The sequence below is a fragment of the Kitasatospora sp. NPDC018058 genome (assembly GCF_044327205.1).
Lineage (GTDB): Bacteria > Actinomycetota > Actinomycetes > Streptomycetales > Streptomycetaceae > Kitasatospora.
The window spans coordinates 113,047-227,317 of record NZ_JBIRFA010000001.1 but is presented as its reverse complement, the minus strand read 5'-3'; the positions used below and the strand labels follow the sequence as shown (position 1 = coordinate 227,317).

Below are 114,271 nucleotides of genomic sequence, written 5' to 3'. Positions count from 1 at the left end.
CCGGACGCCTCCGGCAAGATCGTGCCCAAGTGGGACCTCGACGCGCTGAACTCCCAGCTGAACGGCGTGTTCGACAAGGTGAAGGTCAAGAAGAACGGCCAGTCCGGCACGCTCACCCCGCAGGACGTCGCGGACGCCGTCGCCTCGCTGTTCGACAAGACCGGCGACAAGGACCGCACCTTCAAGTTCCCCGCCGCCTGACGGACCGGACACGAACGAGGGGCGGGCCCGCTGCCGCGATGACGGCAGGCGGCCCCGCCCCTCGACAACTCCCCCTCCCGGTCAGCAAGATGTGACGCCACACCTTCCGTCACAGCAACCCCGGGAGCCACGCCGATGGGCCGCCGCCTCCAGCACCACCGGACGGCACCGCTCGCCGGTCTCGCCGTCCTGACCCTCTCGCTCACGCTCTGCTCCTGCTCCTCCGGGCAGGGCGGCGCCGCCGCGGACGCGATGCCGAGCGCCGCCGGGGTGCCCAAGCTCACCTCGATCGACATCAACCAGCACGACCGCAGCCAGCTGCGCCAGGGCGGCACCCTGAACCTGGCGATCACCCAGTTCTCCCACCAGTGGTCGCCGATCCACACCGACGGCAGCGAGTCCTCGACCATCGCCGTCACCAAGCCGCTGCTGCCGACGTTCTTCCGCTCGGACGCGGCCGGCACCCAGACCGTCAACCCGGCCTACCTGCAGGACGCGCACGCCGACATCAAGGACGGCCGGCAGGTGGTCACCTGGACCCTCAACCCGAAGGCCCACTGGTCCGACGGCACCCCGATCACCTGGCGCGACATCGAGGCGAACTGGCGCGCGCTGAACGGCAAGGACCCGGCCTACCGGCCCTCCAGCAGCACCGGCTTCGAGCTGGTCTCCTCGGTCGAGCGGGGCAAGGACGACTTCCAGGCCGTGATGACCTTCGACCGGCCGTTCTCCGAGTGGCAGTCGATGTTCAACGGCGCCGCCAACGCCCCGCTGCTGCCGGCCGCCAAGGTCGCCACCCCGGACCTGTTCAACTCGGCCTACCTGGACGCGATCCCGCTCACCGCCGGCCCGTTCAAGGTCGAGACGCTGGACCGTGCCGCGCAGACCGTCACCCTGGTCGCCGACCCCACCTGGTGGGGCGACAAGCCGATGCTGGACCGGATCGTCTTCCACGCCATGATGCCGGACGCGATGGGCGCCGCCTTCGCCAAGGGCGAGATCGACCTCTTCAACAACGGCCCCGACCTGGCCGGCTACCAGGTCATCAAGAACACCAAGGGCGCGGCCGTCCGCCGGGCCGGCGGGCCGGACTTCCGGCAGATCACCCTGAACGCCCGTACCCCGGCGCTCAGCGACCCGTCCGTCCGCCAGGCCGTGTTCCAGGCCATCAACCGGGACGCGCTGATCCGCTCCGACCTCAACGGCCTGGACTGGCCCGGCGTCCCGCTCAACAACCACCTGCTGGCCGCCAACCAGAACGGCTACCGGGACAACTCCCTCGGCCTGTCCCGCTTCGACCCCGCCGAGGCCGCCCGCAAGCTGGACGCCGCCGGCTGGAAGCTCGACGGCGACGTCCGCAAGAAGGACGGCCATGAGCTGAACCTGCGGATGATCGTCCCGGCCGGGGTCGCGGTGGCCCAGAACGAGGCGACCGGCGTCACCAAGATGCTCAAGGACGTCGGGATCAAGGTCACCACGGTGACCGCCGCCGCCAACGAGTTCTTCGACAAGTACATCGACCACAACGACTTCGACCTGGCCGCCTACGCCCTGCTCGGCACCCCGTTCCCGGCCAGCGGCAGCCGGGCCGGCTTCGCCCAGAACGGCGGCGCCAACCACGTCGGCGCCGGCAGCCCGGCCGCGGACGCCGCCCTCGACCGGGCCGCCGCCGCGACCGACGCCGCGACCGCCTCCGAGGCGATCAACCAGGCCGACGGCGAGCTGTGGAAGGTGGCCGGCGTGCTGCCGCTCTACCAGCGCCCGCAGCTGTACGGCGCCCGCGCCGACCTGGCCAACATCGGCGCGCAGGGACTGTCCGACATCGCCTGGGAGAACGTCGGCTTCACCAAGTAGGGACGCCTGACGCCGGGTCGGCCGGCGACGGTCAGCCGTGCAGCGTCTCCCGCCAGTAGTGGCAGGCGCTGCGCCGACCCGGAAGCTCGGCGCCCTCCTCGTCCACCACCGGTACCAGCGGCGGGAGTTCGGCCAGGCAGCGGTCCTGCACCCGGTCACAGCGCGGATTGAAGGCGCAGCCCTGCGGGATCCGCAGCAGGCTGGGCGGCAGGCCCTTGATGGCGTGCAGGTTCCGGCCCTTCTGGTCCAGCCGCGGAATGGAGTCCAACAGTCCCCGGGTGTACGGGTGGGCCGGGCGCGCGTACAGCTCGCGGACAGGCGCGGTCTCGACGATCCGACCGGCGTACATCACGGCGATCTCGTCGGCCACGTCGGCGACCACGCCCAGGTCGTGGGTGATCAGGATCAGGCCCATGTTGAACTCGGCCTGGAGGTCGGCCAGCAGGTCCATCACCTGGGCCTGCACGGTCACGTCCAGGGCGGTGGTGGGCTCGTCGGCGATGATCAGGTCGGGCTCCAGCGAGAGCGCCATGGCGATCATGATGCGCTGGCGCATGCCGCCGGAGAACTGGTGCGGGAAGTCGCCGACCCGCTGCCGGGCGGCGGGGATGCGCACCCGGTCCATCAGCTCGACGGCCTTCTCCCGGGCCTCCTTGCGGGAGAGCCCCTGGTGCACCCGGAACATCTCACCGAGCTGGTAGCCCACGCTGAGCACCGGGTTGAGGGCGGACAGCGCGTCCTGGAAGATCATCGCGATCCGCTGGCCACGGACGGCCCGCCGGGCCTTGGGGGGCATGGTCAGCAGGTCCTCGCCGCGGAACAGGATCCGCCCCGAGGTGATCTTCCCGGGTGGCACGTCCAGGATGCCCATGATCGCCTGCGCCGTCACCGACTTGCCGGAGCCGGACTCGCCCAGCACCGCCAGCGTCTCCCCCGCCGCCACCGAGTAGCTCACCCCGTTGACGGCCCTGGCCACACCGTCCTGGGTGTGGAACTCGACGTGCAGGTCCTCGACCTCCAGCAACGGGGTCCCGGGCACCAGGCTCGCCCGACCGCCGCCGACCACCTCCACCGCGTCCATGTGAGCAGCCCTCCTCAGCGCAGCAGCGACCATCGATAGGCGCCTAGCAACTATCAATGACCGGAGCACACTTGGGGAGAGCGCCGCAGATCTCGGTTCCATCACGGCACCGGGCGCGCCCTCGTTCCGAGGACGCGCCCTGAGGACGACCGGGTCAGCTGTCGCCCGGCCCGTCCTCCCGCTCGACGGCGCCCGGCCCGATCTCGCGCTCCGCCGCACTGTGCCCGATCTCGCGCTCCGCCGCGAAGTGACAAGCCGAGTCGTGGAACGCCGCGCCCTTCAGCCAGCCCGGCGCGGCGAGCAGCGGGATCTCCACCGCGCAGCGCTCCTGCGCCTTCCAGCACCGGGTGCGGAACCGGCACCCCGACGGCGGGTTGGCCGGCGAGGGCACGTCCCCGGTGAGCACGATCCGGTCCCGGGACTCGCGCGCCGTCGGGTCCGGCACCGGTACGGCGGACAGCAGCGCCTGGGTGTACGGGTGGGTCGCGTGGTCGTAGATCTCCGCGTCACTGCCGATCTCGACCATCTTCCCCAGGTACATCACCCCCACCCGGTCCGAGATGTGCCGGACGATGGAGAGGTCGTGCGCGATGAACATGTACGACAGGTTGAACTCGCCCTGCAGCCGCTCCAGCAGGTTGATCACCTGCGCCTGCACCGACACGTCCAGCGCCGAGACCGGCTCGTCGCAGATGATGATCTCCGGCTTGAGCGCCAACCCCCGTGCGATGCCGATGCGTTGGCGCTGGCCGCCAGAGAACTGGTGCGGATACCGGTTGATGTACTCGGGATTGAGCCCGACCACGTCCAGCAGGTCCTGAACGGCCTTGCGGCGGTCGCCCTTCGGCGCCACCTCCGGGTGGATCTCGAACGGCTCCCCGATGATGTCGCCGACCGTCATCCGCGGGTTGAGCGAGGTGTACGGGTCCTGGAACACCATCTGGATGTTGCGCCGGACGGCCTTCAGCGCGGAGCCGGACAGCCGGGAGATCTCCTCCCCCTTGTACCGGACCGAGCCGCCGGTGGCCGGCTCCAGGTTCATCAGCACCTTGGCCAGCGTGGACTTCCCGCAGCCGGACTCGCCGACGATGCCGAGCGTCTCACCCTGCATCAGGTCGAAGCCGACCCCGTCCACCGCCTTGACCGCGCCGACCTGCTTCTTGAACAGCACGCCCTTGGTGAGCGGGAAGTGCTTGACCAGCTCCCGCACCTCGAGGATCGGCTCACCGCGCGGCACCTCCTGGTTGAACGCGGCTTCCTCCGGCACCACCGCGCCCAGTGCGCTGGCCCCGTTACCGGTCATGGAGGGTCTCCTTCCAGAAGAAGCAGGCGCTACCGCGCCCCTCCAGCGGCGTGCCGTCCTCCTCGGCGACCGGGAAGAGCTCCGGCACCTCGGCCCGGCAGATGTCCTGCGCCCGGGGGCAGCGCGGGTTGAACGCGCAGCCCGCGGGGATCCGCAGCAGGTTGGGCGGCAGGCCCTTGATGGCGTAGAGCTCCTGGCCCTTCTGGTCCAGCCGCGGAATGGAGTCCAGCAGTCCCCTGGTGTACGGGTGCGCGGGCCGGGCGTAGAGCTCGTGCACCGGGGCGGTCTCGACGATCCGACCCGCGTACATCACCGCGATCTTGTCCGCGACGTCGGCGACCACGCCGAGGTCGTGGGTGATCAGGATCAGGCCCATGTGGAACTCGGCCTGGAGTTCGGCCAGCAGGTCCATCACCTGGGCCTGCACGGTCACGTCCAGCGCGGTGGTCGGCTCGTCCGCGATGATCAGGTCCGGCTCCAGGGCCAGCGCCATCGCGATCATGATGCGCTGGCGCATGCCGCCGGAGAACTGGTGCGGGTAGTCGTTCACCCGTTGCTTGGCCGCCGGGATGCGTACCCGATCCATCAGCTCGACGGCCTTCGCCTTGGCCTCCGCGCGGGAGACGCCCCTGTGGGCCCGGAACATCTCGCCGAGCTGGAAGCCCACGTTGAGCACCGGGTTGAGGGCGGACAGCGCGTCCTGGAAGATCATCGCGATCCGCTGGCCACGGATCCTCCGCCGCTCGTCCTTGCCCATCTTCAGCATGTCCCGGCCGCGGAAGCGGATCTCGCCGCGCGGGATCCGGGCCGGCGGCATGTCCAGGATGCCCATGATCGCCTGCGCCGTCACCGACTTGCCGGAGCCGGACTCGCCGAGCACCGCCAGCGTCTCCCCCGCCCGGACGCTGTAGTTGACCCCGTTGACGGCCCGGGCCACGCCGTCCCGGGTGACGAACTCGACGTGCAGGTCCCGTACGTCGAGCAGCGGCCCCTCGTACGGCGCCTCCCGCTCGCGCTTGGTGGTGTCCACAGCTGTAGTCACGATGCGCTCCCCTCGCTCAGCGAAGCTTCGGGTCGAGGGCGTCGCGCACCGCGTCGCCCATCATGATGAAGGCCAGCACGGTGACGGAGAGCGCCGCGGCCGGGAAGAACAGCACGTACGGGGCCGTCCGGATCACCTTCTGGGCGGAGGAGATGTCGATGCCCCAGGAGATGGTCGGCTCCTGCAGGCCGATGCCGAGGAAGCTCAGCGTCGCCTCGGTCGCGATGTAGCCGCCGAGCGCGATGGTCGCCACCACGATCACCGGGGCGATCGCGTTCGGCAGGATGTGCCGGAACATCAGCCGCCCCGTCCCGGCGCCGAGCGCCCGCCCCGCCACCACGTAGTCGGCCTGTTTGACGGTCAGCACCGCGCCGCGCATGACGCGGGCGATCTGGGTCCAGCCGAGCACGGCCAGCGCGAGGACCACGGTCCACACCGTGCGGACGGTGAACGCGTTCAGCAGCACCAGGGCGCCGAGCAGCAGCGGGATGCCGAAGAAGATGTCGATGATCCGGGAGATCACCGCGTCCACGCCGCCGCCGAAGTACCCGGCGATCATGCCGGTCAGCCCGCCGAGCACGGTGACCGCGGCGGTCACGAAGATGCCGACGGTGATCGAGGCGCGGGCGCCGTACACCACCCGGGCGTAGATCGAGCGGCCCTGCGCGTCGTAACCGAACCAGCCGGCGCCGAAGAAGTCCGTCCAGTCCGGCCGCTTGAGGTAGTCGTGCACCAGATCGGCCTTGCGCGGGTTGGCGTCGGTGAAGGCCCAGGGGAAGATCGCCATGAGCACCAGCAGCACGATCAGCGCGACCGAGAGCAGGAAGATCGGCCGCCGGCGCAGGTCCCGCCAGGCGTCGGCCCACAGGCTCCGGGCCTCCTCGCGCTTCTCCACGTCGCGCTCGACCAGGGTCTCCTGCTCGACCGCCATGCCTTGTTCCCCGGCGTAGTCGAGGCGCGAGACGCCGGGCTTGGGGTGCGGCTCGTACGAGTCCTCGTCGTGGATGTCAGGCATAGCGGATCCTCGGGTCCAGGACCGCGTAGAGCAGGTCGACGAGCAGGCTGGCGACCAGGTAGATGATCACTAGGACGGTCACGATGCCGACCACGGTCGGGCCTTCCTTCGTGTTGATCGCCCGGTACAGGACGTTGCCGACGCCCTGCACGTTGAAGATGCCCTCGGTGACGATCGCGCCGCCCATCAGCGCGCCGAGGTCGGTGCCGAGGAAGGTGATCACCGGGATCAGCGAGTTGCGCAGCAGGTGGCGGGAGACGATGGTGCGCCGGGGCAGGCCCTTGGCGACCGCCGTGCGCATGTAGTCGGCCCGCAGGTTCTCGCCGATGGAGGTCCGGGTGAGCCGGGCCACGAACGCGAGCGAGAGCGAACCCAGCACGATCGCGGGCAGGAGCAGTTGGGAGAGGTCTGTGGAGTCCTGCACCGTCGGGGTCACCCAGCCGAGGTTCGTGGCGAAGATCGTCTGCGCGATGTACGCCAGCACGAAGACCGGGATCGAGATCACCACCAGGGTGAGGAGGAGCACCAGGGTGTCCTGGACGCTGCCGCGCCGCAGGCCCGAGAGCAGGCCGAAGGCCAGGCCCAGGACCACCTCGAAGGTGAAGGCCAGCAGCGCCAGCCGGATGGTGACCGGAAAGGCGTCGGCCATGATGTCGGAGACCGGGCGGCCCGTGAAGCTGGTGCCGAAGTCGCCCTGGAAGAGGTTCCCCATGTAGTGCAGGTACTGCTTCCAGACCGGCTGGTCCAGGTAGTACTTGTGCTTGATGCTGGCCACCACGGCCGGGTCGGCGGCCTTCTCGCCGAACAGCGCGACCACCGGGTCACCCGGCAGCGTGTAGACCATCAGGAAGATCAGCAACGTGGTGCCGAAGAACACCGGGATCATCTGCAGCACCCGCCGCAGTACGTAGCTGCCCATCCGAGCCTCCTCCTTCCTTGGTGCCCGACCGGTTGCGGCCGGTCGGCCGAGAGACCGGGCCCCGCCCTCCGTGCGGGGAGGACGGGGCCGGCCCGGGGGTTCGGGCCCGCCGCCGGGCGGGCCCAGGAGATCAGCCCTTGACCTCGACCTGGGTCCAGGCCGGGTTGCCGAAGGAGTCGAACTGCACGTTCTGCACCTTGGTCGAGTAGCCCGAGTTGGTGCGGTAGTACCAGAGCGGGATGGTCGGCATGCCGCTCGGCAGCACGGCCTCGGCCTTCTGGTAGCCGGTCGTCGAGTCGGCGACGCTGGGGGCCGCGTCGGCCTGGGTCGACAGCTGGTCGAACTGCGGGTTGCTGTAGCCGGTGTCGTTGGAGGCGGCGCCGGTGCGGTACACGTCGGCGAGGAAGTTGGCGTTCAGCGGGTAGTCCTGCACCCATCCGGTGCGGAAGGCGCCGTTGAGCTGGTGCTGGGTGATGGCCTGGCGGGCCGTCTTGAAGTCGGGCTTCGGGTCGCCCAGGCAGTCCACGCCGGTGCCCTGCCGGATCGAGTTGCAGACCGCGTCGACCCACTCCTTGTGGCCGCCGTCCGAGTTGTAGGTGATCAGCAGCTTGTTGCCGGGGACGCCTCCGCCCTCCTGGATCAGCTGCTTGGCCTTGGCGACGTCGAACTTGCAGAAGTCGCCGCAGGCGCCCTCCTTGTAGCCCTCGACGCCCTCCGCCACCCAGGCGCTGGCCGGTTTGCGGGAGCCTTGCAGCACGGTCTTGGTGATGACGTCGCGGTCGATCGCCATCGACAGGCCCTCGCGCACCTTGGCCATTTCCGGCGCGGACCAGTCGGCCTGGTAGAGCGTGAAGCCGATGTTCTGGATCGCGCCCTGCGGGGCGTCGATCGCCCGGTTGCCGAGGTCGCTCTTGTACGTGGCCAGCGCGGACGGCGGCACCTGGTCCATCACGTCCAGGTTGTTGGACTGCAGGTCGGCGTAGGCGGCCTCGGACGTGGTGTACATCTTGAAGACGATGCCGCCGTTCTTCGGCTTGTCCACGCCCTGGTAGTCCGGGAAGGACTTGGTGACCACCTCGGTGTTGTGCGACCAGCTGACGAACTGGTACGGGCCGTTGCCCACCGGTTTCTGCCCGTACCCGGTCGGGTCCTTGAAGAAGCCGTCCGGCAGCGGCGAGAAGGCGATGTAGCCGAGCTTGTACTCGAAGTACGAGACCTTGTGGCTCAGCTTGATGGTGAAGTGCTGGGCGTCGGTGACGGTCAGCCCGGACATCTTGTCCGTGGTCGGCTTCCCGCTGGCCGGGTGGACGTCCTGGTAGCCCTCGATGTCGGAGAACCAGGAGCTGTTGATCTGGGCGTTGGCCGGGTTGGCGCCCCAGTTCCAGGCGTTCACGAAGTTCTGGGCCTGCACCGGGGTTCCGTCGTGGAACTTCCAGCCGGACTTCAGGGTGACGTTGAAGGTCTGCGAGTCACTGGTGTCGATCTTGTCGGCGACCTGCATCCGGAGCTTGGCGTTGCTGGGGTCGTAGTCCACCAGCCCCTTGAAGAGGTTCTGGATGATGCGACCACCGCCGACCTCGTTCGCGTTGGCGGGCTGCAGCGGGTTCTGCGGCTCACTGCTCTGGTAGCTGAAGGTCTTGGTGGCGTCCGACGAACTGGTGCCGCCGCCACCGCTGCTGCTGCACCCGGTGGCCACCAGGACCACGGACGTCGCAGCGGCGAGGACCAGGCGAGCACGGGCGGCTACGGGCATGACGGTCCCTCCTCATGGGTGTGTGTCGCATCACACCCCATGAGAAGCGTGCCCCGGCGACGGCGCGAGTCGGGTGCACCCGGACGAGTGCCATAACCCCTGCGGATTTGACGCAGCGCCGGGTCGACGCAGCACCGGATCGACCGAATGCCGGAAGGGCCCGCGGCCGAAGCCGCGGGCCCTTCCTGGGACGCCGGGGGAGGTCAGGCCGCGGCCGACTCCCGGACCTCGGCGAAGTGGCAGGCAGACTCGTGCGCAGCCGGGCCCTCCAGCGTGGTCGGGATCGCCAGCAGCGGGACCTCCTCCGCGCAGCGGTCCTCCGCCTTCCAGCAGCGGGTGCGGAAGCGGCAGCCGGACGGCGGGTTGGCCGGCGAGGGGATGTCGCCGTTGAGGATGATCCGGTCCCGCGACTCGCGCGCCGCCGGGTCCGGCACCGGCACCGCGGACAGCAGCGCCTGGGTGTACGGGTGGGTGGCGTTGTCGTAGATCTGCTCGTCGGTGCCGATCTCGACCATCTTGCCCAGGTACATCACGCCGACGCGGTCGGAGATGTGCCGGACGATGGAGAGGTCGTGCGCGATGAACATGTACGACAGACCGAACTCGCCCTGCAGCTGCTCCAGCAGGTTGATCACCTGCGCCTGGACGGACACGTCCAGGGCGGAGACCGGCTCGTCGCAGATGATGATCTCGGGCTTGAGCGCGAGGCCGCGGGCGATGCCGATGCGCTGGCGCTGACCGCCGGAGAACTGGTGCGGGTACCGGTTGATGTACTCCGGGTTCAGACCCACGACGTCCAGCAGGTCCTGGACGGCCTTGCGGCGGTCGCCCTTGGGCGCCACCTCCGGGTGGATCTCGAACGGCTCACCGATGATGTCGCCGACCGTCATGCGCGGGTTCAGCGAGGTGTACGGGTCCTGGAACACCATCTGGATGTTCCGGCGGACGGCCTTGAGGGCCGCGCCGCCCAGCTTGGAGATGTCCTCGCCCTTGAACAGCACCTGGCCGGAGGTGGCCCGCTCCAGGTTCATCAGCACCTTGGCCAGCGTGGACTTGCCACAGCCGGACTCGCCGACGATGCCGAGCGTCTCACCCTTCTTCAGGTCGAAGCTGATGCCGTCGACGGCCTTGACCGCGCCGACCTGCTTCTTGAACAGGATGCCCTGGGTCAGCGGGTAGTGCTTGACCAGGTCCTTGACCTCCAGGATGTTCTCAGCCATGGAGGGTCTCCTTCCAAAGGTGGCACGCGCTGCGGCGGCCGGTGAGCTCCTTGCCGTCCTTGTCGGTCACCTGGTGCAGCGCCGGGATCTCCGTGCGGCACAGGTCGGTGGCGACATCGCAGCGGGGGTTGAACGCGCAGCCGGCCGGAACCTTCAGCAGGTTCGGGGGCAGGCCCTTGATCGCGTACAGCTCCTGGCCCTTCTGGTCCAGGCGCGGGATCGAGCGGAGCAGGCCCTTGGTGTACGGGTGCGCGGGGTTCGCGTACAGGTCGTGCACCGGGGCGGTCTCGACGATCCGGCCTGCGTACATCACGGCGATCTTGTCCGCGACGTCGGCGACCACGCCGAGGTCGTGGGTGATCAGGATCAGGCCCATGTTGTACTCGGCCTGCAGCTCCGCGAGCAGGTCCATCACCTGGGCCTGGACGGTCACGTCCAGGGCGGTGGTGGGCTCGTCGGCGATGATCAGGTCGGGCTGCAGCGAGAGCGCCATGGCGATCATGATGCGCTGACGCATACCGCCGGAGAACTGGTGCGGGTAGTCGCTCACGCGCTGCTTGGCAGCGGGGATGCGCACCCGGTCCATCAGCTCGATGGCCTTGGCCTTGGCCTCCGCCTTGGAGGCGCCCTGGTGCACCCGGAACATCTCGCCGAGCTGGTAGCCCACGCTGAGCACGGGGTTGAGGGCGGACAGCGCGTCCTGGAAGATCATCGCGATCTTCCGGCCGCGGATCTTCCGCCGCTCCTCGTTGCTCATCTTGAGCATGTCCTGGCCGCGGTACAGGATCTCGCCCTGGGTCACCTTGCCCGGGGGCATGTCCAGGATGCCCATGATGGTCTGCGCCGTCACGGACTTGCCGGAGCCGGACTCGCCGAGCACGGCGAGGGTCTCGCCGGCCGCGACGGAGTAGTTGACGCCGTTCACGGCCTTGGCGATCCCGTCCCGGGTGTGGAACTCCACGTGGAGGTCCTTGACCTCCAGGAGCGGGGTTCCGACTTCGAGACGGTCACTCTTCTGGTTGTTCTCGATCACGGTGGTCATCGGGTCGTCACCTCTTCTCTCAGCGGAGCTTCGGGTCGAGGGCGTCGCGCACCGCGTCGCCGAGCATGATGAAGGCCAGCACGGTCAGGCTCAGCATGCCGGCGGGGAAGAACAGGGCGAACGGCGCCGTACGGATCACCTTCTGGGCCGAGTTGATGTCGATACCCCAGGAGATGGTCGGGTCCTGCAGACCGATGCCGAGGAAGCTCAGCGTCGCCTCGGTGGCGATGTAACCGCCGAGCGCGATGGTCGCGACCACGATCACCGGGGCGATCGCGTTGGGCAGGATGTGCTTGAACAGGATCCGGCTGGTGCCGGCACCGAGCGCCTTGGCGGCGGTGACGAAGTCGGCCTGCTTGATCGTGATCACCGAACCGCGCATGACACGGGTCATCTGGGTCCAGCCCAGGACGACCAGCGCGAAGACCACGCTCCAGATGGTGCGCGAGGTGAAGGCGTTCAGGATCACCAGCGCGCCGAGCAGCAGCGGGATGCCGAAGAAGATGTCGGTGATGCGGGAGATGATCGTGTCGACCCAGCCGCCGAAGTAGCCGGCGAGCATACCGGTGATGCCACCGAGGATGGTCACGCCGACGGTGACGCAGATGCCGACCACGACCGAGGCGCGGGCGCCGTAGATGACGCGGGCGTAGATGCTGCGGCCCTGGAGGTCGTAACCGAACCAGTCCGCCTGGAAGAAGTGGCTGTAGTTCGGCTTCGTCAGGTAGTGCAGGCGCAGGTCGCCGGCGCGCGGGTCCACCGAGGTGAACAGGCCCGGGGCGATCGCGATGACGATCAGCAGCAGGATGAGCAGCGCGGAGATCACGAAGATCGGCTTGCGCCGCAGGTCGTGCCAGGCGTCGGAGCCGAGGCTGCGGGCCTTCTCCGGCTTGGCGGCCGGGGTGTCGGCGGTGCGCTGCGCCGGGATCTCCTCGGCCGTCTTCTTCTCGGTCAGGTCAGGCATAACGGATCCTCGGGTCCAGGACCGCGTAAAGCAGGTCGACGATCAGGCCGGCGGCCAGGTACACGATCACCAGGAAGGCCACGAAGCCGGAGACCGTCGCGCCCTCCTTCAGGTTGATCGCGTGGAAGAGCGCGTTACCGACGCCCTTGACGTTGAAGATGCCCTCGGTGACGATCGCGCCGCCCATGAGGGCGCCGAGGTCGGTGCCGAGGAAGGTGACGACCGGGATCATCGAGTTGCGCAGCAGGTGGGTGCCGATCACCTTCCGGCGCGGCAGGCCCTTGGCCACCGCGGTGCGGACGTAGTCGGCCTTGATGTTCTCGGCTATGGAGGTACGGGTGAGACGCGCGACGTACGCCAGCGACAGGGAGCCGAGGACGAGGGCCGGCAGCACCAGCTGGGTGATGTCGTTCGAGTCCTGGACCGTCGGGGTGACCCACTTGAGGTTGTCCGCGAAGATCGTCTGGAAGATGAAGCCCAGCACCGGCACCGGGATCGAGATCAGCAGCAGGGTGAAGACCAGCGCGCCCTTGTCGAACGCCTTGCCACGGCGCAGACCGGCGAACAGGCCGATCGCGATACCCAGCACGATCTCGATGGCGAACGCGAACAGCGCGAGCCGGACAGTGACCGGCAGCGCCTCGGTGATCTTGTCGATCACCGGACGTCCGTCCAGGGCCTTGCCGAAGTCGCCGGTGAGCAGCTTGCCCATGTAGTCGGCGTACTGACCGATCAGCGGCTTGTCGAACCCGTATTGGTGCCTCAGCGCGGCGAGCTGCACCGGGTCCGGCGCCTTGTCGCCCCACATCGCCGCCACCGGGTCACCGGGCAGCGCGTGCACCATGAAAAAGATGAGTGCGGTCGTTCCGAGGAACACCGGGATCATCTGGAGCAGTCGCCTTGCGACAAAGCGCCCCATCGTGCCTCCATGTATGGCTCTGCCGGGCCCGTCAACCCGGCCAGAGATAAGTCGGCGTGCCAACGGCCGGTGCCAGTCCTCGCCCTCGTGGGGATGGGACGGGCACCGGCCGTTGTCACCGGGTCAGGCGGTGCCGACCGATTACTACTTCTTGACCTCGACGTCGGTGTAGACCGGGTTGCCGAAGGAGTCGAACTTCACGTTCTGGACCTTGTTGGAGTAGCCCGAGTTGGTCTTGTAGTACCAGAGCGGGATGGCCGGCATGTCCTTGGCCAGAACGGCCTCGGCCTGCTGGTACAGGTCGGCGGTCTTCTCGGCCGAGGTGGCGGCGTCCGCGTCGTGGGACAGCTTGTCGAACTCGGGGCTCGAGTAGCCGGCGTCGTTCGCGGAGGCACCGGTGCCGTAGACGTCCCGCAGGAAGTTGGCGTTCAGCGGGTAGTCCTGCACCCAGCCGGTCCGCATCATGCTGGGGACCTGCTTCTTCGTGATGATGTCACGCGAGGTCTTGAAGTCCGGCTTCGGGTCGCCGAGGCACTCGACGCCGGTGGACTGCTTGATCGAGTTGCAGACCGCGTCCACCCACTCCTTGTGACCACCGTCGGAGTTGTAGATGATGCTGATCTTGTTGCCCGGGACGCCGCCACCCTCCTGGATGAGCTGCTTCGCCTTGGCCGGGTCGAACTTGCAGGCGTCGCCGCAGGTGCCGGCCTTGTAGCCCATGACGCCCGGCGCCACGAACGAGTCGGCGGGCTGGCGGCTGTTGTTCAGCACGGTCTTGGTGATGGTGTCGCGGTCGATCGCCATCGACAGGCCCTGGCGGACCTTGGCCTTGGCCGGGTCGCTCCAGTCCGTGTTGTACATCGCGAACGAGATGTTCTGGATGGCGCCCTGAGCCTGGTCGATCGCGCGCTTGCCCAGGTCGTCCTTGTACTTCGGCAGGTCGGTCGAGTCGACCTGGTCCAGGACGTCCAGGGTGTCGGACATCAGGTCCTTGTACGCGGCCTCGGACGAGGTGTAGTTGCGGAAGACGATTCCGCCGTTCTTCGCCTTGTTGCTGCCCTGGTACTTGTCGTAGGCCTTCAGGGTGATGGCCTTGTTGTGCTCCCACGACACGAACTGGTAGGGGCCGTTGCCGACCGGCTTCTCGCCGTAGCCCTTGGGGTCGGCGAAGAAGCCGGTGGGCAGCGGGTAGAAGGCCGAGTAGCCCAGCTTGTACGTGAAGTACGAGACGGGGGCGGTCAGTTCGACGGTGAAGTGGGTGTCGTCGACGACCTTGAGGCCGGACATCTCCTTGGCGGTCGGGTCGCCCTTGTCCGGGTGCACGGCGTCGTAGCCGGCGATGTCCGAGAACCAGTCGGAGTTGATCTGGTTGTTGGCCGGGTTGGCGGACCAGTTCCAGGAGTCCACGAAGGACTTGGCGTTGACCGGGGTGCCGTCGTGGAAGGTCCAGCCGGACTTCAGGGTGACGGTGTAGTTCTTGGAGTCGGTGGTCTCGATCTTGTCGGCCACCTGGTTGCGCAGGCCACCGGTCACGGGGTCGTAGTCGACGAGGCCCATGAAGAGCTGCTTGACGATACGGCCGCCCTGGTTCTCCATGGCGTTGGCCGGCTGCAGCGGGCGCTGCGGCTCACCGCTCTGGAAACTGAAGACGCCCTGGGCGTTGACCGCGCCGCCGTCCGAGCTCCCGCTGGAGGAGTCGCTGCTGCCACTGCTGCTACAAGCAGTCGCGGCGAGCGCGACAGCGACAGCTGCGACAACCCACTTGGCCTGGCTCACACCACGCATCGGTGTGCCTCCTGAATTCGACGTTGCAACGAGGAGGGCATAGCGGAACGGTTGTCACCGGGCTCGCAATGCCGTCCGCGCTCGTGGTTTCGGCGCGCACCCCTGCGCGTTCACCCTTGACCCGAGCCTGACTGGCTCCACTATCCGTCACGCACGGACACGAAAGTGACCAGTGACGATCTCAATTAGGTCACATGAACAGTCGGTAAGTTTCGAAAACCGGACATTTGAGACATAGCCAGACAGGTACCAAACGGACAGTCGTCATGCATGACGAACCACCGTGTCCGCTCAGCGGACACTCGGGTGTGATGAGCGTTATTCCGTTAATACCGGCCCCGACAACTTGGAGTAGTTGAAAAAGTTCGCCCCCCTCTCCAATCGGAAAGGGGGGCGAAACAATCCGGCCAATGGCCGTCAGTGCGTCCGGATCACGCCTTCTTGGCGCGCGAGGCAGTACGACCGCGGTCCTTCTGGTCAAGGACGACCTTACGGATGCGAACCGTCTCCGGGGTCACCTCGATGCACTCGTCCTCGCGGCAGAACTCCAGCGACTGCTCCAGCGAGAGCTTGCGCGGCGGAACGATCGACTCGGCCACGTCGGCGGTCGAGGACCGCATGTTGGTGAGCTTCTTCTCCTTGGTGATGTTCACGTCCATGTCGTCGGAGCGCGAGTTCTCGCCGACGATCATGCCCTCGTACACCTCGGTGCCCGGCTCGCAGAAGAGCACGCCGCGCTCCTGGAGGTTGGTCATCGCGAAGGCGGTGACCACACCCGCGCGGTCGGCGACCAGCGAGCCGTTGTTACGGGTGGTCAGCTGGCCGAACCACGGCTCGTGGCCCTCGTGGATCGAGTGGGCGATGCCGGTGCCGCGGGTGTTGGTGAGGAACTCGGTGCGGAAGCCGATCAGGCCGCGGGACGGCACGACGAACTCCATCCGGACCCAGCCCGAGCCGTGGTTGGACATGTTGTCCATCCGGCCCTTGCGGACACCCATGAGCTGGGTGACGGCACCCATGTGCTCCTCGGGGACGTCCACGGTGAGGCGCTCGACCGGCTCGTGGGTCTTGCCGTTGACCTCCTTGGTGACCACCTGCGGCTTGCCGACGGTCAGCTCGAAGCCCTCCCGGCGCATGGTCTCGATCAGGATGGCCAGCGCCAGCTCACCGCGGCCCTGCACCTCCCAGGCGTCCGGACGCTCGGTGTCCAGCACGCGCAGCGAGACGTTACCGATCAGCTCGCGGTCCAGGCGGTCCTTCACCTGGCGGGCGGTGACCTTGCGGTCCACCTTGGCGCCGGACTTGGCGTCCGCGCCCTTACCGCTGCCGCCACGGCCGACCAGCGGCGAGGTGTTGGTGCCGATGGTCATCGAGATGGCCGGCTCGTCCACCGTGATCAGCGGCAGCGCGACCGGGTTCTCCGGGTCGGCGAGGGTCTCGCCGATCATGATGTCGGAGATGCCGGCGACGGCGCAGATGTCACCGGGGCCCGCGACCTCGGCCGGCTTGCGGGTGAGCGCCTCGGTCATCAGCAGCTCGGAGATGCGGACGTTCTGGATCGAGCCGTCGCGCTTGATCCAGGCCACGGTCTGGCCCTTGCGCAGCTCGCCCTGCTCGACGCGCAGCAGCGCGATACGGCCGAGGAAGTTGTCGGCGTCCAGGTTGGTGACGTGCGCCTGCAGCGGGGCGTCCTCGTCGTAGCTGGGGGCCGGGACGTGCTCCAGCAGGGTGGAGAAGAACGGCTCCAGGCTGGTGCTGTCGGCGGGAACGGTGCCGTTCTCCGGCTTGGTCAGCGAGGCGACGCCGTCACGGGCGCAGGCGTAGACGATCGGGAACTCGATCTGGTCCTCGTCCGCGTCCAGGTCCAGGAACAGGTCGTAGGTCTCGTTGATGACCTCGTCGATCCGGGAGTCCGGACGGTCGGTCTTGTTGATGCAGAGGATGACGGGCAGGCGGGCGGCGAGCGCCTTGCGCAGCACGAAGCGAGTCTGCGGCAGCGGGCCCTCGGAGGCGTCGACCAGCAGGACGACCGCGTCCACCATCGACAGACCGCGCTCGACCTCGCCACCGAAGTCGGCGTGGCCCGGGGTGTCGATGATGTTGATGGTGATCGGCGCGCCGCCGTCCTTCGGGTGGTACTTGACCGCGGTGTTCTTCGCGAGAATGGTGATGCCCTTCTCGCGCTCCAGGTCGTTCGAGTCCATCATGCGGTCGTCGAGCTGCTGGTGGGCGGCGAAGGCGCCGGCCTGCTTCAGCATGGCGTCGACCAGCGTGGTCTTGCCGTGGTCGACGTGGGCGACGATGGCGACGTTACGGATGTCGTTACGCGTGGGCATGCCTAGCGGATTCTCCCGGAATCGTGGGTTGCGGCGCCCGGCCGCGAGACGCGCACTTGCGGCCCCTGTCGGCCGCCGCCACCCGTTCGCCTGCTACTACCGGTCCACCCGCCGGGCATATGGACATGCCTCGGCTTCCTCCATCGTACGGGGAAGCGCCCAGGTGGGTAGAAACGAGCAGGTCGGGCGGGACCAAGATCACAGGTGGGTCACGCGGTCCTCACCCGGCGGTCGGGCTCCGGCACTCCTCCGTTCGCCCGCGGGCCCGGCCGCTAGCCGCTCCAGCCGATGTCCTGGAAGCGCGGCCACCCGAAGCCCCAGGCCCCGGCCCCGACCACCCCGGTCCGGACCCCGACCAGTTCCGGCCGCTGGTACAGCGGCACCGAGTGCCCGAGCTGCCAGATCCGGACGTCCGCTTCCTGCAGCAGGTCCAGCCGGGCGGCCGGGTCCAGCTCGGCGGCAGCCCGGTCGAAGAGGCGGTCGATCTCCTCGGTGCCGCTGCGGGCGTAGTTGGTGCCGGACTTGACGGTGCCGTCGGCGTCCGGCCGGGGCTTGGCGTACGCCGCGCGCTGCTGGCTCGCCGGGCTGGGGCCGGCCGGCCAGGAGAAGAGGGCGAGGTCGAAGTCCCCGGCCGCGAGGTGGTCCTTGACGAAGGTGTCGGTGGGCGCGGTCACCGGCTTCACCGCGATGCCGGACTCGGCGAGGTTCGCGGTGAGCGCGTCCGCGGTGCGCTTGGCGGTCACCGAGCCGGCCGGGACGAGCAGCGAGAGCGACAGCTCCTTGCCGTCCTTGACCCGGGTGCCGCCGTTCGGCCGCTTCCAGCCCGCCCCGTCCAGCAACTGCGCGACGTCCGCCTTCCCGGCCGCGGCGCTGTTGTCTCGGTAGCCCTCCTGGTCCCCGGCGAGCAGGTGGCTGCCGAGCGGGGCGCCGGGCAGGCCGAGCGGGCCGAGCGCGGCCTCGGCGATCCGCCGCCGGTCGACGGCCCGGCCGAGCGCGAGCCGCAGCGCCGGGTCGGTGAGCGGGCCCCGCGCGGCGTTCACCGTGAGCTGGGTGAGCGAGGGCGCGGCGGCCCGGTGCACGGTGACGTCCGGCAGCGACTCGGCCCACTTCAGGGCGAGCGCCGCCGCCTCGGGCGCGGCGGCGGGCGGTGCCGCTGCCGCCGAGGGGCTGCCGGACGACGCGGCCGGCACCGCCCGGTCCACCGCCGCCGTGAGCGGGGCGATGTCCAGCCGTTCCTGGTCGAGGTCGTCGAGCCGCCGCTCGGGCGGCGTCGCGAGGAAGTCGATCCGGTCGATCTTCGGCCGGTCACCCCACCAGCGCGGGTTGCGCCCGACCGTCACCCGCCCGTCCTCGGCGTTGTACTGGGACACCGTGTACGGCCCGGCGGTCAGGTGCGCCCCTCCGGTCAGCGCCCGGTTGAACGAGGCGGCCCTGGCGGTCTCCGCGGCCGGGTAGAGCGGCCCGAACAGCGACTGCCACTCGGCGTACGGCCGCCGGAAGGTGACCTTGATCTCGCGCGGGTCCGCGCCCTCGGCGATCGTGTCGATGGCGTCGTACCCGGCCAGGTGCCCGCCCTCGTAGGCCGGGTCGTGGCCGGCGAGGGCGGCCCGCTGGGCCGTGAAGTCGGCGACGGAGAGCGGGGTGCCGTCGCTCCAGACGGCCTGCGGGTTGAGCCGGTACGTGACGACCTGCGGCTGCTGCCCGGGCGGGGTGGACTCGGCGCTGGCCAGGTAGTCCGGGTCGGGGACGGGCCGCCCGTGCTCGTCGGGACGGAACAGCGACGGGTAGAGGGCGTGCGCGAGCAGTGCCGAGTCGGCGGTCGCGGCGGGCTGGTAGACGTTGAGCGTGGCGGGCACCTGGTCGACGGCCCACCGCAACACCCCGCCGTCCGCGACGTCGATGCGGTTGGCGGACCGGACGTCCCCGGTGGAGGCGGTGGCCCCGGGGACGGGCCGCTCGGGGGCGGGGGGACGGACCGGGGCCGGGCTGTCGGAGCAGCCGCCGAGGCTGGCGGCGAGCAGCAGCGCGGTGGCTGCGGCGGTGAACTGGCGGACACGCATGGCGGCCATCGAACGCCGCCCGGACGGCCCGACCCGCGCCGACACGGCGGGCCGCCGGGCGACAGCACCCGGACGGCCCATCGTCCGGACCGGCTACAGCGCCAGCTCGAACCAGACGATCTTGCCCTTGGGCGTGCGCCGACTGCCCCAGCGTTCGGCCAGCAGGCTGACCAGCTGCAGGCCGCGCCCGCCCTCGTCGGTCTCCTGGGCGCGCCGCTGCCGGGGCTGCGCGTAGCCGTCGTCCCAGACCTCGCAGACCATGCTGCGCTCGCGCAGCAGCCGCAGCCGGATCTCGCCCCGCCCGTGCTTGAGCGCGTTCGTGACCAGCTCGCTGACCAGCAGCTCGGTGGTGTCGACCAGCTCCTCCAGACCCCGGGCGAGCAGCCAGCTGCAGGCCAGCTCACGGGCCTTCGCCACCGAGGTGGGCTCGGGCGGCAGGACCCAGTTGCCGACGGCGTCCTCGGGGAAGGCGTGCACCTTGGCCATCAACAGGGCGATGTCGTCCTCGCCGTGGTGCGGGTTGAGTTCGCCGAGGACGTGGTCGCAGAGGTCCTCCAGCCCCTTGCCCCGGTCGGAGAGCGCGGCCCGGAAGGCGCGCAGGCCCTCGTCCAGCTGGTGCTTGCGGCTCTCCACCAGGCCGTCGGTGTACAGGCCGAGCACGGCGCCGTCCGGGAGGGTCAGCTCGACCTCCTCGAAGGGCTCGCCGCCGACGCCGAGCGGCAGGCCGGGCGGCACGTCGAGCATCCGGGCGGGCTCGCCGGGGCTGAGCAGCACGGGCGGCAGGTGGCCGGCGTTGGCGATCCAGCAGCGCCGGGTGACGGCGTCGTAGACCGCGTAGACGCAGGTGGCCAGGTAGACCTCGCGGGCCTCTTCGTCGGCGGTCGAGGTGAGCCGGCCGTACGGGGTGGGCGGGCCGACCGGGACGGAGTCGTCGCCGAGGCCGCGGGCGATCTCGTCCAGGGCGGTGAGCACCTCGCCCGGCTCCAGGTCGAGCATCGCCAGGGTCCGGACGGCGGTGCGCAGCTGGCCCATGGCGACGGCGGCGCGCAGGCCGCGGCCCATCACGTCGCCGATGACCAGGGCGGTGCGGCTGCCGGGCAGCGGGATGACGTCGAACCAGTCGCCGCCGACCTCGGTGTTGTTGTTGCTGGGCAGGTAGCGGCAGGCGATCTCCAGACCGCTGGCGGCCGGGTTGCCCGGGGGCAGCAGGCTGCGCTGGAGGATCAGCGCGCGCTCGTGCTCGCGGCGGTAGAGCCGGGCGTTGTCGATGCAGACGGCGGCGCGGGCGACGAGTTCCTCGGCGATCGCCACGTCCCGGGCGTCGAAGGGTTCGCTGCCGATCGCCCGGGAGAGCTGGACCAGCCCGAGCACCTGGTCCCGGGCGACCAGCGGGACGATCAGGGTGGAGCGCAGCAGCGGGTCGCGGCCGGGCTCGGGGACGACACTGCGACCGGTGCGCAGCGCCCGGGCGTGCGGGGAGCGGCGCGGGTAACAGAGGGTGCCGCCGGCCTCGGCGATCGGCAGGCCGGTGACCGAGCCGAGCACCGAGGAGGCGCCGCCGATCACGCTGGAGACGGCGACCCGGCGCAGTTCGCCGCTGCCGTCGGTGAGCACGGTGTCGCCGGGCCGGCCGGCGCTGGGGACGGTCTCGCCGGAGAGCAGCGCGGTGTAGAGGTCGACGGTGGCGAGGTCGCAGAACGGCGGGACGACGACGTCCAGGAGTTCCTTGGCGGTGGTCTCCAGGTCGAGGGTGGAGCCGATGTGCGCGCTGGCCTCGTTGAGCAGGGCGAGGTTGCGGCGCACGCCGTCGGCCTCGCGCTCGGCGACGTGCCGGCTGGTGACGTCGGAGACCTGCCCGGCCACGCCCATCGGCTGCCCGGCCGAACCGTTCAGCCGGTACAGCGAGACGGCCCAGAGCCGGTTGCCCTCGCGGGTCGGGACGGCGCTGTGGAAGCGCAGGTCGAAGACGGGCTCGCCGGTGGCGAGGACCTTGCGCAGGGCGGCGGTGAGCCGGTCGGCCTCGGAGGACGGGAAGAGGTCGTGCGGGGTGAGGCCCTCCAGGTCGGTGGGGACCAGGCCCATGCCGGAGGCGAAGGCGTCGTTGACCCGCTGCAGGCGCAGCCGGTCGTCGAAGAGCACGAAGCCGGTGGGCGTCTGCCCGAAGACGGCCTCGGAGGCGGCCAGGTCGGTCTCGATCCGGCGCAGGCGGCCGAGGTCGACGGCCAGGCAGGTGGCGCCCGCGGTGGGCAGCGCGCTGTCGGGCATCAGGTAGAGCTCGGCGAGGCCCTCGCCGCCGGTGGCGTCCCGGTAGGGGGTGGTGCCGACCCACTCCTCGCCGGCCAGGGTGCGCTCCAGCCGGGCGCGGCCGCGCTGCCAGAGTTCGCGCGGGACGAAGGTGGAGACCGGGTCGGCGCCGACCGCCTCGGCGGCGGGGACGCCGAAGAACTCGGCGGCGCGCTCGCTCCACTGGCTGATCCGCCCGTCGGGGCCGATCGCGAAGGTGGCGACCCGGATGTAGTCGTAGATCGAGCCGGGGTCGCCGGCGCCCCACGGGCGGTGCTCGGCGGAGGGGTGGGCGGCGCGGTCCGGGCCCCCGGTCCCGGTGGCCGGCGGGGCCGCCGGTACGGGCAGGTGCAAGGAGCCGGCCTGCCCGGGTACAGCGGCATGACCGCTGCTGCTCGGCGCGTTCCGCGCCGGAATGCTGTTCAACGGACCGACCCCTCCAACCCGCGACCGTCCGGATGTCGAGAAGACCGAGTATTCATCATCGAGGGGTGCGTTCACACGCCCTCAACATCACAACATCAGATCGGGCGGAGGTTTTTGTCCTACCGCCCGCGCAACCACAATGCCACGTCCGCGCCCCCTTCCGGGCTGCGCGCTCCCCCCGGACCCCCGACGGCATCTGCGGCACTGTTCTCCTGATGTTCTACTCGCGTCCCGCTCGGGCCCTGACGTTCCACTCGCGTCCCGCTCTGATCATGACTCGCCCGGCTCATTACCCGGCAGCGCCAGCTCGAACCAGACCACTTTGCCGATCCCCTCGGCCCGGGCGCCCCAGTGCAGCGCCAGCCGGTGGACCAGCTCCAGGCCCCGGCCGCCCTCGTCGGCCTCGGCCGCGTGGCGCTCCCGGGGCGGGTCGGGCAGCGGGTCGGAGATCTCGGCCAGCAGCGTCTCACCCAGTGTCAGCCGTACCCCGATCGGGGCGCTGGCGTACCGGACGGCGTTCGTGACCAGCTCGCTGACCAGCAGCTCGGCGGTGTCGGTGAGGTCCTCGACGCCCCACTCGGTGAGCGTGGAGCGGACCAGCCGGCGGGCCCGGGAGACGGCGGTGGGCTCGGCGGGCAGGGTCCAGCCGGCCGTCGGGGTGCCGGCCTGGCCGTGCCCGAGCCGGGCCAGCAGCAGGGCGACGTCGTCCGGCTCGCGGCCCTGCTCCATGGTGTCGAGCACCGCCTCGCAGGCGGCCTGGATGGAGGCGTACGGCTCCTGGAGCACGGTGATCAGCCGGCCGAGGCCGACGTCCAGGTCCTTGTCCCGGGACTCGACCAGGCCGTCGGTGCACAGCGCGAGCAGGCTGCCCTCGGGGATCTTCAGTTCGACGGATTCGAACGGAACGCCGCCCACGCCGAGCGGGGCGCCGGAGGGCAGGTCGAGGATCCAGCCGGCGCCGCCGGGCAGCGGGCTGCCGGTGCGGGTCGGCTCCTCGGCCTCGTCACCCGGCACCACCAGCACCGGCGGGATGTGCCCGGCCTTGGCCACGGTCAGCATCGCCGTGCCCGGGTCGAAGACCGCGTAAACGCAGGTGGCCAGCAGCGCCTCGTCCGGGCCCTGGGCCAGGTCGTCGGCCAGCTCGTGGACGTGCCGCAGCAGCACGTCCGGCGGCAGGTCGAGGGCGGCCAGCACCCGGACGGCGGTGCGCAGCCGGCCCATGGTGGCGGCGGCCCGCAGGCCGTGGCCCATCACGTCGCCGACCACCAGCGCGGTGCGGTCGCCGGGCAGCGGGATGACGTCGAACCAGTCGCCGCCGACCTCGGTGCCGCTGCTGCCGGGCACGTACCGGTAGGCGACCTCGACGCCGGTGGGCTGCGGGACCTGCTGCGGGAGCAGGGTGCGCTGGAGGGTGAGCGCGGCGGTGCGCTCGCGGGCGTAGAGGCGGGCGTTGTCCAGCGAGCTGCCGGCCCGGTCGGCGAGTTCGACGGTGAAGGCGAGGTCGTCCCGGTCGAAGCCCTCGCGGTAGCCGGCCCGGCTGACCAGCAGCAGGCCGATCACGATGCCGCGGGCGCGCAGCGGGACGACCAGCATCGAGTGCACGCCCAGGTCATGGGCGGCCTGCATCTTGGGGTCGCCGGGGTAGGTGACGTCCTCCAGCTGGTCGGCGCCGGAGAGCAGCTCGGGCACCCCGGTGCGCAGCACCCGGCCGCAGGCGGAGTCCTCGGCGAAGGTGATCCGGGCGCCGTGCCGGAGCATCACCTCGACCTCGGGGCCGTCCTGGACGGAGGCGGTGCCGAGCTGGAGCAGTGAGGTGCGCCGGTCGTGGCCGTGCCGGGGCAGGTCGTCGCCGTGCGCGACGGCCTGCAGCAGGATCACCGCGGAGTGGTCGGTGAGCCGGGGGACGACGGAGCTGGCGAGCTCCTGGGCGATCCGGGAGGCGTCGAGCAGGTCGCCGACCCGGGAGCCGAACTCGTTGAGCAGCGAGAGCCGGCGCCGGGCGTGCTCGACCTTGGCGACCGCCCGGTAGCGCTCGGTCACGTCCATCACGGTGCCCGAGATGCCGAGCACCCGGCCGGAGCGGTCGGTCATCCGGCTGTAGGAGATCGAGCGGTAGCCGGCCCGGGTGGTGACCGGGGAGGCGAGGGTGACGTCGATGACCGGTTCGCCGGTGGCCAGCACCTGGCGCTGGATCGCGGTGATCTCGTCGGCGGCCCGCTCGGGCAGGGTCTCGCCGGTGGTACGGCCGACGTGGTCCTCCAGGGCGACGCCGTTCATCTGGGCGAGGGTCTGGTTGACCGCGGTGTAGCGCAGGTCGGTGTCCAGGATGGCGATGCCCAGCGGGGACTGCTCGAACAGCGCGTCGCGCACCGCGAGGTCCCGCTCGACGGCCCGGACGGCGGCCGCCTCGGCCAAGTTGACCTGCAGGAACGGGGTGCCGTCGCCGTCCACCAGGAGGGAGATCCGGGCGTCCACGGCGACCAGCAGGCCGTCCCGGTCGCGCAGTTCGGCGCTGCCGACCCAGCGGCCGTGGCGCAGGGTGCCCTGGATCGCGGCCCGGATCCGGGCGACCTGCTCCTGGTCGGGGATCAGGTCGTCGATCCGGCGGCCGACCAGCAGCTCGCTCGGCCAGCCGAGCAGCTCCTCGGCGGCAGGGCTCCAGAGCACCACCCGGCCCGCGGTGTCCAGGATCGCGATGGCGACCTTGAGCATGTCCAGCAGACTGCCCTCGGACGGAGCGCCGAGACCGCGTACGGCGTCGGCGGGCCCGCCGGGGAACGGCCGCCCGGGGCGGCCGCGCAGGCCGGGCAGGGCGCTCGGCTCGGGGACGGCCAGGGTCGGCGCCGGCTGGACGGGCTGCGCTGCCTCGGAGCCGGCGAGGGCATGACCGCGGCGGCGGCCGGCCGGCGGCTGCGGGGCGGCCGGACGGACGGCGCGGCGCAGTCGGGCGCGGGCGGCGGCGCTCCCCGCGGTGCCTGCCCGCCGCGATCCCCCGCCGCCGTTCCCGGTAGTCGACACCGACGGGGCCTCCGGCTCTGGGTCGGGATCGGCGTCGCCGGCTGGGGCGGCTCACCGATGGTGACGAATAGTGCCGAAAAGTGACATACCCAGCAGGACCCAGGCTATCCCGGCCGCCGGGTCGTCTTGTCCGATTGACCTATCTGGCGGCTTGCGCGTCGCCCGTGGCCACCAGCAGCTCGGCGACGTGCGGCAGCACCTCGCGGTCGTGCTCGATCCAGTCCACCGAGTCCAGCTCCGCCGGGCCCAGCCAACGCAGCTCGTCGTGGTCCTCCAGCGGCCGCGGCTCGCCGTCCAGCAACTCGGCCGCCCAGAACCGCAGCTCCAGGCCCGGCCGGACGGTCCACGCGCCGGGCAGCCGCCGCAGCGCCCGCGCCCGTACGCCCAGCTCCTCCAGCAGCTCCCGCTCCAGCGCCTGCGCCTCGGTCTCCCCGGCTTCGGCCTTGCCACCGGGGAACTCCCACCGCCCGGCCACCACCGCGGGCGCGCTGCGCCGGGCGGCGAGCACCCGGCCCCGGTGGATCAGCGCACCTCCGACGACGATCCGCGGCTCGCTGGGGGTCCCGCCGGTCTGGTCCATGCCCCGACCCTACGGGGCGGCGTCCGTGTCCTCGGACTCGACCCAGTACATCTGCTTGTGGCCGCGCGCCTCGAACTCGGCCGCCAACCGCTGCGCCTCGGCCCGGTCCAGGCCCTTGGCGACCAGGAAGCGGTTGCCGTTGTCGTCCTGCCGCATCACCCGAAAGGTGCCCACGGCGCGAGCGTACCGGCGTCACGGGCGGCTGTCCCCGGCCGGCGTGGGGGTCGGGCCGGGGACATGCCAGCGAGCGTACGGGCGGTGCGCTACCGGGAGGTACGGGCCGGGTTAACGATGGGTAACCCGGTGCCCGGGCGGTCAGACCCGGAGGTCGGGCACCTGCTCGCCGGTGGACAGGCCGAGGGCGCGGCGGATCTCCACGCTGATCGGCGCGGTCTTGGCCACCAGTGCCCGGGCCCGGCGCAGGTCGCCCGCCAGGTCGGCGCCGGAGGCGGCGGCGTCCCAGGCGGTGGCCGCCTGGGTCTGGGCCTCGGCCAGCTTCTCGACCTTCGGCTGGACGTCCGACGGCCAGTGCGTGGCCGGCTTGCGCAGCGCGGCGGCCTCGGCCCGGGAGGCCGCGGCCATCCGCCGGGCCCAGGACTGGTACTCGGCCTCCGAGACGGAAAGGTCCTTCTTCGGCGCGTCCGTGTAGGTGTCGTTGAAGCCCCGGACCGCCTCCAGGTAGGCCAGCTGAGCGGAGGTCAGGCTGCCCCGGTCGGTGCGGACCGTCCCCAGGTGCTGGTCGTCGCGGTCCTCGTAGGCGCAGGTGACGTAGCGTTCGCCGGCCGCCCAGTTGCCCGAGGTCGGGTAGAGGTAGACGTCGTCCATACCGTCCGGGACGGCCCACTGGTCCAGCGCGTAGTCGTCGAGCACGGTGCGGCACAGCGCGGCGGCCCGCTCGCGCATCGCCGTCTCGCCGGGGTAGGGGCCCTTGTTCTCGGGGACCTTGGCGGTGCCGGCCACCTCGCCGTGGTGCGGGTCCGAGCAGGGCACCCGGTGCACCCAGTACACCGTCTCGTCGCCGTTGCCGTCGGTCGCGGTGCTCCCGGCCGGGGAGTTGTAGCAGTCCCCGGCCTTCAGGGCGGACCAGCGGACCGAGCCGGCCGGGGGCTGCTGGGCGTACCGGTCGCCCCGCGCGGAGCCGAAGTCCCCCGCGCCCGCCAGGAGCGCCAGCAGCACCGTGCCGACCACCCCGAGCACCAGGCCGGTCACCGCCATGGCGCGGCCGCGCTCCTTGCGGCGGTTGATCTGGGTCAGCGCGATGATCCCGAACACCAGGGCCACCGGCGAGAGCAGGCTCAGGCCGGTCGCCAGCGAGCCGACCGCGAAGCCGTTGGTGCGCCGCTCCGGCTGCGGGTCGTACGGGGACGGGGAGCCGTACGGGTACGGATACGGATACGGCGGGGCCGGCTGGAGGCCGGACTGCGCGGAGGACGCCGCCGTGGCCCAGCCGCCGGCCGGCAGCGGCGGGGGCGGCGGCTGGGGCGGGGCCTGCGAGGACGGCGGGGCGGCCTGCGGGGGCTGGCCGGACGGCGGGGCCCAGGGGTCGACGGGCTCCGGGGCCGGCTCCGGCTCGGCAACGGGCTCCGGAGTCGGGGTCGCGGTCGGGGCCGCGGTCGGGGCCGGCTCGATTCCGGGCTCCACCGCGGCGGGCTCGGCCTCTGCGGGCCCGGCCTCGGTCGGCCGCTCGGGGGCCTTGGCGCCGGTACGGCCGGAGTCCTTGCGGAAGTCCACCCGGGGGTCCGCCACCGGGGCGGCGGGCAGCTCGGACTCAGGCTTGGACACGTGGGCTCCCCCAACCCGCCGGGGCGGGCGTCGGCTCGGTGATGCGGCGTTCGACACCGTTCGGCTCGGCCCCGGACGGGCCAGATGCGAACGGTCGCGCGACTTTACCCGATCTTTCCGAACACCCGCCCGGCCGCTCCCGCCCGTGCCCGCCCGGGCCCGCCCGCCCGGCCCCCGCGCTCAGCCGCGGGCCAGGACCTCCCCGTGGATCATCGAGAACCAGCCGTCCTCGGCGGCGCTCCACTCCCGCCAGCCGTCCGCGATCCGCTCCAGCTCGACCCGGTCCGCGAAGCCCCGCTCCACCGCCGTCCGGCCGAAGGCCGTGCCGGTAACCCGGTCCGCCCACGACCCGCCCCACCAGTCGCGCCGCTCGGGCGTCGCGTACGTCCAGGTGCTGGTGCTCGCGGTCACCTCGGTGAAGCCGGCCGCGCGGGCCCAGGACAGCAGCCGCCGCCCGGCGTCCGGCTCGCCGCCGTTGGCGCGGGCGGTGCGGCGGTACAGCTCCAGCCAGCGGTCCAGTGCGGGTGCCTCCGGGAACCAGGTCATCGAGGCGTAGTCGGCGTCCCGGGCCGCGACCACCCCGCCGGGCGCCGTCACCCGGCGCATCTCGCGCAGCGCGGACACCGGATCGCCCAGGTGCTGCAGCACCTGGTGGGCGTGCACGACGTCGAACTCGCCGTCCCGGTACGGCAGTCGGTGCACGTCCGCGAGCTCGAACACCACATTGGCCAGGCCGCGCTCGGCGACGTACCCGGCGGCCTGCTCCAGCACCTCGGCGGAGGTGTCCACGGCCACCACCCGCCCGGTGGGGCCGACCAGCTCGGCCAGGTCGGCGGTGATCGTGCCGGGCCCGCAGCCGACGTCCAACAGCGCCTGCCCGGGCCGCAGTTCGGGCAGCAGGTAGGCGGCCGAGTCGGCGGCGGTCCGGGAGCGGTGCGAGCGCAGCACGGCCTCCTGGTGGCCGTGGGTGTAGACGGTTTCGGACTGCGGTCCGGACATGAGGGCCCCCCTGGGCATGGTCGGTCTTCCGGCAGGTCTTCCGTTCGCGCGACGGCTCCGACGCTACGCCGCATCCCGCATGACGAGAAGAACCGTCTCGCATGTCGACCACCGTAGGTCTGTGCCGCGCCCCGCCGCCGTACCGTGGAGGCGCCCCCGACAGAACGGTCCCGCCCATGCCCGGCCCCGGCCAGCGCCCCTTCGTCCTGCTGAGCGCCGCCGTGTCGCTCGACGGCCACCTCGACGATGCCTCCCCCGAGCGCCTGCTGCTCTCCAACGCCGCCGACTTCGACCGGGTGGACGGGGAGCGCGCGGCCGCCGACGCGATTCTGGTCGGCGGCAACACCCTGCGCGCCGACAACCCCCGCCTGCTGGTCAACGCCCCCGGGCGCCGGGCCGCCCGGGTGGCCGCCGGACGGGCGGAGTACCCGCTGAAGGTGACGCTCAGCGCGAGCGGCGCCCTCGACGCCGACCTGCGGTTCTGGCACACCGGCGGCGCCAAGCTCGCCTACACCACGGACGCCGGCGCGGCGGTGCTGCGACCCCGGCTCGACGGGCTGGCCGACGTGGTCGCACTCGGCGGCGCGGTGGACCTCGGCGCGGTGCTGGACGACCTCGGCGCGCGCGGGGTGCGCCGGCTGATGGTCGAGGGCGGCAGCGGCGTGCACACCCAGTTCCTCGCCCAGGGCCTGGCGGACGAACTCCAGCTGGCCGTCGCCCCGCTGCTGGTCGGCCAGGCCGGGGCGCCGCGGTTCGTCGGCACGGCCGCCTTCCCGGGCGGTCCGGCCCGGCGGATGCTGCTGCTGGAGGCACGTACCGTGGGCGACGTCGTCCTGTTGAGGTACGCCCCGAAGGAGCCCGCGCCGTGAACCAGCCCACGACCACCGACCTCGACCACCTGCGCCGGGCCGTCGAGCTCTCCCGCCGCTGCCCGCCCTCCGAGACGGCCTTCTCGGTCGGCGCGGTGATCGTCGGCGCCGACGGCGAGGTACTGGCGGAGGGCTTCAGCCGGGAGGGGGACGCGCACGACCATGCCGAGGAGGCGGCCCTCGGCAAGCTCCCGGCGGGCGACGCCCGGCTGCGCGGGGCGACCGTCTACAGCAGCCTGGAGCCCTGCGGGCAGCGCGCCTCGCGGCCGGTGCCGTGCGCCCGGCTGCTGATCGCGGCGGGCGTGCCGCGGGTGGTGGTCGCCTGGCGCGAGCCGGACCTGTTCGTCACCGACTGCCAGGGCACGGCCCTGCTGGAGGCGGCCGGGGTCGAGGTGGTGGAGCTGCCGGAGCTGGCCGAGGAGGCCCGGGCGGTCAACGCCCATCTGCTCCGCTGATCTTTTGTATCATCTAGAAACAAAGAGCTCGCTTTCCCGGCTCTCCCATCGCCGTTCTCCACGAGGAGCCGCCCCATGCCCGCCGCCCCCATCCGGCTGACCGCCCGCGCCCTCCTCCTCGACATGGACGGCACCCTGGTCAACTCCGACGCCGTGGTCGAGCGCTGCTGGGGCCGCTGGGCCGAGCGGCACGGCCTCGACCCCGTCGAGGTGATGCCCGTCGTCCACGGCCGCCAGGGCCACGCCACCATGGCCGTGCTGCTGCCGGACCGCCCGGTCGAGGCCAACCTCGCCGAGAACGAGCAGATGCTCGCCGAGGAGCGCGCCGACATCGAGGGCGTCGTCCCGATCCCCGGCGCCTCCGCCTTCCTCGCCGCCCTGACCGACCTGCCGCACGCCCTGGTCACCTCCGCCGACGAACCGCTCGCCCGGGTCCGGATGGCGGCGGCCGACCTGCGGCTGCCGCCCGTCCTGGTCACCGCCGAGTCGGTCGGCGCCAGCAAGCCCGACCCCGAGGGCTTCCTCAAGGGCGCCGCCGCCCTCGGCCACGCCCCCGCCGACTGCCTCGCCTTCGAGGACTCCGGCGCCGGCATCGCCGCCGCCCGCGCGGCCGGCATGCGCGTCGTCGGCATCGGCCCCCGCGCCGCTGCCCACCACCCGGACGCGCTGGCGGCCACCCTTGAGGCGGTCACCGTCACGGCGGACGCGGATGGGGTGCTGACGGTCACCGTCCAGGGCTAGGCAGATCCAGCCGCGCCGGACGCCGGTGGTGTCGAGCGGCAGCCCTCCGGAATCCGGACCGGCAGGGCGTCCCCGCGCCGCCCCGCAGCTCCGGCTCGGTCAGCAGCCACCGGGTCGACGACCACGCCGCCTCGACCTCCGCCCCCTCCGGCACCCCCTCCACCACCTCGAGCTCCACGCCCAACCCCTCTCCCACAACCCCCAGTCGGCCGACCCCGCCCTGGGGCACCCACAGCCCCCGAACAGGCCGGAGGGGCCGAACTCCACTCGCGGGAGTCGGCCCCTCCAGGGTGTCGGCTGTCGCCGGGTCAGACGCGTCAGACCTGTCAGACGTTGAAGCGGAACTCCACGACGTCGCCGTCCTGCATGACGTACTCCTTGCCCTCGATGCGGGCCTTGCCCTTGGCGCGGGCCTCGGCGGTGGAGCCGGTCTCGACCAGGTCGGCGAAGGCGATCACCTCGGCCTTGATGAAGCCCTTCTGGAAGTCGGTGTGGATGACTCCGGCGGCCTCGGGGGCGGTGGCGCCCTTCTTGATGGTCCAGGCGCGGGCCTCCTTGGGACCGGCCGTGAGGTAGGTCTGCAGGCCGAGGGTGTCGAAGCCGACGCGGGCCAGGGTGGCGAGGCCGGGCTCCTCCTGACCCATGGACTGGAGGAGTTCGAGGGCCTCGGCGTCGTCCAGCTCGATCAGCTCGGACTCGATCTTGGCGTTGAGGAAGATCGCCTCGGCCGGGGCGACCAGCTCGCGCTGGGCGTTCTTGAAGTCCTCGTCGGCCAGCTCGGCCTCGTCCACGTTGAAGACGTAGAGGAACGGCTTCGAGGTCAGCAGGTGCAGGTCGCGGATCGGGGCGGTGTCGAAGCCGGCCTCGAAGAGGGTCTTGCCGGTCTCCAGGATCGCCTGCGCGGCCTCGGCGGCGGCCAGCACGGGGGCGGTGTCCTTCTTGAGGCGCGCCTCCTTCTGCAGGCGCGGCAGGACCTTCTCGATGGTCTGGAGGTCGGCCAGGATCAGCTCGGTGTGGATGGTCTCGATGTCGTCCTTGGGCGACACCTTGCCGTCCACGTGCACCACGTCCGGGTCGGTGAAGGCGCGCACGACCTGGCAGATCGCGTCCGACTCACGGATGTTGGCGAGGAACTTGTTGCCCAGGCCCTCGCCCTCGCTGGCGCCGCGCACGATGCCCGCGATGTCGACGAAGTCGACGGTGGCCGGGAGGATGCGCTGGGAGCCGAAGATCTCGGCGAGCTTGGTCAGCCGCTCGTCCGGGACGCCGACGACGCCGACGTTCGGCTCGATGGTGGCGAACGGGTAGTTGGCCGCCAGCACGTCGTTCTTGGTCAGGGCGTTGAACAGGGTCGACTTGCCGACGTTCGGCAGGCCGACGATTCCGATCGTGAGCGACATGAAGCGCAGTCCCGTGGGCTTGGAGGAGTTGGGTCGGCACCGTACGGGCCGACCCCCAAGTCTACGGGCAGCGCCTCCGCTGCCCTACGCCTCGGTCGCCGCGGGCCGCGGCTCCAGGAACTCCAGCCGGTTGCCCAGCTTGTCGGCCGCGTAGAAGCGGCGGTGGCCGGGCAGGTTGTCGTCCCAGACCACCTCGTGGCCGTGCGCGGTGAGCCGCTCGGCCAGGGCGTCCAACGAGCTCACCAGGATGCCCGGGTGCCCCTTGACGGACGGGCGGAAGTCCGGGGTGACACCGAGGTGCACCTCGACCCCGCCGCCGCGCCCCGCCGAATCAGGACTGGCAGCAGCCGCCGCGGGCCGCCAGCACCGGCGGCTTCTCCAGCTCCGCCATGCCGAGCACGCCGGACCAGAAGGCGCGGCACTCGTCCTCGGCTCCGGCCGGGATGTCGAGCTGGAAGTGGTCGAGGCGTTCGAAGGTGAAGTCCGCGGTCATGTCGTCCCCCGTGCGGTGATCCGATGGTCTTGGCGTGTCGACTCGTCCGAGCAGGTCAGATGCCCTGAGTGACGATCACAGGACTACCCCACCCAGGGACACGGGACAAGGCCTGAGCGATCCATTACACAGTGTGGCGATGATCGGACCGTACGTTGGACGGGTGGAGCAGAGCATCCGTACCCAGCCGCCAGGGCCCAGACGCCGTCCGCCGAACGGCGCGGCCGGGGCCGCCGTCCCCGGTCCCGGCCGGGCTCCCGAGAGCACCGGAGCCCCCGCCGACCCCGCGATCCCCCCTTCCCGGCCGCGCCCGGCGGCCAGTCGGCCCGCCGCGGCGCGCCAGTCGCCCGGGCGGCGGCTGCGGGTGTACGGGCGGCGCCGGACCGGTCGGCCGGCCCGGCTGACCGCCATCGGCACCGGGGTGGTCGCCGTGCTGGCGACGCTCGCGGTGGCGGGCCTGGACCGGCTGGTCTTCGACGACCTCGGCTGGCTGTTCGGCCTCGGCTACCTGATGGTCTGCTTCCAGCTGGCCGTCCGGGTCCGCTACGCCGACCTGCTGGCCGCGCCGATCAGCGGGCCGATCGCCTTCGCCCTCGCGCTGCTGCTAGTCGCGCCGGTCGGCTCCTCGGGCGTCACCGCCCAGGTGGTGGCACTGGCGACCGGGCTGGCGCTGCGGGCCGGCTGGCTGTTCTCCGGCACCGGCCTGGCCGCGCTGATCGTGCTCGCCCGCTTCGTCGCCCAGCGCCGGATCCACCGCTCCCGCTGAGCTCCACCGTTCCGGACGCCCGGCGCAGGCAGGCCCTCAGCCCGCCGCCCGGGCCGCCGCCATCGCCGCCCCGACGATGCCCGCGTCGTTGCGCAGTTCCGCCGGCACCACCCTCGCCTCGCGGTCCTTCAGCAGCGGCAGGAACTTCTCGTGCTTGCGGCTCACCCCGCCGCCGATCACGATCAGCTGCGGCGAGAACAGCATCTCCACCAGGTCCAGGTACTCGTCGACCCGCCCCGCCCACTGCTCCCAGTTCAGCCCGTGCCGCTCCTTGGCGGCCGAGGAGGCCCGGCGCTCGGCGTCCTTGCCGCGCAGCTCCAGGTGGCCCAGCTCGGTGTTGGGCATCAGCGTGCCGTCCACGAAGAGCGCGCTGCCGATGCCGGTGCCGAAGGTGAGCACCAGGACCACGCCGGACTCGCCCCGCCCGGCGCCGTGGGTGATCTCCGCCAGGCCGGCCGCGTCGGCGTCGTTGAGGACGGTCGCGGGCAGGTCCAGCGCCTCGCGGAACAGGCCCTCGGCGTCCAGGCCGATCCAGCCCTTGTCCACATTGGCCGCGGTTCTGGTGCGGCCGCCGACCACCACGCCGGGGAAGGTCAGCCCGACCGGCCCCTGGTGGTCGAAGTGCCGGACCACCCCGCACACGGCGGCGACCACGGCCTCGGGCTCGGACGGCTGCGGGGTGAGCACCTTGTGGCGTTCCTGGGTGAGCGTTCCCCGGGCGAGGTCGACCGGGGCGCCCTTGATGCCCGAACCGCCGATGTCCACGCCGAATACCGCCGTCATCACTCCGCCCTCCGCAGTTCGGCCGCGCACCTTCCTGTCCACAGCCTGTGCACAAAGCTACGAGAGGGCGTACGGCCGCGCACAGCGGAGAACCCGGCACCCCGCCGGGGGGTGTCGGGTTCTCCGGGACGGATCAGAGCTTGCCGGCCGCCTCGGCGCGCAGGTCGCGGCGCAGCTCCTTGGGCAGCGAGAAGGTCAGGTGCTCCTCGGCGGTCTTGACCGTCTCGACCGTGTCGTAACCGCGCGCGGCCAGGAACTCCAGCACGCCGTCGACCAGGATCTCCGGCACCGAGGCGCCGCTGGTCAGGCCGACCGTGGTGACACCCTCCAGCCAGGACTCCTGGATCTCCTCGGCGAAGTCCACCAGATGGGCGGCCTTGGCGCCGTACTCCAGGCCGACCTCGACCAGGCGGACCGAGTTGGAGGAGTTCTTGGAGCCGACCACGATCAGCAGGTCGGTCTCCGGGGCCAGCTGCTTGACCGCGACCTGGCGGTTCTGGGTCGCGTAGCAGATGTCGTCGCTGGGCGGGCTGACCAGCGCCGGGAAGCGCTTCTTCAGCTCGCCGACGGTGGCCATGGTCTCGTCCACCGACAGGGTGGTCTGGGACAGCCAGACGACCTTGGACTCGTCCCGGACCTGCACGTTGGCGACGTCCTCGGCACCGTCCACCAGGTGGATCCGGTCCGGGGCCTCGCCCATGGTGCCGATGACCTCCTCATGGCCCTCGTGGCCCACCAGCAGGATGTCGAAGTCCTCGTCGGCGAAGCGCACGGCCTCCTTGTGCACCTTGGTGACCAGGGGGCAGGTGGCGTCGACGGTGGCCAGCTTGCCGGCCCGCGCCTCGTCGTGGACGGACGGGGCGACACCGTGCGCGGAGAACACGACGATCGAGCCCTCGGGGACCTCCTCCGTCTCGTCGACGAAGATCGCACCCTTCTTCTCCAGGGTCTGCACCACGTACTTGTTGTGGACGATCTGCTTGCGGACGTAGATGGGCGCCCCGTACTGCTCCAGGGCCTTCTCCACGGCGATCACGGCGCGGTCGACACCCGCGCAGTAGCCCCGGGGGGCGGCGAGCAGGACACGGCGCGGCGCGGTGTTGGACATGGCTCCATCGTACGGGCGCCCGCGAACCGCACCGTCCCCGGTGGGCAGCCGCGCCGACGGCGGACACTTTCCAGCCGGATCCGATCGACAGTGCTCAAATGTGGTGTCTATGAGCGCTGTGAGCGAGCAGGCGCCGAGCGGCCTGCGCCGCAGTCTGGGCGTCCGCGATCTGATGGTCTACGGACTGCTGTTCATCGCCCCGATGGCCCCGGTCGGTGTGTTCGGCGTGCTGGACGCCAAGAGCCACGGCGCCCTCGCCTCGGTCTACCTGGCCGCGACCGTGGCGATGGGCTTCACCGCCTTCTCGTACGCCCAGATGGTGCGCGCGGTCCCGCGGACCGGCTCGGTGTACGCCTACGCGCAGGCCGGGCTGGGCGAGGGGCCGGGGTTCATCGCCGGGTGGATGGCGATGCTGGACTATCTGCTGATCCCGGCGGTGGCCTACCTGTTCTCCGGGATCGCGCTGCACTCCCTGGTGCCGGACGTCCCGCGCTGGCTGTGGACGGCGCTCGCGGTGGTGGTGACCACCGCGCTCAATCTGATCGGGGTGCGCACGGCGGCCACGGTCGGCTTCGCGGTGCTGACCCTGGAGATCGCGGTGCTGGCGGTGTTCGTGACCGCGGCCGTGGTGAGGCTGGCCCAGGACGGCGCCCGGCGCGGCTGGGACACCCCGTTCACCGCCGTCGGGGACTTCTCGCTCACCGCGGTGATCTCCGCGGTGTCCGTCGCGGTGCTCTCCTACCTGGGCTTCGACGCGATCGCCACCTTCGTCGAGGAGGCGGTCGGCGCCTCGGCGGCGGTGGCCAAGGCGTTGCTGTGGTGCCTGGCACTGGCCGGGGTGCTGTTCGTCGCCCAGACCTACCTGGCGGCGCTGCTGGAGCCGATGACCCCGCAGCAGCTGGCCGCCGACCCGGCCGCCCAGGGCTCGGCCTTCTACGACACCGTGGAGATCGGCGTCGGGCACTGGCTGCACGTGCTGGTGGCGGCCAGCAAGGCGATCGGCGCGGCCTTCGCGGCGCTGGCCGGGCAGGCGGCCGCCGGACGGCTGGTCTTCGCGATGGGCCGGGACGGGCGGCTGCCGCGGGTGCTCGGCTCGGTCGACCCGGGCAGCGCGGTGCCGCGCCGGGCGCTGCTGGCGGCCGCGGTGATCACCATGGCGGCGGCGGTCTGGGCGGCCGACCGGGACGACGGGCTGGACCAGCTGACCTCGGTGGTGAACGTGGGCGCGCTGACCGCCTTCGTGCTGCTGCACGCCTCGGTGATCGGCTGGTACACCGTCCGGCACGGCTCGCGGGACCGACTGCGGCACCTGGTCGTCCCGGTGCTGGGGATCGCGGTGATCGGGGCGGTGGTCCACGAGGCCTCGACGACCGCGCAGATCGTCGGGCTGGCCTGGCTGGCGGTCGGCCTGATGGTGTTCGGCGTGCAGGGCGGTGCCGCTTCGGACGTCGGCGGGCGCCGCTAGCGCCCGAGGTGTCGACCGGCACCGCTAGCGCCCGAGGTGTCGGCGGGCGCCGCTAGCCTCGTACGCATGGCCAACACCAGCTCCCCCGAAGCCCCGCTCCCGGTCGGCAAGGTCTCCGCGCTGATCGGCGGTTGGATCGACCGGCTCGGCGCGGTGTGGGTCGAGGGTCAGATCACCCAGCTCAGCCGCCGGCCCGGGGCGGGCGTGGTGTTCCTGACCCTGCGCGACCCCCAGGCCGACGTCTCGCTCACGGTGACCTGCTTCCGGTCGGTGTTCGACCAGGTCGCGGACGTGGTGCAGGAGGGCGCGCGGGTCGTCGTGCACGCCAAGCCGGAGTGGTACGCGGCGCGCGGGCAGCTGTCGATGCGGGCCTCGGAGATCCGGCCGGTGGGCCTGGGCGAGCTGCTGGCCCGGCTGGAGCAGCTGAAGCGGCGGCTGGCCGGGGAGGGCCTGTTCGCGGCCGAGCGCAAGCGGCGGCTGCCGTTCCTGCCGCAGTGCGTCGGTCTGGTCACCGGGCGCGGCTCGGCGGCCGAGCGGGACGTGCTGGAGAACGCCCGGCGGCGCTGGCCGGCCGTGCGCTTCGAGGTGCGCAACGTCCCGGTGCAGGGGGTCAGCGCGGTGGAGCGGGTCAGCGCGGCCGTGCGGGAGCTGGACGAGCACCCCGAGGTGGACGTGATCATCGTGGCCCGGGGCGGCGGCAGCGTGGAGGACCTGCTGCCGTTCTCGGACGAGGGGCTGGTGCGGCTGGTCGCGGCCGCCCGTACACCGGTGGTCAGCGCGATCGGGCACGAGCCGGACCAGCCGCTGCTGGACTTCGTCGCCGACCTGCGCGCCTCCACCCCGACCGATGCCGCCAAACGGGTGGTCCCGGACGTCGGCGAGGAGCTGGCCAAGGTCCGCCAACTGCGCGACCGGGCCCGTCGGCACGTACTGGCCCGGGTCGAACGCGAACAGCACGGCCTGGACGGGCTGCGCAGCCGCCCGTCGCTGGCCGCACCGCACCGGATGCTGGACGGGCGCGGCCAGGAGGTGGACGGCCTGCTGGAGCGGACCCGGCGCACCCTGCGGGCCCGGCTGGACCACGCGCAGAGCGACCTCGGGCACACCCTGGCCCGGGTGGTCGCGCTGTCCCCGGCGGCCACTCTGGAGCGCGGCTACGCGGTGCTGCAGCGGGCGGACGGCACGGTGGTGACGGACCCGGCGCAGGTCGCGGCAGGCGAGGGACTGCACGCCCGGGTGGCCGGCGGCGGCTTCGGCGTCACGGTGGCCGGGGCCCAGGCGGCCCAGACGGCTCAGGCGGCTCAGGAGTAGGAGCGCTGCCGCGACAGCGCGGTGGAGTGCTCGCCGAAGCCGAGGCTGCGGTAGAGCGCCTCACCGCCGCTGCTGGCGTGCAGGTCGATCCGACCGGCCCGGCGGCCGTCGAACCAGTCCAGCAGCGCCTCGGTGCAGGCCCGGGCGTAGCCGCGCAGCCGGTGGTCGGGGTCGGTGCAGATGTTGAAGACGAAGCCGAACAGGCCCTCCGGGTTTCCGGGCGCGGGCAACCGCCGCTCCAGGGTGCCGACGGCGCAGGCGGCGAGCCGGCCGGGCCGGTCCGGGTCGTCGATCACGAAGGAGGGCATGGTCAGCTCCGCGGCCGGGACGGCGAGGCGCTCGCGCAGCACCCGCTCCGCGGTGCTCTGCCAGGGTCCCGGCCCGGCCAGGGCGGCCATGCCGGGCATCGCCTCGAACATCAGGTTGCGCAGCCGGACGAGTTCGGGCGCGTCGGCCGCGACGGCGGGTCGTACCTCGATCATGCGGCGGAGGCTAGCGCCGCAGGCCGACCGGGTGCACCCGGGTTTCGGCCACGACAGGTCTGAGGGGCGTCTCTGTCGGCGCCAGCCCCTACGCTGGCACGCATGGCAGAGCAGCAGGAGCAGCAGGACGCGGCGGCGCCGACCCCGGACGAGGCGCTGGGCTACGAGCACGCCCGGGACGCGCTGCTGGACGTGGTCCGGCAGCTGGAGAACGGCGGCACCTCCCTGGAGGAGTCGCTGGCGCTGTGGGAGCGCGGCGAGCAGCTGGCGAAGGTCTGCCAGCGCTGGTTGGACGGCGCCCGGGCCCGGCTGGACGCCGCGCTGGCCGCCGAGGAGGGCGGAGCCCCCGACGAGGAGTGACGCGGGTCACATTCGATTGGGGAATCGTTGAAACTTCACCTATGTTGGAGGAAGTGATCGGCCACGCCGGTCACACCGACGAACCCCCTCCCGCATGAGGTGCAGAAGCATGACCACCGACGCCCTGGTACTCGACGCCGCCGCTCAGGACCTGCTGTTCCGTGAGGCCCGCACCGCGAACACCTTCACCGACGAGCCGGTCACCGAGGAGCAGGTCCAGGCCATCTACGACCTGGTCAAGTACGGCCCGACCGCCTTCAACCAGCAGCCGCTGCGCGTCGTCCTGGTCCGCTCCACCGAGGGCCGCGAGCGCCTCGTCCGGCACATGGCGGACGGCAACAAGGCCAAGACCTCGGCCGCGCCACTGGTCGCCGTCCTGGCCGCGGACAACGAGTTCCACGAGGAGCTGCCGACCCAGCTCCCGCACTTCCCGCAGGCCAAGGACGTGTTCTTCTCGGAGCGCGCCGTCCGCGAGCAGTCCGCCGCGCTGAACGGCGCCCTGCAGGCCGCCTACTTCATCATCGGCGTGCGCGCCGCCGGCCTGGCCGCCGGCCCGATGACCGGCTACGACGCCGAGGGCATCAACAAGGAGTTCTTCGGCGACGGCGAGCACTCGGTGCTGGCCGTGGTCAACATCGGCAAGCCCGGCGACGACGCCTGGTTCCCGCGCTCCCCGCGCCTGGAGTACGACCAGGTCGTCACCACCGTCTGACCCGCGACGGCGGAACGGCGAAGGGCCCGCACCGGTTCGTCCGGTGCGGGCCCTTCCACGTGCGCGGGGCCCCGCGCTACTTCAGCGCTTGGGCCAGCTCGGCCAGCTCCTCGTAGGAGGCGGTGCCGGTGATCACGGTGGTCGCCGAGCCGGTCTGCACGGCCAGCGCGCGGTCCTTCTCACCCTGGAGCCGGTCCCAGGTGCGCCCGGCGGCGTCCGAGGTGCCGTCCGACTGGCCGCCGGCGACCTTGTCGGCCAGCAGCTTCTCGCGCGGCACGTCGGCCTGCTCGATCGCCGCGTACTGGCCGGAGGGCGTCACGAAGCCCAGATGCCAGGCGTTGCCCTTGCCGGGGTCCAGATCGGCCGGGGTGTAGCTGACCGAGGTGGCCCGCCACTTGGCGGACAGCCCCTCCGGAGCGAGCAGCGGATAGGGCGCGGCGCGCTTCGCCGTGGCCGCCGCCACCTTGTACTCGACCACGTGCACCGGGTCACTGTCGGCGTCGTGCGGGAGGAACAGGTACCCGATCCAGACGACGAAACCGACCGCCAGCATCGACAGGACCATGTCCCGTACGGTCTGCCGACCCCTCATGCCCTTGCTCTCTGCAGCCACCCCCACATGGTGACTCATCCATATCCCGGCGGGACCACCCGGGGTGTCCACGTACGGGTGAAGCCGGACGAACAGGTGCTTTTCGCCGCGGGGCGGCGACCTGCGCCACAGACAGTCATCTCGTGGGCAGATACGATCGCATAACCCTCACCACGGCGTTCGACCAGGCAGTAGTCGGGCGCTCACTGGCCGTCGCGTACAGAGAGGTAACGACGATGACCACGCAGTACCCGCACCACCTCCCCAGCGCCCTGGAGGTCGCGCCCGAGGCTCCGGACCGGAACCTCGCGCTCGAACTCGTCCGGGTCACCGAGGCAGCCGCCATGGCCGCCGGTCGATGGGTCGGCCGCGGCGACAAGAACGGCGCGGACGGTGCCGCCGTGAAGGCGATGCGCACCCTCGTCTCGACCGTCTCGATGAACGGCGTGGTCGTCATCGGCGAGGGCGAGAAGGACGAAGCCCCGATGCTCTACAACGGCGAGCGGGTCGGCGACGGCACCGGCGCCGAGTGCGACGTCGCAGTCGACCCGGTGGACGGCACCACGCTGACCGCCAAGGGCATGAACAACGCGGTGGCCGTGCTGGCCGTCGCCGACCGCGGCACCATGTTCGACCCCAGCGCCGTGTTCTACATGGACAAGCTGGTGGCCGGCCCCGAGGCCGCCGACTTCGTCGACATCACCGCCCCGGCGGCCGTCAACATCCGCCGGGTCGCCAAGGCCAAGGGCAGCGCCGTCGAGGACGTCACCGTGGTCGTGCTCGACCGCCCGCGCCACGACGGCCTGGTCCGGGAGATCCGCGAGGCGGGCGCCCGGATCAAGTTCATCTCCGACGGCGACGTGGCGGGCGCCATCATGGCCGCCCGCGAGGGCACCGGCGTCGACCTGCTGATGGGCGTCGGCGGCACCCCGGAGGGCATCATCGCGGCCTGCGCGATGAAGTGCATGGGCGGCGTGATCCAGGGCCGGCTGTGGCCCAAGGACGACGCCGAGCGGCAGAAGGCCCTGGACGCCGGGCACGACCTGGACCGGGTGCTCACCACCGACGACCTGGTCAGCGGCGAGAACGTGTTCTTCGTCGCCACCGGCATCACCGACGGCGAGCTGCTGCGCGGCGTGCACTACCGCTCGGAGACCGCCACCACCAGCTCGCTGGTGATGCGCTCCAAGAGCGGCACGATCCGCGAGATCAACTCCGTCCACAAGCTGTCCAAGCTGCGGGCCTACAGCGCGATCGACTTCGACCGCGCCAACTGACCCACACGGAGCGGCTTCAGGCCACGCGCGGCCTCGGCGGAATCCCCCTCCGCCGAGGCCGCGCCCCGTTTCCGACCGCCCCGGGGGAGCTACCCCCGGTCCCGTCTTCGGCCCGCCGTCACCCGGCTATCCGGCTCCGGGCGGTGGTGACCCGGGCCGCCTCGCGCAGCTCCGCGTCCCGCCGACGGCGCCGGGCCAGCACCACCCGCCGCTCGGCGGCCGTCAGTCCGCCCCAGACCCCGTACGGCTCCGGCTGCGCCAGCGCGTGCTCGCGGCACTCCAGCAGTACCGGGCACCGGGCGCACACTTGCTTGGCCTGCTCCTCGCGCGACAGCCGAGCCGCCGTCGGCTCCTTGGAGGGCGCGAAGAACAGCCCCGCCTCGCCCCGCCGACAGGCCGCACCGGTGTGCCAGGGGTTGTCCTCGCCCGCAGCGGCGCCCACTGCGGTGCCCACGGTGCCGCTCGGGGGCTGCGGCTGCGGGCGGACGGCCGGACGGCGCTCCAGCAACTGGGCGGCGGCGACTGGCGAGGTGGGGCGGGACTCGATCGGATGCAGCACGGCCGTACTCCTGACGAGGCTCTCGGACACGGGGGAACCTCGCTCCCCTGCCCGGCTGCGAGCCCCCGCTGGTCCAACCCTCCGGACCGGCCGCATGGGCCGCCTCCGGTGCGCAGCCGTACAAGAAGCGATGTGCGGAATGACCTACCCGCCCGGCCGGGATTCATGCACACTGCACGCAATCGACTACGGAGTGCACCGATCGCAACGCCGAGTGCCCGACCGGGAGTTACTCCCCGGCCGGGCACTCGAATGGTCAACCCCGGTTATTCGGTGCCGAGTTGCTTGCGCGCCCACTCCCGGAGCTTCTTGCCCCGGCGCGGCTTGGCGTTGCAACCGCCGAACAGGGCAACGCCCTTGACCCGCACGACCGGAGCGTACGGGTCCGCCGCGGTCTGCTCGCGGACGTCGAACCCGCCGAAGATGCCGACCCCGGAGCCGAGCAGGCTGACGTTCTCCGGCACCCGGACCTCGACCCCGCCGAAGATCGCCGTGACGGTGATCTCCACCTCGGGGGACTCGAACACCGCGTCGGTCAGGTCGATCTCCACCCCGCCGAACATGGTGAACGCGGTCAGGTGCGAGCCGACCCGCCAGCGGCCCTTGCGGGCGGCGCCGCCGAAGATCGCCACCACCGACGGCGCCTCCTGGCGCGCGGGCGGCAGCGAGGGCGACGCGGGGGCCGACGCCGGGGCACCCAGCGGCGGCTTCTCGAAGGACGGCGGGCGGTGGGCGGGCAGGTCCCGGGTCAGCGGCACCAGGTCACCGAAGGTCTTGGCGGCGTACGCGGCCCCGATCCGCTCGGCGTGCTCGTCCGCGTCCAGCCGGCCCTCGGCGTAGGCGTCCCGCAGCAGCTCCGCGACCCGCTCGCGGTCGGCGTCCGAGACCCGAATCTCCGCCTCCGCGACCGGGGCGTGCGAGGACTGCGGCTTGGTCTCGGGTTCGGTCTCGGGCTTGAGCTGTGGCTTGAGTTCGGGCTTGGTCATCGGTACGGGAGCCGGCAGCGGCGGCTGCCCCGGATCGTCCTGCGACGGCGAGTTGTCCACGGCCCAAGCCTAGTCGCTCGAACTGCCGCCCGAGTGAGCCCCGTCACGCAAGGCTGACCTGTCCGCATGCGCGCGATCGGCGGGTCCTACCCTGGATGGTGCTTCGCCGACGCAGCCGGATCACTGGACACCTAAGGACCGCCCCCATGGCTCCCACGCCAGACTTCGAGTACAGCGACCTGCTCCCCCTGGGCGCTGACCCGACCCCGTACCGCAAGCTGACCTCCGAGGGCGTCTCCACCGTCGAGGCCGGCGGTCGCACCTTCCTCCAGGTCGAGCCCGAGGCGCTGCGGCTGCTGACGGCCGAGGCGATGCACGACATCTCGCACTACCTGCGCCCCGCCCACCTCGCCCAGCTGCGCCGCATCCTGGACGACCCGGAGGCCAGCCCGAACGACCGCTTCGTGGCGCTCGACCTGCTGAAGAACGTCAACATCTCGGCCGGCGGCATCCTGCCGATGTGTCAGGACACCGGCACCGCCATCGTCATGGGCAAGCGCGGCCAGAACGTGCTGACCCAGGGCGGCGACGAGTCCGCGATCGCGCGCGGCGTGTACGACGCGTACACCAAGCTCAACCTGCGCTACTCCCAGATGGCCCCGGTGACCATGTGGGACGAGAAGAACACCGGCAACAACCTGCCGGCCCAGATCGAGCTGTACGCCGCCGACGGCGACGCGTACAAGTTCCTGTTCATGGCCAAGGGCGGCGGCTCCGCCAACAAGTCGTACCTGTACCAGGAGACCAAGGCCATCCTGAACGAGGCGAGCATGCTCTCGTTCCTGGAGCAGAAGATCCGCTCGCTCGGCACCGCCGCCTGCCCGCCGTACCACCTGGCCATCGTGATCGGCGGCACCAGCGCCGAGTTCGCGCTCAAGACCGCCAAGTACGCCTCGGCGCACTACCTGGACAACCTGCCGACCTCGGGCAACGCCAAGACCGGCCACGGCTTCCGTGACCTGGAGCTGGAGGCCAAGGTCACCGAGCTGACCCAGAAGATCGGCATCGGCGCCCAGTTCGGCGGCAAGTACTTCTGCCACGACGTGCGCGTGGTCCGGCTGCCGCGCCACGGCGCCTCGCTGCCGGTCGCGATGGCCGTCTCCTGCTCCGCCGACCGCCAAGCGCTCGGCAAGATCACCGCCGAGGGCGTGTTCCTGGAGCAGCTGGAGACCGACCCGGCCAAGTACCTGCCGGACACCACCGACGAGCACCTGGACGACGACGTGGTGCGCGTCGACCTCAACCAGCCGATGTCCGCGATCCGCGCCGAGCTCTCCAAGTACCCGGTGAAGACCCGGCTCTCGCTCACCGGCACCCTGGTGGTCGCCCGCGACATCGCCCACGCCAAGATCAAGGAGCGCCTGGACGCCGGCGAGGGCATGCCCAAGTACCTCCAGGACCACCCGGTCTACTACGCCGGCCCGGCCAAGACCCCCGAGGGCTACGCCTCCGGCTCCTTCGGCCCGACCACGGCCGGCCGGATGGACTCCTACGTCGACCAGTTCCAGGCCGCCGGCGGCTCGATGGTCATGCTCGCCAAGGGCAACCGCAGCAAGCAGGTCACCGACGCCTGCGCCACGCACGGCGGCTTCTACCTCGGCTCCATCGGCGGCCCGGCCGCCCGCCTCGCCCAGGACTGCATCAAGAAGGTCGAGGTGCTGGAGTACGCCGAACTCGGCATGGAGGCCGTCTGGCGCATCGAGGTCGAGGACTTCCCGGCCTTCATCGTCGTCGACGACAAGGGCAACGACTTCTTCCGCGAGACCACCGAGGGCCCGCTGATCACCAACCTGCGGATCCGCTCCAAGGAGTAGCCGGAGGAGTGACTCCACGCGCCCCCGCACCGCCCCGGCCGCCCCTGCGGCCGGGGCGGTTTCCCTGCGGCATCCCGTACCGGAAACCCGCACCATCGAGGTGCCGGTATCCGGTACGCAGATGGAGGCGAATCGATGGCGATCAGCGCAAGCGAAGCCCGCACTCAGCTCTTCCCGTTGATCAAGAAGGTCAATGACGACCACGCCCCGATCAGGATCACCTCCAAAAGCGGGGATGCGGTCCTCATGTCCGCCTGGCATACCGGGCCGACGAGAAGGAAGTGAAGATCCTCAAGGCCCGCTACCACTATCAGTAACCAGCGCCACCCGCGTCGGCCCTACGCGTCGAAGTCGTACTCCAGGACGTAGGAGGCGGCGTCCAGGATCATCTCGTTGAGTTCGACGACCTGGCCCTCGTCAGCGAAGGCGGTGCGGCAGATCAGGATGACCGGGGTGCCGGCGGAGAGTTCGAGGCGGGCGGCCTCCTCGGCGCCGGGCATGCGGGACCGGACCTCCTCGCGGAAGTGGACGGGCTTGGCGCCGATCTCGGCCAGCCGGGCGTAGGTACCGCCGGGGCCGGTGTCCTCGCGGGTTATGGCGGTACCGGCGACCAGCACGGCGGGCAGGTAGGACGTGGAGAGCAGCACCGGCTTGCCGTCCAGGACGAACCGGCGGTGCCGTACGCACATCGGCGCACCCGGGTCCACGCCCAGCACCCGGGCCACGTGCTCGGGCGCGCCCTGCTCGGTGACGGACACCTGGTCGACCACCAGGCTGCGGTTGTCGATGTCCGCCGACCATATCGACCGGCCCGAGCCCCACTGCGCCTGTGCCAGCCGCTGGATGCCGCGCCGGCGCAGCGGCCGGAAGTCCCGGACGAACACCCCCGCGCCCCGGCGGGCCTCCGCGATGCCCTCGCTCTGCAGCACCCCGAGCGCCTGACGGGCGGTCATCCGGGCCACGCCGTACTCGTCCATGAGGTCGTTCTCGCCGGGGAGCCGGTCGCCCGCGCGGTAGCGGCCGTCGTCGATGGCCGCCTTCAGGGAGTCCGCGATCCGCTGGTACTTGGGCTGTTTGTCGCCACCGCTGCCGGTCATCGCTGCTCCCTCTCCCTCGGACAAATCGTAGGCGCGCCCGCGGCCGCCGGTAAGGAGATACGACCGTTGACATCTCTAGAGATATTAGCTTCTCTAGAGATGCTGGCCAGTCGCCTACCAGAGCGAGGAGCAGCACGGTGAGCACCCGACAGCGCAACGCCCCGGCCTACCGGCCGCAGGCGGGTGAACTCGTCCTCGACCGGAGGACCGGACGCACCGGCATCTACATGGACACGATCGGCGGCGAGCACTACCTACGCCCCGAGGGCGGCGGCCGCGAATGGACCGCCGAACCGCACCACGTCTCGCCCGCCCCGGAGCCCTGCGATTCAGCTGATTGAGATCGACGCCCCGGTAATTGCGGCAAAATCCACGCAAACCACAACATTCAGGGCCCGGTAATCCACCTTGGTGAATCCGGAATTCCGGAACGCCCCTCGCCCGCCGCCGGGCACGTTACGGATGACGCCGGTCACCATGCGTGCACCACAGACGGGAATCGGCCACCGCGATGGGCCCGCACACGAATTGGCGCGCACATAACCAACAGCGCCCCCGCGCCCGGACGGGGGCACGGGGGCACTCGGCCGGCACGACTTACGGGTGGCCGCCGATGACGCTCTCCGGCTTGCGCGGGCCGCCCGGCTCGCCGGTGGCCGGCTGGGCGGGCTCCGCTATGTACTGGCCCTCGTCACCGAACGGGCCGTTCTCGAACGCGTTCTTCTCCGCGTCGGTCGGCGCGGTGTACTCGGTCGGGTTCGAGGACGCGGCCACCGCGCCCTCGACAGCCTTGCCCGCCTCCACAGCGGCGGCCGGGGCCTCGGTCTTCGTCCCGTTCTCGGGCGTCGACGCCACCGGGGTCTCGCTCTGGTCGTTGGCCATTGGGCGGCCGCCTTTCGGTCATCAAATGTGTTCAGCCCGACCTCCGTGGCGCGGGCGCGCGGACAGTATCGTAGGGTTGATTAAATGTCCGATAAACATCGTGTGGCTTGCGGCGCCGTCCGGCAGAGTCGGGCGCCCGCCTAAGCTGAACCACCACGGCGGACCGCCGAGCGCCCTTTCACGGAATCGACACCACAGGCCATCGGGGGACTTCATGGAGTTTCGGGAGACGCCGCAGGCCCCTGCGCTGCGCTTCCAAGTCCTCGGTCCGGTCCAGGCCTGGCTCGACGGCAGACCCCTCTCCCTCGGTTCCCCCCAGCAGCAGGCCGTTCTGACCACGCTTCTGCTGCACTCCGGCCGCCCGGTCACCACCCAGGACCTGGTCGACGCCCTGTGGGGCGACCGCCCGCCGACCCAGGCCGTCGCCGCCCTCCGCACCTATATCTCCCGCCTACGCTCCGTCATCGAGCCCCGGCGTGAGGTTCGTCGACCCGCCGAGCTGCTGGTCTCGGTCGCCGACGGGTACGCCCTGCGGATCCCGGGCGAGGCCCTCGACCTGGCGGTCTTCGAGCGGCTCTCCGCCGAGGCCGCAGCGGCCCGCACCTCGGGCGACAAGCACGAAGCGCACCGACTGCTCGTTCAGGCTCTGGACCTGTTCAGCGGCCGTCCACTCACCGGCATCCCCGGCCCCTACGCCGACGCCCAGCGGCTGCGGCTGGGCGAGCGCCAGGCGGCGGCCGCCGAAGAGCTGTGCGCCGCCGCCCTCGAGATCGGCCTGCACGCGGAGATCGTCGGCGAGCTCAACAACCTGACGGCCGAGCACCCGCTGCGTGAGCGGCTTCGCGAACTGCTGATGCTGGCGCTGTACCGCTGCGGGCGCCAGGCCGAGTCCCTCGGTGTCTACACCGACACCCGCAAGCTGCTGATCGAGGAGCTCGGGGTCGAACCGGGCGCGGGCCTGTCCGCGATGCACACCCGCATCCTCGCCGCCGACCCGGAGCTCGTCCTCCCCGCCGTACCCGCCCCCGCCGCCCGCGAGGAAGGCCCGGCTACACCTCCCGCCCCAGCCCAACTCCCCGCCGATGTATCGGACTTCAGTGGCCGCACCGAGCTGGTGAGCGACCTCTCGACAGTCCTGATGAACGCCACGGGCCAGGCCGTGGTCGTGACCTCTCTGGCCGGCATCGGCGGGGTCGGCAAGACCACCCTCGCGGTGCACGTCGCCCACCGTGTCCGCGCCGAGTTCCCGGACGGGCAGCTGTACGTCGACCTGCGCGGAGCTGGCGCCTCGCCAGCCGACCCGGTGGTCGTCCTGGGCGACTTCCTGCACGCGCTCGGCGTCACCGAGAGCCCCGACTCGCTGGAACAGCGTGCCGCCCTCTACCGGTCCCTGCTCGCCAACCGCCGGATGCTGATCCTGCTCGACAACGCGCGGGATGCCGAGCAGATCCAGTCGCTCATCCCCGGCGTCTCCGGCTGCGCCGTGCTCGCCACCAGCCGTTCCCGGTTGGCCGGCATCCCCGGTGCCCAGCTGTTCGACGTCGAGGAGCTGACCCCGGACGAGGCGCTGGCGCTGTTCTCGGCCATCGTCGGCGAACAGCGGGTCGCCGCCGAGCCGGAGGCGGCCATGAAGGTGGTCACCGCCTGCGGCTTCCTCCCGCTGGCCGTCCGCATCGCCGCCGCCCGGCTGGCCAGCCGACCGCGCTGGAGCGTCTCCGACCTGGCCAGTCGGTTAGCCGATCAGCGACGACGACTGGACGAACTCCAACTCGGCAACCTCGCCGTGGAGACCACCATCGGGCTCGGCTACGGACAGCTGTCCGCGGCCGAGGCCCGCGCCTTTCGGCTGCTCGCCCTGATCGACTCCCCCGACATCCCGCTGGCGGCAGCGGCTGCGCTGCTCGGCGTGGACGAGTACACCGCCGAGGACCTCGCCGAGGCGCTGGTCGAGGCGAACATGCTGGAGTGCTTCACCCCCGGCCGCTACCGCTACCACGACCTGCTCCGGCTCTACGCCCAGCGGCAGAACGAGCGGATCGGGGACTCCCAGGATCAGCAGCGGGCGGTGCTGCGGCTGCTCAACCTGCTCATCCCGACCGTCCGCAACGCTGCCCAGGTCATCGAGCCGGACGACCCGCTGCCCGAACTGCTGACCACGCTCACCTCGCCGGGGCTCGGTCTGCCGAACAGCCAGGCCGCGCAGGACTGGCTCCGGACCGAAGGCGCCCTGCTGCTCAGCGCCGTCGAGGCCGCTGCGAGCGGCCCCGGCACCCTGCAGCGCGCGGCCGTCGACCTGCTGAACTACCTGTTCAGCATCGACCCTGACCCGACCCGCGGCCCGCGCGTACTCCCGGTCCTGGAGGCCATCGGCGAGGACGCGCAGCGCCGTGACGACTCGGCCGGGATCGCCCGGGTGTACTTCGCCCTCGGCACCCTGCAGTCCATCACCAGCGACTTCCATGGATCCGAGCAGTCCTTCCGCCGGAGTCTGAACCACCAGACGGCGGACGAGCCGACCGTCCTGCTGCTGGCCACGGCCAACATGCTCGGCGTGATCCTGAGCGTCGGCAACCGCCCGGCGGAGGCTCTGCCGTTCCTGGAACAGGGCCGCGCCATCAACCGGCAGGTCGGTACGTCGATCGGCGAGGCTCGGATCGTCAGCAACATCGCCCGCGTTCAGCACCGGCTCGGCATGACCGAGACGGCGGTCCAGTCGGCCGGAGACGGTGTCGCTGCCGCCCGGACGTCCAACAACGGCCCGCTGCTCGCCCAGACCCTCTACCAGCTCGGTGTGGTGCTCTCCACGGCCGAGGCCGTCCCGCACCTGCGTGAGGCCCACCAACTGTTCCAGTCCCAGCAGAACGCGCTCTGGGAGGGCTACGCCCTGGCCCGCCTGGCCTCCGCCCTGTTCGCCGCAGGACAGCACACCGAGGCCGCCGAGGCCGCCGACGCATCGCTGGCGATCGCCCAGGAGATGGACTTCGCCTACTGCCAGGGCCTGGCCAACGCCGCCCTCGGCGAGGCGCTGCTCGCCCTGGCCCAGCCGGCCCGCGGGCTCGCCTGTCTCCAGGAGGCGCACGCGATCTTCACGCGGCTCGGTGTGCCAGAGGCCTCCCCCGTGGCGGACCTCATCTCCCGACAGCACACCGAGCCCTTCTCTTCTCCCCCCGCGCCGTAAGGCCTCCGCCCCCCAGCGGAGCACCTCCCCCGATCCGCGCGTCGGCGCTCCCGCAGCCCCCCGGCTGCGGGAGCGCCCTCAACGCTTCCCCGGCGCTGGACTCAACTCTGCACCTAGCCGATTGACGTTCGATAAACGCCTGATTGTCAGCCTGCGGACTGGCGAAACCGCAGGTCAGCGACGCTACCCCGGCGCACCGTGCGGCGTGCGGAGCCCGGCGCACCACCCCCGCCCACACCGCAGTGCTTCCGAGAACCTAGCCCACATCGGCCCAAGCACGACGAGTTGGCTGGAAAGGGACCCCACGACGCAGTGATCACGCATATTCTCAGATGCCAGTACGCACACGAGTGTCCGCCGGCAACGTGTCGGGGGGCAGTGCGTCTGTGTGATGCGGGGAGCGTGACGTACCGCCACCGGCAGCGGCCCGCGAGGCCGCGGAGGAGCCGACCGGAGGCCACGGGTGGAAGGGTGCCTCTCAGCGTGACGACCGGACAGATATCCGATTCGTTCCCGGTCGGCGAGGAAGCCGACGACGACGAACCCGACGTACGGCGGCGCCGTGCGGCGCGGGCCCTGCAGGCGGTCGCCTTCGACACCATCGGCGCCGAGTACGGCGAGGCCTTCCCGGCCAAGGACGGGCAGCTGGAGTGCGGGAAGCGGCTGCTCGCCGCGCTCGAACCCGGGGCCCGGGTGCTGGACGCGGGCTGCGGCACCGGCGAGCCGACCGTCCGCCAGCTGACCGCCGGCGGGCTGCGGGTGACCGGGGTGGACCTCTCGGACGTGATGCTCACGCTGGCCCGCCGGGCGAACCACCCCGGCCCGTACCCGCCCGATTTCCATCGGATCGACCTGTACGATCTGGCCACCGAGCGCGCCGACCGGGTCTGGGGCGTCCCCGGCCTCGGCCCGGAGGGCCACGGCACCTTCGCCGCCGTCACCGCGTTCTTCTCACTGATCCTGCTGCCGCAGGACGAGATCCCGACCGTGCTCGGTCGGCTGCGTGAACTCCTGCGGCCGGGCGGCCTGCTGGCGCTCGGTATGGTCGAGGCGGATCTGGATCACGTTCCGCTTCCGTTCCTTGGCAGAGAGCTGCGGATCAGTGGCTATCTGAGGGAGGATCTGGAACGGGTTCTGGTCGCGGCCGGTTTCGCCGTCGAGGAGTGCTCGGGGCATCCGTACGCGCCGGCCAGTACCACGCTGCCGCCGGAGGAACAGCTGTTCCTGTGCTGTCGACGCGTCGGCTGATCAACCGATCGACGAGCACGCCCATCGACCAGCACACCCACCGACCACACCGAATCCAGGACAGGCAGCCGTGCGCGACCAGCTCAAGACCGAGGCGGAGCAGCCGCCCGCCGTCCCGGGCCAGCGCCGCCAGGTCCCGGCCCGGGTGCAGGCCCCGGCGAAGCCGCCGACGGCAGGGCCGGACCGCGCCGAGGTGGCGGACCGGCTCGCCTACCTCGACGCGGCGACCCGGCGGATCAACAGCGCCCTCGACCTGTCCGCGACCCTGCGCAACATCGGCCGGGTGCTGGTCCCGACCCTCGCCGACGCGGCCGTCGTCCACCTGCGCGACCCGCTGCCCAACGTCGAGCGCGAGCCCGGCTTCCCGGACGAGCTGCGGATCCACCACAGCACCGGCACCCGGATCGGTCGCCGCGGCCGCAAGGGCGGCGTGGACGACCGGCACCGCTCCCGGTACGGCTCCCGCTCCACCGCCGACCCTGGCCCGGCCGTCCCGGTCACCCGCGGCGGCGCGCTCGCGCACGTCCTGCTGAGCCGCCGTCCGGCCGAGTCGGCCCTCCTGGGCACGCCCGCCGCCGAACGCACCGAGACGCTGCTGCGCGAGCTGTACGGCACCCGGGGGCTGGCCCGGCTGGCCGCCGGTACCTCGGTCCTCGCCCTGCCGCTGCGCGGCCGCAAGGCCGTCCTGGGGTTGCTGGTGCTGATCCGCCGTCCCCCTGAACGCACCGGCCGCCCGGCCTTCGACGCGGCCGACACCGCGACCGCCGCGCACCTGGCCACCCAGGCCGGGCTGGCGGTGGACACCGCGCTGCGGTACGCCCGCGAATGGGAGATAGCCAACGAACTCCAGCGCAGCATGCTGCCGTTGCGGCTGCCGCAGCCGCACGGCGTCCGGCTCGCCCAGCGCTACCTGCCCGGCGAGCGCGGCGCGCAGGTCGGCGGCGACTGGTACGACGCGGTGCCGCTGCCCGGCAACCGGGTCGCCCTGATCGTCGGCGACGTGATGGGCCACTCGCTCACCTCGGCCGCCATCATGGGCCAACTACGCACCAGCGCCCAGACCTTGGCCGCCCTCGACCTGCCGCCGCACGAGGTGCTCTACCACCTGGACGAGCAGGCCCAGCGGCTCGGCCGCGAACAGCACCTGGCCACCTGCGTCTACGCGGTCTACGACCCGATCGCCAACCGGGTGGTACTGGCCAACGCCGGGCACGTCCCGCCGGTGCTGGTCCGCCCGGACGGTACCGCCGAGTTGGTGGAGCTGGACTCCGGGGCGCCGATCGGGGTCGGCGGGGTGGACTTCAACTCCGTCGAACTGCCCGCACCGCCCGGATCGGCCCTGCTGCTGTTCACCGACGGCCTGGTGGAGACCCGCAGCCGGGCGATCAGCGACGGCCTGGAGGTGCTCCGGGCCAGGATCGCCGCCGCGCGCTGGCAGTCCCCCGAGCAGCTGTGCCAGGAGGCGCTGCGGATCCTGCCACCCGGGGACCGCGGCGACGACATCGCCCTGCTCGGCGCCTGCTTCGACGGCATCCCGGCCGGGGACGTCGCCCACTGGTACCTGCAGCCGCGCAACGAGACGCCCGGCCGGGCACGCCGGCTGGCCGCGCACACGCTGCGCCGCTGGGGGTTGGACGAGCTGAGCGAGGCCACCGAGCTGATGGTCAGCGAGCTAGTGACCAACGCCGTCCAGCACGCGACCCGGCCGGTCACCCTGAGCCTGGTGCGCACCGCCCGGCTGCGCTGCGAGGTCGGCGACGACAGCCCGCTGCTGCCGCGGCCGCGCCGTGCCGGTCCGGAGGACGAACGCGGACGCGGGCTGCAGATAGTCGCCCGGTGCGCGGATCGCTGGGGTGCCACCCGGCTGGGCACCGGCAAGGTGGTCTGGTTCGAGCAGCGACTGCCCCAGTAGCCGTCCGCCACGACGACCGTGGAACCGCCGTGGAACAGCCCCGGAACAGCCGGGCGCCCGGCGGGAGCGGGTCCCACCGGGCGCGTCGAAGGAGTCGTCACACCCCGGCGGGCTCCTTCGTCGGCCGCCGCTCCTCCAGCCGGGCGACCAGCTGCTCGCCCTCCATGTCGACCTTCGGCACGACCTTCTCCAGCCGCTTCGGGAACCACCAGGCCGCCTTGCCGAACAGCGCCATCGCGGCCGGCACCAACGCCATCCGCACCACGAAGGCGTCCACCAGCACGCCCACCGCGAGGGCGAAGCCGATCGGCTGGACGATCGGGTCGTGGCCGAAGACGAAGGCGCCGAACACCGAGATCATGATCAGCGCGGCCGCGGTCACCACCCGGGCGCCGCCCTTCACCCCGCCGACGACCGCCTCGCGCGGCTCCTTGCCGTGGACGTACTGCTCCTTCATCCCGGAGACCAGGAACAGCTCGTAGTCCATCGCCAGCCCGAACAGCACGCCGATCAGCAGGATCGGCACGAAGCTGACCACCGGGCCGACCTTGGGCACGTCGATCAGTCCGTCCAGCCAGCCCCACTGGTAGACCGCGACCACCGCGCCGAGCGAGGCCCCGATGCTGAGCAGGAAGCCGAACACCGCCTTGAGCGGCACCAGCACGGAACGGAAGGCCAGCGCCAGCAGCACCAGGGCGATGCCGACGATCACCGCGACGAACGGCGGCAGGGCCTGACCGAGCTTGGTGGAGACGTCGATGTTGGCGGCCGTGGTGCCGGTGACGGCGATGTTCGCGCCGGTCGCGGCCTTGAGCCCGGCGCGCTGGTCGCGGATCTCGTTGACCAGCGCCTTGGTGTCCGCGTGGTCCGGGCCGGTCTGCGGGATGACCGGCACCAGGGCGGTCCGGCTGGCCTGGTCGACGGTCGGCGGCAGCAGCGTCCTGACGCCCTTCAGGGTCTGCAGCTTCCCGGCCACGCCCTGCACCGCCTGCTCGGGCCGGGGCGAGTCATGGGTGTCCACGACGACCACCAGCGGTGCGTTGAAGCCGGGGCCGAAGCTCTCGCTGACCAGGTCGTACGCCGTGCGGGCGTCCGTCCCGGCGGCCTGCGAGCCACCGCCCGGCAGGCCGAGGTCGAGGCTCGCGGCGGGCACCGCGAGGGCGCCCAGCCCGGCCAGGCCGACCAGCAGCACGGGCAGCGGGCGGCGGACCACGAAGCGGGCCCAGCGCTCGCCCGCGGTGGTCCTGCCGTGCGTGGTCAGCGCCCGCTTCCAGACCGGCAGCCGGTCGATCGCGCGGCCGGCGAAGCCGAGCACCGCGGGCAGCAGGGTGATCGCGACCAGGACGGCGACCACCACGGCCCCGGAGGCGGCCAACCCCATCACGGTGAGGAACGGGACACCGGCCACGGCGAGCCCGGCGAGCGCCACGACGACGGTCAGGCCGGCGAAGACCACGGCGCTGCCGGCGGTCGCGGTGGCCCGGGCGGCGGCCTCCTCCGGTTCCAGGCCCTCGTCCAGGTTGCGGCGGTACCGGAAGAGGATGAACAGCGCGTAGTCGATGCCGACCGCGAGGCCGACCATCAGCGCCAGCACCGGCGCGGTGGTGATGATCTCGAACGAGCCGGTGAGCGCCAGCAGCCCGCCCATGGCCACGCCGACGCCGACCAGCGCGGTCAGCAGCGGCAGTCCGGCGGCGACCAGCGTGCCCAGGGTGATCACCAGCACCGCCCCGGCCACCACCAGGCCGATCGACTCGGAGCCACCCTCGATCTGGGCCAGCTTGTTGTAGGCGTCACCACCGAAGGCCACGTCCAGCCCGGCCGCGCGGACCGGTTCGGCGGCCGCCTTCACGGCGTCGCGCTGCTGGTCGGTGACCTCGGCGAGCTTGTGGTCGAAGGAGACCAGGGCGATCGCGACCTTCCCGTCCCGGGAGACGGCGCCGGTGGCGTAGGGGTCGGGCACTGCGGCCACGCCCGGGACGTGGGCGATCCGGGCGACGGCCTCGCCGACCGCCTTGCCCGCCCCGGGCGCCGCGATGCCGCCGGAGTCCTTGGCGACGAAGACGACCTGCGCGGAGCCGTGGCCCTGCGCCGGGAAGGTGCCCTTGATCTTGTCCAGGGTGCTCTGGGCCTCGGTGCCGGGGACCTTGAACTCGTCGCTGGTCTTGCCCGCGAAGGCCCCCGCGGCCCCGCCGATCGCGATCAGCAGGGCGATCCAGACGGCCAGCACGGCTCGCCTTCTCCGGAAGCAGTAGCGGCCCAGCCGATACAGGTACGTGGCCATGGGTTCCCTCGGTCGGATCGTCGGACAGGCGGCTGCCTGAGCGGACCCCTCCCACGGTAGACCCAAGTTTGTCGAGTGACAAAGTTGGCCGACAAAATCGACCGACACAGTTCAGCGACACAGTTGCCCGACCATGGCGCTACCCTGGCTGAATGGCTCATGTCCCCGCCTCCGAACGCCGACCACAGCTGGTCCGGGCTGCAATCGACCTGATGACCCGGGAAGGGGTCGCCGCCGGCAGCACCCGCGCGATCGCGGCCGAACTGGGCGTGGCACAGGCGACGGTGCACTACACCTTCGGCACCAAGAAGGACCTCTACCGGGCCGTCGTCGAGGAGGTGGCGGCCCAGTTCATCGACCAGGTGCGCGCCGCGTCCCCGGGCGACGGCCCGTTCGGCGAGCAGGTGCGCACCCTGGTGCACGCGCTCTGGGACGCCGCCACCGGCGAGGACGGGCGCTGCGTGCTGCTCAGCGAGTTCTCGGCGCTGGCGATGCGCGACCCGGACGTGCGGGAGATCATGCTCGGGCTGGACCACGCGATCGAGGGCACCGCCACCGAGATGCTCGCCGCCCTCGCGACCGACCACGGACTGACCTTGGCCATGCCCGCCCACGAGATCGCCGTCCACTTCCTCAACGGCTTCGACGGCCTGACGGCCCGCCACCTCACCCGGCACGCCTCCGGCGAGCCCGCCGACCCGGACACCCTGCGAGCGCTGGACCTGCTGGTGGCCACGACGGTCGGACTCTGCCTGGGTGCCCCGGCCGCGGTCGGCCGCGGCGCCTGAAGCCGTTCGTCGAAGGCGGGCTCCAGTACTGCGACTAGGCGACGATCCGGACCGGCAGTTCGACCAGCACCTCGCGCAGCGCGGCCGCGAAGCGCTCGTACTCCGCGCTGCGGGCCGAGCCCGGGCGGGTGGCCAGCCCGATCCGGCGGCCCGGCGCCGGCGCGGCGAAGCGGACGGCGGCCAGCCGGTCGGTGCGGCCGGCCTCGACGTCCAGCGCGGTCGCGGGCAACAGGGTCACCCCGAGGCCCCCGGCGACCAGCTGGACCAGGGTGGACAACCCGGCCGCGCGGGTGGTGGAGCCGGCCGGGTCGGCGCCGACCTCACGGCAGATGTCCAGCGCCTGGTCGCGCAGGCAGTGGCCCTCCTCCAGCAGCAGCACGTCCAGGTCGAGCAGCACGTCACGCGGGACGTCGATCCGCCCGGCGAGCGGGTGCCCGGGCGGGGTGACCAGGACGAAGTCCTCGTCGAACAGCGGGATGTCCCGGGTCGGCGAGGCCCCGCCGGCCGGCAGCGCGAGCAGCAGCACGTCCAGCCGCCCGGCGGCCAGGCCCTCCAGCAGCGAGGGGGTGCGCTCCTCGTGGACGTGCAGCTCCAGCTCCGGGAACCGGTCGCGCACCAGCTTCAGCACCAGGGGCAGCAGGTAGGGCGCGACGGTCGGGATCACGCCCAGGTGCAGCGGCCCGGTGAACGGCCGGCGGGCGGCCTCGACCTCCTCGGTCAGCGCCTGCAGCGAGGCCAGCACCCGACGGGCGCGTTCGTGCACCCGCTCCCCCAGCGGGGTGATGATCACCTTGCGCGTCGTACGCTCGACCAACTGCGCGCCCAGCGACTCCTCCAGCGCCGCGACCGCTCCGGACAGCGCCGGCTGGCTGGTCCCGGTCGCGGCGGCGGCCTCCCGGAAGTGCCGGTGCTCGGCCACCGCGACGAACGCCCTGAGCTGGGCGACCGTCGGCATCCGCGGGCTGCGGACCGGGCCACCCGCCACAGCCGGATCGGACTTGGCGGCGGACCTCCGGGCGGCGGGCCGGGACGTGGACGATTCAGTACTGATAGCAATCTCCGATCAGACACATCCAGTGTAGCTATTTCCCTGATCAGTCCACGATGTGGAATCGTGGAGCGTGTCCGGAATCCGGACAATCTCCCCTCAGTCTCATGTTCTGGAGAAGCGAACGTGCTCACGATCGGTGACAAGTTCCCCGAGTTCGACCTCAAGGCCTGCGTTGACCTGGACGCCGCGAGCGCCTTCGCCGACATCGACCACAAGACCTACGAGGGCAAGTGGAAGATCGTCTTCTTCTGGCCGATGGACTTCACCTTCGTCTGCCCGACCGAGATCGCCGCGTTCGGCAAGCTGAACGACGAGTTCGCCGACCGTGACGCCCAGATCCTCGGCGTCTCCGGCGACTCCGAGTTCGTGCACCACGCCTGGCGCAAGGACCACAAGGACCTGCGCGACCTGCCCTTCCCGATGCTGGCCGACATCAAGCACGACCTGATGCGCGCCTGCGGCGTCGAGGGCGAGGACGGAACCGCCCAGCGCGCCGTCTTCATCGTCGACCCGAACAACGAGATCCAGTTCGTCATGGTGACCGCCGGCTCCGTCGGCCGTAACCCCAAGGAGGTCCTGCGGGTGCTGGACGCCCTGCAGACCGACGAGCTGTGCCCGTGCAACTGGAACAAGGGCGAGGACACCCTCGACGCCCAGGCCCTCCTGGCGGGCTGACCCATGGCCCTCGACGACCTCAAGGCCGCCCTCCCGGACTACGCCAAGGACCTCAAGCTCAACCTGGGCTCGGTTATCGGCAACTCCGACCTCCCCGCCCAGCAGCTCTGGGGCACCGTGCTGTCCTGCGCGATGGCCACCCGCAGCCCCGGCCTGTTGCGTGAGCTGGAGCCCGAGGCCAAGGCCAACCTCTCCCCGGAGGCGTACACCGCCGCCAAGGGCGCGGCCGCGATCATGGGGATGAACAACGTCTACTACCGGACGCTGCACCTGCTCTCCGACAAGGAGTACAGCACGATGCGCGCCGGCCTGCGGATGAACATCATCGGCACCCCGGGCGTCGAGAAGGTCGACTTCGAGCTCTGGTGCTTCGCGGTCTCGGCCATCAACGGCTGCGGCCAGTGCCTCGACTCGCACGAGGCCGTCCTGCGCAAGGCCGGCGTCGATCGCGAGGTCATCCAGGCCTCCATGAAGATCGCCGCCGTCCTGCAGGCCGTGGCCGGCGTCCTCGACTCCGAGGCCGCCCTCGCCTGACGCACCCGGCACCCCGCCGACGGGCCCCTCCGCTTCCGGAGGGGCCTGTCGGCGTTTCCCCGCCCCGGGCATTGCCGACTCCGCCACAGTGCAAGGCGATCCGTGCACGACATGGCGGGCGCTCGCCCCGGTCTAGCGCACGCCGATCGGCCTGATGATCGTGGCGGTCTGCACGATCCTGTCCGACGCTTCGTCTAGTCCGTGGCGGGCTGAGTCGCCGGAGTCGCCGGCGCCGGCTGGGTCCCCGCCGTGCGTTCGGCGGCTTCGCGGGCGGCTTCGAGCGCGGTGAAGACGGCTTGGCCGGCCTCGTTGCGGCGGCGGAGGTGGGTGATCACGGTGTTGGTGACGGCGATCAGCGGGACGGCGACCACCGCGCCGCCGATGCCGCCGATGATGCCGCCGGCCGCGACGCCGAGGACCACGCCGAGGGGGTGGACCCGGACGGCCCGGCCGAGGATCAGGGGCTGGAGGATGTGGCTCTCGACCTGCATGACCACGATCAGGATCACCAGCACCATCAGCGCCGTCCACGGCCCCTGGGTGACCAGGGCGATCAGGACCGCGACGGTGCCGGTGATCAGGGCGCCGACCAGCGGGACGAAGGCCCCCAGGAAGATGATCACGGCCAGCGGCACGGCCAGCGGCACGCCGAGCAGCTCGATGCCGGTGCCGATGCAGACCGCGTCGATGAAGGCCACGCCGACCGTGCCGCGCACGTACGCCGTGAGGGTGATCCAGGCCTTGGGGCCGGCGCCGGCCATCGCGAAGCGGGAGTGCCGGGGCAGGCCGCGCAGCGCCCAGTTCCAGATCTTCGCCCCGTCGTAGAGGAAGAAGAAGGTGGTGAAGAAGGTCATCAGCAGCGCGGTCAGCACCTCGACGGCGATCTGCGCGCCGGTGATCGAGGCCGAGGTGAGCTGGTCGGTGTTGGTGGTGATGGCCTTGGTGATCTGGTTGGCGAAGTCGGTGATCTGCTGCTGGGTCAGGTGCAGCGGTCCGGTGACCAGCCAGTCCCGCAGCTGGTTGACGCCGGTCTTCACCTGGTTGGTGACGTCCGACAGGTTGGTGGTCACCTGCCAGACCACGAACCAGCCGACCAGCCCGATCCCGGCCAGACCGCTCAGGAACACCCCGCCCGCCGCGAGTGAGCGCGGCACCCCGTGCCGGCGCAGCCAGGAGACGGAGGGCTCCAGCAGCGCGGTGATCAGCAGCGAGGCCAGCACCGAGAAGGCGACCAGCCGCAGCATGTCGACGACGTAGAAGACGACGTACAGCGCGGCGCCGAGCAGCAGCAGCCGCCAGGTCGACTCGGCGGCCACGCGCAGTCCCCAGGGCACCGCCTCGGCGGGGGTGGCGGGCCGGCCCGGGTGGTACTCCCGACCGAGCCCGGCGTTCGTGGCGTTCGCGACGTTCGCGACGTTCGCGACGTTCGCGACGTTCGCGGCGTTCGCGGCGTTCGCGACGTTCGCAGCGGGTGCGGGCGGAGCGGCTGGGGCTGCCGGAGCCGCCGCCGCGGGCACGGTGGCCGCGGCCGTCGTGTTCGCGACGGGTTCGGCGGCCGGGGCCGAGTCGGCCCGCGGTACCGGGACCGGGACCGGGACCGGGACCGGTCCGGGCGCCTCGGCGAGGGCCGGGACGGGAAGCTCGTGCGGGTCGGTCGCCATCGCGGCGCGTCGGCGCCGTTCGATCACGGCGGCCGCGCTCGCCACCACGGCCATGCCCTTGGCCACGGCCTTGAAGGCCTTTCCGCCCCGCGCCATCCTCGCTACCGCCGCTTCCCCTCTGTGCCCGCCGAGTCCGGCGGTACGCCGTGGGTCCTGCCACGGCCGTCAGGGATGACGCTACCCGGCGTGGACCGGAGGAGTCCGCCCCCCAGGGGGTTCGATTCGATCCCCCCATTCCTCAAACTTGGACAAATCGCAGCATTACAGGTGGTTTCGTCCACACGCCGCTGGGGAGGAGTCCGAACGGGACACGCGGGTCATCCCGCTCGTCCCGGTCGAGCCAACCGCCGGCGGACCGGCCGGCGCGGGAAGCAACCAGGACCCCTTCCCGCGCCCCGCGTCCGCACCCAGGACCGCACCGCCCGCGGGCGCACTGGTCAGCGCAGCCCGGGCGGCGCGGCCCGCCTTTCCCGCCCACCCGCCCCCGGCGGCACCGCGACGGGGAAACGCCACGACCCCCGGCCGCTCGTCGAACGGGACGAGTGGCCGGGGGCCGTGGTGGGGTGCGCCGCCCGGGGGCGGCGGCCACCTTCAGAGCAAGGGGCGCCCTAGTACCAGTTGTGGGCCTGCCAGAACGACCAGGCGCCACAGGGGCTGCCGTAGCGGTCGTTCATGTAGTTGAGGCCCCACTTGATCTGGGTGGACGGGTTGGTACGCCAGTCGGCGCCGACCGAGGCCATCTTGGAGCCGGGCAGCGCCTGGACCAGGCCGTACGCGCCGGAGCTGCTGTTGGTCGCGGTGTAGTCCCAGCCGCTCTCGCGCTTCACGATCTGGCTGAAGCACTGGAACTGGGTGTCGTTGCCGACGATCTGCCGGGCCATGTCCTGGACGGAGCCGGGGCTGACCGAGACGGGCGGCGCGCTGCTGTCCACCGCGGTCATCGCCGAACGCGCCTTGGAGCGGTTGGCGGCGGCGTCGGCGGCGGCGCGCTGGTCGGCGGCGGCCTTGGCGGCCTTGTCCGCGTCGGCCTTGGCCTGGGCGTCGGCCTTCGCCTGGGCGTCCGCGGCGGCCTTCTGGCGCGCGGCCTCCTCGGCGGCCTTCTGCTCGGCGGCGGCCTTGGCGGCGGCGTCGGCGGAGGCCTGCTGGGCGGATGCCTGCTGGCCGATGTTGTCACTGATGGTCTGCGCCTGGGCGCTAGAGGGGACTTCGGCAAGCAGGGTCGCGCCGGCGACGTCGACCGTCTGCATGGTCTTGCCCTCGCTGCCCGAGGCCATACCCACGACGGCACCGACAGCGGTGACGGCGGTGGCGGAGGCCACAGCAACTCCCCGGACCGAGATCCGAGTCACATGGTTTCCTTCCAGCATCGCCCATGCGTGACCGTACGGGCGCAACATGCCCCTTGGCACGGACCTCCGCAGATGCTCTGGTCACGGGAGGTGCTGGCCCGGCGTCCGGCCGAGGTGAGGCGACCGGGCGTTGGAATCGGGCGGCGTACGGCTCGTCGGTCTTCAATTGTGCGTCCACCGACCGGAGTTGGCGGACTTTCCGGGGCCGGACTTCCGGGGTCCGGAAGCCCTGCCGCGCCGTACGCGGGGCCTGACAGAACCCTCACCATGCCGCACCGGGCACTGTCGACGCAATTCCCGCTCGCGTGGCGCATGTCACATTCATCGCGCGGGAGTTCTTCGGACAGAAAGCACTCGATGTGATGAAAGGGACAAGGCCCGCTCCATCAGGAGCGGGCCTCGCACCGCAAGTTGACCTTATTGTCCGACTATGTCCCGGTCAGGGACGATTCACGGGTGGATGTCCTCCAGCATCTCCGTGACCAGCGCCGCGATCGGCGAACGCTCCGAGCGTGTGAGCGTGATGTGGGCGAAGAGCGGATGACCCTTCAGCTTCTCCACCACCGCCACCACACCGTCGTACCGGCCGACCCGGAGGTTGTCCCGCTGCGCCACGTCGTGGGTGAGCACCACCCGCGAGCCCTGGCCGATCCGGGACAGCACCGTCAGCAGGACGTTCCGTTCCAGCGACTGGGCCTCGTCCACGATCACGAAGGCGTCGTGCAGCGAGCGCCCCCGAATGTGGGTCAGCGGCAGGACCTCCAGCATCCCCCGGGCGATGACCTCCTCGATCACGTCCGGGGTGGTGACGGCGGACAGGGTGTCGAAGACCGCCTGCGCCCAGGGGCCCATCTTCTCCGCCTCGGTGCCCGGCAGGTAGCCGAGTTCCTGGCCGCCGACCGCGTACAGCGGCCGGAAGACCATCACCTTGCGGTGCTGCCTCCGCTCCAGCACCGCCTCCAGCCCCGCGCACAGCGCCAGCGCCGACTTCCCCGTGCCGGCCCGGCCGCCCATCGACACGATGCCGATGTCCGGGTCGAGCAGCAGGTCCAGCGCCACCCGCTGCTCGGCGCTGCGACCGCGCAGCCCGAACGCCTCGCGCTCACCGCGCACCAGCCGGACCCGCCCGTCGCCGGCGACCCGGCCGAGCGCCCGACCGCGCTCCGAGGTGAGCACCAGTCCGGTGTGGACCGGCAGCTCGGCGGCCCCGTCGATGTCCACCGCGGCGTCATGGCCGGCCGCGAACAGCGCGTCCACCTGGTCGGCCGCGACGTGCAGCTCGGACATGCCCGTCCACCCGGAGGTGATCGCGAGCTCGGCCCGGTACTCCTCGGCGAGCAGGCCCACCGAACTGGCCTTGATCCGCAGCGGGAGGTCCTTGGAGACGACGGTGACGTCGTAGCCCTCGGCCTGCAGGTTGCGGGCGACCGCCAGGATCCGGGTGTCGGCCTCGCCGCCGCCGGCCCGGTAGCCGACCGGCAGTATCGAGACATCCGAGTGGTTGAGCTCGACCCGGATCGTCCCGCCGAGTTCGCCGACCGGGATCGGCTCGTCGAGCCGGCCGTAGCGGATCCGGTAGTCGTCGAGCAGTCGCAGCGCCTGGCGGGCGAAGTAGCCCAGCTCCGGGTGGTGCCGCTTGGCCTCCAACTCGGTGACGACCACCACCGGGAGGACGACCTCGTGCTCCTCGAAGCGGGTCATGGCGAGAGGGTCCGCGAGGAGCACGCTGGTGTCGAGAACGTACGTGCGCCGGTCTGGTGTCCGGCGGCTCTTGGAACTGACCACTAGGCCTCCAGAGCGGATGACCCTGCGTCATCCGCGGCATGCCGGCCCCCGCTGCCCCGGTGGCCTCGGGGCCGGACTGACTGGAGTATTCCCAGGCGAGGAGCGGTGCATTCGCGCCCCCGGCGAACTGACGGATCATTGCCGGTGAACGTTTGGCCTCGTGCGGAGCCCGGGTAGGCCAGCCCTACGGCGGTCATTCCAGGGGGTTGGGGCCCAGCGGCGGGCCTAGAGCCCCATCCGCCGGTGCCGCTGCTCGAACGCGCGCAGGGCGCGCAGGAAGTCGACCTTGCGGAAGGCCGGCCAGTAGGCCTCGCAGAAGTAGAACTCGCTGTGGGCGCTCTGCCAGAGCAGGAAGCCGGAGAGGCGCTGCTCGCCCGAGGTGCGGATGATCAGGTCCGGGTCGGGCTGGTTGCGGGTGTAGAGGTGCTCGGCGATGTGCTCGACGGTCAGGATCTCGGCCAGTTCCTCGATCGAGGTGCCGCGGCCGGCGTGCTCCTGGAGCAACGAGCGGACGGCGTCGGCGATCTCGTGCCGGCCGCCGTAGCCGACCGCGACGTTGACGGTGATGCCGTCGATCGCGGCGGTCTCCTCGGCCGCGCGCTTGAGCACGTCGGCGGTGTGCTGCGGGAGCAGGTCCAGCGCGCCGACCGGGTTGACCCGCCAGCGGCGGGCGGCGGCCAGGCCGGTGACGGCGTCCTCGATGATGCCGAGCAGCGGGACCAGCTCATCGGCCGGGCGGTCCAGGTTGTCGGTGGAGAGCATCCACAGGGTGACGACCCTGACGTGGGTCTCGTCGCACCAGCCGAGGAACTCGCTGATCTTGTCGGCGCCGCGCTGGTGACCGTACGCGGTAGAGCCGCCGGCGGCCTTGGCCCAACGGCGGTTGCCGTCCAGGATCACGCCGATGTGGCGCGGGGTGCGGCCGAGGTGGACCTCGACCCGGCGGCCGTACAGCCGGTACATCCCGCCCAGCAGGGTGCGCAGCCCCGGCGTCCGTTCGGCGACATCGCGCAGACCCATTTCTCCCAGCCCCTCCGTGCTCGTTCAGCTGGTGCGTCACCGCACCGGCGCAGCCTACTCCCGCGCGCTGGCGCACGGTAAAGCCGCAGGTAGCGGTCTGGTCACGGTCCTGTGCGAAGTCTGTCGCGGCGCGCGTGTCTGGGGGTCCGCCGGGCCGGAACCGGCATGGACACGGAATGGTCTCCGGATCCTTAAAGAATCCGTAAGCCGACGGCCCGATGCTTGACGGCCAGCAATGGTCTAGTCCAGCTTTTGACCCGGGACGACCGCGTTCCCCCGCGTCCCGCAAGGCTCACACCGGACCTCCCCTCCCCCACACGCGGCCGCCGCGCCCCCCACCGCGGCGGCCGCTCCTCCCCGAGGAGCGTCACCCATGGCCCGTACGCCGAACCAGCCCGCCCACAAGCGCCGGCGCAGCCCCCTCCCGGCCGTCGCGGCCGGTGCCACCGCCCTCGCCCTGGCCGGCGGCGGCCTCGCCCTCTTCGCCGGCGCGGCGGTCGGCAACCTGGTCGCCAACGGCGGCTTCGAGAGCGGACTGGGCGGCTGGTCCTGCACCGGCGCCGCGACCACGGTGTCCTCGCCGGTCCACTCCGGCACCGGCGCGCTGCGGGCCACCCCGGGTGCGGGCGACACGGCCGAGTGCACCCAGACCATCAGCGTGCTGCCCAACACCAGCTACACCCTGAGCGCCTGGGTGCAGGGCCCCTACGTCTACCTCGGCGCGCGTGGCACCGGTGGCTCCGACCCGTCCACCTGGTCGAACCAGAACAGCTGGAACCAGCTGTCCACCACCTTCACCACCGGGGCGAACGCCACCAGCGTCACGGTCTACCTGCACGGCTGGTACGGGCAGAGCGCCTACCTCGCCGACGACGTCGCGCTGGTCGGCCCGGGCGGCACCCCCACCCCGTCGCCGACGGCCACCCCCACCCAGACCCCGACCCCGACGCCGACGGCCACCGCCACTCCCACGGCGACGCCCACCCAGACCGCCACGCCGACCCCCACGGCCACCCCGACCCCGACCACCCCGCCGACCACCGGCCTGCCCGCCCACGTGGTCACCGGCTACTGGCAGAACTTCGACAACGGCTCGACCCCGCAGCGCCTGAGCGACGTGCAGAACGCGTACGACATCATCGCGGTCTCCTTCGCCGACGCCGTGCCGACCCGGACCGGCGCGATCGGCTTCACCCTGGACCCGGGCCTGTCCAAGGCGCTCGGCGGCTACACCGACGCCCAGTTCCGCGCCGACATCAAGGCCAAGCAGGCTGCCGGCAAGAAGGTCATCCTCTCCATCGGCGGCCAGAACGGCGCGATCACCGTCGGCGACGCCACCGCCGGGGCCGACTTCGCCGACAGCGCCTACGGGATCATCAAGGACTACGGCTTCGACGGCATCGACGTCGACCTGGAGAACGGCGTCCAGGCCGGCCCGCTCGGCGACGCGCTGCACGCCCTGCAGGCCAAGGTCGGCCCCGGCTTCGTGCTGACCATGGCCCCCGAGACCATCGGGATGTACAGCACCTCCGGCGCCTACTTCCAGCTGGCGCTGAACACCAAGGACATCCTGACCGTCGTCAACACCCAGTTCTACAACTCCGGCGGCATGAACGGCTGCGACGGCAAGGTCTACAACCAGGGCACCATCGACTTCATCACCTCGCAGGTCTGCACCCACATCCAGGGCGGCCTGCGGCCCGACCAGGTCGGCATCGGCGTCCCCGCCTCCGGCAAGGCGGCCGGCGGCGGCTACGTCGACCCGTCGGTGGTGAACAACGCGCTCAACTGCCTGGCCACCGGCAACACCTGCGGCAGCTTCGTGCCGCCGGCCAAGTGGCCCACCATCCGGGGTGCGATGACCTGGTCCACCAACTGGGACGCCGACAACCACAACGCCTTCTCCACCACGGTCGGCCCGTTCGTCCACAAGATGCTGTGAGGCACTCCGGGACGTGACTCCCCTCGGCGCGCGGCTCCGTGAGGGTGGGGCCCGCGCACCGACGGCGGGGCCCGTCGTACCGATTCCGGTACGACGGGCCCCGTCCGCTATCCGGCCAGTACCGCGATGAGGGCGCCGAGCAGCAGGAACGGGCCCACCGGGACGTCCCGGCCGCGCACCTCGCGGCGGCGGGCCAGCGCGGCGACGACCAGCAGGGTGGCCCAGAGCCCGGCGAGCACCATCGCGGCGAACAGCCCGCCGAGCGCGACCGGCCAGCCGTACCAGCCCAGCAGCCCGCCCAGGGCGAACCCGAGCGGGGAATCGCCGGGGCCCAACGCCTTCGCCCAGACGGCGAGTTCGAGCAGCATCCCGACGGTCAGCGCGGCCAGCAGGCAGCGCACCAGCACCCCGGGGCGTCCCTCGGCCAGGGCCGCCGCCGCCAGTAGTACGGCGACCCCGGCGAGCAACGCCAGGTTCAGCAGGTGCGGCAGCCGGCGCACCCGTGCGTCCACGAAGCCGAGTGCCACACCGAGCGCGCCGGCCCAGCCCAGGGCCATCGTCTGCGGCCCGTCCGCCGCGTACGCCACCGCGACCGCGACCGCCGCCGCGACCGCCTCCACCGTCCCGGCGCCGGCGCCCAGCCGCCCCCGGCAGCCCGGGCAGCGCCCGGTCGGCGGCAGCAGCCGCACCGCGCGCCCGCACAACGGGCAGGCGTCGCACCAGGGTTCGCCCTCGGGAACGGCGAAGTAGGCGATCAGCCCGCGCAACGGCGGGGCCACCAGGAGACCGACCAGCACCGCCACGGCCACGACCGGCACCACCGGCGCACCCCCTCCTCGATCCGACGTACCGGCCACATCCTCCCGCGCCGGGCGACCGGGCGGTGTGCCCTCCGTCTCGTTCCGAGCAGAATCCCGCCCGCGCTCCTCGCATACGGGACCATTCCGGACATCCGACCATCGGTTTGGAAGGCGTCCGAATGCTCCTGCCTGCCGATCCAAGGAGGCCGCTCGGGACGCTTTCACCCATGCCCCAGGACACCCGACGCGGGGCCCCGGCGTGCCCCTAAAGTAAGCAGTCATGCAGGTCATCCAGTCCAGCAAGCTCGCCAATGTCTGTTACGACATCCGCGGCCCGGTGCTCGACGAGGCGATGCGGCTGGAGGAACAGGGCCACCGCATCCTCAAGCTCAACACCGGCAACCCGGCCACCTTCGGCTTCGAGGCGCCCCCGGAGATCCTCCAGGACATCCTGCGCAACCTCGCGAACGCGCACGGGTACGGCGACTCCAAGGGCCTGCTCGCCGCACGCCGCGCGGTGGTCATGCACTACGAGGACCGCGGCCTGCACGGGCTCTCCGTCGACGACGTCTTCCTCGGCAACGGCGTCTCCGAGCTGATCCAACTGGCCATGACCGCGCTGCTGGACGACGGCGACGAGGTGCTCGTCCCGGCGCCGGACTACCCGCTGTGGACCGCCTCGGTCTCGCTGGCCGGCGGCACCGCCGTGCACTACCGCTGCGACGAGCAGGCCGAGTGGTACCCGGACCTGGCCGACATCGAGGCCAAGGTCACCGACCGGACCCGGGCCATCGTGGTGATCAACCCGAACAACCCGACCGGCGCGGTCTACCCGCGCGAGGTACTGGAGGGCATCGTCGAGATCGCCCGCCGGCACCAGCTGGTGGTCTACGCGGACGAGATCTACGACAAGATCCTCTACGACGACGCCGAGCACGTCCCGCTGGCCACCCTGGCCCCGGACCTCTTCTGCGTCACCTTCAACGGACTGTCCAAGGCCTACCGGGTCGCGGGCTTCCGCTCCGGCTGGATGGTGCTCTCCGGCGACCGCAACCGCGCCCACAGCTACGTCGAGGGCCTGACCGTGCTGGCCTCGATGCGGTTGTGCGCCAACATGCCCGCCCAGCACGCGGTGGCCGCCGCACTCGGCGGTCGGCAGTCGATCCGCGACCTGGTGCTGCCCGGTGGCCGGCTGCTGGCCTCCCGCGACGCCGCCTATGAGCTGCTGAACCAGATCCCGGGGGTCAGCTGCGTCAAGCCCAAGGGCGCGCTGTACGCCTTCCCGCGGCTGGACCCGAAGGTCTACAAGATCAAGGACGACGCCCAGATGGTGCTGGACCTGCTGCGCTCCCAGCGCATCCTGCTGGTCCAGGGCACCGGCTTCAACTGGCCCGAGCCGGACCACTTCCGGCTGGTCACGCTGCCCCGGGCGGAGGAGATCACCGACGCGGTGACCCGGATCGGCGACTTCCTCAGCGGCTACACCCAGCCGTGACCTCCCGCTTGATCAGGAGAGACCGACCCGGGAGTAGTATTCCCGCGCGTCGGCGGCCCGGGTACCTCCCCAGGTCGTAGGGGGACGGGCCGGTCGGCGGTGTGCCGTGGCCCGGGCCGACGCGGACACCGGGGCGCTCCACCGCCCGGAAGGCTCCGCTCCCCGCTCCCACTTCTCCGCAAGGGACCGGTCCGCCTTGACCATCCGCATTCCGCTCACCCGCGCCCGCGCCGCCGCCGCCGCGGCCGGCGCCGGCGCCGCCGTCGCGCTGGCCGCCGCCCTGCCGGCGACTCCCGCCTCCGCCTACAGCGGCGGCTTCCGCATCCCGACGTCGAGCACCGTCGTGAACGCCCACTCCGGCAAGTGCCTGGAGATCGCCGACTGGCGCACCGACAACGGCGCCCCCGCCCGCCAGTGGGACTGCACCGGCGGCGCCAACCAGCGGTGGGACTACGTGTCCGACAGCGGCGGCTTCCGCCTGGTGAACCGTTTCTCCGGCAAGTGCCTGGAGATCGCCGACTGGAGCCGCGACTACGGCGCCCCCGCCCGCCAGTGGGACTGCACTGGCGGCTGGAACCAGCACTGGAACTACTCCGGAAGCATCGGCTCGCACAACGAGCTCGGCCTGTCCAACCTGAACTCGGCCTTCCTGCTGGAGATCGCCGACTGGCGCACCGACAACGGCGCCCCCGCCCGCCAGTGGCCGGGCTCCACGGTGGGCGTCTGCCAGGGCAACCAGGCCTGGATCACCGCCATCACCCGGCTCTGAACAACCTGCTCCGAAAAATGCTACGGCCGGAGTCCCGCTCCGGACGATCTCCTTGGTCGGGGAAAGATCGTCCGGCGGGGCTCCGGCCGTCCTGTCGCTCGGACGGTGCGCAGTTCGTGCGGCGCACCGCCCTCTGTCATCGCTGAGGCTCAGGCTCAGCCGAGGCGCGCGACCAGGCTCCGGTACTCGTCCCACAGCTCCTTCGGGGTGTGGTCGCCGAACAGCTCCAGGTGGGCCGGCACCAGCGCGGCCTCCTGGCGCCAGATGTCGGCGTCCACGGTGAAGAGCAGGTCGAGGTCCTCCTTGGACAGTTTCAGGTCACCGAGGTCGAAGCCGTCGACCGTCGGCAGCACGCCGATCGGGGTCTCGACGCCCTCGGCCGTGCCCTCCAGCCGCTCGACGATCCACTTGAGCACGCGGCTGTTCTCGCCGTAGCCGGGCCAGACGAACTTGCCCTCGGCGTTCTTGCGGAACCAGTTGACGTAGTAGATCTTCGGCAGCTTGGCGGCGTCCGCCTGGGCGCCGACCTTCAGCCAGTGGGCGAAGTAGTCCCCCATGTTGTAGCCGCAGAACGGCAGCATCGCGAACGGGTCGCGGCGCAGCTCGCCGACGGCGCCCTCGGCGGCGGCGGTCTTCTCGGAGGCGATGTTGGCGCCGAGGAAGACACCGTGCTGCCAGTCGAAGGACTCGGTCACCAGCGGGACGGCGGTGGCGCGGCGGCCGCCGAACAGGATCGCCGAGATCGGCACGCCCGCCTGGTCCTCCCACTCCGGGGCGATGGTCGGGCACTGCGCGGCCGGGACGGCGAAGCGGGCATTCGGGTGGGCGGCCGGGGTGCCGGACTCCGGGGTCCAGTCGTTGCCGCGCCAGTCGATCAGGTGCGCCGGGGGCTCCTCGGTCAGGCCCTCCCACCACACGTCGCCGTCGTCGGTGAGGGCGACGTTGGTGAAGACGGTGTTGCCCCAGAGGGTGTCGATGGCGTTGGCGTTGGTGTCCACGCCGGTGCCGGGGGCGACGCCGAAGAAGCCGGCCTCGGGGTTGATGGCGTACAGGCGGCCGTCGGCGCCGAAGCGCATCCAGGCGATGTCGTCGCCGATCGTCTCGACCTTCCAGCCCGGGACGGTCGGCTGGAGCATGGCCAGGTTGGTCTTGCCGCAGGCCGACGGGAAGGCGGCCGCGACGTACTTGGCCTCGCCGGACGGCGGGGTGAGCTTCAGGATCAGCATGTGCTCGGCCAGCCAGCCCTCGTCGCGGGCCATGGTCGAGGCGATGCGCAGCGCGTAGCACTTCTTGCCGAGCAGGGCGTTGCCGCCGTAGCCGGAGCCGAAGGACCAGATCTCCTTGGTCTCCGGGAAGTGCGAGATGTACTTGGTGCTGTTGCACGGCCACGGCACGTCCGCCTGGCCCTCGGCCAGCGGGGCGCCGACGGTGTGCACGGCCTTGACGAAGTCCCCGTCCTCGCCGAGCTGGTCGAGCACGGCCTGGCCCATGCGGGTCATCACGCGCATCGACACCGCGACGTAGGCGGAGTCGGTGATCTCGACGCCGTACGCGGCCAGCGGGGAGCCGACCGGGCCCATCGAGAAGGGCACGACGTACATCGTGCGGCCCTTCATCGCGCCGCGGAACAGGCCCTTCTCGCCCTGGAAGACCTCCCGCATCTCGGCGGGGGCCTTCCAGTTGTTGGTCGGGCCGGCGTCCTTCTCCTGCTCGGAGCAGATGTAGGTGCGGTCCTCCACGCGCGCCACGTCCGTCGGGTCCGAGGCGGCGTAGTAGGAGTTGGGGCGCTTCTCCTCGTTGAGCTTCTTGAAGGTGCCCTGAGCCACCAGCAGGTCCGCGAGGCGCTGGTACTCCTCGTCGGAGCCGTCGCACCACTCGATGCGGTCCGGCTGGGTGAGCTCGGCGATCTCGCTCACCCAAGCGAGCAGCTGCTTGTGGCGGGTGGGCGCGGATGCGCTGAGAGCAGAGATCTCGTACGACACGATCGCTCCGTTTCACGCCGACTCGGCGAGGAGGCGGCGTTGCGGGGGTCTGAAGGTGCTTGCAGCGTAGCCCCGGCCTCCGGGCCTGAATGCGGCGCAGAGGCGAAATTGACGCATCTTTTACTACAGTAAGTACGATTACCGGCCAGTAGCAGGTCGTTCACACCCCGGCCGGAGTGCGCGGGACCACACTCCAAACACTCCAAAACGTCTAAGAGTGACGATCGCCACTTCATTACGCGCCAGTAACCTACGGATCCGTAGGTAGCGGGTAACATGCTGTGCATGACTGCTGCCGCGCTCGCCGAGCGCCTCGCGGAGGACCCTGCAGAGAACAGGGAGAGCAAGCCGAAGTGGCGCGGCTGGCTGCACGCCGGGATGTTCCCCGCCACGGTCGCGGCCGGGATCGTGCTGATCTGCCTGGCCGACTCCACGCCCGCCAAGGTCGCCTGCGCGATCTACTCGGTCAGCGCCTGGCTGCTGTTCGGGGTCAGCGCGGTCTACCACCGCTTCGACTGGGGCCCGCGCGGGGACGCCGTGCTCCGCCGGCTGGACCACGCGAACATCTTCCTGATCATCGCGGGCACCTACACGCCGTTCACGATCCTGCTGCTCAAGGGCGACAGCCGACAGGTGCTGCTCTGGGCGGTCTGGGGCGGAGCGCTCGCCGGGATCGCCTTCCGGGTGTTCTGGGTCGGCGCGCCGCGCTGGCTGTACACGCCGGTGTACATAGCACTGGGCTGGGCCGCCGCGTTCTTCCTGCCGGACTTCCTGCGCACCGGCGGGGTGGCCGTCCTGGTGCTGATGATCGTCGGCGGGGTGCTCTACAGCATCGGCGGCGTGGTGTACGGGCTCAAGCGGCCCAACCCCTCACCGCGCTGGTTCGGCTTCCACGAGGTGTTCCACGCCCTCACCCTCGGGGCCTTCATCGTGCAGTACGTCGGCGTCTCACTGGTGGCGTACAGCACGGCCGGCTGAACCCGGCGCGTTTCGACGGGCGGTCGTACGGTCCACGGACCGGACGGCCGCCCGTTCCGCTGTCCAGGGCCGCTCGTACGGCGCCCGGTCCTGCTGGCGGCGCGGGTACGGCTGGCGGTCGGCCGCGCCGGACTCCGGCTGCCCGGCCTGGGCGAGCTCGGCCGACTCCGACGCGCACTCCGGCTCGGGCTCCGGGCGCACGGCCTTCGCGCCCCGCCCGCGCGCCTGCCGCGCGTCCAACGCCTCGCGCGCCCGGCGGCAGCGCTCACAGTGCGCCGCGTCCGGGGTGCCGCGCAGCCGGCGGTGCCCGGCCGGGGAGGGCTGCCGGTGCAGCGCGCGCCAGCGGCGGCCGACGTACACCATGAGCAGCAGCACCTCGACCCCGGCGACGCCGAGGACCAGCGCGGCGCCGTTGATCAGATAGGCGGCGACCACGGCCAGCGCCGAGCTCACCACCGCGGCCGCACCCCACATCTGGGCACTCGCCTGCCTGTCGTCACTGTCGGCCACTTCGGCTTCCCCTTTCCCGGCGCCGGGCTCGTGGTCGGCTCCTGCCGCCCCACCCCTTCTCCGCTCTCGGCACACGTCGGCCAGCACTGACCGATTGCCACATGGTATCTACCGACAGTCACCCGGGACTGCCTCCAGGCGGCGAACGACAGATCAACGTTGCGTCAATTCCATGTGCGGAAGCAGCACTTCCAGGACACGTCACGGAGTGCGTCCGTGCAATCACAGGCCTACTGTCCGGAATCGAATTGACGGTCACCATCTTTTGAGAGTTACTGTCATTTGACAGAGACTTCCCTTCGGAGGGCCCTGGAGGTCACCGTGCCCGTCACTCCGCCCGACACCGCCACCACCGAGGTCGCCGACCCGCGTCGGTGGCTCGCCCTGGTCGCCGTCGCCCTCAGCGTCCTGGTGATCAGCTTCGACATGACGATCCTCAACGTCGCCCTGCCCACGCTGGCCTCGCAGTTACAGGCCACCACCGGGCAGCAGCAGTGGATCGTCGACGCCTACACCGTGGTGTTCGCCGCCGCGATGCTCCCGGCCGGCCTGCTCGGCGACCGCTACGGCCGCCGCCGCACCCTCACCGCCGGCCTCGCCCTGTTCGGACTCGCCTCCGCCGTCGGCATGCTCACCGACTCCCCCGGCACCCTGGTCGCCGCCCGCGCCGGGATGGGCCTGGCCGGCGCGCTCGTCATGCCGATGTCCATGGCGGTCATCCCCGGACTGTTCCCGGCCGCCGAACAACGCCGGGCCACCGCGATCCTGGCCGCCGCACTCGCCGGCGGCGCCCCGCTCGGGCCGCTGATCGGCGGCTTCCTGCTCCAGCACTTCTGGTGGGGCTCGATCTTCGCGATCAACGTCCCGCTGACCGCGATCGGCGTCGTCGCCTGCGTCCTGCTGCTGCCGGAGAGCCGCAACCCCGCCGCGCCCCGGATGGACCTGCCCGGCACCGCGCTCGCCGCCGCCGGACTGGGCGCGCTCACCTACGGCATCATCGAGGGCGCCGACACCGGATGGGGCGACCCGCTGGTGGTCGGCCCCCTGGTCGGCTCGGTGCTCGCGCTCACCGCGCTGGTACTGCGCAGCCGCCGCCGGAGCGACCCGATGCTCGACCTCGCCCTGCTCGCCGACCGGACCTTCCGCTGGTCCTCGGTCGCGGCCACGCTGATCTCGCTCGTCCTGTTCGGCGCCTTCTTCGTACTACCCCTCTATTTCCAGAGCGTGCTCGGCGCGGACGCCCTCGGCTCCGGACTGCGGCTGATGCCGATGATGCTCGGCCTGCTGATCGCCGCCAGGCTCAGCGACCGGCTGGTCGGCCGGATCGGCGTCCGCACCGTGATCACCCTCGGCCTGGCCCTGCTCGGCGGCGCCCTGCTGTTCGGCAGCCGCACCGGCACCTCCGACGGGTACGGGCGCGCCGCGATCTGGCTCACCGTGCTGGGCCTGGGGATGGGCCTGTCGCTGATCACCGCCCAGGCCTCCGCCCTGATCACCCTGCCACCCGCCAAGGCCGGGGTCGGCTCCGGACTGCTCCAGACCCTGCGGCAGATCGGCGGCGCGATCGGCATCGCCGCCTTCGGCAGCCTGCTGGCCGGGGCCTACCGCGGCGCGCTGGACACCGGCGGTCTGCCGGCCGAGGCGGCACACCGGGCCGGCAAGTCGGTGGTCGCCGCCGACGCCCTCGCCCGGGCCACCGGGCGACCGGCGCTCAGCGCCTCCGCGCACGCGGCGTACGTACACGGGATGGGCGTGGTGTTGCTGGTCGCCGGCCTGGTTGCGGTCGTCTCGGCGGTGCTCGTCGCGGCCCGGATGCCGGCCGACCGGGCGGGCGACCAGACCGCGGACGCACCCGAACCCACCGGCGCCGGAGATCGCCGATAATCGTCGGCATGACTCCCAAGCAGCCGACCGCGGCCCTCCCGGACGCCCCGACCAACCCGGTCCAGGCGCTGCTGGAGGCGCCGCTGTCGCTGCGCGAACGCAAGAAGCTGAAGACCCGGCAGACCATCCGCCGCGAGGCCTACCGGCTCTTCATCGAACAGGGCTACGAGAACACCACGGTCGAACAGATCGCCGCCGCCGCCGAGGTCTCGCCGTCCACCTTCTTCCGCTACTTCGCCACCAAGGACGACCTCGTCCTCTCCGACGAGTACGACCCGGCGATGGTCTCCGCCCTGCTGGCCCGCCCCGCCGACGAACCCTTCCTCACCTCCTGCCGGGAAGCCCTCATCGGCCTGATCCGCGCCCTGCTCCAGCACGAGCGCCAGGAACTGCTGACCCGGATGCGGCTGGTCACCGAGGTCCCCGCGCTGCGCGCCGGACTGGACCGCTCCGGCAACAGCCCGCGGGACCTCTACATCACCGTCCTCACCCGACGGGCCGGCGTCGAGGAGCCCACGTACGACATGCGGGTCACCGCCGCCGCCATCGGCGCCGCCACCACCGAGGCCGTCCTGCAGTGGGCCGCGGGCGACGGCCGGGAGGACATCGCGGACCTGGTCGACCACACCTTCGCCCTGCTCGGAAGCGGCTTCGCCGGGGTGTGAGCCCCGGCGTCGCCCCGCAGGCGGGAGTCCGAAGACACGCCCCAGCGGCGGGACAGCGGGGCCCGGCCCGACTACGGCTTCGACGACACGCGCTCCCCGGAACCCGGCTGCGAATACGTCCGCGGCTTCAACTCCGGCGCCGGCCCGGCCGTCTTCCAACGCACCCTCATCGGCCGTCCACGCGCTGGACGTCGCCGTTGCCCGTCACGATGGTGGCGATGTTGCCCAGCGAGGGGCCACCGTTCTCCGGGGTGAGGTACTTGGTGTGGGCCCCGTAGAAGGGATCGTTCGCCGCACTCCGGTCGTCGACGGAGAAGCGGTCGGCCCCGAAGGTCTTGCCGGCCGGGTCCTTCCCGTACCAGGTCCCGCCCGGATCGAAGATCAGGTGTTCGACGGTCGCGACGATGAACCCGTGGCTCTCGGTGTTCGACACGTCGTCGTACGTGGGCAGGTGCGTGACCGGATCGTCGGCCGCGGCCCCGACCCACACATGGCCGGGCATCTTCAGGTCGGACGCCTTCTCCGCGCCGACGCCCGGGCTGCCGACGAACACCACGTCGTCCGGCCGCGCGTAGGGCGGATCGGCCGCGAGCCTCGTGGCGAGGCCCGCCACGAGTGACCCGTAGCTGTGACCGATCGAGGTGATGTGCGCAGGCGCGTTTCCCTCGTGGCCGGCCCGCAACCCGGTGAGGAACTTCGCGTAGTCGGGGGCACCGTTCTTCGCCGCCTCGGGGGAGGCCGCCGTCGGATCGGCGTCCGGGGCGTCGTAACCCAGCCAGACGACGGAGGCGACCGAACTTCCGGGCTTCTTCCTCTTGTCTGCCTCGCGCCAGAGGTTCAGCGTGTTCTCCGCCTCATTGGTACCGGGCTTGTACGGCTCCGGCTTCCGGGCCAGCGAATCGGGGGTGGAGGTGATCCCCGGGACGTAACTGGAGATGTCCGTGGCGGTGTCGGGGTTGCCGAAGGAGATGATCGCCCGTCCGTTGCCCCCGGTGCTGACGCCGAGCAGGTAGGCGAGCGGCTGGGTGGCCAGGTTGTCCTCGTTGTCCTTGAGCCGGCTCTGAATCGGCAGGAGCTTCTTGTACTCCTCCGTATCGGTCATGCCGTCATCATGGAGCTGTTTGATCCGGGCGTTCAGGTACATCCGGTTGAGCTGGTCCCGCACCTCGGCCGGAATGCCGTCCAGGTTCCGGATCGCATCCGGGTGTTGCCCGCTGAACCACTTCTGGCCTTGCGGGTCCAGGCTTTTCCACCAGGAGTTGACCTCCGTCGGGGACGCCTTGTCTCCAGGCATGTCCCTCTTCCAGGGCTCCCCGCCCGCGGAGTTCGCCGACGCCAGGTCCATCTCGGCCGTCAGACCCAGGCCGGACTTGGCCTCCGCGTGCTTGGTGTACGTGTTCAGCAGCTCCGCCAGCTTCCGGTCCGCTTCCGTCGCCTCGGTGAGCGCGGCAGCGATCCGCTTGCTGATGTCCTCGGCCGCCGCCCGCTGCTTGTCCTCCCGGCCCGGCGCCGAGTACGGGTTCGCCGACGGGGGCCAGCTCACCCTGCCGGAGTCGCCGACGTCGAAGCCCTTCTCGGTGGCGTCACCGAGGGCCTTGCGGAGTCTCGACTGAGCCAGTGCGAAGAGGTCCGCGTAGTCGCGCAGGCTGGTGCCGATAGCAGCCATCTCCAGGTCGGCCCCGTGCAGCTTCATGGTCGTCGCGTCGATGACCGGAATGGCGGCGAGGGCCGCCGAGCCCTCCCAGCCGGAGGCGTGCACCCGGTCGGCGGTGCCCTTCTTCCAGTCGTCGACGTGCTGCTTGAACGCCTTGTGCAGCGCGTCGTACGCGTCCGCCGCTGCGATCAGACCCGACAGGTCGACGTTGTTCAGGCTCGTCAGATCCATCTATCAGCCCCCGCCACCGACAAGGAGTGAGCTTCCTTGCACGTACGGTTACCATAACGCCCACGACCGACGCGGAGAGTCCCGGGGAAGACCGATGGCGGGTGGGAACGGGTTCATGGCCAAGCCGGACGAGCTGACGGCGGCCGGGAACAACGCGGTGACGGTGGGCGGGAACGTGCCGGGCGAGACGACGAAGCTCGCCGAACCCACCACCACGGCGGTCGCGAGCCTGGCCGGCTGGCAGAGCGCGGCGGCGCTGCGGGGCTGCGGCGCCGCCTGGAAGAAACTGCTCGACGAGCTCGGCGGCGACATGGAGTCGGCCGGCGGCAATCTGATCGACTGCGCCACCCACTACCGGCAGGGCGACACGCTGCCGATGCCGCCCACTCCGACGACCACCGTCCCGGATCCCTTCAACACCAAGGTGACCGGCGGCAACATGCCCGGCGACGGGTAACTCCCCTACCGCGCCTCGAAGTCCAGTACCACGGCGTCCTCCACCGCCCGGTACCCGATCTGCTGGTAGATCGAGTTGCTGATCGGATTGTCGAGGTCCGTGTACAGCAGCACTTCCTGCGCCCCCAGCCCGAGCACATGTGCGGACGCGGCCGCCGTGACGGCGCTGGCGTAGCCGTGGCCGCGGAGGTCGGCGGGGGTGTAGACCGGGCCGATGCGGGACATGCCGGCGAGGACCGGGCTGGTGCCGGCGAACGAGACGGGGTGGCCGCCGTCCTCCCAGAGGTGGATGCCGCCGTTCGCGATCTTCTCGTCGACCGTCTTGGGCACGTCGGGGTGGCGGACCTTGGCCTCGGCCAGGAACCCGTGGTACCAGCCGATCACCAGCTCACGGTCGGCCGGTTCGGCGAGCCGGTGGCGGCCGGCCGGCGGGCGCGGCGGGTCGGTCAACTCGCCGAGCCGGTAGAGCCGTTCGTTGACGCTGACGGTCCGCTCGGCGCCGGTGGCGGCCGTCCAGGCCGCGCCGAAGGCGTGGGCCGCCTCGGCTCCGCCGCCGATCCCGGTCACCTCGGTGAACTCGGCTCCGGCGGCGGCCAGTCGCACCGCCAGTTCGGCCGCCGCGGCCGGCGGCATGGCGGAGAGCCGGGGCGGGAAGGGCGGGGTCTGCAGGAAGGCGCCCTCGACCGCGCCGCCGTCCCCGCCGCGCCACCATCCGAAGACCGGCGGGCGTTCCCCGAACACGTCGAGTCCGGACCCGGCCAGCCGGTGGGCGATGGTGAGCAGGACGGTGTTCTCGGCCGGGCGGGCGGCCAGGAAGTCACCCGCCTGATCGCGGAAATCGTCGAGCGAGGTGCTGAGGGTCCAGGTCATGGCCCATGCTCGCCCCGACCGGCCTCCACCCGCCAGTGATTATTCGCCCACGAGCCGCCATTACCCGGCCGCCGCTACCCGAGCGCAGCCCCGAGCCGCTCCCCCAGCACCGCCGGCTCCGTGGTCGGCGCATCGCAGGCGAAGTGCCGGCACACGTACGCGGCGGGCGCCCCGCCCACCAGCGGCCGGTCGGCCAACAGGGGGACTTCGGTGTCCCCCGGTTCCCCCACCGCGACGACGGCCCCCGGCGCCGTCCCCAGCAGGGCGGCCCGCCGCAGCGCCGCGGTGGCCGGGTGGCCGGCCGGGCCGACGACGGCGATCTCGCGCGGCCCGTCGAGCAGCGCTTCGGCGACGGCCAGGCCCCAGCCGATGAACCGCGGGGCCCGCCCGGCCAGCGCTCCGACGATGCCGACGGCTCGCTCGGCGGCGGTGCGGTGGCGGTCGGAGCCGGTGTACGCGGCGTAGGTGAGCAGGGCGCCGGCGGCGGCCGTCCAGCCGGACGGGGTGGCGTTGTCGGTCGGGTCCTGCGGGCGGCGGATGAGTTCCTCGGCGTCGTCGGCGGTGTCGTAGAGCGCGCCGGAGGCCTCGTCGGTGAAGTGCTTGAGCACGGTGTCGAGCAGCGCGCCGGCCAGTTGCAGCCAGGAGGCCTCGCCGGTGACGGCGTACAGCGCGAGGAAGCCTTCGGCGGTGTCGGCGTAGTCCTCCAGGACGCCCGCGTTGGCGCCGGCCCGGCCGTCCCGGGAGGTGCGCAGCAGCCGCCCGTCGGGGGTGAGGTGGACGGCGAGCAGCAGGTCGGCGGCGCGTTCGGCGGCGTCGACCAGGTCGGGGCGGTCCAGCAGGGCGCCGGTCTCGGCGAGTGCGGCGATGGCGAGGCCGTTCCAGGCGGCGACCACCTTGTCGTCGCGGGCCGGGGCGGGGCGGGTCGCCCGGGCCTCGAACATCCGGGTGCGGATCGTCTCGTACTCGGTGCGGCCCTCGACCGGGTCCTCGGTGAAGTCCTCGGGGTCGACGAGGAGTTGGAGTACGGAGGTGCCGTGCTCGAAGGTGCCGTCGGCGGTGACGGTGAACAGCCGGGCGGCGGTGGCCGCGTCGGCCGGGCCGAGCAGGTCGACCAACTGGCCCGGCTCCCAGGCGTAGTAGGCGCCCTCGGCGGTGGCGCCGGTCTCCTCGTCCAGGCTGTCGGCGTCCAGTGCGGAGGCGAACGCGCCTTCGGGCGTGCGGAGTTCGCGCAGCAGGAAGTCGGCGGTGGTCAGCGCGACCCGTCGGGCGAGTGCGGAGCCGGTGGCCCGCCACAGGTGCAGGTAGGCGCGCAGCAGCAGGGCGTTGTCGTACAGCATCTTCTCGAAGTGCGGCACGACCCAGTCGGCGTCCACGGAGTACCGGGCGAAGCCGCCGCCGAGCTGGTCGTGGATGCCGCCTCGGGCCATCGCCTCAGCGGTACGGACGGCCATCTCCAGTGCCGCCTCCGAGCCGGTGCGGGCGTGGTGGCGCAGCAGGAACTCGACCACCATGGCCGGCGGGAACTTGGGCGCCCCGCCGAAGCCGCCGCGGTTCTGGTCGAACTCCCGGCTGAGGGCGACCAGCGCCTGGTGCAGGTCCGCCTCGCCCGGCGGGTGGTGGGCGCCGGCCGAGTAGACGGCGGCCCGCTCGGCCAGGTCGGCCCGGATCCGGCCGGCGACCTCCCCGACCTCCTGCCGCCGGTCCCGCCAGGCGGCGTCCACGCCCTCCAGCACCTGCCGGAAGGACGGCATCCCGTGCCGGGGCTCCGGCGGGAAGTACGTGCCGAAGTAGAACGGCTCCTTCGCCGGGGTGAGGAACACCGTCATCGGCCAGCCGCCCTGCCCGGTCGCCGCCTGCACGGCCCCCATGTACACGGCGTCGACGTCCGGCCGCTCCTCCCGGTCCACCTTGACCGCGACGAACCGCTCGTTCAGGTACTCGGCGAGCCCGGCGTCCTCGAAGCTCTCATGCGCCATCACATGGCACCAGTGGCAGGCGGCGTAGCCGACCGACAGCAGCACCGGCACTCCGCGCCGCTCCGCCTCCGCGAAGGCCTCGGGCCCCCACGGCCACCAGTCGACCGGGTTCTCGGCATGCTGCAGCAGGTAGGGCGAGGTCGCGTCCGCGAGACGGTTCGGCATGCCCTCCATCCTCCCGCATCCGGGGCTACGGCACGGACCAGTGGCCGATCCCGAGGTTGGTGTCGCAGGTGCGCATCCGCCGGAGCACCCTGGTCAGGTCGACGGCCGCCGCGGTCGTCGGGGCGGCGGTGGCGGAGGCTGGGGGCGGCCTCCGGGGAGGGGCGGGGTCTCGGTCATGGACGGTGCCCTCCTCGCCTGGGCGGCGCGGGCGAAGGTTCAGGGCTGCGGGCCAGGCTGCGGTCCGGCCGGGCCGGGCGGCGGTCGGCCCGGCCGGGCAGTGGTCCCAGGCCGGTGGCGGCGCCCAGGGCCGAGGCCGACTCGCCGCCGTACGGCAGCCGGAACGACCGGCCCAGGTCCCGGCCGCCCGCCCCGCTCACACCGAGCCCGCCGCGAACTGCCGCTGGATGCCACGCAGTGGACGGGCCGCCAGCGTCGCCGGGACGACCGTGGCGACCAGCACCCCGAGCAGCACGCCGACCGTCCACGGCACGTCCAAGGCGGGCAGCGGCCCCTGTCCGACCGCCCGGGCCAGCGGCACCAGGCAGATCCCGGCCGTGATCACCGCCAGGACCGTCCCGACCAGCGCCGAGGCAAGCACCTCGTACACCACGCAGCGCAGCAGCTGCCCGCGGCCGAGGCCGAGAGCCCGCAGGTGGGCACGCTGGGAACGGCGGTCCCGCTGGGCGATGGCGCAGGTGTTGGCGACGGCGAGTAGCGCGTAACCGGCCACCACGGAGACGATCAGCCGGGAGGCCGTGTCGTCCTGCACGTTGCGCGGACGCAGGTGGGCCAGGTAGCCGGCCCGCGTGGCGAGCCGCTGGCCGGACCGGAGCTCCCAACCACTCGGATCGCCGCGGAGCAGCACCCGGTCGGAGTACGGGGCCGGGGTGTGGGCGAGGGTGAGGTCGGCCGGGAGGACGAACGACGGGAAGGCCAGGTCCCGCCGATAGACGGCGATGAGCCGCAGCTGGGCCTCCTGTCCGTCGGCGAGCTCGAAGGTGCCGCTCTGGCCGAGTCTCCAGTGGTGCGAGGTGGCCTCGGTGCTGCCGGCGGCGAACGTGCCGGGCACCAACTCGTCCAGCCGGCCCTGCTGTTCACCGAGGTCCAGGACACTCCACAGGGCCGCCCCATCGGCACCCCAGGCGCGGGTGGGCCGGGGCTCGTCGTCGTAGAAGCCGGGCGGCGCGGTCACCTCGGTGGCGATCGGCGCGACGGCGATGCCGCCGGGCAGGCCGGCGGGCCGGGCGGGCAGCCTGCCGCCCGGCTCGGCGGTCACCACGGCGTCGGCCCGCAGCGCCTGCTCGGTCTGCTGCTGCACGGCGGCCCCTATGGTCGCCCCCGAGCCGAGCAGGCAGACCACGGTGCCGACGGCCAGCAGGACAGGCACCGCGATCGCGGCCGTCCGGGCGGGCGCGGCGCGCAGCCCGGCGGCGGCAATGTGCCGGGCCCGCCGGTCGAGCAGCCGCAGCAGGGCGCAGACCGGGCCGGTCAGTGGCGGCACGAACCAGGGCGCCAGCACCGCGAGCGCGGGGATGAAGATCGTGGCCAGGCCCAGCACCATCGCGCCCTGGAGCACCGGCGGCATGTCCATCGCGACCATCACGACCAGGATCGGCCCGCAGAGCAGGAGGACCCGCCCTGCGCACCACGGTGTGCCACGACCACGTCATGGTTCGGGATCCTACGAAGCCCGGCAGCGCGCCGGACCGGCTTCGTGGAAAGCGGCTCCGGCCCGGCCGCCGTTCGCGAGCGCGGACGACGGCCGGGCCGGAGTGGGTCACTCCTTGGGTGCCTCCGGCTCCTCGGCGAAGTCGACCTTCTTGAACTGCCGGTTCATCGACTTGGCCAGGAACCACGTCGCCACGCCGAGCGCGGCGAAGACGACGAAGCCGAGGAGACCGGGGGTGACCTTGGCGTCGTCGACGGCGAGGTCAGCGGCGAGGTGGATGAGGTTCACGGGGGCACTCATATCTCTATGGTGGCCCGGCTCACGTCGAGCCGGGCCGTCGGGGGGTGGGTCAGTCGCGCACGTCGGCGACCTCGGCCGCCAGGGTGGGGGTGCGCAGGCCGGCGAACAGGTCGTCTTCCGGCAGGTCCACATCGATCAGGGTACGGCTGAGCTCGTAGTCCTCGGTGGGCCAGACCTCGCGCTGGACCTCCAGCGGGACGCGGAACCACGGCCCGTCCGGGTCGATCTGGGTGGCGTGGGCGATCAGCGCGCGGTCGCGGGTCTCGAACCAGTCGTCGCAGCGCACCCGGGTGGTGATCTCGCGCTCCTTGCGGCCGCTCTTCTCCCAGCCGGCGATCCACTCGCCGTACGGGGAGTCGAGGCCGTGCTCGGTGAGGTACTGGTGCAGCGCCCGGATCCGGCCCATCGGGAAGCCGTGGTTGTAGTACAGCTTCAGCGGCTGCCAGGGCTCGCCGGCCTCGGGGTAGGCGTCCGGATCACCCGCGGCGTCGAAGGCCACCATGGTGATCTTGTGGGTCATGATGTGGTCCGGGTGCGGGTAGCCCCCGTTCTCGTCGTAGGTCGTGATGACCTGCGGCTTGAACTCGCGGATCAGCCGGACCAGCGGCTCGGCCGCCTCCTTCACGTCCTGCAGGGCGAAGCAGCCCTCGGGCAGCGGGGGCAGCGGGTCCCCCTCCGGCAGGCCGGAGTCGACGAACCCCAGCCAGGCCTGCTTGACGCCGAGGATCGCCCGCGCCTCGTCCATCTCCTTGCGCCGGACCTCGTGGATGTTCTCCTCGATGTACGGGTCCCCCTGGAGCTTGGGGTTGAGAACCGACCCGCGCTCGCCCCCCGTGCAGGTGGCCACGAGTACGTCCACGCCCTGCTCGACGTACATGGCCATGGTGGCCGCGCCCTTGCTGGACTCGTCGTCCGGGTGGGCGTGCACCGCCATCAGTCGCAACTGCTCAGTCAACGCCTTGCGTTCCTTCCACATCATCGGGCGTTCCGCGAAGTCCGGTCTGCCCACCGTACGAACCGCTCACTTCGGGACCGCGTCGCCGCAAGGCCGGCCTCCGGCCGGTGGCCGGCACGGCCGGGCCCCGCCCCCGCCGGACCGGCCGCGGGCGTGCCCCTCCTATAGTGACGGACTGGAGGAGCGTCGCATTCCCCCGCACCGCCCGCGCGGCCCCTCCCCGGGAAAGGACGAAGTCCGATGACTGCACAGACCACCGCCGCCCAGCTGCCCGAAGGGCGCTACGGCCGGAGCGGGAACAGCGAGTCGGACCGCCGCCTGAAGGTGGTCGGCGCGGTCTGCGGCGTGCTCGGCCTGGGCCTGATCGCCTGGCTGGGCGGTTCCTACCTGGTGCGCGAGTCGAAGATCAACGGCTCGGTGCCGACCTTCCAGGTGGTGTCCGACTCCGAGGTCCAGCTGCAGCTGACCGTCCGCAAGAGCGACGGCACGGCCGGCACCTGCACGGTCCGTTCGCAGGGCGACGACCACGCGGTGGTCGGGGTGGCCGACTTCCCGGTCCCGGCGGCCGGGTCGAGTTACGAGGCCACCGTCACCCTGCGCACCACCGCCCGCGGCACCACCGCCGAGCTGCTGGGCTGCACCCCGGCGAAGTAGGGGGAACGGCCCGGGGAGGCATACTCGTTCGAGAGAACGGGCATCCGTATGGGGTCCCGCACCGTCCCGCACCCGGCCCCCGTACACCACGGCGTGACGCCGTCGTCAATCACGCGACAACGCCTCTCCCACTTGTCGGCAGGACTTGTTAGGCTCGTGGTTTCGCCCCTTCCGCACCGGATGGTACGGGAGCGGGCGTTGCTTTGTAGTTAAGACCGATATCACCGACGACCCTGCTGACGACTCACACCCTCAGCACAGCCCCAGCACCTACGAGGAGCACCCGTGACCCAGACCAGCGAGAACGTGACCTGGCTCACTCAGGCCGGCTACGACCAGCTCAAGGCCGAGCTGGATCATCTGACCGGGACCTGGCGCATCGAGATCGCCCAGAAGATCGAGGCGGCGCGCGAGGAGGGCGACCTCAAGGAGAACGCCGGCTACCACGCGGCGAAGGAGGAGCAGGGCAAGACCGAGCTGCGCATCCGCCAGCTGACCCAGCTGCTGGAGCGCGCCAAGGTCGGCGAGGCCCCGGCCGACTCGGGCGTGGTGGCCCCGGGCATGATCGTCACGGTCGCCTTCGACGGCGACGAGGACGACCTGATGGAGTTCCTGCTCGCCTCCCGCGAGGTCGCGGGCGCCGACGACCTGGACGTCTACTCGCCGCAGTCGCCGCTGGGCCGCGCGATCGACGGCAAGAAGATCGGCGACGAGGCCACGTACGAGCTGCCGAACGGCAAGCCGGCCATGGTGAAGATCGTCAAGGTCGTTCCGCACGCCGGCTGATCCGGCCCCTGAACGCCGCCGAGGGCGGTCGCCGAGTCCTGGGACCCGGCGACCGCCCTCAAGCGTTCCGCGCCCGAAGGCGACACCCGAGCGCGACACCCGAGCGCGGCTCCCGAGAGCAGCTCCCGAACGCGACAGCAGAAACGATTCACCCCACGGCAGAGCGGTACTTGCGCACCGACAGCCAGGAGAACACCGCCGTGATCACCAGCGACCACAGCACCGACACCAGCGCCGCGTGCTGCATCGGCCAGGCGCTGTCCACCGGCCCGACCTGGTTGCCGAAGAGGTCCCGGCAGGCCTGCACGGTGGCGCTGAACGGGTTCCAGTACGCGATCGCCTTCAGCCAGTCCGGCATCGAGCTGACCGGCACGAAGGCGTTGGACACGAAGGTCAGCGGGAACAGCCAGATCAGCCCGGCCGAGGTGGCCGCCTCGGGGCTGCGCACCGACAGGCCGATCAGCGCGCCGATCCAGGAGAAGGCGTAGCCGAGCAGGAGCAGCAGGCCGAAGGCGCCGAGCGCCTTGAGCGCCCCGTTGTGGATCCGCCAGCCGACCGCCAGCGCGACCAGCGCCAGCACGACCACGGTGAACGCGGTCTGGCACAGGTCCGCGAGGGTGCGGCCGACCAGCACCGCCGAGCGGGCCATCGGCAGCGAGCGGAAGCGGTCCACCAGGCCCTTGGTCATGTCCTCCGCGATGCCGGCCGAGGCACCGGCGGTGGCGAAGGTGACGGTCTGGGCGAAGATGCCGGCCATCAGGTACTGGATGTACGTGTCGGTGCTGGAGCTCGCCCCGGGGATCTTGATCGCCCCGCCCATGACGTACGAGAACAGCAGCACGAACATGACCGGCTGCATGAGCCCGAAGACCACGATCTCGGGGATCCGGGACATCCGGCGCAGGTTCCGCTTGGCGACCACCCAGGAGTCGTGCAGGGTCGCGTTCAGGCCCCGGCGTCGCGTGGGCATGGCCGCGCCGATGGCGTGTTCGGTGACGGTGCCCATCTCAGCGCTCCGTTCCGGCCGTGACGGCCTGCTGCCGGTCCGGCTCCCGGCTCCCGGCGCCGTCCGCGCCGGCCCCCTTGCCGCGTCCCCGGTCGCCCCGGCCGCGGCCCTCGGGGTCCTCGCCGCCGTCCTCCTCGGCCGTCTCCGCGGCGTGGCCGGTGAGGGTGAGGAACACGTCGTCCAGGGTCGGGCGGCGCAGGCCGATGTCGTCGATCTCGATGCCGCGGCCGTCCAGTTCGCGGATGGCGTCGGCGAGCACCCGGGCGCCACCGCTGACCGGCACGGTGATCTTCCGGGTGTTCTTCTCCACCACGGGCTCGCCCAGCGCGTAGCCGGACAGCGCCGCGACCGCGTCCGTGACCAGGCCCGGGTCGTGCACCACGACCTCGATCCGCTCGCCGCCGATCTGCGCCTTGAGCTGGTCGGCGGTGCCGCGGGCGATCACCCGGCCGTGGTCGACCACCGCGATGTCGTGGGCGAGCCGGTCGGCCTCCTCCAGGTACTGGGTGGTGAGCAGCAGCGTGGTGCCCTGCTCGACCAAGGTCTCGATGACCTCCCAGAGCGCGAGCCGGTTGCGCGGGTCGAGGCCGGTGGTCGGCTCGTCCAGGAACATCACCGGTGGCCGGACGACCAGCGCGGCGGCGAGGTCGAGCCGACGGCGCATACCGCCGGAATAGGTCTTGGCGGTGCGGTTCCTGGCCTCGGTGAGGTTGAACCACTCCAGCAGTTCCAGCGCGCGGGCCTTCGCGGCGCGGGTGCTCATCTGGTAGAGCTCGCCGACCATTGTGAGGTTCTCGAAGCCGGTCAGGTACTCGTCGACCGCCGCGTACTGGCCGGACAGTCCGATCAGGCTGCGGACCTCGTCCGGGTGCTTGAGCACGTCGACGCCGGCCACCACCGCGCGGCCGGAATCGGGGCGGAGCAGGGTGGTGAGGACACGCACGGTAGTGGTCTTGCCGGCGCCGTTCGGGCCGAGCAGCCCGAGCACCGTGCCCTCGGGGACGTCGAGGCTGACGCCGTCCAGGGCCCGTACGTCTCCGAAGGTCTTCACCAGGTTCTCGGCTTGGATGGCTGGCGCCATGGCCTGCCTCATCTCCTTGGGCGAATATGGGCGATCTGTCACGCCTCGCCCGGATTTCAGGCATGCGGGCGACTCGGTTCCCGACCACCGACACAGAACGCGATGTATCGCGAGTCTGACAACTCGCGATACATCGCGTCAAGGGGGTTGGGGCGAAGAGATCCGCGCGATCCCAACCGAACGACGCCGCCCCGGAGGAGCGCCACGCCGGCCGGACAGCCTCAGCCCGAGACCACGTACCCCGCGTCCCGCAGCTCGCCGACCACCAGCGCGCAGTGCTCCGGCCCCTTGGTCTCCAGGTGCAGGTCCACCTCGACCTCGGCCAGCCCCAGCCAGGGGTCGATCCGGACGTGCGCGACGTCCAGCACGTTGGCGTCCACCCTGGTCAGCACACCCAGCAGGTCCGCCAGCGAGCCCGGCTTGTCCGCCAGGCGCACCCGCAGCGACAGGTAGCGCCCGGCCGCCGCCAGCCCGTGCCGCAGCACCCGCTGCATCAGCTGCGGGTCGATGTTGCCGCCGGACAGCACCGCCACCACCGGGCCCTCGAAGGAGTCCGGCCGCTCCAGCAGCGCCGCGATCGGGGCCGCCCCGGCCGGCTCGACCACCAGCTTCAGCCGCTCCAGGCCGAGCAGCAGGGCCCGCGAGAGCGCGTCCTCGGAGACCGTGCGGATGCCGTCCGCCAGCGTATTGATCACCTCGAACGGGATGTCCCCGGGGCGCCCGACCATGATCCCGTCGGCCATGGTGCTGAACTGCTCCAGCGACACCGGCCGCCCGGCCGCCAGCGAGGGCGGGTACGCGGCCGCGGCCGCCGCCTGCACCCCGATCACCCGGACGTCCGGCCGCAGCGGCTTGACCGCCGCCGCGATCCCGGCCAGCAGCCCGCCGCCGCCCACCCCCACCAGGATGGTGCGCACCTCGGGGCACTGTTCCAGGATCTCCAGCCCGACGGTCGCCTGGCCGGTGATGATGTCCCAGTGGTCGAAGGGGTGGATGAACACCGCGCCGGTCGCCTCCGAGTACCGCTGCGCGGCCTGCAGCGCCTCGTCCACGGTGGTGCCGTGCAACCGCACCTCGGCGCCGTACTCACGGGTGGCCGCGACCTTCGGCAGCGGCGCCGCGACCGGCATGAAGACGGTGGAGTGCACCCCCAGCAGCGAGGCCGCCAGCGCCACCCCCTGGGCGTGGTTCCCGGCGCTCGCCGCCACCACCCCGCCGGCCCGCTGCACCGGCGAGAGTCCCGCGATCCGCACGTACGCCCCACGCAACTTGAAGGAGCCGGTGCGCTGCAGGTTCTCGCACTTCAGGTGGACCGGTGCACCGATCAGCCCGGACAGGTACCGGCTGCTCTCCATCGGGGTCACCCGGGCGACCCCGGCGAGCATCTTCTGGGCCCCGCGGACGTCGTCGAGGGTGACCGGCCAGTTGCGCATGACGTCAGCCTAGGGCGCTCCATGGGGGGCAGGCCGGATCAGCGCGCGGCGTCGGGGCTGTTCCCGGGCCCGCCCGGCCCGCGTACGCTGCTGCTTCTGAGCCTTCCTCACCGCACGACGATCGTGAGCCGCGATGACGACGACCTCGCCCCAGGCCACCGACCGAACCGAGCCCGTGCACACCCAACTCCAGTACCAGCTGGCGGTGTTCGCCCGCCGGATGGAACAGGTCCGGACCTCCGGCGGCGGCGTCGGGGCGCTGGACCGGGCCGCCTACCTGCTGCTCGACCGCCTGGAGCGGCACGGGCCCGCGAACGTCAAGGCGCTGGCCGAGGCGCTCGGCGTCGACTCCTCCACGGTGACCCGCCAGGTCGCCCCGCTGGTCGCGGCCGGGCTGGTCGGCCGGGTCCAGGACCCGGCCGACCGCCGCGCGGTGCGGCTCGCGCTGACCCCGGGCGGCGCCGGCCGGCTCGCCGAAGTCCGGGACGGCCGGGCCGAGTTGACCCGCCGCCTGACGGCCGGCTGGCCGCCCGAGGAGCAGCAGGCGTTCTGCGCCCTGCTGGCCCGTTTCAACCACGCGATGGAGTCGTACACGGCGGACCAGCAGGGGCAGTGACCGACGTGCCTAGCCCAGCGCCTGCGTGAGGTCGGCCAGCAGGTCGTCGATCGACTCGATGCCGACCGAGACGCGCACCAGGTCGGCCGGAACCTCCAGCGGCGAACCGGCCGCCGAGGCGTGGGTCATCCGGCCCGGGTGCTCGATCAGCGACTCCACGCCGCCCAGCGACTCGCCCAGGGTGAACAGCTGCGCGCGGTTGCAGACCTCGACGGCCGCCTCCTCGCCGCCGGCGACCCGGAACGAGACCATGCCGCCGAAGGCCTTCATCTGCTTGGCGGCGATGTCGTGGCCGGGGTGCTCGGGCAGGCCCGGGTACAGCACCTGGCTGACCTTGGGGTGGCTCGCCAGCAGCTCGGCGACCTTCTCCGCGTTGGAGCTGTGCCGGTCCATCCGGACGCCCAGCGTCTTGATGCCGCGCAGCACCAGCCAGGCGTCGAACGGGCCGGAGACGCCGCCCATCGCGTTCTGGTGGTACGCGACCTCCTCACCCAGGCCCGCCTCGGCCAGCACCAGGGCACCGCCGACCACGTCCGAGTGGCCGCCCATGTACTTGGTGGTGGAGTGCACGACCGCGTCCGCGCCGAGCGCGATCGGCTGCTGCAGGTACGGGCTGGCGAAGGTGTTGTCGACCACCAGCAGCGCCCCGGCGCCGTGCGCGACCTCGGCCAGCGCGGCCAGGTCGGTGATGCCCAGCAGCGGGTTGGACGGGGTCTCCACCCACACCGCGCGGGTGTGGGGGCGCAGCGCGGCCCGGACCTCGTCCAGGTGCTGGGTGTTGGCGACGGAGAACTCGACGCCCCAGCGGGTCAGCACCTTGGCGAACAGCCGGAAGGTGCCGCCGTAGGCGTCGTTGGGGATCACGATGTGGTCGCCCGGCTTGAGGATGGTGCGCAGCAGGGTGTCCTCGGCGGCCAGGCCGGAGGCGAAGGCGAGGCCGCGGGCGCCGCCCTCCAGCGCGGCGAGGCACTCCTCCAGCGCGGTGCGGGTCGGGTTGGCGCTGCGGCTGTACTCGTAGCCGCCCCGCAGGCCGCCCACCCCGTCCTGCTTGTAGGTGGACACCTGGTAGATCGGCGTGACGACGGCCCCGGTCTGGGGGTCTGCTTCCTGACCCGCGTGGATGGCGAGGGTCTCGAAGCCCTGGGGAAGCTGGTGCTCGGTCATGGCTCCGAGCCTAGTGGCCGTACGCCGGCAGGCTCGCCGGAATCCGCGGACGGCCCGGCGCGTTGAACCCTGGGCAACCCTTCCTACCCCGCTGGAGCAGGCCGTGCTGTTCAACCGCCACAAGACCTCGCTCGTCCCCGCCGACCAGGCGCTGCCCGGCCGCCAGGCCCCGGCCTTCACCCTGGCCGAGCCGCACACCGTGCTCGGCCACCCGCTCACCGGGCCGTACCCGGAGGGGCTGGAGGTGGCCGACTTCGGGCTGGGCTGCTTCTGGGGCGCCGAGCGCACGTTCTGGCGGCTGCCCGGCGTCTGGACGACGCTGGTCGGCTACCAGGGCGGCTACACCCCGAACCCGACGTACGAGGAGGTGTGCAGCGGCCTGACCGGGCACACCGAGGCGGTCCGGGTGGTGTTCGACCCCGCGCTGATCTCGTACGAGCGGCTGCTGAAGGCCTTCTGGGAGGCGCACGACCCGACCCAGGGCAACCGTCAGGGCAACGACGTGGGCACCCAGTACCGCTCCGCGCTCTACACCCACTCCCCCGCCCAGGCCGCCGCCGCGACCGCCACCCGGGACGCCTTCCAGCCCGCGCTGACCGCGCTCGGTCACGGCCCGATCACCACCGAGATCGCCCCGGCCGGCCCGTTCTACCCGGCCGAGCCGTACCACCAGCAGTACCTGTCCGAGGCCAAGAACCCCAACGGCTACTGCGGTCTCGGCGGCACCGGCGCCTCCTGCCCGATCGGCGTGGCCAAGACCGAGAGCTGAGACGCGAAGCACCGACAGGAGCCCCCACCCTTCACGGACGGGCCGGCCCCCCTGGAAGGGCCGGCAGGGGCGGCCCGGCCACCGCGCTGGTGGCCTCGGCCCCGGCGACTCCATGGTCTGCCCGCCCGGCCACGACGCCTGGGTCCTGGGCGACGAACCGTGCGTGATCGTCGACTGGCAGGGCTTCGCGGACTACGCGAAGCGGTGAGGCGGCGCGACCGCCTCAGTGAGCGGTCGGCGCGGTCGGCACCGCCGGCGTGGCGGTCCCGGTGGCGCGCGGCGCGTAGAACCCCGCGGCCCCCGCCGGCGCGGTGGTCTCGGTGGCGCCCGGCGCGTGAACCGACTTGTGGTCCGCCGTCCGGCCGGGGGACTCGGTCAGCAGCCGGTCCTGGGCGTCGTAGACGCCGATCGGGTCGGCCGGCCACCCCTGGGGGCCGGTCTGCAGCGGCTGGGGCTTGACGGGCCTGACCAGGTAGAAGGCCGTCCAGTTCTTCATCCCCGGAGCGGTGACCAGGGTGGCCGGGACGGGATTGCCGTCCTCGAACAAGATGATCTTGCTCGGGGTCGGGCCCAGGTAGAAGCAGAGCGACACCAGATGCTGTCCGTCACCGCTGCCCTGGCAGTAGATCTGCGGCCGGGAGTGGTCCAGGTTGTCACTGGCGACGTCCCGGCAGCCGAACGCCGAGTACCACTTCCCGTTCGGGCCGAGCTGCTCGTCGCAACGCTGGGTCTCGGTCACCCACATCCGGGAGCCATCGGTGACCTGCACCTTCTCCCCGACCGCGACCCGCCGGACCGGCGAGAGCGGCAGCGCGGTCGGGGTCGCGGCCGGAGTAGCCTCCGGCACCAGGGCGGTCACCCCCGCCGAGGGGGTCATCGCCGCCCCCGCCTCGGCCGCCTCGGCCGCGACGTCCCCGACGTGCCGGGCGCTGCCGGCCGTCACCGCCGTCACCCCGCAGACCAGGGCCGCTGCGAGCGCGGCCGCCGCGGCCCCCATCCTGCGCCGGGCCCGGCGGCGCCGGGCGCCGACGATGACCGCCTCCGGGTCCGGCCCGGCCGCCAGCGGGTCCTCGTCCTTGAGCAGCTGTCCGAGTCTGTCCTCGAAGCTCATACCGTCACCTCGATGTGCGTCATGGGGCCCGCCGCTCCGCCGGTGCGGTCGGCGAGTTCGGGGAGTGCGCGCAGCTTCGACATCGCCCGGTTCAGCGTGCTCTTCACGGTGCCCTGGGCGATTCCCAGTTCGGCCGCGATGGCGGCCTCGGCGAGGTCCCCGTAGTACCGCAGCACGACGACCGTCCGCTCCCGGCGGGTCAGTGTGCCCAACGCCTGGTGCAGCAAGGCCCGTTGGGCCTGCCGCTCGGCCAGGTCCTCGGCCAGCGGCCGGTCGGGGGTGTGGTCGGTGGGCAGCTCGCGATTGCGCAACCGGCGCCACCAGTCGCGGTGCTGGTTCACCACGATCCGGCGGACGTACGCGGTGGGGTCGTCGCCGGTGATCCGGTGCCAGTGCAGGTAGGCACGTTCGAGTGCCGACTGCACGATGTCCTTGGCCCGGTCCGGATCGCCGGTCAACAGCTCGGCCAGCCGCAACAGTTGGTGGCCGCTCCCGGCGACGAACGCGCTGAACTCGGCGTCCTGTCGCTGTCTCTGCTCGCGCTTCACACCCACCTGACTCCTCGGGCGGACCGCGAGGTTCGGTCCGCCCGGGAAGAATTCTCAGGTGACGGTCAGGCGGCGCTGCCGGCCTTCCACTCGGCCCAGCTCAGGTTCCAGCCGTTCAGGCCGTTGTCCGGGGCGACGGTCTTGTCGCCGGAGTTCACGACCTCGACCACGTCGCCGACCATCGAGGACTTGTAGAACTTGTAGCCGTCCGTGCTGCTGTCCTGCGCGCCCTTGGCGTCCTGCAGGCCGACGCAGCCGTGGCTGGTGTTCTGACCGCCGAAGATCGACGGCGAGGACCAGTAGTTGCCGTGGATGAAGGTGCCCGAGGTGGTGAGGCGCTGGGCGTGCGGCACATCGGCGATGTCGTACTCGCTGCCCAGGTTGACGGTCTGCGAGTTCATCCGGGTCTGGGTGAACTGCTCGGAGATGACCATCTTGCCGCCCCAGGTGGTGTGCTCGGGGGCGCCGCCGGAGATCTTGTAGACGGCGCTGACCTGGCCGTCCGTGGTGACGGTGAGCTTCCTGGTGGCGAGGTCCGCGACACTGGTCTGGGCGCGGCCGATGGTGAAGCCGACGTCCTTGGACTGGGTGCCGTACACGCCCTTCGCGCCCTCGACGTCCTTGAGCCGCAGCTTGAGGGTGACCTTGGTGCCCTTGGCCCAGTAGTCCTGCGGCCGGAAGTCGAGCCGGGTGCTGGAGAACCAGTGCCCGACGATCTCGACGCCCGGCTCGGCTATCACGGTGATCGCCTGCTGGACGGCCTTGCGGTCGGTGATCGGCTTGCTGAAGTTGATCGAGACCGGCATGCCGACGCCGACCGTCGAGCCGTCCTCGGGAGTGAAGTAGCCCACGAAGGTGTTGGCCGGGGTCGCCGTGGTGAAGGTGGCGTTGGCGTCCGCCTCCAGCTTGTCCTTGTCGAGGGCGGTGGCGGTGACGGAGTACTTGGTGCCGCTGGCCGGGGCCGCGGCCGAGGTCCAGCCGGTGTTGTCGGAGGAGAGCTGGCCGGCCAGCTCCTTGCCGGTGGAGTCGGTGACCTTGACGGTGCCCAGGGTGCCGTTGCTGACGGTCACCTTGACCGGCTCACTGAAGCTGGCGCCGGTGGCGCCGTCCGCCGGGCTGACGGTGATGACGGCGGCCGAGGTCTTCGGGGCGCTGCTTCCGCCGCCCGAGCCCGGGGTGCCGCTGGCACCGGAGCCGCCGGAACCGCCGCTACCCCCGCTGCCGTTGTTGCCGCTGTTGCCGCTGTTGTCGTTGCAGGCCGCCAGCAGCAGCACGGGCGCGCCGATCAGGCCCGCGAGCACTCCACGTCGGCTCCAGTTCCCTCCGGCCACCCGCCCCTGACCGTCCCGTGCCGTCACGTCGCGTCTCCCTGCTGATCATCCCGGGCATTTACGGATACAGAAACGCAATCCACCCGCCCACGGTTCCACCACCGAAGGGTAAGCGATCGTATGAGATGACCCAACTTCCCGACGAACATGAACAAAACGCCCAGCCCGCCGAAGCGGACCGGGCGTTCACGAGCGGTGACGGTACGGGCGGCCGCTACTCGTCCGACGCGTCCACGGTGTACTCGTCCCACTCCTCGCTCTCGGGGTCGAACTCGGTCTGCGCCGACTCCCAGGTGGCCGAGGCGAGCTCGATGCCCGGGACCTCGCCGAGCAGCGCGACGGGGTCGATGAAGTGGGCGAGCGAACCCGACGGGTCCACCTCGATGGCCTCGACGGACTGGGCCCGCTCCTCGTCGTCGAGGTACTCGTCCTCGGCGACCTGCTTCAGGGCCGCGGCCTTGAGCGCGCCCTCGTCGGTGATCTCCGCGATCAGCTCGATCTTGAGCTTGACGTAGCGCGGGGCGTCCTCGGTCGTTTCAGTGCTGGTCATGCGTGCGAGCGTACGGGACGACGGGCCGCCCGGCGCACCGGAAGGGCCGGCCCCTCGGAGAAGGACCGGCCCCACCGTCTCTCCGCATCGACTCCCCCACCCGGGAGCCGCGGAGACGCGCCGTACGGCGCGGTGTGCGCCACGGGAGCCGCCGCACCCTGTCGACCGGCCGGAGCCGGGCAGGGGCGGGACGACGGCGCCTCCCGCGGCGGGCCCCTCCCTCCGATGCCGGTCGGGGAGGGCGGACACGGCGGACCGGGTCAGGACCGTCCGACGTGTCCGGAGCCGACCGCGCCCGCCGGGGAGCCGCTCCCGGTGGCCGCTGCCGTCTCGCTCGGCGTCTTGCCGTTGACCACCACGATGCCGGAGCGTTGTTAACCACGTGCTGCGGGCAGGTGACGTCGGTGTACCACTTCGCCCGTGGACGAACCCACCGGATCCGTCCACGGGCGAAGCACGGTGACCGATCGTCAGTGGGCGGCGCGGGTGGTCAGGAAGCCCAGCAGGTCCTGGCGGGTGACGATGCCCTGCGGCTTGCCCTCCACCAGCACGACCGCCGCGTTGGCCTTCTCCAGCACGGTCATCAGGTTGGTGACGGTCTCACCGGAGCCGACCACCGGCAGCGGCTTGGACATCACCTTGTCCAGCGTGTCGGTCAGCTCGATGTCCTTGGCGAAGATGCCCTCCAGCAGCAGCTTCTCCACCACCGAGCCGATCACCTCGCCGGCCATGATGTCCGGGTGCCCGGCGCCCGGGGAGACCACCGGCATCTGGGAGACGCCGTACTCGCGCAGCACCCGGACCGCCTCGGCGACCGTCTCGTTGGGGTGCATGTGGACGAACTGCGGGATGCCGCCCTGCTCGATGGCCTCCTTGCGGGCCAGCACCTCGCCGATGTGGGCCTCGTCGGTGGACGAGGGCAGGAAGCCGTAGTCGGCCATCCAGTCGTCGTTGAAGATCTTCGACAGGTAGCCGCGGCCGCCGTCCGGCAGCAGCACCACCACGACGTCGTCCGGCCCGAGCTCGCGGGCCACCTCCAGCGCGGCCACCACGGCCATGCCGCAGGAGCCGCCGACCAGCAGGCCCTCCTCCTTGGCCAGGCGGCGGGTCATCTGGAACGAGTCCTTGTCGGAGACGGCGACGATCTCGTCCGCGACGTTGCGGTCGTAGGCGGTCGGCCAGAAGTCCTCACCGACGCCCTCGACCAGGTACGGACGGCCGGTGCCGCCCGAGTAGACCGAGCCCTCCGGGTCGGCGCCGACCACCTTGACCTTGCCGCCGGAGACCTCCTTCAGATAGTTGCCGGTGCCGGAGATGGTGCCGCCGGTGCCGACGCCCGCCACGAAGTGGGTGATCTTCCCCTCGGTCTGCTCCCACAACTCCGGGCCGGTGGAGTGGTAGTGCGAGGCCGGGTTCTCCGGGTTGGAGTACTGGTCCGGCTTCCAGGCGTTCGGGGTCTCGCGGACCAGGCGGTCGGACACGTTGTAGTACGAGTCCGGGTGCTCCGGCGCGACGGCGGTCGGGCAGACGACCACCTCGGCGCCGTACGCGCGCAGGGTGTTGATCTTGTCAGTGGACACCTTGTCGGGACAGACGAAGATGCACTTGTAGCCCTTCTGCTGGGCCACGATCGCCAGACCGACACCGGTGTTGCCCGAGGTCGGCTCCACGATGGTGCCGCCCGGCTTGAGGGCGCCCGAGGCTTCGGCGGCCTCGATCATGCGCATCGCGATGCGGTCCTTCACCGAGCCGCCGGGGTTGAAGTACTCGACCTTCGCCAGCACTGTCGCGCTGATGCCCTCGGTGACCTTGTTCAGCTTGACCAGCGGCGTGTTGCCGACCAGGTCGATGATCGAGTTGTGGTACCGCACGGGGGTCCTCCCGGTCTTTGGGCATGCGAGTGCATTCGGTACTGCAAAGCCTAGGGCGTGGGCGGCGCCCCGGGGTTCCGCTCGGGCGCACCTCCCCCAATGGCCCACCCCCACCGCCACCTCCGGTACTCCCGCCGCCCATCCGGGTAAGACCGCTGTGCAGGCACGGCCGTGTCCCCGCCGGGGCGGCACGAGGACGCGAAGGGGGCACGGATGCCAGGCACAGCGGACTCGCGGGCGCGGGTGGCCCGCCGGATCGCCACCGCGGCGGCGTACGGTGGCGGCGGGCTCGGCCTGCTCGGCGTGGGTCTGGTCGGCCTGCTGCTGACCGAGAGCAAACTCGCCATCCAGGCCATCGGCATCCTGGAGACCCACCCGCCCAAGGTCGACGGCGTCTACGGCGAGGCCTTCGCCGACGGCACCGCCGCCCCGCAGCGGCCGCTGGTGCTGGCCGTCCTCGGCGACTCCACCGGCGCCGGCCTCGGCGTGGCCCGCGCCCGCGAGACCCCGGGCGCACTGCTGGCCGCGGGCCTGGCCTCGGTGGCCGAGCGCCCGGTGCGGCTGGTCAACGTGGCCCGCTCCGGCAGCCGCTCCGCCGACCTCTCCGGCCAGCTGGAACAGGCCCTGCCGCACCACCCCGACGTCGCCGTGATCATGATCGGCGCCAACGACGTGACCCGGCACAGCCCGGCCCAGGTCGCCGTCCGCCACCTCGGCGAGGCCGTCGCCGCCCTGCGCGCCAACGGCTGCGAGGTGGTGGTGGGCACCTGCCCGGACCTCGGGACGATCAAGCCGGTCCGCCCGCCGCTGCGCTGGGTGGCCCGGCGGCTCAGCCGCCAGCTGGCCGCCGCGCAGACCATCGCGGTGGTGGAGGCGGGCGGCCGCACCGTCTCGCTGGGCTCGCTCCTGGGCCCGGAGTTCGCCGCCCGGCCGGAGATGTTCGCCTCCGACCGCTACCACCCCTCCGCCCAGGGCTACGCCACCGCCGCGATGACCGTCCTGCCCTCGGTCTGCGCGGCGCTCGGCCTGTGGCCGGAGGAGGAGCGCCCGACCGCCCCGGTCCCGGGCGAGACCGTGCTGCCGGTCGCGGTGGCCGCCGCGGCCGCGGCCGGACGCGCGGGCACCGAGGTGGCGGGCGTGGAGGCGGAGGGGGCGGGTCGGCGCTGGGCCCTGTTGAGGCATCGGCTGCGGATCGGCCTGCCGGGCCCGGAGAGCGGGAAAGGGCCAGGCACGGACCCCGGGGATACGTCGGCCAGCTCACACGCTGAGGCCGGTGACGCCTGAACTACCAAGCGGTAGCTTACCTCCCGGACCGCAAGTCCGTCGTCACTCAGCGAGGAGCCCGCCATGCCCGAAGCCGTCATCGTCAGCGCCACCCGTTCGCCGATCGGCCGGGCGTTCAAGGGTTCGCTCAAGGACGTCCGCCCGGACGACCTGACCGCCCACATCATCCAGGCCGCCCTGGCCAAGGTCCCGCAGCTCGACCCGCGCGAGATCGACGACCTGATGCTCGGCTGCGGCCTGCCGGGCGGCGAGCAGGGCCACAACCTGGCCCGCATCGTGGCCGTGCAGATGGGCATGGACTACCTGCCCGGCGCCACCATCACCCGCTACTGCTCCTCCTCGCTGCAGACCACGCGGATGGCGCTGCACGCGATCAAGGCCGGCGAGGGCGACGTCTTCATCTCGGCCGGTGTCGAGACCGTCTCGCGCAGCATCAAGGGCACCTCGGACGGCCTGCCGGGCACCATGAACCCGATCTTCGACGAGGCCCAGGCCCGCACCAAGAAGCGCGCCGAGGAGGGCGGCGGCGAGTGGCACGACCCGCGCGAGGACGGCCTGCTGCCGGACGCCTACATCGCGATGGGCCAGACCGCCGAGAACCTGGCCGCGCTCAAGGGCATCACCCGCGCCGACCAGGACGAGTTCGGCGTGCGTTCGCAGAACCTCGCCGAGGCGGCGATCAAGGCCGGCTTCTGGGAGCGCGAGATCACCCCGGTCACGCTCCCGGACGGCACCGCGGTGAGCACCGACGACGGCCCGCGCGCCGGCGTCACCCTGGAGGGCGTGTCCGGCCTGAAGCCGGTGTTCCGCCCCGACGGCACCGTGACCGCCGGTAACTGCTGCCCGCTGAACGACGGCGCCGCCGCGCTGGTCATCATGTCCGACACCAAGGCCCGCGAGCTCGGAATCACCCCGCTCGCCCGGGTGGTCTCCACCGGCGTCAGCGCCCTCTCCCCCGAGATCATGGGCTACGGTCCGGTCGAGGCCTCCAAGCAGGCGCTCAAGCGGGCCGGCCTGACCATCGACGACATCGACCTGGTCGAGATCAACGAGGCCTTCGCGGCCCAGGTGATCCCCTCCTACCGCGACCTCGGCATCGACATCGACAAGCTGAACGTCAACGGTGGCGCCATCGCGGTCGGCCACCCCTTCGGCATGACCGGCGCCCGGATCACCACCACGCTGATCAACTCCCTGCAGTGGCATGACAAGCAGTTCGGCCTGGAGACCATGTGCGTCGGCGGCGGCCAGGGCATGGCCATGGTCATCGAGCGCCTCAGCTGACCCCGCCGAACCGCTCCGAAGGTCTGGACCACCCATCCGGAGTGACGTAGCGTAATTGAGGGCCGGATCACACCGCGAGGTCGATCCGGCCCTCTTCCTGTTCGCTTCCGGTCCGGAAATCGACACTGCGGAGCGGATCAACTCCACTGCGTAGAGCGGTGTTACCTAACAATTTGGGGACAAGGGCGAAAGTTCTGGACGAATTAGACATTCGCCACTGCGGTAGCACCCCAGAATGCGGCAGTGTGGACACGTAACCCCGTTCCGCTCCTCGCTAGGAGTACGTTCCGTGAGCGCCGTCTACACCCTCCTGCTGTTGACCCTGATCGCCGTGTCGACCGTCGTGCTGCTCCACCTCCGGGGACTCTCCCGCCGCCTGGACGCGCAGGCCGCGACCCAGGCCGCGCCCGTACCCGTCGACGAGGCCGCGATACGCCGGGCCGTCGCCGAGGCGCTCGCCGCCGACCGCGAGCGGGAGATCACCGAGGCCCGGGCGTTCTGGGCCGAGCAGGAGGCCCGCGCGGCCGAGGACGCGCCGCTGTTCGACTCCCCCTTCACCGGGGTGTTCACCGGCACCGACGAGTGGCCGCTGTTCTTCCCCCGCCCCACCGGCCCGCAGGACGCCGCCGACAACGCCGGGACGATGGACCCGGAGTTCGGCGAGGCGCTGCGCTCCGCGTTGGAGGACCTGATCAACGAGGGCGGCACCGGCCCGGCCGAGCCCGGCACCGAGGGCGGCGCGCCGCTGCGCCCCGGCCACCCGGCCGGCGAGAGCACCAAGGACGCCCGGGCCCGCCGCGAGGCCGACCTGCTGGCCACCGGCCTGGAGGCCGGGCTGCTGGACGCCGAACCGACTGTGGAGGACGCCCCGGTCGCCGTGCCCGACCCGCGCCGCCACCCCTCGCACCCCGACTTCGTGCCGAGCCAGGCGCCGTCCCGCGAGTGGACCGACACCCGGCTGGCCACCCTCGCCGAGGAGGCCGTCGCCCTGGTCGACGTCCGCCCCGGCCCGCTGGGCACCCTGGACGTGTACGCCTTCGCCGACGGCACCACGCTGTGCGTGGCCCCGGGCGACCGGGAGGCCGCCTACCGACTGATCGACGCGGTCCGCGCCGGTGAGCACGTCCGACTGCTCGGCGGCTCGCGCTTCTCCGGTTCGTACTCGCTGACCTTCTCCACCGACGAGGAGGCCGTCTACGTGCTCGCCGACCGGGTGGTCGCCAGCATCTGACGCCGACTCATCCGCGCAGCACGACCGAAGGCCGGCCGGGTCCAGGGGTTACCGACCCGGCCGGCCTTCGGCATGTCCGGCTCCGGGAGGCCTCAGGCGCAGAGCTCGGCCGTCTCGCGCACCGCGGCCACCGCCCCGGCCAGCACCTCGGCCGCCGCCACCGGGCCGTCCGGCAGCGCCACCTCGGCGTCCTCCGGCAGGGTGGTCAGCGCGGCCGCCAGGTCGTGCCCGGCGACGGCCAGCTGGTCCCCCACCGCGAAGGCCCCGGCGTCCGGGAACTCCCGCTCCGGCCCGCCCTCGGCCGCCAGCGCCAGCGCGGCCAGCCGCCGGGCCAGCGCCAGCACCGCCGCCGCCCGCGAGGCGTGTCCGGGCACGGAGCCCAGCAGCTTGCTCTGCGGCAGCGAGCGGAAACGATCCGCTAGGGAGTCCACGGCTTCGACCAGGGGCTGTACGTCATGCATGGAGAGGAGCCTAAACGCCGCCGGGCCCCGGAGCGGTCCGCTCCGGGGCCCGGCGGCAGTGGGGGACGACAGGGGGTGCGTCAGTCGTCGCCGCGCAGGATCGCGATCAGCCGCAGCATCTCGACGTAGATCCAGACCAGCGACAGGGTCAGCCCGAAGGCGGCCCGCCAGGACTCGCGCTGCGGGGCGCCCTGCGCGATGGCCGTCTCGATCTCCGCGAAGTCCAGCGACAGGAAGAAGGCGCCGAGGCCGATGCCGATCAGGCCGACCACCACGCCCAGCGGGCCGGAGCGCAGGCCCATGTCGGCGCCGAAGGCCATCGCGACCACGTTGATCAGCATCAGCAGCACGAAGCCCATCGCGACCGCGATGCCGATCCGGGTGTAGCGCGGGGTGACCCGGATCCGGCCGCTCTTGTAGGCGAACAGCATCGTCCCGAAGACCGCCGCCGTGCCCAGCACCGCCTGGATCGCGATGCCGTTCAGCATGGTGTTGAGGGCGTGGGTGACGGCGCCGAGCGCGAAGCCCTCCAGGGCCGCGTACAGCAGGATCAGCGGCGGGCTGACGCTGCGTTTGAACGAGACCACCAGGCCGACCACCATGGCCACCAGGCTGGCGCCGATCGCGAAGCCGAAGTTCTCGAACGGCAGCGTGAACCAGGCCACCGCGCCGGCGGCGACCAGGGTGAGCAGCGTCATGGCCGTGCGGGCGACCACGTCGTCGAGCGTCATCCGCCCGGTGGCCGCCGGGCCGGCCGACGGCCCGTTGTACATCTGGTACAGCTGTTCGTCCGTCAGCGGGCCCTGCCCCTGCGGCTGGGCGTAGGGGGTGCCCGCGTAGGGGTTGCCGTACGGACCCCCGGCCTGCGCGGTGGTACCGAACCCCGCGTAGCCGGGCTCGCGGGTGAAGGACCCCTCCCGCGAGAAGACCGGGTTGCTGCTTCTCATTGCTCATTCCCTCCGTGGCGGCACTGCACCGCCCGCACACCAGGGTAATGGCTTGGCAAAAAATTCGGGATACGCCGCAAGGAGGATCCGGTGAACGACGCCCGGCGGGGACGCCGACGGCGCCCCCGCGGGTCGTGTGGTGCCCGGAGCCGGACTCGAACCGGCACGGCCTCGCGGCCAAGCAGTTTTAAGCTGCCCGTGTCTGCGTTCCACCATCCGGGCGTCCCGCGAAAGCACCCCTGAGCCTAGTCGCCCGGCTCACCCTTTCGCATGTTCCCAGCCCGGGAAGTTGTCATGTTTCCTTGCTATCTGACGAACTGTTCGAGATTTCGGCCACGAAGCACAGCGAATCCGGCCATCGGGTCTCCCTCAGGGTTGCCCTCATACCGCAGGAGGAGAGTCCAACCCCTCCCGTACGTCCAGCGGTGGTAGGCCCAACCGTTCGGCGGAGCGACGCCGAACCGTGATCACGTCGCGGAGCATGGAGGTACACGTCAGTCGGCCCAGCAAGGAGCACCCCGTGACCACGTCGACCGCAACCGCCGTCCGCACCGCGGCCGCCCGTGCCACCGGCCTGAACAAGGTCTACGGGGAGGGCGAGACCCGCGTGGTCGCCCTCGACAACGTCAGCGTCGCGTTCCCCCAGGGCGAGTTCACCGCCATCATGGGCCCCTCCGGCTCCGGCAAGTCCACCCTCATGCACTGCATGGCCGGCCTCGACACCGTCTCCTCCGGCTCCACCACCATCGGCGACACCGAACTCGTCGGCCTCAAGGACAAGCAGCTCACCCAACTGCGCCGCGACCACATCGGCTTCATCTTCCAGGCCTTCAACCTCCTGCCGACGCTGACCGCCCTGGAGAACATCACCCTCCCGATGGACATCGCCGGCCGCAAGGCCGACCGGGCCTGGCTCGACCGCGTCGTCGACACCGTCGGCCTCTCCGGCCGCCTCAGCCACCGCCCCTCCCAGCTCTCCGGCGGCCAGCAGCAGCGCGTCGCCTGCGCCCGCGCCCTCGCCGGAAAGCCCGACATCATCTTCGCCGACGAACCCACCGGAAACCTCGACTCCCGCTCCGGCGCCGAGATCCTCTCCTTCCTGCGCAACTCCGTACGCGAACTCGGCCAGACCGTCGTCATGGTCACCCACGACCCGGTCGCCGCCTCCTACGCCGACCGCGTCGTCTTCCTCGCCGACGGCCGGATCGTCGACGAACTCCACGGCCCCACCGCCGACACCGTCCTGGACCGCATGCGCCGCTTCGACGCCAAGGGCCGCACCAGCTGACACACCGCCGGCCCAGCAGCCCGCTTCACCGAACCTTCCCAGGACACCTCATGTATCGCACCGCTTTGCGCAACGTGCTGGCCCACAAGGGCCGGCTACTGATGACGGCACTGGCCGTCATGCTCGGCACCGCCTTCGTCGCGGGCACCACGGTCTTCTCCGACACCTTCGGCAAGGCCCTGCGGGACAGCAACTCCAAGAGCTACTCGGACATCGCCGTCCAGGTCGTGGACCGCGCGGCCGGCTCCGACGTCTCCGCCGAGCAGAAGAGCGAGAGCGGCTCCGCCGCGCTCACCGACGCCACCGTCCAGCAGCTGGCCACCCTGCCCGACGCGGCGGGCGCCCGCGGCGTGGTCAGCGGCTTCACCGGGGTCGCCGACCACAAGGGCAACCTGATCGGCCAGGTCTGGGCCGCCAAGGGCGCCAACTTCGCCCCGGGCCAGGACGGCAAGGACCCGCGCTACCCGATGGCCGAGGGCCAGGGCCCGAAGAACGCCGAGGAGGTCGCGCTCGACCGCAAGACCGCCGACCGGGGCGGCTACAAGGTCGGCGACACCGTCCGGGTCGCCGCCAACGGGCCGGTGATCGAGGCCAGGCTCACCGGGATCTTCACCACCGACGACCCGGTGGTGAACACCGGCGGCACGCTCACCCTCTTCGACAAGGCCACCGCCCAGCAGACCCTGCTGGAGCCGGGCCGCTACAGCAGCATCGTGCTCACCGCCAAGCCCGGTACCTCCGAGGACGCACTGCTCGCCCAGGTCCAGCCGAAGGTGCCCGCGGGCCACCAGTTCGACGTCGAGACCGGCGCCAAGCTCAACGCCGACGAGCAGGAGCAGATCACCAAGGGCACCGACAGCATGCGCACCATGCTGCTGGTCTTCGCCTTCATCTCGCTCTTCGTCGGCATCTTCATCATCGCCAACACCTTCACCATGCTGGTCGCCCAGCGCACCAAGGAACTCGCGCTGCTGCGGGCGATCGGCGCCAGCCGCAAGCAGGTCACCCGCTCCGTGCTGATCGAGGCCCTGCTGATCGGCACCGTCTCCGCGGTGGCCGGTCTGCTGGCCGGCATCGGGGTCGGCGCCGGGATGCAGTCCCTGATCGGCTCGCTGAACGAGGACATGCCGAGCGGCGCGCTGGTGATCAAGCCGCTCACCGTCGTGGTGACCGTCGTGGTCGGCGTCGTGGTGACCGTCCTGTCGGCCCTGCTGCCGGCCCTGCGCGCCGCCCGGATCGCCCCGGTGGCCGCGATGAGCAGCGGCGACCAGCCGACCAGCCAGAAGAGCCTGGTGGTCCGCAACACCATCGGCGCGGTGCTCGCCGCCGGCGGCCTCGCGCTGATCGGCTACGGCGCCTCCACCGGCGACGACAGCGGCCGGATGCCGGTCGGCGCGGGTGCCTTCCTGGCCCTGATCGGTGTGTTCGTCCTGCTGCCGCTGCTGTCCCGCCCGGTGGTCGCGCTGGTCGGCCCGCTCCTGCGGGCGCTGGGCGGCACCCCGGGCAAGCTCGCCCAGCAGAACGCGGTGCGCAACCCGCGCCGCACCGCGGCCACCGCCGCCGCGCTCACCATCGGCCTCACCCTGGTCACCGGTCTCACCGTGATCGGCACCTCGGTCGGCGACACCGTCGACCGGGCCGTCACCAAGTCGATGAAGTCCGACTACATCGTCTCGGCCGCCAACGGCATGGGCCTCTCCGAGCAGGTGCCCGCCCAGATCGCCAAGGCCCCCGGGGTCGCGGCCTCCTCGCCGATGACCGCCGCCTCCTGGCGGCTCAACGGCACCAGGAAGTCGATCGCCGGTCTGGACGCGGACACCTTCGACCGGATCGCCGAGGTCAAACTGACCAGCGGTTCCACCGCCGCGCTCGGCAAGGGTCAGCTACTGGTGGACCAGGACGTCGCCACCAAGTTCAACGTCACCACCGGCTCGACGATGACCGCGACCTTCCCGGACGGGTCCACCGGGCAGCTCACCGTCGGCGGCGTGTACGAGAAGGGCGGCATGCTCGGCCCGGTCCTGCTGGCCAACAGCGAGATCGCCAAGCACGACCCGAAGCCGTACGTCGCCGACGTCCTGGTCAAGGGCAAGGACGGCGCCACCGCAGAGCTCAAGCAGTCGCTCAAGGACGCCACCGGCGCCAACCCGGTGATCGAGGTCAAGTCCAAGCAGGACGTCCGGGACGGCTTCAGCCAGGTCATCACCTTCGCGCTGAACCTGATGTACGGCCTGCTGGGGATGGCGGTCCTGATCGCGGTCCTGGGTGTGATCAACACGCTGGCGATGTCGGTCTTCGAGCGCAAGCGCGAGATCGGGATGCTGCGGGCGATCGGCCTGGACCGCCGCGGCATCAAGCGGATGGTCCGACTGGAGTCGGTGGTGATCTCGCTGTTCGGTGCCGGTGTCGGCCTGCTGCTCGGCTGCTTCATCGCCTGGGCGATCAACGGGACGCTGAAGTCCAGCCTGGCCGGGCTGACCACCGTCCTGCCCTACGGCCAGCTGGCGATGTTCCTGGCGCTGGCCGGGCTGGTCGGCCTGGTGGCCGCGATCTGGCCGGCCCGCCGGGCGTCCAAGCTGGACATCCTGTCGAGCATCAAGACCGACTGACGGTCCGACGGACACAGTGAGAGCCCCTGCCGGAGGGTTTCGGCAGGGGCTCTGCTACTGCTGTACTCCGCCCGGTCGCACGGCCGGCTGAGCACCACGGAGGTCGTGGTCCGGCGTCACTGCCGGGCGGAGGGCCTCCGACTCATACCCCGGCGCTCCCACACCGGGGTCCAGTCGCTTACTTGCTGGCGAGCTCCTTGTCGGCGGCCGGCTTGGCGGCCTCGACGGCGGGCTTGGTGGGCGGCGTGACCTCCTGGATCGGCAGCTGCGGCCGCTCCATCTGGGACAGGCCGACCATCTCGCGCTTCAGGAACATCGCGAGGGTCCAGTCGGTGAAGACGCGCACCTTGCGGTTGACGGTCGGGACCATCGCGCCGTGGTAGGCACGGTGGAACCACCAGGCCAGGCGGCCCTTCAGCTTGACCTTGCCGAACAGGATGGCGACACCCTTGTGCAGGCCGAGACCGGCGACCGCACCCAGGTTCTTGTGCTTGTACTCCTTCTGCGGGAAGCCCCGCATGCCGGAGATCACGTTGTCGCCGAGGACGACGGCCTGGCGGCAGGCGTGCTGCGCGTTCGGCGGGCACCAGGCGCCCTCGCCGGAGGCGAGGTCCGGCACCTGGGCGTTGTCACCGGCGGACCAGACGTAGTCGAAGCCCTGGACCTGCAGGGTCGCCGCGGTGTCGACGTGGCCGCGCGGGCCCAGCGGCAGGCCGAAGTCGGCCAGCACCGGGTTCGGCTTGACGCCCGCCGTCCACACGATGGTGGACGCGTCCATCTCCATGCCGTTCTTCAGCATGACATGGCCGTCGATGCAGGAGTCCATCGAGGTCTCGATGTAGACCTCGATCTTCCGCTCCTCCAGCTTCTCCTTGGTCCACAGACCCAGGTCCGGGCCGACCTCGGGGAGGATGCGGTTGGCCGCCTCGACCATGACGAAGCGCATGTCGTCACGGCTGACGGTCTTGTACAGCTTCGACGCGTCGCGCGCCATGTCCTCGATCTCGGCGATCGTCTCGACGCCGGCGAAGCCACCGCCGATGACGACGAAGGTCAGCGCCTTGCGGCGGACCTCCTCGTCCGTGGTGGACTCGGCCTTGTCGAGCTGGGCCATGACGTGGTTGCGGAGGCCGATGGCCTCCTCGACCGTCTTCATGCCGATGCCGTTCTCCGCCAGACCCGGGATCGGGAAGGTGCGGGAGACCGAGCCGGTCGCGACGACCAGGTACTCGAAGGGCAGCTCGTAGCTGTCGCCGGCCGCGGGCTGGATCGTGGCGACCTTGCGGGCGTGGTCGATACCGGTGACAGAACCGGTCAGCACCTCCGCCTTCTTGAGGGCGCTGCGCAGCGGCGCGACGAGGTTGCGGGGCGCGACGTTGCCGCCGGCCGCCTCGGGGAGGAAGGGCAGGTACGTCATGTACGACCGCGGGTCCACGACCGTGACGGTCGCTTCGCCGTAGCGCATCTTCTTGAGGATGCGCATCGCGGCATACAGGCCGACGTAACCACCGCCGACAATGAGGATGCGAGGACGCTCCGTGGTGCTCATATCCGAAAGTATCCAGCACCGTCCGGAGCAGCCTTCGTGAGCCCGGTCACAAGCTCATGGACACCCCGTGCTACACTCCGCGCCCACAAAAACGGCCCCGGCATGCCGACTCACAGGGCCCAACGACCCCTTGTGCGCAAGCGCCGGAGCACCACCCTGCTGAGCAGCAACGATCCGCACCACACCCGGGTTCCCGTGCGTGATTTCGATTTTCAAACCTCAAACGAGGCCTGACCTGCGATCCAGCGGGCTCGACCACCGGCAGGCCTTCGGTCTCACAATTCGGGCGTAGCGGGCCCCGGGGGGCGGCGAAAGACCGGATCGCCATGTGAAGAAATTCACGAACATTTCCGCCCGCGTCCGGGCGCGCCCCGGCTCCGGCACCCCCGGAGGGGCGCCGGAGCCGGTTCGGACACCTCGTCGCGCTGCGGACCAGGGCGGCGAGCACCCAGGCGCGCGGGCCGTCAGGAGGCCGTACTCCAGGCGATGCCGTCGAGGATGTCGTGCTCGCTCACGACCACCTCGGCGGCGCCGGTCCGCTCCATGATCTCCAGCAGCTCCAGCGCCCCGGCCGCGATCACGTCCACCCGGCCCGGGTGCAGCGAGGGGATGGCCGCGCGCTCGGCGTGGGTGGCGGCCAGCAGCTCGCGGGCGATCTCGGCGACCCGCTCGCGGCTGATCCGGGAGTGGTGGATCCGCTCGGAGTCGTACTCGGGCAGGTCCTGGGCGATCGCGGACACCGTGGTGACCGTCCCCGCGAGGCCCACCAGGGTGGCCGCGCCGGTCAGCGGGACCACCTCCTCGGCCTTGTCCAGCTCGGCCCGCACATGCACCCGGGCCTGCGCGATCTGCTCCTCCGAGGGCAGCTCGGCGCCGCCGAAGTGCCGCTCGGTGAGCCGCACGCAGCCGATGTCCACCGAGCGCGCCGCCTGCACGTCCGCCCCGCCGAGCACGAACTCGGTCGAACCGCCGCCGAGGTCGAACACCAGGTAGGGGGACGGGAACTGGCCGCCGGTCAGCTCCTTGGTGGCGCCGATGAAGGACAGGTGCGCCTCCTCCTCGCCACTCACCACCTCGGGCTCGACGCCCAGGATGTCGCGCACGCCCTTGACGTACTCGTCGCTGTTCTCGGCGTCCCGGGAGGCGCTGGTGGCGACGAAGCGGGTGCGCTCGGGGCCGACGCCGAAGCCGGTGATGATCTCCCTGTACTCCCGGCAGGCCGCGAAGGTGCGGGCCAGCGCGTCCGGGTGCAGCCGGCCGGTCTGGTCCACGCCCTGGCCCAGCCGGTTGATGATCATCCGGCGGTCGAGGTCGGTGATCTCACCGGTCTCCGGGTCGAGGTCGGCGACCAGCAGGCGGATCGAGTTGGTGCCGCAGTCGATCGCGGCCACGCGGGTCATGCTCACTCGGACTCCTGCTCCGCGCCAGCTTCCGGTGTCGCGGCCTCGGCGGCGCGCTTCTTGGCGGCGCGCTCGGCGGTCTTCTGCTGCTTGGCCGCGATCACGGCGTCGTGGTCCTGCTCCTTGGCGCGGTTGCGGGCGACCCGCTCACCGGCCTCCTGGACCTCGGCCGGGGAGACGCAGGGGCCCTTGGCCCACCAGTCCTCCAGCATGCCGATCGCCTCGTCGCCGAGCGGGTTGACGCCCTCGCCGGCCGCCAGCGAGTGGCCGACCAGCACGTGCAGGCACTTCACCCGGTCCGGCATGCCGCCGGCGCTCGGGAAGCCCTCCAGCACCTCGATCGCGTCGCGACGGGCGATGTAGTCCTCGTGCGCCTTCTGGTAGGCGGCGGCCAGCTCCGGGTCCTCGGCGAGCCGGGCGCTCTGCTCCTTCATCACGCCGTCCGCCTCCAGGGTGCCGATCAGCGAGGCGGCCTTGGGGCAGGTCAGGTAGTACAGCGTCGGGAACGGCGTGCCGTCCGGCAGCCGGGGGGCCGTCTCCACGACGTCGGGGTTGCCGCAGGGGCAGCGGTGCGCGACACCGCGCAGGCCGCGCGGCACCCGGCCGAGCTGGGCGGCGATGGCCGCGACGTCGGCGTCGGAGACGGCGGGGTGGTTCTCAGTGGTCATGGGGGGTGGGGTCTCCAACGGGGGACGGTGGGAGCGGACGGGGGGTGGCGGGGGCCAGCGCGACGGTGTCGGCGGCGTCCACCGAGTCCCAGATGCTGGTGTACCAGGGCTTGGCGGCCTTGGCCGAACTGCCGGAGGAGGCCGGTGCGGCGGGCGCGGAGGGCTGGGCGGTCGGTCCGGCCGGGTCCACCGCGATGTACGGGGTCTCCCCCGGCACCGCGTAGTGCAGCCGGGAGCGGGCCTGCGCCTTGACGTACTCCGGGTCCTGCCAGCGGGCCTTCTCCCGGCGCAGTTGCTCGACCTGCTGGCGCGAGTGGTCGGCCTTCGCCCGCTGGGCGGAGATCTCGGCGCGCTGGGAGACGAACTGCCGCGTCGGGTAGGCGAGGATCGCCACCAGCGAGCAGAGCACCAGGACGAGGACGGTCGCCCGGCTCGTGAACCGAGGCCGGGCCGCCAAGCCCGGGATCCTCCAGCCAGCCATCTCCCGTATCCCCTCCTGGTCGCGACGGTGCCCCGCCGTCCACCCTACGGGGTGTGCGGCGGGGCACCGGTCAGGCTTGCGCTACCGGGGACTTCCGGCCCTCCGGTTTTCGGCCGCGGTGCGGGAGCGGTCGGCCTTCGTACCGAAGGGGTCAGCCCTCGTACTCGCCGTACTCGCCGGTCCGCGGAGCGACTGCGCTCATCACTCCGCGGAGCGGAAGCGCGGGAAGGCGCCGCGGCCGGCGTACTCGGCGGCGTCGTCGAGGATCTCCTCGATGCGCAGCAGCTGGTTGTACTTGGCGACGCGCTCGGAGCGGGCCGGGGCACCGGTCTTGATCTGGCCGCAGTTGGTGGCGACGGCCAGGTCGGCGATGGTGACGTCCTCGGTCTCGCCGGAGCGGTGCGACATCATGCAGCGGTAGCCGTTGCGCTGGGCCAGCTCGACGGCGTCCAGGGTCTCGGTCAGCGAGCCGATCTGGTTCACCTTCACCAGCAGCGCGTTGGCGGTGCCGGTCTCGATGCCCTTGGCCAGGCGGGCCGGGTTGGTGACGAACAGGTCGTCGCCGACCAGCTGGACCTTGTCGCCCAGCTTGACGGTCATGGCCTTCCAGCCGTCCCAGTCCGACTCGTCCAGCGGGTCCTCGATGGAGACCAGCGGGTAGGCGGCGACCAGCTCGGCGTAGTACTCGATGAGCTCGGCGGCCGAGAGGGCCTTGCCCTCGAACTGGTAGGCGCCGTCCTTGAAGAACTCGGAGGAGGCGACGTCCAGGGCCAGGGCGATGTCACGGCCGGGGACGTAACCGGCCTTCTGGATCGCCTCCATGATGAGGTCGAGGGCCTCGCGGTTGCTGTCCAGGTTCGGGGCGAAGCCGCCCTCGTCGCCGAGGCCGGTCGACAGGCCGCGCTCCTTCAGCACGCCCTTGAGGGTGTGGTAGACCTCGACGCCCCAGCGGACGGCCTCGGAGAAGGACTCCGCGCCGATCGGGGCGATCATGAACTCCTGGATGTCGACGTTGGAGTCCGCGTGCGAGCCGCCGTTGAGGATGTTCATCATCGGGACCGGCAGGACGTGCGCGTTCGGGCCGCCCAGGTAGCGGAACAGCGGCAGGTCGCTGGCCTCGGAGGCGGCGTGCGCGACGGCCAGCGAGACGCCCAGGATGGCGTTGGCGCCGAGCGAGGACTTGTCCGGGGTGGCGTCCAGGTCGAGCATGGCCTGGTCGATCAGGCGCTGCTCGGTGGCGTCGTAGCCGACCAGCTCCGGGCCGATCTGCTCGATGACGGCCAGGACGGCCTTCTCGACGCCCTTGCCGAAGTAGCGGTTCTTGTCACCGTCGCGCAGCTCCAGCGCCTCGAAGGCGCCGGTCGAGGCACCCGACGGGACAGCGGCACGACCGGTGCTGCCGTCGTCGAGGCCGACCTCGACCTCGACCGTGGGGTTGCCGCGCGAGTCGAGGATCTCACGGGCTACGACGACATCGATGGACGGCACGAGGCATCTCCTTGCGGAAGCAGGGTCCGGCCGACGGTGGTGGCTGTCGGCGGGACGATTGCGGAGTCGTTACGACCAGAGCCTAACCGCCCGGGCTCCCGGGGCCACGTTGACCTCGGCTTCGTCTCAGCGTGTGGCCCCACTACCCACCGGTAGTTCACCTGCTTGTCCCAGCTTGTCCCTTTGCCGCGGACGAATGCGGGCGAAGGGGGCCGGGCGCGGCCCCCTTCGTTCCCGGGGTGTTGCTCGAGGTCCTTCGGGGCGTCAGCCGGGGGCCCGTGGACCGGCTCAGCCGAGGTGCAGGACCTGGCCGGGCATGATCAGGTTCGGGTCGCCGCCGACCGTGCCGCGGTTGCCGCCGTACAGCGCCTGCCAGCCGCCGGACACGCCCTGGGCGGCGGCGATGCTCGACAGGGTGTCACCGGAGTGGACGGTGTAGTCGTGGCCGGCCGGGGCGGCCTGGGCCGGCTGGGCGGCGCGCGGGGCGGCGTGCTTGGGGGCGTACTGCTGGGCCGACTGATCGACAGGCTTCTCGGCCTGCCTGGGAGCGGCGTGCTTCGGGGCGTACTGCTCCGCCTTGGGGGCCTGCTGCTTCGGGGCCTGCTGCTTGGGCGTCTGCTGCTGCGGGGCGGCCTGCGGCTTGGCGTCCGAGGAGGTGTCGACCACGGCCGGGGCGCCGCCCTTGCTCAGGCCCGCCTTCTGGGAGCAGACCGGCCAGGCGCCCGGGCCCTGGGAGGCCAGCACCTTCTCGGCGACCGAGATCTGCTGGGCCTTGCTGGCCTGGTTGGCCTGCGACGCGTAGGCGGTGCCGCCGAACGCCTTCCAGGTGCTGGAGGTGAACTGCAGGCCGCCGTAGAAGCCGTTGCCGGTGTTGATGCTCCAGTCGCCGCCGCTCTCGCACTGGGCGACGGAGTCCCAGGCGGAGGCCGGGGCGGCGGAGGCGCCGGTGGCGGCGAGGAGCGGCATCGCGAGTCCGACGCCGGCCACACCGGCGACGGCGATGGCCTTCTCGGTCTGGGTGCGACGACGGTGACGGCCGGTTCCAACGAGCAGCATGAAGAGGTCCCTCTCCGCACGCCTGCGAGGTGAGCTGTCGGGTTCGGACCGGGAGGTGGCCCGGCCGCCGCATGCGGAAACGGTTCCGCTCGGGCGGCTTCACCCCAAGCCGTGGAGGACGGCAACAAACGTGGTTCCCCCGCCCCTGCCCAGGGTTCTGGTCGGCTTCCCGTGGCGCGGCGGGCAGGATTCGGCGTTCCGCGCACGAGGTCCGCAGCTGCGAACTCCAGGGAGACTAGACAGATCCTCAGATCAATCACAAGCTCATATCGTCGACATCACACCAAAATTACGGCACGTGATCAATCGCCTACCAACGGCTCCCCTATGTCCGGATTGATGGCTGTTCATACCGGGATCAAGGGTGCACCAGCGACGTCAAGTCAGTGTGTCGGAGCCTCAGGAACGGCGTGCGGCGACCGGATCTCGGGACTGAATTCGACCGGAAGTTCGCGCAATCCACGCATGATCAGGCCGCCGCGCCAGCGCAGATTCTCCGGGGTTTCAGCCAGTCGGAGATCGGGCAGTCGGGAAAGCAGCGTGGCCAGCGCGGCACGCCCTTCCAGCCGGGCCAGCGGGGCACCGATGCAGTAGTGGATGCCGTGCCCGAACCCCAGGTGGGGGTTGTCGGCCCGGGCCAGGTCGAGGGTGTTCTCGTCCGCGAACCGGGCCGGGTCGCGGTCCGCCGCCGCCAGCACCACCAGCACCGGATCGCCGACCGGGATGTCCACCCCGCCGATGGTCAGCGGCCGGGTCGCGAACCGCCAGGTCGCCAGCTCCACCGGCCCGTCGTAGCGCAGGAGTTCCTCGATCCCGGTCTCCAGCAGCGCGGTCTCCCCGCGCACCACCGACTCCTGCAGCAGCGCCCGCTGCCCCGGATCGCGCAACAGCGCGTACATCCCGTTGCCGATCAGGTTGATGGTGGTTTCGAACCCCGCGAAGATCAACACGAAGCACATGGCGGCGGCCTCGTTCTCCGTCAGGTGCTCGCCGTGGTCGCTGGCCCGGATCAGGCCGGAGATCAGGTCGTCACCGAGGTCGGCCCGCTTGCGGTGGATGAGGTCCACCAGGTAGGCGCGGATGCGCTTGACCGCCCGGCCCACGCCGCCGCGTTGCCCACCGTGGTGGCGGATCATCATGCCCGCCCAGTCCCGCAGATCGTCCTGGTCCTCGGCCGGCACGCCCAGCATGTCGCAGATCGCGTAGATGGGGAGCGGGAAGGCGAACTCGTGGATCAGGTCCGCCGAACCGCGCTGCGCGAAGCCGTCGATCAGCCGGTCGGTGAGCTGCTGCACCCGCGGCTCGAACTCGGCCACCCGGCGCGGGGTGAACGCCTTCGACACCAGACGGCGCAGCCGGGTGTGGTCCGGCGGGTCGATGTTCAGCAGGTGGGTCATCAGATCCGCCTGCCGCTCCCCCGGGATGCCCACCCGGCCGGTGCGGTGCGCCTGCCCGCTGTGGTGCGCCGGGTTCTTCGACAGCCGGCTGTCCGCGAGCGCCTGCCGGGCGTCCGCGTAGCGCGTCACCAGCCACGCCTCCACCCCGCTCGGCAGCTTGGTGCGGTGCACCGGGGCGTGCTCGCGCAGCCACGCGTAGGCGGGGTACGGATCGGCGGCGAACTCCCAGGTGAAGAGCTGCGGGGCGGGCTGGGCGGCGTCGGGCTGAGCAGGCATGGGTCGACCGTAACCGCTGGGCCCGGCGCGCCCTGCCCGCCGCCCGTCCGCGAGCGGCGCGCGAGCGGTCCGCCGACGGCGGGCGATCACGCCGCCAACGCTCCGTGGACGGCCCGTGGACGGACCGTGGACAGCTCTTGGACAGCTCTTGGCCGGGTGGCAGGCGTGAGTCTGGTCACCTGCGGGGTAATCCCTGTTGCGGAGGGTCAGGACGTGCCTACGATCCTCCGCAGTACGCGTGGGCGCCGGTGCGGTGTCGCCCACAGGGAGGAGCAGACCATGCCGGTCAGCGGGGCAGTCGTCGTCATCGCGGTACTCGACGGCGGTTCGGGAGCCGACCTCGCCCGCCGGT

95 protein-coding genes, 1 tRNA gene, 5 pseudogenes and 1 riboswitch (2 of these 102 running past the window's edge) are annotated in these 114,271 nt (G+C 71.7%); of the genes and pseudogenes, 37 read left to right on the top strand and 64 right to left on the bottom strand.

The window, feature by feature from the left end; all coding sequences use genetic code 11:
- Both ACH4E7_RS01020 and ACH4E7_RS01015 read left to right on the top strand, forming a co-directional pair.
- Positions 1-201: the end of a peptidoglycan binding domain-containing protein gene (locus tag ACH4E7_RS01020; protein ID WP_396246883.1), read on the top strand. 2,193 nt of this gene lie to the left of the window's left edge; only the last 201 of its 2,394 coding nucleotides appear in the window; its start codon lies off the left edge, out of view; it ends in the stop codon at positions 199-201.
- A 135-nt stretch (positions 202-336) separates the two neighbouring features.
- Entirely contained in the window at positions 337-2,055 is a 1,719-nt protein-coding gene (locus ACH4E7_RS01015; protein ID WP_396246882.1) for an ABC transporter family substrate-binding protein, read from the top strand.
- A gap of 31 nt (positions 2,056-2,086) precedes the next feature.
- Here ACH4E7_RS01015 and ACH4E7_RS01010 read toward each other — a convergent pair whose 3' ends face one another.
- The 19 genes from ACH4E7_RS01010 to ACH4E7_RS00920 form a co-directional block, all read right to left on the bottom strand.
- A complete protein-coding gene (locus tag ACH4E7_RS01010; RefSeq protein WP_396246881.1) occupies positions 2,087-3,136 on the bottom strand; it encodes an ABC transporter ATP-binding protein in 1,050 nt (349 codons plus the stop codon).
- Between the two features lie 154 nt (positions 3,137-3,290).
- Complete coding sequence (locus ACH4E7_RS01005; protein ID WP_396246880.1) at positions 3,291-4,439, bottom strand: ABC transporter ATP-binding protein; 1,149 nt, start codon at positions 4,437-4,439, stop codon at positions 3,291-3,293.
- On the bottom strand, positions 4,429-5,481 hold the full coding sequence (locus ACH4E7_RS01000; RefSeq protein WP_396246878.1) for an ABC transporter ATP-binding protein: 1,053 nt from the start codon (positions 5,479-5,481) through the stop codon (positions 4,429-4,431). Before ACH4E7_RS01000 ends, ACH4E7_RS01005 begins: the two co-directional genes overlap by 11 nt.
- 16 nt (positions 5,482-5,497) lie before the next feature.
- The gene (locus tag ACH4E7_RS00995) at positions 5,498-6,412 is read right to left on the bottom strand and encodes an ABC transporter permease (RefSeq protein WP_396247135.1); all 915 of its coding nucleotides are present in this window, start codon (positions 6,410-6,412) and stop codon (positions 5,498-5,500) included.
- Between the two features lie 76 nt (positions 6,413-6,488).
- Entirely contained in the window at positions 6,489-7,415 is a 927-nt protein-coding gene (locus tag ACH4E7_RS00990) for an ABC transporter permease (RefSeq protein WP_396246877.1), read from the bottom strand.
- 130 nt (positions 7,416-7,545) lie between these two features.
- A complete protein-coding gene (locus ACH4E7_RS00985; protein ID WP_396246876.1) occupies positions 7,546-9,168 on the bottom strand; it encodes an ABC transporter substrate-binding protein in 1,623 nt (540 codons plus the stop codon).
- 203 nt (positions 9,169-9,371) lie between these two features.
- Positions 9,372-10,388, bottom strand: coding sequence for an ABC transporter ATP-binding protein (locus ACH4E7_RS00980; protein WP_396246875.1), 1,017 nt, complete (start codon positions 10,386-10,388; stop codon positions 9,372-9,374).
- The gene (locus ACH4E7_RS00975; protein ID WP_396246874.1) at positions 10,381-11,430 is read right to left on the bottom strand and encodes an ABC transporter ATP-binding protein; all 1,050 of its coding nucleotides are present in this window, start codon (positions 11,428-11,430) and stop codon (positions 10,381-10,383) included. The genes ACH4E7_RS00980 and ACH4E7_RS00975 overlap by 8 nt, the downstream gene beginning before the upstream one ends.
- A 19-nt stretch (positions 11,431-11,449) precedes the next feature.
- Positions 11,450-12,394 carry an ABC transporter permease gene (locus ACH4E7_RS00970; RefSeq protein ID WP_396246873.1) on the bottom strand — a complete coding sequence of 315 codons (945 nt, stop codon included), beginning with the start codon at positions 12,392-12,394 and terminating at the stop codon, positions 11,450-11,452.
- Positions 12,387-13,313, bottom strand: coding sequence for an ABC transporter permease (locus tag ACH4E7_RS00965; RefSeq protein ID WP_396246871.1), 927 nt, complete (start codon positions 13,311-13,313; stop codon positions 12,387-12,389). Before ACH4E7_RS00965 ends, ACH4E7_RS00970 begins: the two co-directional genes overlap by 8 nt.
- Positions 13,314-13,457: 144 nt before the next feature.
- Positions 13,458-15,098: an ABC transporter substrate-binding protein gene (locus tag ACH4E7_RS00960; RefSeq protein ID WP_396246870.1), complete on the bottom strand. Its 1,641-nt coding sequence runs from the start codon at positions 15,096-15,098 to the stop codon at positions 13,458-13,460.
- A gap of 431 nt (positions 15,099-15,529) precedes the next feature.
- Positions 15,530-17,434 carry a translational GTPase TypA gene (typA, locus tag ACH4E7_RS00955; RefSeq protein ID WP_396246869.1) on the bottom strand — a complete coding sequence of 635 codons (1,905 nt, stop codon included), beginning with the start codon at positions 17,432-17,434 and terminating at the stop codon, positions 15,530-15,532.
- 272 nt (positions 17,435-17,706) lie between these two features.
- Positions 17,707-19,494: an ABC transporter family substrate-binding protein gene (locus ACH4E7_RS00950; RefSeq protein ID WP_396246868.1), complete on the bottom strand. Its 1,788-nt coding sequence runs from the start codon at positions 19,492-19,494 to the stop codon at positions 17,707-17,709.
- 93 nt (positions 19,495-19,587) lie between these two features.
- Complete coding sequence (locus ACH4E7_RS00945; RefSeq protein WP_396247134.1) at positions 19,588-22,194, bottom strand: SpoIIE family protein phosphatase; 2,607 nt, start codon at positions 22,192-22,194, stop codon at positions 19,588-19,590.
- 279 nt (positions 22,195-22,473) lie between these two features.
- Entirely contained in the window at positions 22,474-25,221 is a 2,748-nt protein-coding gene (locus ACH4E7_RS00940; protein ID WP_396246867.1) for a SpoIIE family protein phosphatase, read from the bottom strand.
- A 139-nt stretch (positions 25,222-25,360) separates the two neighbouring features.
- A complete protein-coding gene (locus ACH4E7_RS00935; protein WP_396246866.1) occupies positions 25,361-25,801 on the bottom strand; it encodes an NUDIX domain-containing protein in 441 nt (146 codons plus the stop codon).
- Between the two features lie 9 nt (positions 25,802-25,810).
- A complete protein-coding gene (locus ACH4E7_RS00930) occupies positions 25,811-25,975 on the bottom strand; it encodes a hypothetical protein (protein ID WP_355670907.1) in 165 nt (54 codons plus the stop codon).
- A 141-nt stretch (positions 25,976-26,116) separates the two neighbouring features.
- Positions 26,117-27,583, bottom strand: coding sequence for a DUF4190 domain-containing protein (locus ACH4E7_RS00925; protein WP_396246865.1), 1,467 nt, complete (start codon positions 27,581-27,583; stop codon positions 26,117-26,119).
- A 180-nt stretch (positions 27,584-27,763) separates the two neighbouring features.
- A complete protein-coding gene (locus ACH4E7_RS00920; protein WP_396246864.1) occupies positions 27,764-28,582 on the bottom strand; it encodes a methyltransferase domain-containing protein in 819 nt (272 codons plus the stop codon).
- Positions 28,583-28,758: 176 nt separating this feature from the next.
- On the opposite strand from ACH4E7_RS00920, the pseudogene ACH4E7_RS00915 reads away from it, so the two are divergent.
- Together ACH4E7_RS00915 and ACH4E7_RS00910 are read left to right on the top strand one after the other, a co-directional pair.
- Positions 28,759-29,906: pseudogene (locus ACH4E7_RS00915) on the top strand (dihydrofolate reductase family protein).
- A gap of 75 nt (positions 29,907-29,981) precedes the next feature.
- The gene (locus tag ACH4E7_RS00910; protein ID WP_396246863.1) at positions 29,982-30,647 is read left to right on the top strand and encodes an HAD-IA family hydrolase; all 666 of its coding nucleotides are present in this window, start codon (positions 29,982-29,984) and stop codon (positions 30,645-30,647) included.
- 326 nt (positions 30,648-30,973) lie between these two features.
- On the opposite strand, the gene ychF is transcribed toward ACH4E7_RS00910, so the two are convergent.
- Both ychF and ACH4E7_RS00900 read right to left on the bottom strand, forming a co-directional pair.
- Positions 30,974-32,047: a redox-regulated ATPase YchF gene (gene ychF, locus ACH4E7_RS00905; RefSeq protein ID WP_396246862.1), complete on the bottom strand. Its 1,074-nt coding sequence runs from the start codon at positions 32,045-32,047 to the stop codon at positions 30,974-30,976.
- 84 nt (positions 32,048-32,131) lie between these two features.
- Positions 32,132-32,540, bottom strand: a pseudogene (locus tag ACH4E7_RS00900) (glyoxalase).
- A gap of 139 nt (positions 32,541-32,679) precedes the next feature.
- Between ACH4E7_RS00900 and ACH4E7_RS00895 the strand changes: the two are divergent.
- Entirely contained in the window at positions 32,680-33,306 is a 627-nt protein-coding gene (locus tag ACH4E7_RS00895; RefSeq protein WP_396246861.1) for a DUF6542 domain-containing protein, read from the top strand.
- A gap of 36 nt (positions 33,307-33,342) precedes the next feature.
- Here ACH4E7_RS00895 and ppgK read toward each other — a convergent pair whose 3' ends face one another.
- On the bottom strand, positions 33,343-34,089 hold the full coding sequence (gene ppgK, locus ACH4E7_RS00890; protein ID WP_396246860.1) for a polyphosphate--glucose phosphotransferase: 747 nt from the start codon (positions 34,087-34,089) through the stop codon (positions 33,343-33,345).
- Positions 34,090-34,222: 133 nt separating this feature from the next.
- A complete protein-coding gene (locus ACH4E7_RS00885; protein WP_396246859.1) occupies positions 34,223-35,197 on the bottom strand; it encodes a 4-hydroxy-3-methylbut-2-enyl diphosphate reductase in 975 nt (324 codons plus the stop codon).
- A gap of 109 nt (positions 35,198-35,306) precedes the next feature.
- On the opposite strand from ACH4E7_RS00885, the gene ACH4E7_RS00880 reads away from it, so the two are divergent.
- Both ACH4E7_RS00880 and xseA read left to right on the top strand, forming a co-directional pair.
- A complete protein-coding gene (locus ACH4E7_RS00880; RefSeq protein WP_396246858.1) occupies positions 35,307-36,662 on the top strand; it encodes an APC family permease in 1,356 nt (451 codons plus the stop codon).
- Between the two features lie 66 nt (positions 36,663-36,728).
- On the top strand, positions 36,729-37,973 hold the full coding sequence (xseA, locus tag ACH4E7_RS00875; protein ID WP_396246857.1) for an exodeoxyribonuclease VII large subunit: 1,245 nt from the start codon (positions 36,729-36,731) through the stop codon (positions 37,971-37,973).
- On the opposite strand, the gene ACH4E7_RS00870 is transcribed toward xseA, so the two are convergent.
- Positions 37,964-38,455 (bottom strand): GNAT family N-acetyltransferase, encoded by a 492-nt coding sequence (locus tag ACH4E7_RS00870; RefSeq protein ID WP_396246856.1) that lies wholly within the window; start codon positions 38,453-38,455, stop codon positions 37,964-37,966. The two genes, xseA and ACH4E7_RS00870, sit on opposite strands and share 10 nt — an antisense overlap.
- Before the next feature lie 102 nt (positions 38,456-38,557).
- On the opposite strand from ACH4E7_RS00870, the gene ACH4E7_RS00865 reads away from it, so the two are divergent.
- Together ACH4E7_RS00865 and ACH4E7_RS00860 are read left to right on the top strand one after the other, a co-directional pair.
- Complete coding sequence (locus ACH4E7_RS00865) at positions 38,558-38,815, top strand: exodeoxyribonuclease VII small subunit (protein WP_396246855.1); 258 nt, start codon at positions 38,558-38,560, stop codon at positions 38,813-38,815.
- A gap of 109 nt (positions 38,816-38,924) precedes the next feature.
- On the top strand, positions 38,925-39,527 hold the full coding sequence (locus ACH4E7_RS00860; RefSeq protein WP_396246854.1) for a malonic semialdehyde reductase: 603 nt from the start codon (positions 38,925-38,927) through the stop codon (positions 39,525-39,527).
- A gap of 76 nt (positions 39,528-39,603) precedes the next feature.
- Here ACH4E7_RS00860 and ACH4E7_RS00855 read toward each other — a convergent pair whose 3' ends face one another.
- The gene (locus ACH4E7_RS00855; RefSeq protein ID WP_396246853.1) at positions 39,604-40,140 is read right to left on the bottom strand and encodes a DUF4245 domain-containing protein; all 537 of its coding nucleotides are present in this window, start codon (positions 40,138-40,140) and stop codon (positions 39,604-39,606) included.
- Positions 40,141-40,355: 215 nt separating this feature from the next.
- On the opposite strand from ACH4E7_RS00855, the gene glpX reads away from it, so the two are divergent.
- On the top strand, positions 40,356-41,396 hold the full coding sequence (glpX, locus tag ACH4E7_RS00850; RefSeq protein ID WP_396246852.1) for a class II fructose-bisphosphatase: 1,041 nt from the start codon (positions 40,356-40,358) through the stop codon (positions 41,394-41,396).
- A gap of 118 nt (positions 41,397-41,514) precedes the next feature.
- Here the strand turns inward: glpX and ACH4E7_RS00845 are convergent, their stop codons facing one another.
- Both ACH4E7_RS00845 and ACH4E7_RS00840 read right to left on the bottom strand, forming a co-directional pair.
- The gene (locus ACH4E7_RS00845) at positions 41,515-41,850 is read right to left on the bottom strand and encodes a WhiB family transcriptional regulator (RefSeq protein WP_396247133.1); all 336 of its coding nucleotides are present in this window, start codon (positions 41,848-41,850) and stop codon (positions 41,515-41,517) included.
- Between the two features lie 371 nt (positions 41,851-42,221).
- On the bottom strand, positions 42,222-43,001 hold the full coding sequence (locus ACH4E7_RS00840) for a DUF1707 domain-containing protein (protein ID WP_396246851.1): 780 nt from the start codon (positions 42,999-43,001) through the stop codon (positions 42,222-42,224).
- A gap of 146 nt (positions 43,002-43,147) precedes the next feature.
- Between ACH4E7_RS00840 and ACH4E7_RS00835 the strand changes: the two genes are divergently transcribed.
- Entirely contained in the window at positions 43,148-44,815 is a 1,668-nt protein-coding gene (locus tag ACH4E7_RS00835) for a fumarate hydratase (protein ID WP_396246850.1), read from the top strand.
- 135 nt (positions 44,816-44,950) lie between these two features.
- Positions 44,951-45,067, top strand: a pseudogene (locus tag ACH4E7_RS00830) (type II toxin-antitoxin system Phd/YefM family antitoxin); the annotation flags it as partial.
- A gap of 86 nt (positions 45,068-45,153) precedes the next feature.
- Here the strand turns inward: ACH4E7_RS00830 and ACH4E7_RS00825 are convergent.
- Positions 45,154-45,912, bottom strand: coding sequence for a GntR family transcriptional regulator (locus tag ACH4E7_RS00825; RefSeq protein ID WP_396246849.1), 759 nt, complete (start codon positions 45,910-45,912; stop codon positions 45,154-45,156).
- Positions 45,913-46,049: 137 nt separating this feature from the next.
- Between ACH4E7_RS00825 and ACH4E7_RS00820 the strand changes: the two genes are divergently transcribed.
- Positions 46,050-46,253: a hypothetical protein gene (locus ACH4E7_RS00820; protein ID WP_396246848.1), complete on the top strand. Its 204-nt coding sequence runs from the start codon at positions 46,050-46,052 to the stop codon at positions 46,251-46,253.
- On the opposite strand, the gene ACH4E7_RS00815 is transcribed toward ACH4E7_RS00820, so the two are convergent.
- Together ACH4E7_RS00815 and ACH4E7_RS00810 are read right to left on the bottom strand one after the other, a co-directional pair.
- Positions 46,242-46,391 carry a hypothetical protein gene (locus tag ACH4E7_RS00815; protein ID WP_396246847.1) on the bottom strand — a complete coding sequence of 50 codons (150 nt, stop codon included), beginning with the start codon at positions 46,389-46,391 and terminating at the stop codon, positions 46,242-46,244. The genes ACH4E7_RS00820 and ACH4E7_RS00815 overlap by 12 nt on opposite strands.
- A gap of 118 nt (positions 46,392-46,509) precedes the next feature.
- On the bottom strand, positions 46,510-46,794 hold the full coding sequence (locus tag ACH4E7_RS00810; protein ID WP_396246846.1) for a hypothetical protein: 285 nt from the start codon (positions 46,792-46,794) through the stop codon (positions 46,510-46,512).
- 214 nt (positions 46,795-47,008) lie between these two features.
- Between ACH4E7_RS00810 and ACH4E7_RS00805 the strand changes: the two genes are divergently transcribed.
- The 3 genes from ACH4E7_RS00805 to ACH4E7_RS00795 all read left to right on the top strand — a co-directional run bounded on the left by ACH4E7_RS00805 (position 47,009) and on the right by ACH4E7_RS00795 (position 53,132).
- A complete protein-coding gene (locus ACH4E7_RS00805; RefSeq protein ID WP_396246845.1) occupies positions 47,009-49,972 on the top strand; it encodes an AfsR/SARP family transcriptional regulator in 2,964 nt (987 codons plus the stop codon).
- A 483-nt stretch (positions 49,973-50,455) separates the two neighbouring features.
- Positions 50,456-51,220 (top strand): class I SAM-dependent methyltransferase, encoded by a 765-nt coding sequence (locus ACH4E7_RS00800; protein WP_396246844.1) that lies wholly within the window; start codon positions 50,456-50,458, stop codon positions 51,218-51,220.
- 70 nt (positions 51,221-51,290) lie between these two features.
- Entirely contained in the window at positions 51,291-53,132 is a 1,842-nt protein-coding gene (locus ACH4E7_RS00795; protein ID WP_396246843.1) for a SpoIIE family protein phosphatase, read from the top strand.
- Positions 53,133-53,229: 97 nt separating this feature from the next.
- Here ACH4E7_RS00795 and ACH4E7_RS00790 read toward each other — a convergent pair whose 3' ends face one another.
- Positions 53,230-55,416, bottom strand: a complete 2,187-nt coding sequence (locus tag ACH4E7_RS00790) for an MMPL family transporter (RefSeq protein ID WP_396246842.1) — start codon at positions 55,414-55,416, stop codon at positions 53,230-53,232.
- Positions 55,417-55,568: 152 nt separating this feature from the next.
- On the opposite strand from ACH4E7_RS00790, the gene ACH4E7_RS00785 reads away from it, so the two are divergent.
- The gene (locus ACH4E7_RS00785; protein ID WP_396246841.1) at positions 55,569-56,204 is read left to right on the top strand and encodes a TetR/AcrR family transcriptional regulator; all 636 of its coding nucleotides are present in this window, start codon (positions 55,569-55,571) and stop codon (positions 56,202-56,204) included.
- A 34-nt stretch (positions 56,205-56,238) separates the two neighbouring features.
- Here ACH4E7_RS00785 and ACH4E7_RS00780 read toward each other — a convergent pair whose 3' ends face one another.
- Positions 56,239-57,159, bottom strand: a complete 921-nt coding sequence (locus ACH4E7_RS00780; RefSeq protein WP_396247132.1) for a LysR substrate-binding domain-containing protein — start codon at positions 57,157-57,159, stop codon at positions 56,239-56,241.
- A 219-nt stretch (positions 57,160-57,378) separates the two neighbouring features.
- On the opposite strand from ACH4E7_RS00780, the gene ACH4E7_RS00775 reads away from it, so the two are divergent.
- Positions 57,379-57,930 carry a peroxiredoxin gene (locus tag ACH4E7_RS00775; protein ID WP_030286645.1) on the top strand — a complete coding sequence of 184 codons (552 nt, stop codon included), beginning with the start codon at positions 57,379-57,381 and terminating at the stop codon, positions 57,928-57,930.
- Between the two features lie 3 nt (positions 57,931-57,933).
- Positions 57,934-58,464, top strand: coding sequence for an alkyl hydroperoxide reductase (locus ACH4E7_RS00770; protein WP_396246840.1), 531 nt, complete (start codon positions 57,934-57,936; stop codon positions 58,462-58,464).
- Positions 58,465-58,658: 194 nt separating this feature from the next.
- On the opposite strand, the gene ACH4E7_RS00765 is transcribed toward ACH4E7_RS00770, so the two are convergent.
- The 4 genes from ACH4E7_RS00765 to ACH4E7_RS00750 form a co-directional block, all read right to left on the bottom strand.
- Complete coding sequence (locus ACH4E7_RS00765; RefSeq protein ID WP_396246839.1) at positions 58,659-60,221, bottom strand: AI-2E family transporter; 1,563 nt, start codon at positions 60,219-60,221, stop codon at positions 58,659-58,661.
- A gap of 512 nt (positions 60,222-60,733) precedes the next feature.
- Entirely contained in the window at positions 60,734-61,474 is a 741-nt protein-coding gene (locus ACH4E7_RS00760) for a transglycosylase SLT domain-containing protein (RefSeq protein ID WP_396246838.1), read from the bottom strand.
- Positions 61,475-61,924: 450 nt separating this feature from the next.
- A complete protein-coding gene (locus ACH4E7_RS00755; RefSeq protein ID WP_396246837.1) occupies positions 61,925-63,259 on the bottom strand; it encodes a PhoH family protein in 1,335 nt (444 codons plus the stop codon).
- 225 nt (positions 63,260-63,484) lie between these two features.
- A complete protein-coding gene (locus tag ACH4E7_RS00750) occupies positions 63,485-64,279 on the bottom strand; it encodes an isoprenyl transferase (protein ID WP_396246836.1) in 795 nt (264 codons plus the stop codon).
- A gap of 373 nt (positions 64,280-64,652) precedes the next feature.
- Between ACH4E7_RS00750 and ACH4E7_RS00745 the strand changes: the two genes are divergently transcribed.
- On the top strand, positions 64,653-66,221 hold the full coding sequence (locus tag ACH4E7_RS00745) for a chitinase (protein WP_396246835.1): 1,569 nt from the start codon (positions 64,653-64,655) through the stop codon (positions 66,219-66,221).
- Positions 66,222-66,328: 107 nt separating this feature from the next.
- Here ACH4E7_RS00745 and ACH4E7_RS00740 read toward each other — a convergent pair whose 3' ends face one another.
- Entirely contained in the window at positions 66,329-67,042 is a 714-nt protein-coding gene (locus ACH4E7_RS00740; RefSeq protein WP_396246834.1) for a prepilin peptidase, read from the bottom strand.
- A 259-nt stretch (positions 67,043-67,301) separates the two neighbouring features.
- Here ACH4E7_RS00740 and ACH4E7_RS00735 point away from each other — a divergent pair, with 259 nt between their 5' ends.
- Positions 67,302-68,516, top strand: a complete 1,215-nt coding sequence (locus tag ACH4E7_RS00735; protein ID WP_355670941.1) for a pyridoxal phosphate-dependent aminotransferase — start codon at positions 67,302-67,304, stop codon at positions 68,514-68,516.
- A 196-nt stretch (positions 68,517-68,712) separates the two neighbouring features.
- Positions 68,713-69,285, top strand: a complete 573-nt coding sequence (locus ACH4E7_RS00730) for an RICIN domain-containing protein (RefSeq protein ID WP_396246833.1) — start codon at positions 68,713-68,715, stop codon at positions 69,283-69,285.
- A 155-nt stretch (positions 69,286-69,440) separates the two neighbouring features.
- Here the strand turns inward: ACH4E7_RS00730 and ACH4E7_RS00725 are convergent, their stop codons facing one another.
- Positions 69,441-71,267: a phosphoenolpyruvate carboxykinase (GTP) gene (locus ACH4E7_RS00725; RefSeq protein ID WP_396246832.1), complete on the bottom strand. Its 1,827-nt coding sequence runs from the start codon at positions 71,265-71,267 to the stop codon at positions 69,441-69,443.
- A gap of 285 nt (positions 71,268-71,552) precedes the next feature.
- On the opposite strand from ACH4E7_RS00725, the gene ACH4E7_RS00720 reads away from it, so the two are divergent.
- Positions 71,553-72,245 carry a hemolysin III family protein gene (locus tag ACH4E7_RS00720; protein ID WP_396246831.1) on the top strand — a complete coding sequence of 231 codons (693 nt, stop codon included), beginning with the start codon at positions 71,553-71,555 and terminating at the stop codon, positions 72,243-72,245.
- On the opposite strand, the gene ACH4E7_RS00715 is transcribed toward ACH4E7_RS00720, so the two are convergent.
- Positions 72,216-72,755 (bottom strand): hypothetical protein, encoded by a 540-nt coding sequence (locus ACH4E7_RS00715; protein ID WP_396246830.1) that lies wholly within the window; start codon positions 72,753-72,755, stop codon positions 72,216-72,218. The two genes, ACH4E7_RS00720 and ACH4E7_RS00715, sit on opposite strands and share 30 nt — an antisense overlap.
- Positions 72,756-73,076: 321 nt before the next feature.
- On the opposite strand from ACH4E7_RS00715, the gene ACH4E7_RS00710 reads away from it, so the two are divergent.
- Together ACH4E7_RS00710 and ACH4E7_RS00705 are read left to right on the top strand one after the other, a co-directional pair.
- On the top strand, positions 73,077-74,639 hold the full coding sequence (locus tag ACH4E7_RS00710; RefSeq protein WP_396246829.1) for an MFS transporter: 1,563 nt from the start codon (positions 73,077-73,079) through the stop codon (positions 74,637-74,639).
- A gap of 8 nt (positions 74,640-74,647) precedes the next feature.
- Entirely contained in the window at positions 74,648-75,304 is a 657-nt protein-coding gene (locus tag ACH4E7_RS00705; RefSeq protein WP_396246828.1) for a TetR family transcriptional regulator, read from the top strand.
- Positions 75,305-75,470: 166 nt separating this feature from the next.
- Here the strand turns inward: ACH4E7_RS00705 and ACH4E7_RS00700 are convergent, their stop codons facing one another.
- A complete protein-coding gene (locus ACH4E7_RS00700; protein ID WP_396246827.1) occupies positions 75,471-77,189 on the bottom strand; it encodes an alpha/beta hydrolase in 1,719 nt (572 codons plus the stop codon).
- Positions 77,190-77,283: 94 nt separating this feature from the next.
- Between ACH4E7_RS00700 and ACH4E7_RS00695 the strand changes: the two genes are divergently transcribed.
- Positions 77,284-77,646 carry a hypothetical protein gene (locus tag ACH4E7_RS00695; protein WP_396246826.1) on the top strand — a complete coding sequence of 121 codons (363 nt, stop codon included), beginning with the start codon at positions 77,284-77,286 and terminating at the stop codon, positions 77,644-77,646.
- Positions 77,647-77,651: 5 nt separating this feature from the next.
- Here the strand turns inward: ACH4E7_RS00695 and ACH4E7_RS00690 are convergent, their stop codons facing one another.
- From ACH4E7_RS00690 to mca, 5 genes are all read right to left on the bottom strand, one after another.
- Positions 77,652-78,515, bottom strand: a complete 864-nt coding sequence (locus ACH4E7_RS00690; RefSeq protein ID WP_396246825.1) for a GNAT family N-acetyltransferase — start codon at positions 78,513-78,515, stop codon at positions 77,652-77,654.
- Between the two features lie 74 nt (positions 78,516-78,589).
- Entirely contained in the window at positions 78,590-80,656 is a 2,067-nt protein-coding gene (locus tag ACH4E7_RS00685) for a thioredoxin domain-containing protein (RefSeq protein ID WP_396246824.1), read from the bottom strand.
- Between the two features lie 373 nt (positions 80,657-81,029).
- Complete coding sequence (locus ACH4E7_RS00680) at positions 81,030-82,256, bottom strand: FtsX-like permease family protein (protein WP_396246823.1); 1,227 nt, start codon at positions 82,254-82,256, stop codon at positions 81,030-81,032.
- Positions 82,257-82,433: 177 nt separating this feature from the next.
- A complete protein-coding gene (locus ACH4E7_RS00675) occupies positions 82,434-82,625 on the bottom strand; it encodes a hypothetical protein (RefSeq protein WP_350515052.1) in 192 nt (63 codons plus the stop codon).
- Positions 82,626-82,674: 49 nt separating this feature from the next.
- On the bottom strand, positions 82,675-83,580 hold the full coding sequence (gene mca, locus ACH4E7_RS00670; RefSeq protein ID WP_396246822.1) for a mycothiol conjugate amidase Mca: 906 nt from the start codon (positions 83,578-83,580) through the stop codon (positions 82,675-82,677).
- Positions 83,581-83,820: 240 nt separating this feature from the next.
- Here mca and ACH4E7_RS00665 point away from each other — a divergent pair, with 240 nt between their 5' ends.
- The gene (locus ACH4E7_RS00665; RefSeq protein ID WP_396246821.1) at positions 83,821-84,234 is read left to right on the top strand and encodes a DUF4307 domain-containing protein; all 414 of its coding nucleotides are present in this window, start codon (positions 83,821-83,823) and stop codon (positions 84,232-84,234) included.
- Positions 84,235-84,519: 285 nt separating this feature from the next.
- Complete coding sequence (gene greA, locus ACH4E7_RS00660) at positions 84,520-85,020, top strand: transcription elongation factor GreA (RefSeq protein ID WP_355670987.1); 501 nt, start codon at positions 84,520-84,522, stop codon at positions 85,018-85,020.
- Between the two features lie 148 nt (positions 85,021-85,168).
- On the opposite strand, the gene ACH4E7_RS00655 is transcribed toward greA, so the two are convergent.
- From ACH4E7_RS00655 to ilvA, 3 genes are all read right to left on the bottom strand, one after another.
- Positions 85,169-86,026, bottom strand: a complete 858-nt coding sequence (locus tag ACH4E7_RS00655) for an ABC transporter permease (protein ID WP_396246820.1) — start codon at positions 86,024-86,026, stop codon at positions 85,169-85,171.
- Position 86,027: 1 nt separating this feature from the next.
- Positions 86,028-87,107 (bottom strand): ATP-binding cassette domain-containing protein, encoded by a 1,080-nt coding sequence (locus ACH4E7_RS00650; protein WP_396246819.1) that lies wholly within the window; start codon positions 87,105-87,107, stop codon positions 86,028-86,030.
- Positions 87,108-87,328: 221 nt separating this feature from the next.
- Entirely contained in the window at positions 87,329-88,540 is a 1,212-nt protein-coding gene (ilvA, locus tag ACH4E7_RS00645) for a threonine ammonia-lyase (protein ID WP_396246818.1), read from the bottom strand.
- Between the two features lie 133 nt (positions 88,541-88,673).
- Between ilvA and ACH4E7_RS00640 the strand changes: the two genes are divergently transcribed.
- Entirely contained in the window at positions 88,674-89,156 is a 483-nt protein-coding gene (locus ACH4E7_RS00640) for a MarR family winged helix-turn-helix transcriptional regulator (RefSeq protein WP_396246817.1), read from the top strand.
- A 9-nt stretch (positions 89,157-89,165) separates the two neighbouring features.
- Here the strand turns inward: ACH4E7_RS00640 and ACH4E7_RS00635 are convergent, their stop codons facing one another.
- On the bottom strand, positions 89,166-90,320 hold the full coding sequence (locus tag ACH4E7_RS00635; RefSeq protein ID WP_396246816.1) for a cystathionine gamma-synthase: 1,155 nt from the start codon (positions 90,318-90,320) through the stop codon (positions 89,166-89,168).
- Positions 90,321-90,423: 103 nt separating this feature from the next.
- Here ACH4E7_RS00635 and msrA point away from each other — a divergent pair, with 103 nt between their 5' ends.
- The gene (gene msrA / locus ACH4E7_RS00630; RefSeq protein ID WP_396246815.1) at positions 90,424-91,089 is read left to right on the top strand and encodes a peptide-methionine (S)-S-oxide reductase MsrA; all 666 of its coding nucleotides are present in this window, start codon (positions 90,424-90,426) and stop codon (positions 91,087-91,089) included.
- Between the two features lie 97 nt (positions 91,090-91,186).
- Positions 91,187-91,297 (top strand): annotated as a pseudogene (locus ACH4E7_RS00625) (cupin); the annotation flags it as partial.
- Positions 91,298-91,312: 15 nt separating this feature from the next.
- Here the strand turns inward: ACH4E7_RS00625 and ACH4E7_RS00620 are convergent.
- The 5 genes from ACH4E7_RS00620 to ACH4E7_RS00600 all read right to left on the bottom strand — a co-directional run bounded on the left by ACH4E7_RS00620 (position 91,313) and on the right by ACH4E7_RS00600 (position 96,500).
- Positions 91,313-92,200: a hypothetical protein gene (locus ACH4E7_RS00620; RefSeq protein WP_396246814.1), complete on the bottom strand. Its 888-nt coding sequence runs from the start codon at positions 92,198-92,200 to the stop codon at positions 91,313-91,315.
- Positions 92,197-92,748, bottom strand: a complete 552-nt coding sequence (locus ACH4E7_RS00615) for a SigE family RNA polymerase sigma factor (RefSeq protein WP_396246812.1) — start codon at positions 92,746-92,748, stop codon at positions 92,197-92,199. The genes ACH4E7_RS00620 and ACH4E7_RS00615 overlap by 4 nt, the downstream gene beginning before the upstream one ends.
- 65 nt (positions 92,749-92,813) lie before the next feature.
- Positions 92,814-94,106, bottom strand: a complete 1,293-nt coding sequence (locus ACH4E7_RS00610) for an Ig-like domain-containing protein (protein WP_396246811.1) — start codon at positions 94,104-94,106, stop codon at positions 92,814-92,816.
- Positions 94,107-94,293: 187 nt separating this feature from the next.
- Positions 94,294-94,629, bottom strand: a complete 336-nt coding sequence (locus ACH4E7_RS00605; RefSeq protein WP_396246810.1) for a hypothetical protein — start codon at positions 94,627-94,629, stop codon at positions 94,294-94,296.
- Positions 94,630-95,099: 470 nt separating this feature from the next.
- On the bottom strand, positions 95,100-96,500 hold the full coding sequence (locus ACH4E7_RS00600; RefSeq protein ID WP_396246809.1) for a cystathionine beta-synthase: 1,401 nt from the start codon (positions 96,498-96,500) through the stop codon (positions 95,100-95,102).
- Between the two features lie 213 nt (positions 96,501-96,713).
- On the opposite strand from ACH4E7_RS00600, the gene ACH4E7_RS00595 reads away from it, so the two are divergent.
- From ACH4E7_RS00595 to ACH4E7_RS00585, 3 genes are all read left to right on the top strand, one after another.
- Positions 96,714-97,784 carry an SGNH/GDSL hydrolase family protein gene (locus ACH4E7_RS00595; protein ID WP_396246808.1) on the top strand — a complete coding sequence of 357 codons (1,071 nt, stop codon included), beginning with the start codon at positions 96,714-96,716 and terminating at the stop codon, positions 97,782-97,784.
- A 63-nt stretch (positions 97,785-97,847) separates the two neighbouring features.
- Positions 97,848-99,068: an acetyl-CoA C-acetyltransferase gene (locus tag ACH4E7_RS00590; RefSeq protein WP_396246807.1), complete on the top strand. Its 1,221-nt coding sequence runs from the start codon at positions 97,848-97,850 to the stop codon at positions 99,066-99,068.
- Between the two features lie 289 nt (positions 99,069-99,357).
- Positions 99,358-100,299 (top strand): hypothetical protein, encoded by a 942-nt coding sequence (locus tag ACH4E7_RS00585; protein ID WP_396246806.1) that lies wholly within the window; start codon positions 99,358-99,360, stop codon positions 100,297-100,299.
- Positions 100,300-100,391: 92 nt separating this feature from the next.
- Here ACH4E7_RS00585 and ACH4E7_RS00580 read toward each other — a convergent pair whose 3' ends face one another.
- The 3 genes from ACH4E7_RS00580 to ACH4E7_RS00570 form a co-directional block, all read right to left on the bottom strand.
- Positions 100,392-100,760, bottom strand: coding sequence for a hypothetical protein (locus ACH4E7_RS00580; protein WP_396246805.1), 369 nt, complete (start codon positions 100,758-100,760; stop codon positions 100,392-100,394).
- Between the two features lie 80 nt (positions 100,761-100,840).
- Positions 100,841-101,707 carry a Bax inhibitor-1/YccA family protein gene (locus tag ACH4E7_RS00575; RefSeq protein ID WP_396246804.1) on the bottom strand — a complete coding sequence of 289 codons (867 nt, stop codon included), beginning with the start codon at positions 101,705-101,707 and terminating at the stop codon, positions 100,841-100,843.
- A gap of 137 nt (positions 101,708-101,844) precedes the next feature.
- Positions 101,845-101,929, bottom strand: a tRNA-Leu gene (locus tag ACH4E7_RS00570).
- A 259-nt stretch (positions 101,930-102,188) separates the two neighbouring features.
- On the opposite strand from ACH4E7_RS00570, the gene ACH4E7_RS00565 reads away from it, so the two are divergent.
- A complete protein-coding gene (locus ACH4E7_RS00565) occupies positions 102,189-102,995 on the top strand; it encodes an ABC transporter ATP-binding protein (protein ID WP_396246803.1) in 807 nt (268 codons plus the stop codon).
- 50 nt (positions 102,996-103,045) lie between these two features.
- On the top strand, positions 103,046-105,604 hold the full coding sequence (locus ACH4E7_RS00560) for an ABC transporter permease (RefSeq protein WP_396246802.1): 2,559 nt from the start codon (positions 103,046-103,048) through the stop codon (positions 105,602-105,604).
- A gap of 178 nt (positions 105,605-105,782) precedes the next feature.
- Here ACH4E7_RS00560 and ACH4E7_RS00555 read toward each other — a convergent pair whose 3' ends face one another.
- The 7 genes and pseudogenes from ACH4E7_RS00555 to ACH4E7_RS00525 form a co-directional block, all read right to left on the bottom strand.
- The gene (locus ACH4E7_RS00555; protein WP_396246801.1) at positions 105,783-107,153 is read right to left on the bottom strand and encodes an NAD(P)/FAD-dependent oxidoreductase; all 1,371 of its coding nucleotides are present in this window, start codon (positions 107,151-107,153) and stop codon (positions 105,783-105,785) included.
- A gap of 464 nt (positions 107,154-107,617) precedes the next feature.
- The gene (locus tag ACH4E7_RS00550) at positions 107,618-108,553 is read right to left on the bottom strand and encodes an exopolyphosphatase (RefSeq protein WP_396247131.1); all 936 of its coding nucleotides are present in this window, start codon (positions 108,551-108,553) and stop codon (positions 107,618-107,620) included.
- Between the two features lie 155 nt (positions 108,554-108,708).
- A pseudogene (locus tag ACH4E7_RS00545) lies at positions 108,709-109,239 on the bottom strand (DUF501 domain-containing protein); the annotation flags it as partial.
- Positions 109,211-109,702 (bottom strand): septum formation initiator family protein, encoded by a 492-nt coding sequence (locus ACH4E7_RS00540; RefSeq protein WP_396246800.1) that lies wholly within the window; start codon positions 109,700-109,702, stop codon positions 109,211-109,213. The gene ACH4E7_RS00540 and the pseudogene ACH4E7_RS00545, both read right to left, overlap by 29 nt.
- A 201-nt stretch (positions 109,703-109,903) precedes the next feature.
- The gene (gene eno, locus ACH4E7_RS00535; RefSeq protein WP_355670007.1) at positions 109,904-111,190 is read right to left on the bottom strand and encodes a phosphopyruvate hydratase; all 1,287 of its coding nucleotides are present in this window, start codon (positions 111,188-111,190) and stop codon (positions 109,904-109,906) included.
- A 288-nt stretch (positions 111,191-111,478) separates the two neighbouring features.
- Positions 111,479-112,246 (bottom strand): transglycosylase family protein, encoded by a 768-nt coding sequence (locus ACH4E7_RS00530; RefSeq protein ID WP_396246799.1) that lies wholly within the window; start codon positions 112,244-112,246, stop codon positions 111,479-111,481.
- Between the two features lie 5 nt (positions 112,247-112,251).
- Positions 112,252-112,419, bottom strand: a riboswitch (cyclic di-AMP (ydaO/yuaA leader).
- A gap of 210 nt (positions 112,420-112,629) precedes the next feature.
- A complete protein-coding gene (locus ACH4E7_RS00525) occupies positions 112,630-113,919 on the bottom strand; it encodes a cytochrome P450 (protein ID WP_396246798.1) in 1,290 nt (429 codons plus the stop codon).
- 279 nt (positions 113,920-114,198) lie between these two features.
- On the opposite strand from ACH4E7_RS00525, the gene ACH4E7_RS00520 reads away from it, so the two are divergent.
- A protein-coding gene (locus ACH4E7_RS00520; protein ID WP_396246797.1) for an SDR family NAD(P)-dependent oxidoreductase crosses the window boundary here: on the top strand, positions 114,199-114,271 show its 5' end (the start). 353 nt of this gene lie beyond the right edge of the window; 73 of the gene's 426 nt are visible here — the first part of the coding sequence; the start codon lies at positions 114,199-114,201; the stop codon falls past the right edge of the window.

What these genes read in the sequence shown, in the direction of transcription:
- ACH4E7_RS00765 (WP_396246839.1), bottom strand. Translation starts at nt 60,221, where the DNA reads ATGGCGCGGGGCGGAAAGGCCTTCAAGGCCGTGGCCAAGGGCATGGCC.
- ACH4E7_RS00555 (WP_396246801.1), bottom strand. Translation starts at nt 107,153, where the DNA reads ATGAGCACCACGGAGCGTCCTCGCATCCTCATTGTCGGCGGTGGTTAC.
- ACH4E7_RS00565 (WP_396246803.1), top strand. Translation starts at nt 102,189, where the DNA reads ATGGAGGTACACGTCAGTCGGCCCAGCAAGGAGCACCCCGTGACCACG.
- ACH4E7_RS00750 (WP_396246836.1), bottom strand. Translation starts at nt 64,279, where the DNA reads ATGGGTCTGCGCGATGTCGCCGAACGGACGCCGGGGCTGCGCACCCTG.
- ACH4E7_RS00655 (WP_396246820.1), bottom strand. Translation starts at nt 86,026, where the DNA reads ATGGGCACCGTCACCGAACACGCCATCGGCGCGGCCATGCCCACGCGA.
- ACH4E7_RS00560 (WP_396246802.1), top strand. Translation starts at nt 103,046, where the DNA reads ATGTATCGCACCGCTTTGCGCAACGTGCTGGCCCACAAGGGCCGGCTA.
- ACH4E7_RS00635 (WP_396246816.1), bottom strand. Translation starts at nt 90,320, where the DNA reads ATGACCGAGCACCAGCTTCCCCAGGGCTTCGAGACCCTCGCCATCCAC.
- ACH4E7_RS00675 (WP_350515052.1), bottom strand. Translation starts at nt 82,625, where the DNA reads ATGAGTGCCCCCGTGAACCTCATCCACCTCGCCGCTGACCTCGCCGTC.
- ACH4E7_RS00790 (WP_396246842.1), bottom strand. Translation starts at nt 55,416, where the DNA reads ATGGCCACGTACCTGTATCGGCTGGGCCGCTACTGCTTCCGGAGAAGG.
- ACH4E7_RS00895 (WP_396246861.1), top strand. Translation starts at nt 32,680, where the DNA reads ATGATCGGACCGTACGTTGGACGGGTGGAGCAGAGCATCCGTACCCAG.
- ACH4E7_RS00865 (WP_396246855.1), top strand. Translation starts at nt 38,558, where the DNA reads ATGGCAGAGCAGCAGGAGCAGCAGGACGCGGCGGCGCCGACCCCGGAC.
- ACH4E7_RS00735 (WP_355670941.1), top strand. Translation starts at nt 67,302, where the DNA reads ATGCAGGTCATCCAGTCCAGCAAGCTCGCCAATGTCTGTTACGACATC.
- ACH4E7_RS00575 (WP_396246804.1), bottom strand. Translation starts at nt 101,707, where the DNA reads ATGAGAAGCAGCAACCCGGTCTTCTCGCGGGAGGGGTCCTTCACCCGC.
- ACH4E7_RS00640 (WP_396246817.1), top strand. Translation starts at nt 88,674, where the DNA reads ATGACGACGACCTCGCCCCAGGCCACCGACCGAACCGAGCCCGTGCAC.
- ACH4E7_RS00780 (WP_396247132.1), bottom strand. Translation starts at nt 57,159, where the DNA reads ATGCCGACGGTCGCCCAGCTCAGGGCGTTCGTCGCGGTGGCCGAGCAC.
- ACH4E7_RS00665 (WP_396246821.1), top strand. Translation starts at nt 83,821, where the DNA reads ATGACTGCACAGACCACCGCCGCCCAGCTGCCCGAAGGGCGCTACGGC.
- ACH4E7_RS00590 (WP_396246807.1), top strand. Translation starts at nt 97,848, where the DNA reads ATGCCCGAAGCCGTCATCGTCAGCGCCACCCGTTCGCCGATCGGCCGG.
- ACH4E7_RS00745 (WP_396246835.1), top strand. Translation starts at nt 64,653, where the DNA reads ATGGCCCGTACGCCGAACCAGCCCGCCCACAAGCGCCGGCGCAGCCCC.
- ACH4E7_RS00705 (WP_396246828.1), top strand. Translation starts at nt 74,648, where the DNA reads ATGACTCCCAAGCAGCCGACCGCGGCCCTCCCGGACGCCCCGACCAAC.
- ACH4E7_RS00935 (WP_396246866.1), bottom strand. Translation starts at nt 25,801, where the DNA reads ATGGACCAGACCGGCGGGACCCCCAGCGAGCCGCGGATCGTCGTCGGA.
- ACH4E7_RS00880 (WP_396246858.1), top strand. Translation starts at nt 35,307, where the DNA reads ATGAGCGCTGTGAGCGAGCAGGCGCCGAGCGGCCTGCGCCGCAGTCTG.
- ACH4E7_RS00950 (WP_396246868.1), bottom strand. Translation starts at nt 19,494, where the DNA reads ATGCGTGTCCGCCAGTTCACCGCCGCAGCCACCGCGCTGCTGCTCGCC.
- ACH4E7_RS00870 (WP_396246856.1), bottom strand. Translation starts at nt 38,455, where the DNA reads ATGATCGAGGTACGACCCGCCGTCGCGGCCGACGCGCCCGAACTCGTC.
- ACH4E7_RS00805 (WP_396246845.1), top strand. Translation starts at nt 47,009, where the DNA reads ATGGAGTTTCGGGAGACGCCGCAGGCCCCTGCGCTGCGCTTCCAAGTC.
- ACH4E7_RS00825 (WP_396246849.1), bottom strand. Translation starts at nt 45,912, where the DNA reads ATGACCGGCAGCGGTGGCGACAAACAGCCCAAGTACCAGCGGATCGCG.
- ACH4E7_RS00860 (WP_396246854.1), top strand. Translation starts at nt 38,925, where the DNA reads ATGACCACCGACGCCCTGGTACTCGACGCCGCCGCTCAGGACCTGCTG.
- ACH4E7_RS00980 (WP_396246875.1), bottom strand. Translation starts at nt 10,388, where the DNA reads ATGGCTGAGAACATCCTGGAGGTCAAGGACCTGGTCAAGCACTACCCG.
- ACH4E7_RS00685 (WP_396246824.1), bottom strand. Translation starts at nt 80,656, where the DNA reads ATGCCGAACCGTCTCGCGGACGCGACCTCGCCCTACCTGCTGCAGCAT.
- ACH4E7_RS00770 (WP_396246840.1), top strand. Translation starts at nt 57,934, where the DNA reads ATGGCCCTCGACGACCTCAAGGCCGCCCTCCCGGACTACGCCAAGGAC.
- ACH4E7_RS01015 (WP_396246882.1), top strand. Translation starts at nt 337, where the DNA reads ATGGGCCGCCGCCTCCAGCACCACCGGACGGCACCGCTCGCCGGTCTC.
- ACH4E7_RS00970 (WP_396246873.1), bottom strand. Translation starts at nt 12,394, where the DNA reads ATGCCTGACCTGACCGAGAAGAAGACGGCCGAGGAGATCCCGGCGCAG.
- ppgK (WP_396246860.1), bottom strand. Translation starts at nt 34,089, where the DNA reads ATGACGGCGGTATTCGGCGTGGACATCGGCGGTTCGGGCATCAAGGGC.
- ACH4E7_RS00530 (WP_396246799.1), bottom strand. Translation starts at nt 112,246, where the DNA reads ATGCTGCTCGTTGGAACCGGCCGTCACCGTCGTCGCACCCAGACCGAG.
- typA (WP_396246869.1), bottom strand. Translation starts at nt 17,434, where the DNA reads ATGCCCACGCGTAACGACATCCGTAACGTCGCCATCGTCGCCCACGTC.
- ACH4E7_RS00595 (WP_396246808.1), top strand. Translation starts at nt 96,714, where the DNA reads ATGCCAGGCACAGCGGACTCGCGGGCGCGGGTGGCCCGCCGGATCGCC.
- ACH4E7_RS00680 (WP_396246823.1), bottom strand. Translation starts at nt 82,256, where the DNA reads ATGGTCGCGATGGACATGCCGCCGGTGCTCCAGGGCGCGATGGTGCTG.
- ACH4E7_RS00620 (WP_396246814.1), bottom strand. Translation starts at nt 92,200, where the DNA reads ATGAGCTTCGAGGACAGACTCGGACAGCTGCTCAAGGACGAGGACCCG.
- ACH4E7_RS00920 (WP_396246864.1), bottom strand. Translation starts at nt 28,582, where the DNA reads ATGTCCGGACCGCAGTCCGAAACCGTCTACACCCACGGCCACCAGGAG.
- ACH4E7_RS00700 (WP_396246827.1), bottom strand. Translation starts at nt 77,189, where the DNA reads ATGGATCTGACGAGCCTGAACAACGTCGACCTGTCGGGTCTGATCGCA.
- ACH4E7_RS00720 (WP_396246831.1), top strand. Translation starts at nt 71,553, where the DNA reads ATGACTGCTGCCGCGCTCGCCGAGCGCCTCGCGGAGGACCCTGCAGAG.
- ACH4E7_RS00975 (WP_396246874.1), bottom strand. Translation starts at nt 11,430, where the DNA reads ATGACCACCGTGATCGAGAACAACCAGAAGAGTGACCGTCTCGAAGTC.
- ACH4E7_RS00695 (WP_396246826.1), top strand. Translation starts at nt 77,284, where the DNA reads ATGGCGGGTGGGAACGGGTTCATGGCCAAGCCGGACGAGCTGACGGCG.
- ACH4E7_RS00960 (WP_396246870.1), bottom strand. Translation starts at nt 15,098, where the DNA reads ATGCGTGGTGTGAGCCAGGCCAAGTGGGTTGTCGCAGCTGTCGCTGTC.
- ACH4E7_RS00910 (WP_396246863.1), top strand. Translation starts at nt 29,982, where the DNA reads ATGCCCGCCGCCCCCATCCGGCTGACCGCCCGCGCCCTCCTCCTCGAC.
- ACH4E7_RS01005 (WP_396246880.1), bottom strand. Translation starts at nt 4,439, where the DNA reads ATGACCGGTAACGGGGCCAGCGCACTGGGCGCGGTGGTGCCGGAGGAA.
- ACH4E7_RS00885 (WP_396246859.1), bottom strand. Translation starts at nt 35,197, where the DNA reads ATGTCCAACACCGCGCCGCGCCGTGTCCTGCTCGCCGCCCCCCGGGGC.
- xseA (WP_396246857.1), top strand. Translation starts at nt 36,729, where the DNA reads ATGGCCAACACCAGCTCCCCCGAAGCCCCGCTCCCGGTCGGCAAGGTC.
- ACH4E7_RS00580 (WP_396246805.1), bottom strand. Translation starts at nt 100,760, where the DNA reads ATGCATGACGTACAGCCCCTGGTCGAAGCCGTGGACTCCCTAGCGGAT.
- ACH4E7_RS01010 (WP_396246881.1), bottom strand. Translation starts at nt 3,136, where the DNA reads ATGGACGCGGTGGAGGTGGTCGGCGGCGGTCGGGCGAGCCTGGTGCCC.
- ACH4E7_RS00835 (WP_396246850.1), top strand. Translation starts at nt 43,148, where the DNA reads ATGGCTCCCACGCCAGACTTCGAGTACAGCGACCTGCTCCCCCTGGGC.
- ACH4E7_RS00540 (WP_396246800.1), bottom strand. Translation starts at nt 109,702, where the DNA reads ATGGCTGGCTGGAGGATCCCGGGCTTGGCGGCCCGGCCTCGGTTCACG.
- ACH4E7_RS00525 (WP_396246798.1), bottom strand. Translation starts at nt 113,919, where the DNA reads ATGCCTGCTCAGCCCGACGCCGCCCAGCCCGCCCCGCAGCTCTTCACC.
- ACH4E7_RS00985 (WP_396246876.1), bottom strand. Translation starts at nt 9,168, where the DNA reads ATGCCCGTAGCCGCCCGTGCTCGCCTGGTCCTCGCCGCTGCGACGTCC.
- ychF (WP_396246862.1), bottom strand. Translation starts at nt 32,047, where the DNA reads ATGTCGCTCACGATCGGAATCGTCGGCCTGCCGAACGTCGGCAAGTCG.
- ACH4E7_RS00690 (WP_396246825.1), bottom strand. Translation starts at nt 78,515, where the DNA reads ATGACCTGGACCCTCAGCACCTCGCTCGACGATTTCCGCGATCAGGCG.
- ACH4E7_RS00990 (WP_396246877.1), bottom strand. Translation starts at nt 7,415, where the DNA reads ATGGGCAGCTACGTACTGCGGCGGGTGCTGCAGATGATCCCGGTGTTC.
- ACH4E7_RS00995 (WP_396247135.1), bottom strand. Translation starts at nt 6,412, where the DNA reads ATGGCGGTCGAGCAGGAGACCCTGGTCGAGCGCGACGTGGAGAAGCGC.
- ACH4E7_RS00785 (WP_396246841.1), top strand. Translation starts at nt 55,569, where the DNA reads ATGGCTCATGTCCCCGCCTCCGAACGCCGACCACAGCTGGTCCGGGCT.
- ACH4E7_RS00810 (WP_396246846.1), bottom strand. Translation starts at nt 46,794, where the DNA reads ATGGCCAACGACCAGAGCGAGACCCCGGTGGCGTCGACGCCCGAGAAC.
- ACH4E7_RS00650 (WP_396246819.1), bottom strand. Translation starts at nt 87,107, where the DNA reads ATGGCGCCAGCCATCCAAGCCGAGAACCTGGTGAAGACCTTCGGAGAC.
- ACH4E7_RS00605 (WP_396246810.1), bottom strand. Translation starts at nt 94,629, where the DNA reads ATGACCAGCACTGAAACGACCGAGGACGCCCCGCGCTACGTCAAGCTC.
- glpX (WP_396246852.1), top strand. Translation starts at nt 40,356, where the DNA reads ATGACCACGCAGTACCCGCACCACCTCCCCAGCGCCCTGGAGGTCGCG.
- ACH4E7_RS00815 (WP_396246847.1), bottom strand. Translation starts at nt 46,391, where the DNA reads ATGGTGACCGGCGTCATCCGTAACGTGCCCGGCGGCGGGCGAGGGGCG.
- ACH4E7_RS00965 (WP_396246871.1), bottom strand. Translation starts at nt 13,313, where the DNA reads ATGGGGCGCTTTGTCGCAAGGCGACTGCTCCAGATGATCCCGGTGTTC.
- ilvA (WP_396246818.1), bottom strand. Translation starts at nt 88,540, where the DNA reads ATGCGCAACTGGCCGGTCACCCTCGACGACGTCCGCGGGGCCCAGAAG.
- ACH4E7_RS00550 (WP_396247131.1), bottom strand. Translation starts at nt 108,553, where the DNA reads ATGACCCGCGTGGCCGCGATCGACTGCGGCACCAACTCGATCCGCCTG.